Consider the following 112,920-nt stretch of genomic DNA (forward strand, 5'->3'; position numbering starts at 1 on the left):
TGTTAAAGGACCGCTTACCGAGTTGTCTCGGCTTCTATCCTCAATCGATCAGGAAGCTCAAGAACTACATCTCGATCAAGTTCGATTACTGGAGGCGGTAGACACAGCTACTCTCACGCCGTACTCCTTTCAATTAATAGTGAAGTCTGAGTTTGGTGATGATGTTTTGATCGAAGACGCAGTAGATGCCTGCCGGATGTACATTGATCTTGGGTACAAGACCAACATCGATCTTCGCCAACATTTCCGCGATCCCAGAGTTGAGGAACTATACGTCTTTGTCCAAGACAAAATTGCGGCCTCTGGCAAGAGCGGCCCTATATCCAAAATGGGCCGGTATACCTTCTGGAGTATCTTCGGTACTAGAATCGGTTCACCTGGCTTGAAGGAGTTCTTTGATGCTCTGCCGCCTGATATCTAACCCAGCAATGCACCGGACCACCAAAAGCTACGCTTTTGCTGTCCGGTGATTTATACGTTTTCCTGATTAGCCAGGTACTTCCTCTAGCTCCCAAGCCCCAGCTTGGGAATACTCTCTCGGAAGCTCTAGCTTCCTATCCACATCCAAACTGGAAGCCGGAGCTTCCAAGACCTGGGTTCCCGCCGGAGCTTGGGAACCAGATCAAGATTCCTCTGGTTCTCAAGCTTTGCAGGGGCGGAGCTTGCCGGCGAGGCATCCCCAAGTTCGGCGCTTGGGGACGGGCAAAATCACCAGGGGTTGGAAATTTGGCAATTCTGCGCGGTGACGTTGACCCAATTGACCGGTGCATTCGGGACGCCACCACCACCCAGTCCGCCTGGCGCATATCGGCCGCTCGGCGCGGTACCCCCGGCAACCCAGGCGATGTTGTTATTGACTTCGTACTTCACGCTCACGCCAAAGCCGGCCACGCCCGCAACTACCCGGTCCACCTGGACCGCGGCGGCGTTTGCCGCGTTATTGAGTCCGGGGCCATTCAGCCGGTAGAGCGTGCTGGTATTGACATTCAGGGCGCCGATTAAAGGCCGCAATTCATTGACGACGTTCGCCCGCTGCGGACTGTTACAGAACACCAGGATGTCGCCCTGAATTCTAGGTCCCTCGGTACGGGCGATGAACATCCCAAATTCGCGGTGTGCGTCGGCATATCTTGCCGGCGTTTGAGGAATGTGGATGGCGTATAGCTGTTGGTTGGTTACGAACACGACGCCGATGCAGGTGACAAACCCGGTGACGCCGACAGTTGTGTTGTGTACGCCGAATTCGTACATATTGGAGTAGTACATGCTGTGTCCTCGTAGTGCCGGCCGCCGCCGGAAAGACTTAAAAAGCGCCCGGCGCGATCGCGAGTGTGGTAGCAATCGGCGAGGCTTACGCCGCCGGAAAACCACGGAGGTGGACCGGGTGGAGCGGCAACGATACCCGGCTTTCTCGGCTTCCAGCTGGATTCTATTATCGGTCACGCCGGAGTGTTCCCACAAACCGGGCTTCAATTTATTGTTCGTTAGCGACCTTTGAAAACTCGGGCAAGCGCCGATTTTGAAGGCTCCGCGTGAATCCGTACGCCGTGGTTTTCATCGGCGTCAATGAGGGCGGCGATCGATCCGGCCGCGTAGCAGGCTTTTTGCCGGCTAACTGGTTAATCGTTAACCAAATTTAACATCGGGAAACATTCAGTCTAATACCGGGAAAAATTCCCTAAGCCATTTCGCGCCGCTTCCCGAGAATAGCCGAGAAAAATTCTTTCTTAATCTCGGAAAAAAAGGACGCAATATGAGTTACCTCCCAAAATCGTTAAGCCGTTCCGTCAATTCGCTGGCTCTGGGTATCGGTCTGGCCTTGAGCCAAGGCGCGGCGGCGGCCACGCTGGATCTGGATTTCAGCTACCGCATGACGCCGGGCGCGGGCGCGCTAGGCACCACGATCGCCACCGCTCATTTCGAAGACGTGATTACCAGCACCGGATTTAAAGGCATCGACCTGACTCTGACCAATGTCGGGTCGGATCTGGTGCCGGGCGTCGGTTCCACCAGTTACATCTCGGGCTTATTGTTGGCCTTCGATTTCGCCGACGAAGAATTGCCCAACATCATTATCGAGCAATTCGATGGCGACAACGCGCAATCCGACCGGTGGGAGCCGCAAGAAGACGTTGCGACCGTCGACGGCTTTACCTTTACTAGCGAACTGGGTTTCCCGAAAGGCACCTCGAATCCGTCTTCCTCGACCAGTTTGGCCAGCTTGCGAGTCGGCGACAGCGCCCATATCCAGTTCTGGTGGGATACCGGACTCGAGCAGGGCGACTTGACCGTCGCGGCGCTGGTCGAAGCCCTGCGCGGCGATTCGGCCGACGCTTCCATTCCTGACATCATGGCCGCGGTCAAAGTCCGTAGCCTGGGCGCGATAACCGGCGGCGAAAATATCGAGTCGGTTGCGACCTTGGTGGTCGGCGCGGTCGAGCCGACCGCCGCGCCGGTGCCGGTCCCCGGCGCGTTGCCGTTATTCGCCTCGGCCTTGGCCGGCTTCGGGGTGTTGCGCCGCCGCCGCGCTTAAACCGTTGTTAGCGCCGCGCCGCCTCCAGGCTCTGCTCCCGCCGGGAGGCGGCGCGGCCGCTAATGCTTGGCTGTTTTTTCCATTTCAATTCAAACAATAATAACGATGAAACTTTCAACAAAATCCTGGCTGGTGGTTGGCGCAACCCTTTTGAACCTGTCCGCCGCGTCCGCAGCGACCACCACCCTGAACTTTAATTACATAGCCACCAATCTGTACGGCAGCAGTGGCGTCGCTAACGTCGCGAGCATTACCGTGACCGATTTGGCCGATCTGGGCTTGAACGGCGAGGGCTACGGCGGCGTGCGGGTGCAATTGACCGCCGGCGACCTGGCGCAATTTTCCAGCGGCGTGGCCGGTACCAAGGTGTGGATCTCTTCGTTCGAACTCAATTTTCCCGGTACCTCCACCGACAACGGTTACGAATTCAATAATCAGCACTGGAGCTATGTCGGCGGAGTCAATCTGGCGCCGGTCACTTCCGGCGGCTTGAGCGGCGGCATCGAATGGCAGGAAGACGGTGCCACCGACGGCTGGGGCGCGGCGGCCGGCGATCCGGCCTTCGAACAAGAGTACAACTTCAGCGCCGAGACCTTGTTGGCCGGCACCAGCAGTACGATAGACCTTTACAACCGCGCCGGCTTTTCCGGCATCAGCGTGGCGAATTTACTGAATCCGGCCAACGCCGTCGAAAACGCCTTGCACCCGGAGCAAGCGGACGCGCTGGGCTGGATCAAATTGCGCGGCACCGGCAACGCCGATCCGGCCTTGCGCGGCGTTGCCGGCAGCGGCTTCTGGGGTAACTCGGCCACCGGCGGCAATCCGGCGCAGAATCGTTTGAACGTGCTGGCGATGGCGCCGGTCCCGTTGCCCGCCGCGCTGCCGTTATTTTTATCGGCGCTGGCCGGCATCGGTTTGATCGGCAAACGTCGGTCGCGCTGAAAGCTAGTCGCGCGCCCGGTCGGCGCGTCGGTTCAACCGGGTTGCGGCCCTATCGGCCGCAGCCCCCATGTTTATCAAGTTCATGAAGCCATTACAGCAGTCCGCCAAGCCGGTGGCCTTTGCCTTTCTGTGCGCCGCGTTCGGCGCCGAAGCCGCCGAATCCGAGACGGCCGGTCACGATACCCTGGAAGCGGTCGAAGTCGTCGACGTGACGCCGGTGCACGGGGTCGGCCTGGACAAGGACAAAATTCCGGCCAACGTGCAAACCGCCACCGACCGCGATTTGGATCGATCCGAAGCCAGCGATCTGACCTCGTTCATGAACCGCACCACCGGTAGCGTGACGTTGAACGCCGCGCAAAACAATCCGCTGCAACCGGACCTGAATTTTCGGGGCTTCACCGCGTCGCCGTTGCTGGGTTTACCGATGGGGATGAGCGTGTATGTGAATGGCGTGCGCTATAACGATCCGTTCGGCGATACCGTCAATTGGGACATGCTGCCGGAATCGATGATCAAGAGCATGAACGTGTTCAGCGGCGCCAATCCCTTGTTCGGCTTGAATACCTTGGGCGGCGCGGTATCGCTGCAAACCAAGAACGGTTTCAATTCGCCGGGCCACGAATTGGAGGCTTACGGCGGCGCCTGGGGCCGCAACGTGGTGTCGGCCGAAAGCGGCGGCAACGACGGCACTCTGGGCTATTTCGTGAATGTGCGGCGCTTCGCCGAAGACGGCTGGCGGGATTCCTCGCCGTCCGAGGCCATCAACGTCTACGGTTCGCTGGGCTGGCGTTCGGACAAATCGTCGCTGGATTTCAGCGCCTTGTACGGCAACAGCGACTTGATCGGCAACGGCGCGGTCCCCACCGAATTGTTGCGCGACAACCGCTCGGCGATATTTACCTCGCCCGACCGCACCGAAAACGACATGAAATTTTTCACGTTGGAAGGCACGCATTGGCTCAACGATAAGGTGCAACTGGCCGGTAACGCGTTTTACCGCGATACGGTGACGCGATCCTTCAACGGCGACGATACCGCCTACATCGATTGTTCCGAAGCCGGCGCGCTGTACGACCGCAATCTCGACGGCTTGCCGGCCTATCCGCTGTTTCCTGGCAGCGACGGTTACAGCGGCGATAGCTTTTGGTCTTTCCTGGCCAGCCAGGGGATTTCCCGCGAACGCGCCGAGCCGGGCGACTGTCCCGACGACATCGCCGGCATGGCCGGTTCCGACATCCTGTCGCAATGGATAGTCCGCGACCAGAACGGCAATCCGGTCGGTTACGACGATCCCGATCACCCGTTGAACGCGATCAACAACATCAGTACCCGCAAGCAAAAAAGCTTCGGCGCTACCGGACAGGCTACGTTTCAGCATAAATTGTTCGGGCTGAACAATCAGTTGATTACCGGCTTCGGTTATAACCGGGGTATCGTCAACTACGGTTCTCAAGTGGAAATCGTCCGCTTGCTGGCCGACCGCAGTACCAGCCGCACCGGCATTTTCATACCTGACGACGCCACCGGCCTGAAAGGCGGGACCACGACTTGGTCGGCGTTTTTCAACGATGCGCTGGACTTGACCGACCGCGTGACCTTGAGCTTCGGCGGTCGCTTTAACGATACCGTGATCCGTTTGCTGGACAGCTTGGGCAACAGTCCGGAATTGAACGACAACCACGCTTACAGCCGTTTCAACCCGTCAGCCGGTTTGACCTGGAAAGTCAACGACAAACTGGGCGTTTACGGCGGTTACAGCGAATCGGCGCGAGCGCCGACCATCGTCGAACTGGCCTGTTCCGATCCCAACGCCGAATGCCGGCTGCCGAATGCCTTCCTGGCCGATCCGCATTTGCAGCAGGTCGTCGCCGAAAGCTTCGAGGCCGGATTTCGCGGCCAGCTCGATAAGGACACGGCCTGGAACGTCGGGTTTTTTCATACCATCAACAAAAACGACATCATTTTCCAATCCACCGGCGGCGCGACGTCTAATGTCGGGTTTTTCTCGAACGTCGGCGATACCCGCCGGGTGGGCATGGAAGCCGGTTTGTCCGGCGTATTTCGGGAAGATTGGCGCTGGTATTTGCGCTACAGTTTCGTTGACGCCACTTTCCAGAACAACTTCTTCGTCAGCAGTCCCACCCATCCAGCCCGGATCGAAACCTTCGGCGCCAACGGCGAATACAGCGCGGTGATTCCGGTGGAAAAAGGTGACCGGATTCCCGGCATTCCGCAGCACAGTTTGAAACTGGGTTTGACGGTGCCGGTCACGACGGCGCTGACGGTCGGCGGCGACGGCCTATTCAATTCCGGACAGTTTCTGCGCGGCGACGAAGGCAATTTCCTGGGTTCGACCGATCCCTATTTCGTCATGAATCTGCACGCCAATTATCAGTGGACGCCGAATCTGGCGACCTTCCTGATCATGGAAAACGTGTTCGACACCGATTACGAGTCCTTCGGCATGTTGGGCGAAGCCAACGAGTTGCCGGGCTTTCAAAACTACAGCAACCCGCGCTTTCTGGGACCGGGCGCGCCGTTCGGCGGCTGGGTCGGCGTGCGGTTGAAATTTTAAGCTTTGCGCGGAGACGCCATGAACAAACCATTATCGGCGCTTTGCATCGCCGCGACTCTGATTGGCGGCGCGGCCGACGCCGCCACACTGGACCTGGTATTCAATTACCGGCTGACGCCGGCCGCCGGTACCGGCCAGACCGTCGCCACCGCCCATTTCGAGGACGTGATCGACTCGAACGGCTTGCCGGCCGTCGATTTGCGCCTGACCAACGTCGCGTCCAATCTGGTGCCGGGCGTCGGCGCTACCAGCTATATCTCGGGACTGTTGCTGGCCTTCGACTACACCGCGCCGGAATTGCCCGGCATCGTGGTCGAACAATTCGGCGACGACAGCGCCCAGTCCGATCGTTGGGAACCGCAGGAAGACGTGGCCACCGTGGACGGTTTTACCTTTACCAGCGAATTGGGTTTCCCGCGTTCGGAGACGCCGAGCAGTGTCGGTGCCCGCTTGGCGGTCGGCGAAGTCGGCCATATTCAGTTTCAGAACGACGGTAGCCTGCCCAATGCCTTGACTGTAGACAAACTGGTCGCGGCGATACGCGGCGGCGGTGCAGATGTCGGCGCGCCGACGGTACTGGCGGCGGTCAAGGTGCGCAGTCTGCCCAATCTGACCGGCGGCGAGACGATAGAATCGGTGCCGACCGTCGTGATCGCGGCCGGCGTGCCCAGCGTCAATCACGCGCCGACCGCCGATGCCGGCGAGGATGCGGCCGTCGATACCGGCTCCACCGTGCAACTGGACGGCAGCGCTAGCAGCGATCCGGACAGCGACGCGATCGCCGCTTATCAATGGACGCAGCTATCCGGCGAGACGGTGACGCTGTCCAGCGCCACCGCCCAACGGCCCAGTTTTACCGCGCCGGCCACGGCCGGCACGCTGGTGTTCGCGTTGACCGTCAGCGACGGTAGTCTGCAAAGCGATCCGGATACCGTGACGATCACTGTCAACGCCGGCAATAACAATCCGCCGCCAAGCAATCGCGCGCCCAGCGTCGATGCCGGCGCCGACCAGTCGGTGGCCGAAGCCAGTCTGGTGACCTTGGCCGGCAGCGCCAGCGATGCCGACGGCGACGGTTTGAGTTATCAATGGGAGCAGACCGGCGGTACCGCCGTCAGCTTGCATAACCCGCAAAGCGCTACGGCCAGCTTCACCGCGCCCTGGCTGGCCAACGGCTCGGAAACCCTGAGTTTCAAACTGACCGTGACCGACGATGCGGCTAGCCCGGCCTCGGCCGAAGCGACGGTTGATGTGGTTGTCAACAACGACGACGGTTTGCTGGATTGCTCGCAAGCCAGGCCCAGCAAAACCTACTTATGGTCGCCGAACGGCGCGATGCAAAAAGTGCTGATTCAGGGTATCACCGGTCCCGGTATTGATACCGCCAAACCGAATTACGATTTGCGTATCGATGCGGTAAGCCAGGACGAACCGTTGAAAAACCCGGCGCTGAAAGACAAAACCAGTCCGGACGCCAAAATCACCCGCACCAAGCGCAGCGCGAAAAAGCCGCTGGCGCTGGATGTATTGCAATTGCGGGCGGAGCGCCAGGGCCTGCAACCGAAAAACCAGGCTTTCACCGGCAACGGCCGGGCCTATCGGGTGGCTTTTACCGCCAGCTACGCCGGTTTGTCCTGTCAGGGCGCGGTCAGCGTGATGGTGCCGCCGACGCGCGGTAGCGCGGTGACCGACGACGGTCAGCAATACGACGCCACCCGGCGCTAGCGGTCAAGATGGTCGCCGGCGGCTGGTCCGAGTTTGCGCGGGGCAGGGTGGGCTGCGTTTAATTCTCGCTCGCCTAGAGGCAATCCTGTCAATCTCCGGCGCGGGCGCGGCCGGAGCGGCGCTTAAATCCGTATCGGCGGGATAGCGACGTGCGGGCAATGTATCAGCCGTTTGCTCGAAATTGGCCGATCTGAGCCAATTTCAATACAATGCCTCCCAAACGGTATTCGGGAGTGGTGGTGGCGACGTTATTTTGGTTACAAACCGGCGCATGCGGCGGCGAATCGCTGGCGATACTCAGTGCCCAATCGCCCAGCATCGAGCAACTGTTCGCGACGCACGGCGTCGAGCTGCTCTGGCATCCGTCCTTATCCAGCGCGTCTATGCGCGAGCACGACCGCCTGATCGAAGCCATAGGCGCCGGAGAACGGGCGCTGGATATTCTCTGCGTCGAAGGCAGCATTGTCACCGCGCCGCGCGGCACCGGCTTGTACGACAGTTATCGCGGGCGGGCACGGATGGAGATTGTCCGCGAGCTGGCTCAGCGCGCCGGCGTCGTGGTGGCGATGGGGACTTGCGCGGCGTTCGGCGGCGTGCATGCCGCCGCGCCGAATCCCAGCGACTGCATCGGCTTGCAATTCGATCGTGACCTGCCGAGCGGTTTGCTACCGGCGGAATGGCGCTCGCGGCGCGGCTGGCCGGTGGTCAATCTGGCCGGCTGTCCGGCCCATCCGCATACCATGACGCAAACCCTGGCCTGGCTGGCGGCCGGCATGCCCTTGCCGCTGGACGAGCTGAATCGGCCGCTGGCCTTTTTCAATACTGTCGTGCACCAAGGTTGCACCCGCAATGAGTACCACGAATACGACATCGAAGATACCGAATTCGGCGGCAAGGCGTGTCTGTTTTTTAATCTGGGTTGCCAGGGACCGATGACGCAAGCGGTGTGCAACAGCGACTTGTGGAACGGCGTAAACAGCAAGACCCGCGCCGGCGTGCCGTGTTTCGGCTGCACTTCGCCGGATTTTCCGCGTGAAGTCGATTTGTTCAGCACGGAAAAAATCGGCGACATTCCGGTGCGGCTGCCGATGGGCGTGGAACGGGCGCGTTACATGGCTTACAAGAATCTGGCTAGGGCGGCCGCGCCGGCGCGGGTCGAGGGCAAGGATATGGACGTCTGATGGCGCGGGTCGAGCTAAATGTCAATTTGAACCGGGTCGAGGGCGACCTGGAACTGGCGCTGAGTCTGGAAGATGGCGTGGTCGTGGAAGCGCGCACGGTCGGTACGCTGTATCGCGGTTTCGAACAAATTCTGGTCGGACGTAGTCCGCGCGACGCCTTGGTTCTCACACCGAGAGTATGCGGGATTTGTGGCACCGCGCATTTGTACACGGCGGTGCTGGCCTTGGAGCACGCCTGGCGCGTGCCGGTTCCGGCCAATGCCACCCGGATTCGGAACGTTTGCCTAATCGCGGAAGGCATCCAAAACGATTTGCGGCAAACTTTCTTGTTCTTCGCGCCGGATTTCCGCAACGCCCGTTACCGCGACCGGCCGTGGTTCGCGGCGGCGGAGGCTGAGTTCGCGCCGTTCGCCGGGCGCGTGCACCGGGAAACCTTGGCGATTACCCGAAGGGTCGTCGAAGTCGTCGCCCATTTCGGCGGGCAATGGCCGCATTCGTCGTACATGGTGCCGGGCGGCGTCACTTCGCCGGCCGATGCCCGCCGATTGCTTGCCTGCCGGACGATCTTCGCCGAAGTGCGCGAATGGTACGAGCGCATCGTGATCGGCGCGCCGCTGGACGAATGGTTGGCGCTGGATAGCGCCGCCGGTTATTTCGAGTGGCTGGAGCGGCCGGCGCATGCCGCCAGTGCATTGGGCTTGGTGAGCCGCTGCGCGCGCGACCTGGGTTTGCAACGGATGGCGGCCGGTACGCCGCATATGATCAGCTTCGGCGCTTGGTGCGATCCGGCCCACTGGGACGCGCCGCACAGCGCCCGATTGATGTCGGGCGGATTCTACGACGGCGATACCGGGCGTATTGCCGAACTCGACCAAGCGCTGATTAACGAGCACGTCCGCCATTCCTGGTTCCGGCCGTATTCGGGCGGTCGCCATCCCTGGCAGGGCGAGACGATTCCGGATTACCAACCGGGCAGCGATCGTTACACCTGGGCGAAAGCGCCGCGCTACGCCGACAAGGTCGTGCAAACCGGCCCGTTGGCCGAATTGCTGATCGGCGGCGACGCCTTAATTGCCGATCTTTACGCGACCGAAGGCGGCAACGCCTGGTTGCGGCAATTTGCCAGGGTTCGCCGCATCGCTTACGAATTGGCGCAGGCCGAACGGCATTTGCACGAATTGGCCGAACATCTCGGCGAGCCGCATATCGCCAATCCGGCCAAGCATGCCGAAATCGACGGTGAAGGCTACGGCCTGATCATGGCGGCGCGCGGGGCGCTGGGACATTGGCTGCGGATACGCGGCGGCGTGATCGAAAAATACCAGATCGTCACGCCGACCGCCTGGAACGCCTCGCCGCGCGACAGCGCCGGGCTTCCCGGCCACTGGGAGCAAAGTCTGGTGGGGCTGAGCGTGGCCGACCCCGACGATCCGGTTGAAATCGGCCACGTGATCCGTTCTCACGACCCTTGCCTGGTCTGTACCGTGCATATGCTGGAAACCGGCAAACGCTGGCGTTTCCTGCCGTGACGGTGACGTTGATGCCGCATATCGTTTGTTTCGGCAATCCGCTGCACGGCGACGACGGCTTCGGCGCGGCGGTGTATACGCGCCTAAGCGAAACTCCGCTGCCGGACGGCTGGCGGGCGTTCGACGCCGGCACCTCGGGCTTGAACGCGCTGTGGTTGTTTCGGGACTGCGGCGAAGCCATCATCGTCGATAGCCTGGCGCCGGGCGCCGAGCCGGGCCGCTTGCGGGAATTGACGGCCGGCGATGTGCTGACCGAAGCCGCGCCGGTCGGGCACGGCGGCGGGGTTGGCTATTTGTTGCAAGCCTTGCAAGCGATGCCGGAACCGCCGCCGCGCGTCCGTATCGTCGCGGTCGAATCCGCCGACGTGTCGGCCTTTCGGCCGGGTTTATCCTCGCCGGTCGCGGCCGCCGTGGCGCCGGCCGTGGCGCTGATCCGTAGTTACATCGGAGCCGGCGATGACTGACCAGGCCCTGCAAGCCGAATTGGAGTGGCTAAGGTTGGAGCTGGCCGCGTTGCGGCTGGCGAATTCCGCGTTGGAACAGCAAATGGTGAAGGGTGCCGAGCAAACCGACGCGATGATTCGGGCGTTGGAGACGCAAAGCAGCGCGCTAAGGGCGGCGAATCTACGGCAACTCAACCAAACCAATTTTACGCAGCGGGTGATGGACACCACCGGCGCGCTTGTGATCGTGCTGGGTCCGGACGGCAGAATAAGCCAGATCAATCGGCGTTGTGCCGAAGCGATGGGCGAGCAAGCGGCGGCGATCGAGGGTCGCGTTTTGGACGAATGGCTGTTTCCCGACGAATTGCAAACCTTGATGGACCAATTGCCGGAATTGCCGTGGCCGGTGTATTCGCCGTTGTTCGAAACCCTGCGTCGGGCCGACGGTTACGCGGCCGAGCACCGTCTGGCCGATTCGAGCGGCGCGTTCCACGATTATTGGATGGAAGCAAGCCTACTGCACAGCCCGCAGGGTAAGGAAGAAGGCGCGGTGATTTGCGCCACCGACATCAGTGCGTTGAAGAATCAGCAAAACCGTTTGCGGCGTAGCGAAAGCCTGTTGAAGGAAGCCCAACATATCGCGCAGTTGGGCCATTGGGAGCTGGATTTGGCGGCGGACCGCTTGATTTGGTCCGAGGAAGTTTGCCGGATATTCGAGTTGGACGCGGCGCGGGCGCCGGCCAACTATCAAGCGTTTCTGGCCTTGGTGCATCCGGACGACAGGGCCGCCGTCGATCAGGCCTACGCCGAGTCGCTGAACTCGCCGTGCGCGTTCGCGATCGATCACCGTTTGTTGCTGGCCGGCGATCGAATCAAATGGGTACACGAGCGTTGCGTCACGCATTACGACAGCGACGGCCGGCCGCTACGCTCGTTCGGCACGGTGCAGGACATTACCGCCCAGCGCGATGCCGAGTCGGAGCAGGAACTGGCGGCCAGCGTGTTCGACAACAGCTTGAACGGCATCATGATTACCGATGCGAAGACCCGCATCATCAAGGTGAATCGGGCGTTTTCGGAAATCCTGGGTTACGCGCCGCCCGAGGTGCTGGGCCACAAAGCCAGACTGTTGAAATCCGGCAATCAGGACGCGCATTTTTACCGGAATTTGTGGCGCACTCTGGAACGCGACGGCAAATGGCAAGGCGAGATTTGGGATCGCCGCCGCGACGGCGGCGTGGTTCCACTGTGGCAGAGCATCTCGGTGGTGCGAGCGATGGACGGCCGCTTGCTGCATTACATCGGCGTGTTTTACGATCTTAGCGAACAAAAGCGCAACGCCGAGCACATTCACCGCTTGGCCTATTACGACGTGTTGACCGGTCTGCCTAATCGGCAATTGCTGAACGAGCGCTGCGAACACGCGTTGCGGCGCGCGCAGCGCGACGGCCAGGGCTTGGCGGTCTTGTTCCTGGATTTGGATCGTTTCAAGCACGTCAACGATACCTTGGGTCATCCGGTCGGCGACGAGCTGTTGCGCGCGGTGGCGCAGCGTCTCAGGGACAGTTTGCGGGAAATCGATACCGTGGCCCGTCTGGGTGGCGACGAATTTATCGTTCTGCTTGAAGACACTCGCCACCAACCGGACATCGAACGGATCGCCGCCAAAATTCTCGGCGCGCTGACCCTGCCGTTTAACGTCGCCGGCCATCGCCTGGACATCGGCACCTCGATAGGCATCAGTCGCTTTCCCGGCGACGGCAACGATGCGACCACGCTGATCAAACATGCCGATTTGGCGATGTACCGGGCCAAGGAACAGGGCAGGGGCAATTTCCAGTTTTACGAAGCCCATCTCACCGCCCGCGCCAACGAACGGCTGTATCTCGAAGGCGAGTTGCGCGAGGCCGTGGCGCGCGGCGAGCTGACATTGTATTACCAGCCGCAATACCGGGTCGGCGACGGCCGTCTGGCCGGCGCGGAAGTGTTGTTGCGTTGGTTTCATCGCGAATTGGGCATGATCCCGCCCGATAAATTCATTCCTATCGCCGAGGATTGCGGTTTGATCGTGCCGATCGGCGAATGGGTGTTGCTGATGGCTTGCCGGCAACTGAAGAGCTGGTTGGACTGCGGCTTGAATCTGCCACGCGTGGCGGTGAACTTGTCCGGCGTGCAAATTGAGCGCGGCAATATTCTGGCAATGGTCAGCCAGACCCTGGCCGCGACCGGCTTGCCGGCGAGCTGTCTGGAACTGGAAATCACCGAGACCTACATCATGCGTCAAGCGGAGTCCAATGTCGGCGTGCTGGAAGAATTGCGCGCGTTGGGCGTGACCTTGGCGATCGACGACTTCGGTACCGGGCATTCGTCGTTGGGATACTTGAAGCGACTGCCGGTCGCCAAACTGAAAATCGATCGCTCGTTTGTGATGGACATTCCGCAAGACAGCAACGACGTCGCCATTACCCGCGCCATTCTCGCCCTGGGTCAAAGTCTGAAGATGACGGTATTGGCCGAAGGCGTCGAAACCGCCGAACAGGCGGCGTTTTTGCGCGAACTAGAGTGCGACGAAGTGCAGGGCTACTTTTTCGGCAACTGTTTGGATAGCGCGGCCTTCGCCAAGCTATTGCAAGTCGCGGCGGAGGCCGGCGAATTCAGCTAGGCATCGTGGGGAGCTGCAGGTGAAGCGTTAGCCGCGATTGAGGGTAGGGGCAATCGAGTCGGAACGGCGAACGGAGCGGGACATCGACGGCGTTTAACCCAATTCCGCCAGGAGCTGTTCCATCATGCGCTTGGCCTGGCTCTGATAGCCGCCGCCGAATAAATTCAGATGGTTGAGGATGTGGTAGAGGTTGTAGAGCGTGACGCGGGTTTTGTAGCCGCTGTCCAGCGGATATTCTCGTTGGTAGGCCGCGTAGAAATCGCGGCTGAAACCGCCGAACAATTCGGTCATCGCGATGTCCGCTTCGCGGTCGCCGTAATAACAAGCCGGATCGTACATCAGCGGTTGGCCTTGCGCGTCGCAGCCGGCGTTGCCGCCCCATAAATCGCCGTGCAACAGCGAAGGGTGGGGGCGGTAATCGCTGAAAAACTGGCCGACGCGTTCCCGCAAGCGTTCGCCCAAGCTTTGCAACGGGCCGCCATGGCCGTTCTCGGCGGCGATGCGCAATTGTTCGCCCAAGCGCCGGTCGCGCCAAAATTCGACCCAGTCGTCGGCGCGCCGGTTGAATTGCGGCGTGGAGCCTATCGTATTGTCGCGATGCCAGCCGAACCAGGGCTGGCGTATCCGGTGCAAAGCGGCCAGCGCTTCGCCGAAGCGGCCGGCGGCGGTCGAATGCAGCGGGCCAAGCTCGACAAAGTGCAACACCAGATAGGATTGGTCGGCGAAACGGCCGTGGCAAATCGGCTCCGGTACCTCGACCGTGCCGGATTCGCGCAGTTCGCGCAATCCGGCGGCCTCGGCGGCGAACATGTCCGCCAGCGACGCCCGGTTCAGCTTGACGAACCAATCCACCCCGTCGGCTCGCAAGCGGTAAGCGGCATTGATGTCGCCGCCGCCGACGCTGGCGATGCGCGGATTCCGCAGCGTGCGGCCGGTGGTTTGTTGCAAATGTTGTAATAGTTCAGCGTTCAAGGTCATTTCGTTTCCAGTGCGGCGGATCAATCCCAAGCCGCTTCGTAAATGCTTTCGATGGGGATATTCAGTTCAACCGATGCTAGCGGGATCGTGGCGCCGTCGGTGTATATATTCATGTCCCAACCGTCGTCGGTACGCCGGTAAACGCGCACGTCCATGCAGCTTTGCGCGACCAGTACATATTCTTGCAGGCTGTCCAGTGACTGGTATAGCTGGCGCTTGTCCTCGCGGTCGAATTTGGCGGTGGAATCCGACAGGACTTCGACGACCAGTTTCGGCTGTTCGCGGAAATGGCTATCCGGCGCGGTCTCGCAAGTGACCATCAGATCGGGGTAAAAATACGCGTCCGCCGCGGCGACCTTTAATTTGACGTCGGACATGAACACTCGGCACGGCGTGCCGCGCAGGTGCTCCCTTAGGATAAAAGCGAGGTTTAGCGCGATGATGTTATGGCTGTCGCTGGTGCCGGTCATCGCGAACACCTCGCCGGCGACGTATTCATGCTTGATTGGGCTGGACAACTCCATTTCCAGATAATCTTCCGGCGTCAAGTGGTTCGATTTGGGCATCGGTACGGACATGGGACGCTCCTGATCCTTAGGCTAGAAATATTTCTTATTGTTGATGGGATTGCCGGGTTTTGCAATCGGCGAATCGGCATTGCGGTTTATACGCGGATGTGCCGGACACCAGTGGCGGGCTAATCGCTCTTCGCGATTGTCGAATCCCAGTCGATGCGGCATTTTTCGCAGGTGAAGTGAATGGTCTCAGGCGCGCTAAGCCGTTTAGTACGCCGGTGCATCCATCGGTTGCAAGTCGGGCACTTGGCGACGTACATACGTAGCGCTCCGATCAGCATCACAAAAATCCACATCATCATTAGCACGGCAATGCTTATTGTCTCCAGCGATTCGTCGTTCGGCTGATATGCGGCATAAAATGAGTATGCAAAGGGCACTACCGAAACCGCAAGAATCGACAGCATAACCTTCAGTGAGGTTTTAGCGTGGGTAGGATGAATTCGAGGAGTCATGTGGCGGCCAGACGCTGAAAGTTATTGGTACCGGAGCGCAACGTAGTGGAAACCGACGCTGCGCGGCTTTATCGCGGAGCGTCATGTTGACCGTTATGTTAGGGTGGCATTACGCACCACTTCGGCTAGGACCGTAGGGTGCATAAGCGATAGCGTCATGCATCACAGATCGAAAAGTCAAATGGCGGAAGGCGTTGCGCTTTTCCACCCTACCTACTCATAGGCCAAATTCAAATCACTTCCCCCAACTATCCCTCAACGTTACCGTCCGGTTAAACACCAATTTCCCCGGCTTACTATCGACGCTGTCGGCGCAGAAATAGCCGGTGCGTTCGAATTGGTAACGGGTATCGGGCGTGGCGTTGGCGAGGCTGGCTTCGACGCGGGCGTCTGTCAAGACTTCCAGCGAGTCGGGGTTGATGCCGTCGAGGAAATTGTCCAGCGTGTCCGGGTTGGGGTGGCTGAACAGGCGGTCGTAGAGGCGGATTTCCGCCGGCAGCGCGTGTTGTTCGGAGACCCAGTGAATCACGCCCTTGACCTTGCGCCCTTCCGGGTTCTTGCCTAGCGTGGCCGGGTCGTAGCTGCAACGCAGTTCGACGACATTGCCGGCGGCGTCTTTAATGACTTCCTCGCATTTGATCACGTAAGAACCGCGCAAGCGCACTTCGCCGCCGGGCACCAGACGTTTGAAGTCTTTGGGCGGGTTTTCCATAAAGTCGTCTTGTTCGATCAATATCACTTTGCCGAACGCCACTTCGCGGCTGCCCATTTCCGGTTTTTGCGGGTGGTTGGCGATTTGGTAAGTCTCGCTCTTGCCGTCTTCCCAGTTAGTGATGACGACGGGCAACGGCCGCAAGACCGCCATCGCCCGTAACGCGTTGTCGTTGAGGTTGTCGCGGATGCAGGTCTCCAGAAAGCTCATTTCTATCCAGGAGTTTTTCTTGGTCACGCCGATGCGCTCGCAGAAATCGCGGATCGCTTCCGGCGGTACGCCGGCGCGGCGCAGGCCGGAGATGGTCGGCATGCGCGGGTCGTCCCAGCCGGTGACGTGTTTTTCGGTGACCAGTTGCAGTAGTTTGCGCTTGCTGACGATGGTGTATTCCAGTTGCAGGCGGGCGAACTCGATTTGCTGCGGGTGGCACGGCGTTTTTAGTTCGTCCAAGACCCAGTCGTAGAGCGGGCGGTGGTCTTCGAACTCCAGCGTGCAGATCGAGTGGGTGATGCCCTCCAGCATATCCGACAAACAGTGGGTGTAGTCGTACATCGGATAGATGCACCAGGCGTCGCCGGTGCGGTGGTGATGAGCACGGCGGATGCGGTAAATCGCCGGGTCGCGCATATTAATGTTGGGCGAAGCCATGTCGATTTTGGCACGCAGCACGTATTGGCCGTCGGCGAACTCGCCGGCGCGCATGCGTTGGAACAGGTCCAGGTTTTCTTCGATAGGGCGGTCGCGGTCCGGGCTAGGCTTACCGGGTTCGGTCAGCGTGCCGCGATCCAAACGCATTTGTTCCGGCGTGGAACTGTCCACGTAAGCCTGACCTTGCATAATCAATTGCACCGCATAGTCGTACAAGGTCTCGAAATAATCGGAAGCGTGGTATTTGCCGGCCCATTGGAAGCCCAGCCAAGCCACGTCGCGCTCGATCGATTCCATATATTCGACGCTTTCCTTTTCCGGATTGGTATCGTCGAAACGCAGATTGCAGGTGCCGTTGTTTTCGGCGGCTAGCGTAAAGTTCAAGCAGATCGATTTGGCGTGGCCGATATGCAGATAGCCATTGGGCTCGGGCGGGAAGCGGGTGGCGACCCTGCCGTTGTTTTTAGCGGCGGCCAAATCCTCGGCGATGATGTGGCGGATGAAATTCGAAGAAACGGGGCTATCGGTCGCTGACATGGAGTAGGAAACGGGAAATTGGATAAAGCCGCAAATTTCGCGGGGTTGAACACTGTCGGCCATTTTAACGAGTTTAAACGGTACTCGCAAAGTGGCCGAACCGGTCCGGACGCGGCGAATATTCGCCGAAAATGCCGCTAACTTTTTGACTGAGAAGATTTTTATCAAATTATTAGCACTCTCTGTATTCGAGTGCTAGAATTCTGTCAACACATAAACCATCAACGGAGTCTAGGCTGTTATGAATAACTCTTTGGCTTTGCCGATCAACTTGTCGGTCGGGACATTCGATAATTATTTAAGCGTGATTGCCCGGATGCCCAAATTGAGCGCCGAGCACGAATATGCGTTGGCGGTCCGTTATCGCGACCTCGGCGATCTGGAAGCCGCCAAGGAACTGGTTATGTCCAATTTACGTTTTGTCGCCCACGTTGCGCGCGGTTATGCCGGTTACGGCTTGCCGATGGCGGACATCGTTCAGGAAGGCAATATCGGTTTGATGAAAGCGGTCAAACGTTTCGATCCGGATTTGGGCGTGCGGCTGGTGTCGTTCGCGGTGCATTGGATCAAAGCGGAAATCCACGAATACGTGATCAAAAACTGGCGTATCGTTAAGGTGGCTACCACCAAGGCGCAACGTAAATTGTTCTTCAATTTGCGGAAGCTGAAGAAAGACCTGAGCTACCTGAGCCGCGACGATGCCGAGGCGATTGCCGAAAATCTGGATGTCGACGTCAAAACCGTTTACGAGATGGAACGCCGTCTGGACGGGAGAGACGTGGGATTGGAGCCCAGCGACGACGATAGCGACAACTCGCCGGCGCCGATTGCCTATCTGGAGCAGCAGGGCGCCGATCCGGCCTTACTGTTGGAGACTAGCGATTGGGAACACCGTAAGGAAGAGCTATTGCTGGACGCAATGGCGGGACTGGACGAGCGCAGCCGCGATATTCTCGCCAGCCGCTGGCTGGTGGAACAAAAAGCCACCTTGCATGAGCTGGCCGAGCGCTATCAGGTCTCCGCCGAGCGGATACGTCAGCTCGAACAAAACGCGATGAAAAAACTTAAAGCGGCGGTGATGTTGGAAGCTTAAGGACACGCTAGGGTTTTCAATGCGACAAGGACGCGCCGCGCTCTAAGTAGGGCGAGGCGAAAATGAAAACTCTAAACCTCGCAATTAAAAAGAGGTTGCGCGGTAATAAAATTGCAGTATAATGGTTGCTTCTGTGCCGGGGTGGTGAAACTGGTAGACGCGCCGGATTCAAAATCCGGTTCCTTCGGGAGTGTCGGTTCGATTCCGACCCTCGGTACCACAGATTTATGCACGCAAGTGCAACGAAGTACAAAAACCCGCAAGCTGTCTGGCTTAGCGGGTTTTTTATTGTCCAGAATACTTCAAGCAAATGCAGGCGCTTTTACAGCGACAATGCCCGCGAAACTTTCTTCCCCACCGCTTGCGCTGTCCGCAACATCACAAAGCCCGCCGTTTCGAAATTCAATGACCGCCCGGAGTCGGCTGAAAGCCGATCGGCAATATCAAGTTGCCGGCTGATTTTGCTATCGCCCGGCCACTGTAAGGACGTAATTTCAACCCGGCAAAACACAATTAACCAGCACACGTAGCCGGTTTTCCAGCCACTGAATGAAAACGCTGGTCAATGGGGTTAAATTACCCTATATTTAATACAGTAATTTTTGACGCTCATTTTGGCTTTTTTCGGCGGGTTGCCGGCAAAGGCGTCTGGCTTCATCCTGGTTTTTTACAACAAGTCTAAATTTCTCCTGCCCACTCGGACTGGCCGACAGTATCAACGGATTTGGGCAAATCGCATTTCATTACTCCATCAAGGAGGCTCTTATGAATAAGATCAAACACAAACCAAGTCTTGCGGTCGCTTGCCTGCTGATCGTACCGGGTTTATCGACCCCAACCATCGGCATAGCCGAAACAGGTAATGTGGTGTTATGGAACAAACTGGGGAGTAACGCCGAGGTGACCCATAGCGAAGTAGGACCGGATGGCACCCTAATGGGCGGCAATTACGCTTATGAGCCGGGCAAATTCGGCAACGGCTACGTTCGTAAAGGCCTTTGGAACTGGGTTGAGTTCCCAGGCCAAATTATGCGAAATCTCGCGCAACGCGGCGCGATCTCGATGTGGATCATCCCCAAGGTCACCCAGCCGCAACCCTACAACTACGGCGTTTTCGGATTGCTTGGTCACCCCTATTCAGGACAAACGGATACTTTTTTTCTCTACTGGGGCGACGGCGTTACCGGCCAGGGTATTTTCGGCGGCATAGGCTCGGCTGGAATATTGACCCCAAACGAACCCAAACAGTTTGTCGCGCAAATCGGCACGCCGTTCCACGCCGCGATTGCCTGGAATGTCAATGGCATAGAAGGCGGCAGCGATAGATTGAGAGTTTACCGCGACGGACAACTGATCAGTTCAAGTTCCGCATCATGGAACCCGGCGGCCATTCCCGCCGCGGGCTTTGTTTTAGGTAGTAGCGCGGAATCCGACGGCAACTCTTACGACAAGTACATCGTCGACAATGTGGTCGCCTACGATTACGCCAAAACCGACTTTTCCGACCGATTCATCGAAAATCCGGTGGATTGCCAAGTAGGCGAGCTGCCCGAGCTATCGGCCAACATCAGCAAAAAGTCCGGTACCCAAAGCGCCCGTATCTGGACGATTTCGCTCGGTAACGATAGCCGTTGTCCGGCGGAAAACGCCCAAATCGACGCATTGAATCTAACCCAAGTAGCTGGTGCGGCTTGTGCTCCAACGGTGACCACGCCAGCCAGTTTCCCATTGGGCGTTGGCAATATCGCCGCCGGCGCGCAGGTGAGCGGTACGGCCAGCATCAACTTCAACGGTTGCCCTAACGTCGCCAGATTTAAAGTCAGCATTCCGTTTAGCAGTAACGACGGCGAAGTATCCGGATCTAAAACCTTGACCAATCAATTCCGCTAATTGTTAATTCGGAGATATTCTGATGATGAAACGCATATTCTTGTTAGCCGGCTTGTTATTCATACTGCCAAGCACCCAGGCCTCGACCGCATTCCAATTGGAGCCCGCCAATGGCGCAATCGCAGGTTACCGTGGCGATACCGTGGGTTGGGGTTTCCTACTGACCAATACCCAAAACTTTCTGGTCGTGACCGGCGCGGAATTTCAATCCTCAAGCTCGCCGGGTACCTTTACCGACTTTATCAGCGCACCCGATAATTTCTTCGTCGTAGGGCCGGGCTTTGGCGCCAGTACGGCCTGGGGACAATCGTTCGATGACAGCAACCAAACCGGATTGGGCCGCTTTAAAATTGCCGACGATGCCGCTCAAGGGACTAGCTACGGCCAGATCGTACTGACCTACGACTTATTCGCCCGCAGCCCGTTCAATCCCGCATTCGATCCCGACACCGATACACTGTCCAACGGCAATGTGTTAACGGCAAACGCTTCGATCACCGTCAATACCGTACCGATACCCGCGGCCTTCTGGTTGTTTGCTTCGGCACTGGCTGGATTAGGGATTTCGCGGCGACCCTACCGCCGTTGAACTAAATTAGCCGCTCAGCCAACGCCGCCGCCAAACCCGAGGCGGCGGCTTTCAAAAATTTTTCGCCGGTTTTTTGTTATGGGTATGGCTGCGAAAGCCGACATCCAGATGCCGCAGAGAGGGAGTTTGCCGTCCCTGGCCGAGGATGTCCGCTTCCCGGCGAGCGCGAAGGCCTTACTCCATGTTGATTCGCTAGGATTGGCGGCGGGGCGAAACGAGTCATTGTCGTCCGCCCCGATAAACTTAATTTAGGCGCGGCGATTAGTCCGCCAAACCCGTTAAGCCAACCGACCCCGACGCGGCATGCACGGCTCACCCGCGCCAGGGTAGCGCAACACAAACGCGATCCCTTCGGTCACGGCGCGCAATTGACCACCAATTCGTCGCTGAACTGGCCGACTTCATGGTCTTTTTGCACATACACCGCCGTATAGCGACGCAATTCCGGCTTACCCGGTACCAACAGAGCGCGGTTATCGATAAAGTGAGTCTGGGTTTCCCGCGCCAGAAACATGAACTCCGCGTCGTTATCGCGCTGGCAGTACAAATTGATGCCGTCGCTGCCGCCCTTCAAAAAACTAAATTCCACAACCCCGCCGGTTTGATCGATCGCTTTCAATACCGGTTTGGCCTCGGATAAATCCTGAGAGGACTCGCTGCCGATGATGCCCAGCAAATTGCCGATGGCCTGGGTATAGTTGCTCAGCGTTTTAATGCGCCTAGCCAAAATCCGGGTATGACCGCCCGACTGAATACAGGCCGCGGTTTTCTCCGCATTGGCATGCTGAGCCGCCGCCGCGCTGATGTTGGAAGCGGCAATTTTGCTGTGCAAAGCCTCGTTATCGTTGACGATTACCGCAATATCGTCATCGGACAAGCCCAATTTTTCCTTTAATGCGATCAGATTGTCTTTAAAACGATCATGCCAAAGCAGCAGCTCGCCATCGGAGCGGGGTAAATAATCGGATTTAGCCATGGTAAGACTCCTTAAAAAAGGACAGCGCCGGGATTGACCGTTAGCGCGGAGGCTGGTCAATAGCGGAGAAGTGATGATAAGAAGAGGGGATTTAGACTAGCGAATAAGCTAAGTCTTAGTGGATTGTAGATCAGCTTGCGCATCACTGGGGTGAGACCAATTGTCGCAGTTCCGCGCCGACCGGCCAGCGGATATAACTAGACGCTATAAGGTTCGGACCGATTTCGGCATCGGCGCTGCCGGCCAAGCCGCGTTCGCGGCCATCGTTGGCAATCGCGGCGCGTGGATTTCGCCGCACGCTTTCGCCGGTCCGGAAAGTCGCGCGGTATTTCGGTTCCACCGCGCCGGAAAATCAGCCCACCGCACGGTAAATCGAGTCCACCGTACGCTCGGTCGGTTCCACCGCGCATTCCAGGCGTCAGAACGCACGGTCGAGTCGCCCGACCGCGCCATCGCCGGCTTCCACCGTACGGTTAAAGCGTTCCACCGTACGGTTTACCCGCGCTACCGCGCGGAAAATTCAGCGGTCAGCGCGGACCGGGTAGCCCGTGGCGCCGCACTCCGGGCGTCTGGGGCGGTATTCGACGATGGCGGCAAGCTAGCCGGGTATCGGCGGAGACGCATGGGCAAGGCCGCTGTGCCGACCGAGCCTGACTGGACAGTGGTCGAGTCGGCTGGCTCTATGGATGCGGCCGTCGAGAAAACCGGGGCGATTCCGTGCGGTTCGCAAGCTCACCGGTATCGGCGCCAGCGGATGTTGCGAGCAGAGGTAGGGGCGGCAAAATTGCCCACCGTTCGAATCCGCGTGGGCAGAAAACCTTGTCCATCCTAGCCAACGGCGCTAACCAAGATCGTTGGAGCGCTGGGTTAAGCTGGTTGATGTTTTCGCCACTTCCAGCAAATACCGAAGTGCTTTATTCACCGCCTCATCATTCGGAAAAGCCTCTGCAATGTCCGGGTCAAGGAGTACCACATTGGTTTCTTCCTTAATTCGGTTCGCATACTTGCCGCGCACGATCTCACCGAAATCCGAACGTTGATATTCCGGTCGAAGCTCATCCGCCGTTTCTGATTTAACCTTCTTCATAAATTTGCCTCTCAATGTTTGTGGCTAGTCGTGCCGATATTATGCGAATTGCAATACCTCTTTCGGTATGCGATACCGTGAGCAAACGCCCTTGGGAAGAAATGCCGAATGTAATAAAACGCTCCTCGTCGTTCGAATGATCAGGGTCCTGAGTTGTTGCCGAAAATACATCGCGTAACGCGCTGCTCGCCTCTTCAAAGGTGACGCCATGCTTACGCTGGTTTATTACGGCTTTTTTTGGATCCCATTCAAAATGCATATTCGGTAACTTGTGTTGCCATCGCTCGGCGGAATAGCTGGAGCGTTCTGCTTTACGGGTGCATACCCAATTTTTTCAAGCTGTTCCAAGTGCCCGGAACCCATGTTGCAAATGTGTTTTGAACCGCAGCGACATTGATCGGGCAATTGCAACTTGTCTTGTCGTTGCTCATGTCAATTTTTGTTATTTGAGGCCGAACGCTTAGCTCACCCGATGGAAATCGCATAGTGGTTATAGTTGGGTGACGTGATTAGTTAGCGATCGTTCAACGGAAATACGTGGCTGACATTCTTAAATATTTTCTCAAGCTGACCAGCCTCCAAACCAAGAATGGCATAAAGCCTAAAATTCCCGGACGGATCAACCATTTCAATTCTCAAAGTAACGTGTCCAAGTGATGTGGTTGTCGCTGAGAGACTAAGTTCACCGTCAAGCGCTGACCAAACTTTTTCACCTTCCCATCCTTTCCATGATTCCGCCATTTCTTGAAATAGGAGACTAGGTGGACCCGAGAGATATGTAGAGGATTGAACTTCGCCAACGAATGGCGCTTCGGTTACCGAGGCAACGAAATCAATTGCATCGCTTGTGCTCCCCGACAAACGAAAGCTTAGCCTCGTGGCGTCGTCACAAGATTTTATTGAAACTGTTTCCATAATGGGCGCCAACGTGAGAAGGTATCCCTGTTGACCGCAGGATTAGCCCTCATATCGGGGGCCTGCCGGTCCATGAGTGCAATGCGTGCGGTAAGTTGTCCGGGGGAATGCCTCTCAAGGTAAACACCTCACAGAGAAATGCCTCGGCGGTGTGCAGTGCCTCAAACGCTGCCTGCACGGAAAGAGATTCGTAAGCTGTGATATCGGCCAATCCATGAATTGAAATGCCGGGAATAGAAAGCGTTTCATGGGAACTTGTGAAGTGCATTAGGTTGTGTCGCAGATTCTTCAACTCGATAAACCGTTGCCCAGCACCTTTATCTAGGGGAAGCCTCTGGCCGAATACAAGTTTTGGCCAATTTTTTATCTTTCTGTCGAGGCCGCATTGCGTACGAGCTAACTCTTCGGAAATTTCCTGAGCGGCGTGAGCATAGGCCGGCTCACTGATTAGGACGCGAAAGTAGACGTTGAAAAATACCTCGACACATTGAACTGCCAGGATGACGCAGAGTGCTGCGTCTTGACGAAGCGCCGACTCATCTTTCGCGGCGTGCGCTTCTGCGACACGCGCGCAGAGTCGACGCAGGGCTTGGAACAGCTCCCACACCATGCGATTTGGGGATGACAGTGTGCGATCCGTGGTCATTAGCGTGGAAGTGAGCGGCCCGCGCGGCTTTTCACGCAGTCCCTCTCAACTGACGGGTTAGGCTCTACTCGGTGAGAGCGATCTACTGTGTCCAATGGTTATGAACCTCGGTAACCTGATTTGCCCAAAATGTAAGCCGAGAAATCTGTTCGCGGCCGCCGTTGTAACGGCCAAACTCCTGAGCAATGGCAAAGAATCCCTCACCTGGATTGTTGTCATTTCCGCGGTGAACAATAAGAGCGGTCAGCATTGGCCTTCCTTCTGCGTGTTCATGAACCGCAATCTCGCCTAGCAATCTGGCGATTTCATCACGATCTTCGTCTCTATCCATAGATAAGCCGACTAATGGCGATACGTCGCTGTAGGTGGCTAGTTGTCTTGCTCTTGCAAGCCGCACAAGCTCGTCGTAAAGGGTTTGGTTCATGGTTTTCTTTCTTTTACCTAATTAGTAATTAAACAGCTTCCGTATACCATTCGGCAATCAAAACTAATGACCGGTAACGGGCTGTAGGCATCATTGAATCACTGGATCGACCGATTGCAGCCGGGCTAGTGTTCGCTGCCAGTTTATTCGATTTTACTCCCAATAACACCATTGCCATGCCGGATAAATCCGCAGGATTGAATTGTAAGGTGCCGCCTTCCTTGGCGGCTTTTGTTAACGCATTTCTCCGAACACGTTAAACCGGGTATTCCGGGTAATCGAGTGCCTGCTACGTGGCTCCGGTCCTATTGATCACGGTTATTCCGTTTAAGCTGAGCTCGGCTAAGCCCAGGCGGTGTGCCCTTCGACAGGCTCAGGGCGAACGGTATTTGAAGGCCCGGTTAATAACTCATTGCTCCTGAACGCCCGGCGCTACTTGCCGCCGCGGAATCACCAACGGCGCGTCCGGGTTTTGCGGATGACGGCTGATGCTGACCGGGTAGGCGAATACTTGCCGGATCAGCTCGCTGTTCAGGGTTTGCGCCGGCGTGCCGATGGCGGCCAGCCGGCCTTGATGCAATAGCGCGATGCGGTCGGCGTACAGCGCGGCTAGGTTCAGGTCGTGCAACACCGCCAACACCCCGGCGTGTTGTTCATCGGCGAAGCGGCGGGCGATGGCCAGCACCGCGTGCTGATGGGCCAGGTCCAGCGCCGAGGTGGGTTCGTCCAGCAACAAATAGCGATGCAGCGGGTCTTGCGGTTCCCAGATTTGCGCCAGCACCCGCGCCAGTTGCACTCGTTGGCGTTCGCCGCCGGACAGCGTGGTGTAGATGCGCTCGGCCAGATGGCCGGTATCGGTCATCGCCAGCGCGTGTTCGGCGATGGCCCGGTTTCGCGCGGCGCTGTGGGTTTTGCGTTGCGGGCTGCGGCCCATCAAGGCCACGTCGCGCACCGTGAAGCGGAATGCCAGTCCGGCGCTTTGCGGCAACACGCCGCGCAGCAATGCCGCCTGTTGCGGCGGCCATTCCGCCAGCAGCCGGCCGTTCATCGTCACTTGGCCGGCGAACGGCGCCAGTTCGCCGCTGATGGCCCGCAGCAGGCTGGATTTGCCGGCGCCGTTCGGGCCGGCCACGGCCAGTACTTCGCCGGGGCGCAGTGTCAGCGTCACGCCATCTAGCAAGGTTTTCGCGCCGACGCGCAGGCTCAGGTCTATGGCTTGCAACATGTCAATGGCCCATCAGTTTTTGCCGGAACAGCAGCCACAGAAAAAACGGACTGCCGAGCAGGCCGGTGACGATGCCGATCGGGATTTCGGCCGGCGCCGCCAAACTGCGGGCCAGGTAGTCGGCGCAGATCAACAATAAGGCGCCGAGCAGCGCCGACGCGGGCAATAGCCAGCGGTGGTCCGGCCCTAGGGCCAGTCGCAATAGATGCGGCACCACCAGACCGACGAAGCCGATCACGCCGGACAATGCCACCGCCGCGCCGACGCCGAGCGCAACCAAGGCCACCACGCCGGTTTTGATGCGTTCGACCGGAAATCCCAGATGGCCGGCTTCGGCTTCACCGAGCAGCAAGGCGTTCAAGGCATCGGCCAGCCACGGCAACAGCAGCAAATTGGCCAGTAAAAACGGCGCACCGATGGCGACGCCGTCCCAGCCGGCACCGTTAAGGCTGCCCAGGCTCCAGAAGGTCAAGCTGCGCAACTGGTCGTCGTCGGCCAGATAGACCAGCAAGCCGGTGGCCGAGCCGGCCAGCGCGTTGATGGCGATGCCGGACAGCAACAGCGAGGCTACGTCCAGCCGCTCGCCGCTGTCGGCCAGCCGGTACACCAGCCAACTGACCGCAAAGCCGCCAACTATGGCCGCGACCGGCAATAAATAGGCGCCGAATGCGCCGGCCACGGCGCCGAACAGACTGTCGCGCAACACGATGACCGCCACCGCGGCCAGCGCCGCGCCGCTGGAAACGCCGATCAAGGCCGGATCGGCCAGCGGATTGCGGAATAAACCCTGCATCGCCGCGCCGGACGCCGCCAAGGCTCCCCCGACCAGCAATCCCAACACCAGGCGCGGCGCGCGAATCACCAACAGCACCGCTTGCTGGTCGGTGCCGAACGGCCAGGGCAGGGCGATACCGAAGCGGTCGGCGACGATGGCGACGGCCTGGCCGGCCGAGATGGCGACCGCGCCGCTGCCCAGCGCGGCCAAGGCGGCGACGGCCAGCAGCAATGCCAGCAGCCAGCACAGGCCGGCGCGGCTCAAGCTCGGTTTTAGCCGAAGACGCGGTCCGGCCGTCGCCATCACGGCATGGACGGTCATCGGCCTGCCCCTACGTCGGCGGCAACTGCCGGTTCGCCGTGCAGCCGTTTGGCTAGTTCCAGCACGGCCTGGCCGCTGTGCAAGCCAAAGCCGAGCAAGGCCAGGGTATCGACGATAAAGACTTTACGTTGTTGGCCGGCCGGCGTTTGGGCGATGCCGGGTTGTCGGTAGAACGCCTCCAGGCCGCCGATGGCGTTGGCGGCCACATCGGTTAGTAGAATCACGTCCGGCGCGGCGGCGACCATCGCCTCGGTGCCTATCGGTTTGTTGCCTTGCAGTTCGCCGGCGGCGTTGATGGCGCCGGCCAGCGTTAACACCGCGTCGGCGGCGGTGCCGCGCCCTGAAGCCAGCGGCGCGCCGTGAGCCACCGCCATTAAAAACAGCACCTTGGGTTGCTCGACGCGTTGCGCGCGCCACTGTGCCAATCGGTCGAAGTCGGCTTGCACCTGGCCGGCCAGTGCCCGACCTTGCTCGGGCTTATCCAGCAAGGCGGCGATCGCGCCGATTTTGGCGGTGATGCCGGCGGCGGAATAGTCCTCGGCTAGCGTTTGAATTTGCACGCCGGCCGCGCGCAATTGCTCCAGCACCGCCGGCGGGCCGGCGTGGGCGCTGGCCAGCACCAGGTCCGGGTTTAGCGACAACACGCCTTCGGCCGACAGCGTGCGCATGTAGCCGACTTGCGGCAGCGCCTGGGCGGCGGCCGGGATCAGGCTGGTGGTGTCGACGCCGACCAGACGCTCCGCGCCGTCTAGGGCGTAGACGATTTCGGTCAGCGCGCCGCCGACCGAGACGATGCGGCTCGGCACGGTGGCGTCGGCCGGCGCGGCGGCGGTTAGCCAAAAGAGGGCCGCGCAGGCGGCTCGCGCAAGTTTATGGCTTATTGATCCGGCCCTTAAGTGTGTGAACCGTTCGTGCTGATTTGGTAGAAGTACAAGCCGCCTTTCGACAGGCTCAAGGCGAACGGATATTAAAACTTCACTAGGCCGGATCAATAGGGATGTAGTCTGTTTCATGTTGGGTTTTTCGTTTGATTCATTCATTAGGCCCTATTTATCCCTGGTGCTCCGTTCGGGCTGGGTTCGTCGAAGCTCGAGGTAGTTCGCCCTTCGACAGGCTCAGGACGAACGGTATTTAATGGCAGGATTGATAGGCTGCCTCGCTCGCGGCTAAAGTCGCTCCGCCTATGCCGGCGCTTCGGCCGGTTCGCGGGTCTGGTGGCCGACGTCGTTGACGTGGCGGATTTGCGCCAAGTCGTCGCCTTCAATCGCGAACGCCTTGGCGAAACCTTGCACGAAACTGCCGCGTTGCGGCCGTATCCGGAACAAATGAAAGTCCTGCATTTTTCGTAATTGGCGGATGAAGGCGCCGAATTTTTCCTCGAACAGACTCATCAGGTATTCGAAGGATGCGGTATCGCGGTCGATTTCGGCGGCGGCGCAGTGGTAGGTCACGCGCTGGCGGGCGAACAAGTGCGCGGCCTTGGTTTCGTCTTCGACGAACAGCAGACAGACCTTGCCGTTGTCGAGCAGGTTACGGGTATGGGCGGATAGTTCGCTGACGTAAATGTAGTAGTCGCCGTCGTGGCGCACGTAGGCGGCGTAACTGGCTTCCGGTTCGCCGGCGGCGCCGACGGTCGCCATCAGCACCGAGTCGAAGCTTTGCGGCAGGGCTTGACAGGCGGCGCGGACTTGGTCGAGATCGATGTTTGGGTGGTTCATGATAAAAGTTCTCCGGGAAAAAATGACAAAGTGGTCGGGCTAGACCTGGGTTGGTCTTGGGGATGCCGAGCGCTGTAGTGCCGCCAGGAAGTCGCGCCACGGCGGACTCTCGCCGGCGTCTTCGTCGAATTCGCCGCATAGCGCCGCGACGGTTCGGCCGGCGCCGTCGCGCAGCAGCAGGCCGCTAAAGCGTTGGTGGCGGAAGGCTAGTTCGGCGATCGCCAAGTGATCGATGGCGGTCTCGTTTAAATGCAGATTGAACTGGGGATCGAGGATGTTGAACCAGGGACCGGTAATCCGCAGGTTTTGCACCGGGCCGGCATGGACTTGCAACGCGGCGCGGCTGGCGGTCAGGATGTGGATAGGCAGCAAGGCTTGCGCCAGTTGACCGACGAAATCCCGAAACAGCCCGGCCGGCAGGCACGCGGCCGCTTGCCGGGTTTCGGCGTGGCGCCACAATGCGGTCCAGCGCTGCCATTGGGCCGGCAACTCCGGCTGCGGGTTTAGCCACGGCGCGCCGGGCGCGGTGGCGGGCAGTTCCAGCCGTGCCGACTGATCGGCGGCGCGAAAGCGCTCGACTAAATCCCGATAGGCTTCGATATTCGCGCCTTGGTTTATGACCCCGGCCCGATTGCTCGAGGGCATTCCGTTCGGGCTCGGTTCGTCTAAGCCCGAGGTCGTTCGTCCTTCGACAGGCTCGGGGCGAACGGTCTTTAAGGGTTGGGATAATAGATATATCTTGTGGACGGCTTCGCCGTCGGCACCGAAGAATTGCAGACTGCGGCGCGGGCCGTCGGCCGACGCTTCGCTGACCGCGTAAGCGCAATACCAGTCGCTTAGCGCCAGACACAGGTCGATGCGGCGGCCGGCGACGATCGCCAGCCGGCCGTGGACTTGCGGCCGAGCGTATTCGCCGGTTTTTTCGTGGACGGCGGCGGCGTTGCGGGTCAGCGCCATCACCGGTCCCAGTGCGGCGACGCCGCTCAGCAGCGCCGGCCAGTCGCCGGCTTGCAGCCGGATGACGTTGTCGCCGCAGCCCGAGGCCAACAGTTCCGCTTCGCTGACGCCCAGCGTGGCGGCCGCGTCGCGTATCCGCAGATGCGGCCGGCAGCTTAGCAATTCGCGCCATGCGGCTTTTAAGGTGTCCGGCGCGGTGGCGTCTTGGGTCAATTGAATGTTTAGCATAGCGAATCTCCTACAGGTCGAGGAAGGGGCCGCCTTGCGCGGCGGGGGGCTCGCGCAAGGCGGCGGTCGCATCAAGCGGCCAGGGAGTTACGGCGGTTCGCGTAGAGCAGCGACATCAGACCGGTACCGAACATCCAAACCGCCGCCGGCAACGGCACGTTGGAAATCGGTCCGCCCGAGGTAGTCAGCGGACCGATGTCGATTGCCACTTGGCCCAGGCTCAGGCTGGGTTCGGCGCTGCCGAACGTGAATTGATAGCTGGCCGCCGCGGTCGGCAGATCCCAAAAGGCCAGATACTGCACCAGCGCGACCGCGCCGAACGAGCTGTCGTAGGCCGGATCGTAGTAGGTCTGCGCGGTATAGGTCGGCGCCTCGCCGTTGAGCAGAATGTTGGAGTAATTGGCTTCGACGCCCCAGGTTTCGAATTGCAGCACCGCGCGGGTGGCGCCGGAAGTACTGCCGCTCAGCGAGGCGACGAAGTTTTCGACGACGCTGAAGCTGTACAGATTGCCCGAGCCGGCCACGAAGGTGCCGCTGTTCCAGGCCAGATTGGCATTGCTGGTGCCGGCGCTGCCGACGTCCGGCGCGGCGGTGCGAGTGCCGGGGTAGGAACTGTCGACGAAGGTGTCCCACTCCGCGTAGAGCGTGCCGGTGTCGCCGCGATCCCAACCGCCCCAAGCGGCTTCGCTCGGGGTGTCGAAGCCGTAGCCGGCCGCGTAGGGATCGGGATTGTTGGTGTAATCGGCGTTGGCGATGCCGGCAACGGCCAGCAGGCTGGCGATCAGGGTCGATTGATGCAAGTGTTTCATGGGTAATGTCCTTTGAATGAATGTGAACGCAGCTCTTCGCCAGGAAGACGGTGCGCGGGTATTGCCGAATATACGATCCGCCGCTTCGGCCCCGAGCCGGCGATCCACGATGGCTGACGCCATCGGCGGTGGCGGATGGAAAAAACTCATGAGGTTTCGTCCAGGCCAGCCCGCTCGCGCGGCGGCGCGGCGAGTTCCGTCGGCGGCCGGTAGCGGGACTGGAAATCCACGACGTAGCGGTATTGCTTGCCGCAATGAATGATGACTTCCTTCTGGCCGCGCTTGAGCAGGCGCATTTCCACGCGCAGTTCGCCGAAGCCGTCGTGGTGCAACAGTTCGTCGAACAAGGCTTCCAGTTGTTTTTTCGGGCCGTTGGCCCGGTGGCTATGATTCATCGTGGTTCTCTTCAGTAAGCGATTTTCAGCGTGACGCCGAGGTTGCGGCCGGGCCGGGAATAGCGGTCGCGGATGTCGGCATTGGCGAACGGACCCAAATTCCGGTGCGGATTGCTTTCCTGGGTGTCCACGTCTTCCCAATCGATGTAACGGCTGTCGAAGACGTTGAACACACCGAGGTTTAGGCTGACGTGCGGATTGATCCGGTAATAGGCGTTGAAATCGACGACGCCGTAGCCGCTGGTCAAATAGCTGGCGTCGGCCGGCGCCGCGGCCGCCTGTTTGGGGCCGACCAGGGTCAGGATCAGTTCGCCGCCCCAATCGCCGGCGGCTCGATCGTAACGCAGGCCGACCACGCCCTTGATAGGACTGATCTTACGCAACGCGACATCGTCGCTCCGGCCGCTACGCAGATTGGTACCTTCGGTGTAGGAGCCACTCAGCAGCAGGCTGGCGCCGGACAGTTCGGGCCAAAACCAATCCAGAAATACTTGGCTCTTGAATTCGACGCCTTGCATGCGGATGGGATCGGGGCTGTTGACGGTTTGAAAGGTCAGGTATTGGCAGCCGCTGCCTTGGTCGCAGATGGTCGCGTCGTACATGAAGTCCTCGTAGTCGTTGCGGAACAAGGTCGCGTCGAATTGGCCGGCGCTGCCCTGGCCGCGCAAGCCGACTTCGGCGCCGACGCTGGTTTCCGGAGTCAAGGCGCTGTTGGGTATTGTGGTGTAGCCGAAGGTGGCATTGGTAAAGCCCAGATTGCTGTCGCTGAAGTTGGGACCCCGGAAGCCGTGGCTATATTGGCCGTGCAGCGTGAAGGTGGCGTTCAAATGCAGCAGCGCGCCGAATTTGGGTAGAAAGGCTTCGGCGTCCTTAATGGTCGGTACGATGGGGGCCGCGCCTTCCGCGACGGCTTGGGCCGAAGCCTTTTCGAACAGGTAATCGCTTTGCGGCAATAGCCGGTAGTATTCCCAACGGCCGCCGGGGATCAGTTCGACGCGCCGGCCGAATAGGCCTATCGTGTCCTGCAGGTAAGCGCCGGCCTTGGTAACGGTGCTGAGCGGAAAGTCGCGCACCGGAAATTCGTCGGGCAGTATCGTATGGGTGACGGTACCCTTGCCGTTGCCGCACTCCGGGGTGACGCCGCCCTGGCGCGGCGGACGCGGTTTGCCGGTCAGGCAGGTCAGGGTGCCGTCGCGCTGCTGGGCCACGCTGTTTTTGCTGATCTGGCCGCCGTATTGCAGATCGTGCTCGCCGACGGCGAACTGGAAATGCTTGTCCAGTCGCAGTTGGCCGCCTAAGTCCTGGTTATCGAAATCGAAGATGCGCTCGACCAATACGTGGCCGTTGGCGTTGGAGGTCCGGTCCTGAAAAGTGACCTGGCGGGTGGCCGAGCGTTGCGTGTAAAACTGCCAGAAGACTTGGTCGAACAGCGGCGTTTGCACGGCTTTCAGCGTGTGGTCCAGTGCCAGCCGCCAACGCGATTGGTCGTCGTCGGTCAACATCCGGTTGACGAAGCGGTTGCTGATGTCCAGATTCTGGCCGTACAACGCGTCGAACTCCGAGACTTTGTTCAGCCATTCGCCGCTGATCCGCAGCACGTTGTCGTCGTTGAAGCGGTACAGCAATTTAGCCAGCAGGTTGTAACCCTGATTGTCTTGCGGGCTGGGCAGGGTTCGCCGCGCATCGCGGCTGTCGATGCCGCCTTGGTTGTCGGTTTCGTTGCCGTGGCTGTGGGTGAACACCGCTAATCCCTCCCAGCCGCCCAGCGCGCCGGCGGCGGTGCCGGTTTGGCTGAATTGGTTATCGGTGGTGTTGTAATGCAATTTCAGGCCGGTATAGCTGGGTTTGCCGAATACCTTTAAATAGTCTTGCGGGTCCTTGGTGACGAAATTGACGGTGCCGCCCAGCGCGTCGCCGCCATAGGCCGCCGGGCCGCTGCCGCGTACGATCTCGACCGCTTTCAGCGCGTCCATGTCCACCGCGTTGCGGGTTGAATTGGCGAACGAGCCGATGCTGAAGCTATCCGGCAGGCGCACGCCGTCGATCTGCATCAATACCCGGTTGCCGCCTAGTCCGCGTATCGTGAAGCCGGTCGAGCCGAAACGTTGCGGATCGCTGCCGACATTGACACCGGGTTCGTAGCGAATCAGATCCTTGATGTCGCGGACCATGCGTTGCTCTATCGTCGCCGCTTCTATCGTCGATTGGGTACCGGCTGAGGCGGTCTTTTTGACTTCCGCGGCGGATTTGACCGTGACGGTCGGTAGCTCGAGGTCTTCCGCCGCGTCCGTGGAAGGCTCTTCGGCGTGTGTCGGACCGGCCAGCAGCCACAGCATCAGGCACAGCCGGCAATGCCGCGCATCCCGCTTGGGCAGCGGCTTCGGATAGCGGCGTCGGATGCCGGGTATCGTCGAAAATTCGTGTATGTCAACCATGTGTTGTCGCAAGCAGTCGGAATCGCTGGCTGCCTGGCACGCTGGCTAGGGGGCTGACGGGGTTTAAGGTCAAATAATTTCGACAGGCCGTTTGGGCCTTGTCGTTCGCCGAGTTGGCCGGTCGGCCAATCCGATTTATAAAGCGGTCCCATCTATCACGGGTATTTCCGTTCGGGCTGGGTTCGGCTAAGCCCAGGCTGGCGTGCCCTTCGACAGGCTCGGGGCGAACGGTGTTTATAAGGGCCGGGTTAATTCTACTTTGTCAGATTTAAGCAATGCCGTCATGCCCGCCGGGACGCGGGCATCCAGTGCCATGGATGGCAAGCTTCGATCCGTCCGTGGGGTCTGGATTTCGGCAATCCCTGCCGAAATGACGAGCACTACCGAGAATCTGACAAGGTAGCATTAATAAATCGGTACTTTCTCTATCAGCCGGAGACGCCATGGCGTCGTCGGGCCGTTCGATGGCTTGGCGGCAAACGGAAGGGTGACATCCTTGTCGGCCGACCTATCCTGGTCGGCATCCGTCGCAGTCACGACCGCCGCGCTGTTCAAACGGCGGTTCGCGGCAGCCTTGCCATCAGTGCTCGGGTTCCGCGCCGGGAGCAGTACCGATAACATCGGAATTCGCATGCGTGCTCCGTGAGACTAGCGTTGTCCTCGAGTATTCGGCTACCTGGCGGTCGAAGGCTGGGTGGCGGGTTGGCCGGATCGCGGTCCGGCCGCGCGGGTTAAGGTTTTTCCGGCTCGGAGACGAAACCGATTCGGGTGACGCCGGCCTTGGCGGCATCGGCCAAGGTCTCGGCAACGAAACGGTACGGCACGTTTTGGTCGGCGCGCACATGCAGTTCCGGCTGTTCGGGCGACTGGGCGATTTCCGTCAGGCGTCGCCGACATTCGTCGCGGTCGATCGCGTCTCGATTCCAGAATATCCCGCCGTCCGCGTCGATGGACAGCGCGATCGGCGGCTGCTCGGGCCGTTGCGGAATGCTGCTGGCCTTGGGCAGGTCGATTTTCACCGCGTGGGTCATCATCGGCGCGGTGATCATGAAAATCACCAGCAGCACCAGCATTACGTCGATCAACGGGATCATGTTGATTTCCGACACGGTGTGGCCGCCGGCGCCCTGTTTGTCGAAGCCGCCGAAAGCCATTAGTGTTCTCCGCCGACGTAAGCCAGTTCCGCGCCGATGGGCTGAGTGGGGATCTGGCCCGGATTCAGCGCGCTGCCGGTGGTCAGGAAGGCAAACAGATCATGGGCGAAGCCGTCCAGGCGCGACAGCAACAGGCGATTGCCGCGCACGCAGTCGTTATAGGCCAGTACCGCCGGAATCGCGACCGCCAAACCCAGGCCGGTCATGATCAGCGCTTCGCCGACCGGTCCGGCGATTTGGTCCAGGGTTGCCAGTCCGCCCTGGCCGATACCGACCAGCGCGTGATAAACCCCCCACACCGTGCCGAACAGGCCGACGAAAGGCGCGGTGCTGGCGATCGAGGCGAGCGCGGTCAGGCCCCATTCCAGTTGGGCGGTTTCTTCGTCGATGGCGCGGCGCATCGCTCGGGTCAGAAAGTCGCTCGCCGAGCCGGCTTGCTGCAACCCGTGGCCGTGGCGGGCGTGATGCTGACTGGCCGCCAGCGCATGCCGGGTTAGGTTGCTGAATGGATCGCGGCCTCGTACCTGGCTCGCGACCTCGGATAAGGTGTCCGCGTTCCAGAAGCGGCGCAGAAAGTCGTCGGCTTGGCGCCGCACGCGCACCGCGCGCCACGCTTTCACGACGATGAAATACCAACTGGCCACCGACATCGTCAGCAGCAGGCCGAACAAGCCGGCCCCGACGCTGTCGGTTTGGCTCAGAAAGTGATTGAGGCTTTGGTTGAGTTCCATGGTTTATCCTTCCAGAGAGAATGAAACGGGTATCACGACCCAGGCGGAGACGGTTTGTTCGCCGCGTTTGGCGGGCACGAAGCGCCATTGTTTGACGGTTTCCAGCGCGGCTTGGTCGAGGCGGTCGTAGCCGCTGGTTTTGCGCAACGTGACTTGGTCCACTCCGCCGTCGCCGTTGACCAGGACCCGGAGCAGGACCTTGCCTTGCTCGCCCAGTTGGCGGGAGGCGGGCGGGTAGGTAGGCGCTGGATTGTTCAGATAATCGGCATTCAGGTTCGGTAGGCTCAACGGCGCGGAGGCGTTGGCGGTTTCCGCTGGCGCGGATGTCGGCGCGGGCGCCGAAGGGGTGATTGCGGGGGTTGGCGCGGATTCGGCGGGCGGCAATTCCGGTATGGGTTCCGGCGCGGCGCTTGAGGCGGATTCATGGTTGGCCGCCGCGATTAGACGCGGTTGCTTGAGCGGCTTGGCGGCGGCCTTGGTTTTGTTGACCGCCTTGGCCGGTGTCGGGACCGGCGGTTTTGGCTGGACTTGCGGCGGCTCCGATGCCGGTTGGGCGCTATTGATCCATTCCACCATGATGGGGCGCGGCGGCGTCGGCGATGGTTGGGTATCACTGTTCGGCATCAAGCCGAACCAGGTCAGATGCAGTCCGATTGCCAAAACCAAACCTAAGCCGCTTTCGTTGATTTCAGCGGTGCGTGCGGTGATGGCTGCGGATTGATACGGACGCTCGGCCGGCAAAAAGCGCATCGGCGCCAGGCAGGATAGCGAACGTAAGCGGTGGGTCGGTAACATGACAGCCTCTCCGTCAAGGGTGGAAAAGATTGGCTGGCTACCGGAGGGTGGCTGGCTGAGGTGGATGGAACGCGCTATTTGGTCAAAATCAGTTTGCCGTTGCTGGTAATGCGCAGTCGGTATTCTTCGCCTTGGTGCTCAATGACGATCTCGGTTTGGGCGCCGAACAGCGCGCGACTGTTCAGTCGCGGTCGGTTGCGCAAGGCCTCGGCATTGGCGCCGGCGGTTTTTGCCGTTGGGTTGGTGTTGGTTTCGGTCATAGGTTTCTTCCGGAATGGGTCGCGACGAATTTACTGGTATCGCGGCAGGCCGCCGTCCCGCCGATCAAGCAATAAGCCCGTCACGCGCTGCCAGTGGTCGTGCAGTTGTAAATACATATCGCGACTGGCGGCGGTATGGTCCAATTGCGGATGGCTTAACAGCAGCGCCAGCTGGCTGACGATGCGGTGCGCTAGTTTCGGGCAATGCCGGCCGTTGATGAATTGGGTCATTAGCAAGCAGGTCATCGTGTGTAGCTGCGTCAATTCACGGCCGTGGGCCGGGCTGGATAGTTGATCGTCGAACATGATGCCTCCGCAAACTTTGGAAATGATCAAAAACGCCGCACGCTGTTTAACGTGTTCAAGTTGTGCAGGTGCGGCGTGACAGGACGAGAGAACACTGTCGGTTACAAATGATAATGATTCTCAAATTCGAGTCAAGCGGAATTTTTGGGTGATATCGTAAGAGGGGCTTAAAAGACTTTGCGTTTGCAGGATTCGAGGGTTTAGAGCAACGCGTTTACATTGGTGTGCGAATGTCGCCGAAAGTTAGTACCCGGTAAGTATGGAAATGGCCGGAGTTGCGGGTATTTCGGTGACGGAGGGGGCAGCAATAGACCTGACTGCGCCGGTTTGCGGACGCGATCGGTAACGGATTGTTGGTGATGGGGTGGTGAGGCGCGCCCGACGAATCTGCGGGCGCGCGAAGAAAGGTCTCTGTGCTGGTTAAATCCAGTCGGAATCGCTGTCATCGACGGCATCGGCGTCATAGCCGCTATCGTCGCCGACCAAATAGTCGTTGCGATTATCGTCCGCTTGGGCGGTCTGGATTGCGTCGTCGCCGTAATAGTTGTTGATGACGGTTTGTTCCGGCATCAATTCGTTGGCGCCGTTGTGATTTCCCCAGGCAGATCCGCCGAAGCCGCTACCGTGGTGCCCCAACAGGCTTTCGATACCTTGAAACAAAAACGATCCCGCCACGACCCCAGCCGCCGTGGTGGCGATGTTGCCGAGAAAACTGGAACCGCCGCCGAAACTGCTCGCTTGCGACGGCATTGCCGCCGTTCTAGGGGGCTGGTAGCTGCCGGCACCCGGAACGCCCGCGCCCGACGGTTGCGCCCACGGGTCGTTTTGCAAAAATCCGCCGCGTTGCGGCGTGTTCTGCAATTGGTTTTGAAGCTCGGCGATTTGTGCTTTCGCGGCGTTTAGGGCTTGGTCTTGCAACATCGCGCGTTGGACCAGCAGGTAGGCGGCATCCGGCTGTCGCGCGACTGCCTGGGCGATCAGCGCTTCGGCTTCGGCGTCCTTGGCGGTCAATTTGAATTCGCTCAAGGGTTTCAAAAACTGGGTAAGTTGATCGCGTTCTTGTGGATTCATAGGAATGGCTCCCTGACGTTAAAATAAGCCGGCCCCGCGGCCGGTGTCGCAACTGACTGCCGGATCGGCATAAAGTTTCCAAGAGTCTGGGGATGGCTGGCGGATTTTCAATAGCACTGCGATCTCGCGTGGTGTTGGGAAAGTCACGAATTACGCGGTGTGAACTTAGAGCCAGGCACGCATTGAGCCGGGCAGAGGAGCCGGCCAAGCGAAGAAGCTGTCGCCGGCCATATAGCCGGCGACAGACTGAAGCGAATCGGACTGGGTAAGCGTTGCGGGCTCGGTCCTTTCGCCGGAGAGACGGTTTACTGGGCTTTCGCCAATTCGGCGCGCATTTCGGCGATGACGGCTTTGTAATCGGGCTTGCCGAAGATCGCCGAACCGGCGACGAAGGTGTCGGCGCCCGCTTCCTTAATCTCGCGGATATTGGCGGCGTTGACACCGCCGTCGATTTCCAGGCGGATGTCCAAACCGCTGTCGTCGATGATTTTTCTGACCTGGCGCAATTTAGGCAGCGCGGAAGGCAGGAAAGACTGGCCGCCGAAGCCGGGGTTGACCGACATCAGCAAAATCATGTCGCATTTGTCCAGGACGTGGTCGAGGAAGGACAGCGGCGTGGCCGGGTTGAAGACCAGGCCGGATTTGCAGCCGTGGTCGCGGATCATTTGCAGGCTGCGGTCGATGTGGCGCGAGGCTTCCGGGTGGAAGGTGATGTAACTGGCGCCGGCCTTGGCGAAGTCGGGAATGATGCGATCGACCGGTTCAATCATCAAATGCACGTCGATCGGCGCGGTCACGCCGTGCTTGCGCAACGCGTCGCAAACCAAGGGGCCTATCGTCAGATTCGGTACAAAATGGTTGTCCATCACATCGAAATGCACAATATCCGCGCCGGCATTCAACACGTTGACGACTTCCTCGCCCAAACGCGCGAAGTCGGCGGAAAGTATGGAGGGTGCAATCAGATTATCAGCCATTTTTTTTATCCTGTTGGTGAGGTGAAGACCCGACATTATATTAAGTATTCGCGGTGAATTTCGGTTTTTTTGGCCGTAGTCAGCCGGGCGCTAGCTAGGTTCGGCGAGTCCGTGTCGGGACGGTTTTTAGCTGGGATTCGAGGATGGGCGAGTGTGAGGTCGCTTCGCCTCTGGAGGCTGTCGTAAAAATCAAAACAGAACCCTCTTCCGCGAGGAGAGGGGGCGTTAACGATACCCGCCCTCAGACGACAGCCGTATTGATGTCCGACGCCGGTTTGACGATGCCTTGCCGGCTGGCCAGCAAGGTCAGCTCCGCCATATTTTTTACGCCCAGTTTGTCCTTGATCGCGGTCGCGTGGTTGCAAACGGTTTTGTAACTCAGGCAGAGTTTTTCGGCGGCCTCCCGCGACGTCAAGCCGTTCGCCAACAGGCAGAAAATGTCGAATTCGCGCGGCGACAAGGCCTTGATCTTGGTCTCTTCATCCTGGTCCACGGCCATATTGATCGCCAGCTGCTGGGCGATATCCGGATCGACATAGGTACCGCCCTCGGCGATCGTGCACACCGCCGTCACCAAGGTGTCGGGCTCGTTGTTTTTAGTGATGTAACCTTTCGCGCCGGCTTTGATCGCCCTGGTCACGTAAACCAGCTCGTTGTGGATGCTGAACACCAGGATGCGGCACTGCGGGTGTCGGCTCAACAGGCGGCGTATCGACTCGAAGCCGCCCAATCCGGGCATCGACAAATCCATGACCACGACATCCGGCGTCTGCTTGGAATAGAGTTGGCAAGCGGTTTCGCCACGGTCCGCCTCGTAAATTTCGCCGATGCGTTCCGATAGACCTAGGTAGGTTTTATAACCGGTTCTGACGACCGCGTGGTCGTCTACCAGCAAGACATTGATTTTACGATTCACTGAGTTCAGCCGGAAAAAAGTGGGTTGGATTGCCGGCGGCGTTGATGCGTCGGATCCGGGTTTGCACAGCGGCTTCGATGCCGCAGTGGTCATGATGCCCGTTTTCGTCGATTCGGACTATGGGAGCTTTTCCTGTTCTGATCGCGGTGTCGCGTGGTTGTACGGGAATATTTCTCGACAATTTTCTTGTCATTTTCCCCGTTTCTTCATGGATTCTTCCGTAACGCCGCAAGGGGGGCTTTCTTTACCATTTGCGGCAGCATGGCACGGCCGGTCTTAAGTCTTCGTGTGCGACTTGATCGAGACGGCTGATGTGAAAAGGCGATGGTTTCGCCGCGGGTTCCCGGATCAAGCCTAAGTCGAGCGCACCCCCGTTCGGTTTCGGTGGGGACTGTCGTCGGCGCATCGGCTTTTTAACCTAAGGCTCCCTTAAACCTGATCTGTCGGGCCATGCACCCCACATAAACAACACAGGAGGATTCATGCAAATTTCACGATTTGCCAAGCAGGTCACGACATCGGCTCTATTGACGAGCGCCGCGCTGGCCGTGTCGCAATCGGCACAGGCGAATAAGGAACTTGAACAATTGTCCAAGCAAAACACCAACTGGGTGATGCAGACCAAGGACTACAGTTCCACGCATTTCAGCGAGTTGATCGACATCAATGCCAATAACGTCAAGAATTTGAAAGTTGCGTGGTCGTTTTCGACCGGCGTACTGAACGGTCATGAAGGTGGCCCCTTGGTCGTCGACGGCATCATGTACGTGCATACGCCGTATCCGAATAACGTGTTTGCCCTGGATTTGAACAATCCCGACAAGATTTTTTGGCAATTCAAGCCTAAGCAAAATCCCGCCGCTCGCGCCGTGGCTTGCTGCGACGTCGTCAATCGCGGGCTGGCATATGCACCGGCGGGCAAGGATTACCCCGCCACGATCTTTCTGAATCAGTTGGACGGTCACATCGTCGCGCTGAACGCCAAGACCGGCGAAGTTTTGTGGAAAATGGAAAATTCCGACATCGCGATGGGTTCGACTCTGACCATGGCGCCGTTCGTCGTCAAGGACAAAGTCATCGTCGGTTCCGCCGGAGCCGAGTTGGGCGTGCGCGGTTATGCCACGGCCTACAACATCAAGGATGGCAAGCAGGCGTGGCGGGTGTACGCGACCGGTCCCGACGAAGACTTGAAACTCGCGAGAGACTTTAATAACGCCAATCCGCATTACGGTCAGTTTGGCTTGGGACAAAAAACCTGGGAAGGCGACGCCTGGAAAATCGGCGGCGGCACCAACTGGGGTTGGTACGCTTACGATAGCGACCTGGAGATGCTGTACTACGGTTCCGGTAACCCCGCGCCGTGGAACGAAACCATGCGGCCCGGCGATAACAAATGGACCATGACGATCTGGGGGCGCGACGTTAACACCGGCGAAGCCAAGTTCGGCTACCAAAAAACGCCGCACGACGAGTGGGACTATGCCGGCGTCAACTACATGGGCTTGTCCGAGCAAGTGGTCAACGGCAAAAAACGCAAATTGCTGACTCACCCCGACCGGAACGGTCTGGTTTACACCCTGGATCGTGAAAATGGCGATTTGATCAATGCCTTCAAAATCGACGACACCGTCAACTGGGTGAAAAAAGTCGATTTGCAAACCGGCTTGCCGATCCGCGACCCGGAATATTCGACACACATGGACCACCAAGCCACTGGCATCTGTCCGTCGGCGATGGGTTACCACAACCAAGGTATCGAATCCTACGATCCGAACAAGCAATTGTTCTTCATGGGTACCAACCACATCTGCATGGACTGGGAACCGTTCATGCTGCCTTACCGCGCGGGTCAGTTCTTCGTCGGCGCGACTTTGAACATGTACCCGGGTCCGAAAGGCACCTTGGGACAAGTTAAGGCGATGAACTCGGTCACCGGCAAAATGGAATGGGAAGTTCAGGAGAAATTCGCGGTTTGGGGCGGCACCACCGCGACGGCCGGCGACTTGGTGTTCTACGGCACCTTGGACGGCTACATCAAGGCCCGTCATTCCAAAACCGGCGAGGAACTGTGGAAGTTCAAACTGCCTTCCGGCGTCATCGGTCACCCGATTACCTATAAACACAACAACAAACAATATGTTGCGATTTATTACGGTGTCGGCGGCTGGCCAGGCGTCGGCTTGGTATTCGACCTAGCCGACCCAACCGCCGGTCTCGGTGCGGTGGGTGCGTTCAAGGAGTTGGCGCATTACACCCAAATGGGCGGCGGCGTCATGGTGTTCTCGCTGTAAATCGTAGGGTGGGCACATTGTGCCCACCTTTGGTCGACCGAATCGGTGGGTATTGCATGCCCACCCTACGCTGAAATCCAAACCATGAAAAAAGCGATACATATTTTTACCGCGTTGGCGCTGGGTATCGGGTCTGCCTGCGCCCAAGCCGAACCACCGGCCTTGAAAGTCTGCACGGCGGAAAACGAAATGCCTTACGCCAACAAAGCCGGCGAAGGCTTCGAAAACAAACTGGCGCAATACGTTGCGGAGCAACTGGGTCGCAAGCTGGAAGCGGTGACTTGGACCGATCCGCGTTACTTCATCCGCGACTTCGTCGACAAAGGCTTGTGCGACGTGGTGATGGGTGTCGATCACGGCGATCCGCGTTTGCTGACCACGCTGCCGTATTACCGGTCCGGCTATGTCTTCATTACCCGCGAGCAAGATCATTTGGACCTGCGGAACTGGGACAGCCCGGCGTTGAAAACCGCCAAGCGCATCGCGTTCGCGCCTGGTACGCCGGCGGAAACCATGCTCAGGGCGATAGGCCGTTACAACGACATGTTCAGCTATCAGCAAGAGCTGGTCGGGTTCAAATCCAAGCGCAATCAGTACGTCAAGTACGACAACGACAAGCTGGTGAATGAAGTGGCTACCGGCAAAGCGGAAATCGCCGTGTTATGGGGGCCGGCCGCGGCGCGTTACGTTAAAGCGTCCAATACCCCGTTGACGATGACGGTAATACCGGACGACAACAAGCGAGCCGACGGTGAAAAAGTCGGTTTCCACTACAGCACCTCGATCGGCGTGCGTAAGGGCGAAGTCGCGTTGTTGGAGCAATTGAACAAAATTGTAAGAGACAAGCAAGACGAGATCGGCGAACTGCTGGAAGCGGAAGGTATTCCGCTACTGGACGAACCCGAGACCGCCTTGTCCATGAACTAACAGGAATCATCGACAAATGAAATACAAAACCTTTTTGAGCGGCGCGGCCGCGATGTTGGCGATTGCCGCCGTCTCGACGGCACGGGCCGACATCACTCTGCGCCATGCCTTGACCGGCGAAACTCTGGATCTGAGTTTTGCCAAGAAGGGCGGCAATACCGACAAGTTCAAGCAATTCATGCAAACCGGTAAGAACCCGTACAACGGCGACGCGGAGGCTATCAAGAAGGGCGAAAGCCTATACATGACCGGTTGTTCCGGCTGCCACGGGCACGAGGCGGAAGGTAAGCTGGGGCCGGGACTGGCCGACGACTATTGGACCTATCCGCGCAACGCCACCGACGTGGGTTTGTTCGAGGTGCTGTTTGGCGGCGCCAACGGCATGATGGGGCCTCAGTACGTTACGTTCAGCACGGACGAAATGTTGCACATCATGGCTTTCATACGCCACATCTACAAAGGCGACCCGAAAAAGGCGGACTGGTTGAAATAAGGTCGCTTCACTCCGGATTGACTACGTCGCGACGTTGGCGCGCCCGGAATTCCAAATACTTATCAGGAGATCAACATGAAACACTTTTTGACCTTAAGCAGCGCAACATTGGCTCTGACTCTGGCGGCGTCCGCCCAGGCCTATGACGGTACCAAATGTAAGGAAGCCGGTAACTGCTGGGAACCGAAACCGGGTTATCCCGCGCAAGTGGCCGGTAGCAAATACGACCCGAAACACGATGTCAACGAACTGAACAAGCAAAGTCAATCGATCAAGGAAATGGAGGCCCGCAACGCCAAACGCAGCGAAATTCTGGCCAAAACCGGCAAGTTCGTCTACGACGTCGAAGGTCAATAAGCCCGAGCGAGACGGTTAAAAGCCGCTTGGCGACCGCGAACGGATCGCCAGTGGTTTTTCGACCAAGGCAGGCGGCGAACACCGAGGTGTTCGCGCGGGCGTCGTCACCAGGCCCTTAGGACGCCGCCAGGGAAGGCGGCAACCCTAGAGACCAGTCTAACGGAATAGGCTTGGACCGCTGGACTTGCGGCAAGGGTAGGCCGTGCGTTTGGCCCAAGATAAGACTGAAGCTCACGGCTCCGGGCACCGCCCGGAGTTTTTTTGCCTATATGCCCGTAACGGGCCAAGCTAAACATGATCACCGAACATACGCTAGCTAGCCGGCGCGACGATGCGCTGGCGCTGGAAAACCAGATAAACCGGATTGTCGTCGGCCAGCGGACGGCGGTGCGCAATCTCCTGATCGCGGTATTCGCTCGCGGTCACGTGCTGCTGGAAGGTCAAGTCGGCGTCGGCAAGACCACGCTACTGCGTACCGTCGCGCAAGGACTGGGCGGTCGCTATCAGCGCATCGAAGGCACCATCGATTTGATGCCCGCCGATTTGATTTACTACACCTACCTGAACCAGGACGGCCGGCCTTGCGTGGATCCCGGTCCGCTGCTCAAGCAAGGCGAGCAGTTATCGGTGTTTTTCTTCAACGAAATCAATCGAGCCCGGCCGCAAGTGCATTCGCTGCTGTTGCGGGTCATGGCCGAGCGCGCGGTTGGCGCGTTCAACCGCGAATACCGGATGCCGCACATGTTGGTATTCGCCGATCGCAACCGGGTGGAACGCGAAGAAACTTTCGAATTGCCGGCGGCGGCGCGCGACCGGTTCCTGATGGAAATCAACATCGCCGCGCCCGGCGACGATGCGGTATTGGACGAATTGATGTTCGATCCGCGCTTTCACGATGTCGACGCCTTAATCGCCGGCATGGCGGAGTCCGGTATCGGCTATCAAAACCTGAACGCGCTGGGCGAGGCGATTCAACAACGCGTTCAAACCAGTCCGGCGCTACGCAAATACGCGCTGGATCTGGCCAAGGCCAGCGGCGATCCCAAGGCGTACGGGATTAGTTTGAGCGATGTCGAGATGGAGCGCTTGCTGCACGCCGGTGTCAGTCCGCGCGGCATGAGTTATCTGATCCGCGCCGCCAAGGTTCGGGCTTGGCTGGAACAGCGCGACAGCTTGTGGCCCGAGGATATCCAGGCGGTGTTCGCGCCGACGATGAGTCACCGCTTGTTCTTGAATCCGATCTACGCCTACCGTCACGACGAGCTGTTGCCGGCCTTGGTCGGCGAAATCCTCAATCACATCGCAGCACCTTGAGTCCCATGAACTGGAAAACTTTGTTACGCGCCATGATTCCGCACGCCGGACTCGGCCATTTATTGGAAACCTATTTGACTTGGTCGGGCGTCGGCATCATCAGCTCGTTTATCGCCAGCGCCCTGGATGCTTATTCCGACATTCCCTACGCGGCCTACTACACCAGCGCGTTGAATGACGCGGTCGGTTTCAAATTCTGGATTTTGTTGTCGGTGATTGGCGTTCTGCTGTTCTGCCTCAGTGTGCCGGTGCTGTATCTGGCGCTACGTTTTCCCGGATTGGCCGGGTTTTCGGCGCGGATGCGCCGCTTTACCTATACCTTTTTTTTGGTGGCCTTCGACGAAGGGGCATTGATGATCGGCATCTTGACCGCGAATTTTGTCGATACTAACGAGCGAATTTCCCTGCTCGCCAGCAAGTCGTTCTTATTCAGCGATGTCGGATTTTTTACGATTGTGGCGCTGTTAATTCTGGATTCCCTATTGTGGCTGGTCGGCGAGGCTATTTATAGCCGTAATGAGCGCGGTTACTCCGGCGTCGTCGAACTGCTGGTCAACGCGCCGCTGAAATATTCGCTGCCCGGTTACTGCCTGGTCACCGGTTTGGTGGTTCAGGTCATCGTGTCGCAATAGCTGCCGGCGGAGCCGATCCTTCCTACATGCCGATCCAAGTCCACCGCTAGCTGCATCGAGTTTCATGGCGATCAATATCGAACCTTTCCAATACCGCTTGTCGGGTCCGGCTGTTCAAGTCTATCCCGGAGCGCACCCAGGGCAGATGGTCGGCAACGGACAATTGTTCAAGCGGCACGAAGCCCTGATCGCGAGGCCGGACCCCCGACGGATAGACCTGCGCGCCAGTCTGCTAGACCCGTTTGGCCAGTACCGGGTTAAGGCGCATCAGGAGCATAGCCGGGTCGAAGTCATGGTGCTGGCCGACTTGTCGGCCTCGATGGCTTTCGTCGGCCGGCGCGATAAACGCCGAACGATCGTCGAAATATTACTGGCGATCGTCGAATCCGCCCATGTCGCGGGAGATCGGGTGGGCTTCGCCGGGTTCGGCGCGGCCGATAAGCCATTGGTGTTTCAACCGCCCGGATCGATAGACCTCGGCGGCGTGGAGCATTGGTTTGAGGCCTTGTCTCGACTTAAGTTAATGCCGGGGTGCGATGGCTTGTGGCGGGCGCGAGCCTATCTGCCGGCTCGACGTTCCCTGGTGTTTTTGATCGGCGATGGTCATTGGCCGCTGGTTCGCTTGCCCGCGTTGCTGGCGAGTCTGGGCCGTCACGAATTGGTGCCCTTGCTACTCTGGGACGAACAGGAATATCTGACCATGCCGGACTGGGGCTTGTTGGCCTGGCAAGATCTGGAAACCGGACGTCGCCGCCGCGTATGGATGCGGCCGGCATTGAAACGTCGTATCGAAACCGCCTATCAGCAACGCCGTCGGCAACTGCAGCACGCATTCCGGGCCTTCGGTCACGAGCCGATGTTTATCGAGCAAGGGTACCGGGCCGAGCAATTCAACCAGTACTTTCTAGCACGGGCGGCATGATGCGCGCGCCGAGTAACCTATGCCGCCAAGAAGGCCGGCCTTGTTCGCCGGCGTCGGCGCTTGCCGAACGTCGGCGAGCCGTCGTTTACTGGATTCGTGCCGGGGTATTGAGCTTGACCGCCGGATTATTGGCGGCATGCTCCGCCGCGCCGATCCGGCCGGTCAGCGCATGGCGGGTCGAGACGCCACGGCCTTTCGGCTACCAAATCGGCGATACAATACCGATGCGGATCACCGTGCAGACCCGTTCCGGCGTGGTATTGCACGCGGACAGCCTGCCCAAGCCCGGACCGATGAACCGATGGTTGCATCTGCGGCAAGCGGAGGTCGAGCCGTTGGGCGACGACGAATATCGGGTGAATTTGGAATATCAGGTGTTCTACGCGCCGCTGGAGGTCAAGGCGCTGACGATTCCGGGTTTCCCGTTGCGTTTCAGTCAGCACGGGCAAAGCCTCGAAGAGCGAGTCCCGGACTGGCAATTTACCGTGGCGCCGCTACGCGAGTTGATCGCCCGCCAGGATGAAGCCGGTGAGTATCTGCGCCCCGATCAGCCGCCGGCGCGAATCGCGGATGCCGATGTTCTGCGAAATTTGCTGGTCGCGGGTCTGGCGGCGCTGGCGCTTGGCTTGCGGCTGGCTTGGCAATACGGCTATTTGCCGGGACTACCCCGGCGTAGCCTATTCAAGCGCGCCGGTCGGCAATTGCGCGGCCTGCGGGCCGTGCAAATGGCCGAAGCGCTGACGGTCATGCACGGCGCGTTGAATCGCTTGCACGGCGGACCGCTATTCGGGCACCGACTGGAAGATTTTTTCGGAGCCCACCCGCATTACCGGCCGTTGCAAGCCGAGTTGAGCTGGTTCTTCGACTATTCCAACCGGTTTTTCTTTGCCGACCAGACGGCCGCGACCGACGACGCGATCGAGCGCTTACGCCGACTCTGCGGCCAGTGTCGAGATGTCGAACGGGGCGCCCGATGAATTTGGCTGTGGAACAGGTCTGGCCGCTGGCCGGTTTACTACTATGCGCGTTGCCGCTGTGGCGTTTGGGCATGCGTGCCGGCGAACATCCGGCGCTGGACTTGCTGCCGGCCGATCCGTTCTCGAATTTGGTAGACGCGCTGCTCCGTCTGCTCGGCGCGTTGACGATCGCGGCGCTGGTGTTGGGTTTGGCTGGGCCGTATCGCAAGGAGCAGCAGGTGGAGCGCATCGGCCACGGCGCCCACATCGTGTTGTTGCTGGATCGCAGCAATAGCATGGACAACACGTTCGCCGGTAAGGCACCCGACGTCGGGCATCTCAACGGGGGGAGCGGCGAAGAATCGAAGGCGGCGGCGGCCCGCCGATTGCTGACCCAGTTTGTCGATCATCGCGATCACGATTTGATCGGCGTCGCGGCCTACAGTACTTCGCCGTTGTTCGTGATGCCGTTGACCGAAAACAAGCCGGCGGTGCGGGCGGCGATCGCCGCGACGGCCCAGCCGGCGCTGGCCTATACCAACGTCAGCAAGGGCTTGGCCTTGGCGTTATCGTATTTCGACGACCAGCCGGTATCGGGTTCGCGTATCGTTTTGCTGGTCTCGGACGGAGCGGCGGTGATAGACCCGGACAGCGAGGCCAAATTGCGCCAGTTGTTCAAGCAACGTCAAGTGCGCTTGTACTGGGTGTTTTTGCGCACCGCGAACAGTCCCGGTTTGTTCGAGATGCCGACCGATCCGCGCGACGACAACGCGCAAGCCATGCCCGAACGCTATTTACATTTATTTTTTTCCAGCCTGAATATTCCCTATCAAGCTTACGAAGCCGAAAATCCCGGTGCGATGCGTCAGGCGATAGACGATATCAATCGTTTGGAGCATCGCCCCTTGCACTATTTCGAACGGATTCCCAAGCAGGATTTAACGCCGCTGTGCTACCGAGTCGCCGCCGGGCTAGCGGCTTTGCTGATAGGCGCCAAACTTTGCGAGGTCAAATACTGATGCGCGGTCTCACACACGGTTTGCTGTGGGCGGGCTTGCTGACCGCACTGTTGGTCGGTTTGGTACAAGGAGCCCGTCTCTATCGGCTGGCCGGCCAAAACCAATTGATCGAGCAATTGCTGGCCGGTCGCGACGTAGAGGTCGAAGATCTGGCCGACGCGCCGCCGTCTCTACGGATGGCGAGAGCGGTGTATTTGCGCAAGGCCGGCCGCTACGACGATGCCTTGGCCACCTTGAACGTATTGCTGCGGCAGGCCCCGCCGGCCTTGCAGGCACAGGCGCGTTACAATCTGGGGAATTTGTATATGGCGCAGGCGCAGGAAAAGCTACACGCCGGCAATATCAACGATGCGACGCCGTTGGTCGGCTTGGCTAAGCAAGCCTATCGCGACGCACTGATCGCCGAGCCGGGCTACTGGGATGCCAAGTACAATCTGGAAGTGGCGATGCGGCTGTTGCCGGAAATGGATAGGGTCAACAGCGGTCACGAACCGGACGACGGTCGGGAAAAGACCCAGCTGTGGACCACGCTGCCCGGATTTCCGCGCGGTTTGCCATGAGCAGTGCCCAACGCGCACGCCGGGGTCTCGGCGCCGGCCGTCTCATTATGCATCGTTGAATCGCCATGCCCGGACCGAATTTTAGAGACTACCGCTGGTGGCTGTTAGTGCTGGCGCTATTGATGACCGTGCTGGCCGCGACGGGCCCGACTCGACAACGGCAGCGTCCGCTATACCAGTTGATCTTCGTCGTGGATATTACCCGCAGCATGAATACCGAAGATTATGTGCGGGAAGGGCGAGCCGTCAGCCGGCTGGACTTTGTCAAACACAGTCTGCGCGAGCAACTGCTGGCGTTGCCGTGCCAATCGCGCGTCGGTTTGGGGATATTCACCGAACGCCGATCGGCGCTGTTGTTCGAGCCCATCGAAGTCTGCTCCGGCTTCAACGAAATCGACGCGGCGTTGGCGGCATTGGATTGGCGGATGGCGTGGGCCGCCGATAGTCGGATCGCCGCCGGCCTGGCCAGGACTTTGGAAGATTTCAAAACACGCGAGGAAACCTTGGTGTTCTTGACCGACGGCCAGGAGGCGCCTCCGCCCAACGCGCGCTACCAGCCCGATCTCGGCGAGTTTCGCGGTCAAGTGCAAGGCGTGATTATCGGCGTCGGCGGCGATAACCCCGCGCCGATTCCCAAATTCGATGCCAACGGCCAGCGCCTGGGTTTTTACAAACCCGAAGATGTCCCGCATCGCTCGACCTTCGGCGAATCCGATCTTAACCCGGAAAAAATTCAAGGCTATGACGCTCGCAATGCGCCGTTCGGTAGCCAAGCGGTGATCGGCGACGAGCATTTGAGCCGCCTCCACGAAGATTATCTGAGACGCTTGGCCGCCGAGGCTGGATTGAGCTATCAACGTCTGACCGATCCCGGTAGTTTGCGGCTGGCCTTGCAACAAGCGGCATTCGCCAAATCCGGTGTCGTTTCCGAAGATGTTGCCTGGCAATACGCCGGTCTGGCGCTGTTGGCGCTGGTGGGCGTTTTCGTAAAATAGGTCGGGTAAATATCGGTGACCCAAGCAAAAACTGCCTTGTCGTCGAATTGTACAGAATTGGGATTGTATCGTTTCCCGATCACGGCGAGGACGCCGAAGAGTTGAGTTCGCTGGCTGACGGGGTAAGGTATGCCGTCAAGAAATCCGGTAAGACCGCCTTTGCCTTTTATGCGCCGGACACGGCGCACCCGTCGTACCAGCGACTTAGTTCGGCGGCGGCAGAACGTAGCGAAATGTTAGATTAATCCTGGGATCGGCGACTTCCGGTGCCGGCGGGACGCTGTGCCGCCAATCGTGTTGAAAGGATGGTCGCATCGTCAGTAGCGTGCCTGCGTTTAGTCGGGTGCTGCCTTGTTCCCCGCTTCGCTTGTGGCGGTAGGCGAAGGTACGGGGGGCGCCCAAACTCAGCGAAGCGATCAACGGTTCGTCTCCCATTTCGCGTTCGTTGTCCGAATGCCAGCCGACGTAGTCGTTGCCGTCGCGGTAGAGATTCACCAGTACCGCGTTGAATTTCGCGTTCAAACGGCACTCGATAGCGGCTCTTAGTTCGGACAACAACGGGGTCCAGGGCCGGGCGACCAGCAGATTGTTGCTGTAACTGTAACGAATGCCGGGGTCGGCATGCCAAGTTTGCTGTCTCGGCAGTTCGAACCAGCGTTCACCGACTTGGTAACGGTTGTTTGGCCAATCCTGTTCGTCGAGCAAGCGTTCGAGGAGTTGCCGACAGTCGGCTTGGTTGTAAAATCCCTCGATTAACTCAAGTTCGGGAACGGCGCTCATGCGGCGTTGGTGTCTCCGGCGCGCGCGTTCGCTTGATGGATATGGGCGGCCAACGCGCTATCCATCGTCGCGACATGTAATTTGAACCATTGCGGCAGCCTGTCTTTGACGAAGGCGCGCCCGAACGGAATCAGGCCTTTGTCGATGCGCGACTGAAATTGTTTGAATTCGGCCAAAACGCGCTGGTGTTCGCCTTTGTGTTCGGTTTCCGCCGGGAAGGCGAAGGTTTGCATCAATTGGTTTTCCAGCTCGAAGTGCTGTTCGGTATGGTGATAGAGTTCGCGGAACAGGGCGGGAAATTCGTTATTGTCCGCGCTATCCAACTGATTTACCAACGCGATGAAGGATTGATGGTCGTGATCGATCGCGTCGTATCCGACCGGGGCCGTTTCGGCCGCCGAAAGTAAGGTCATGTCGTCCACCCAAACGATAGTTGATGTTTACGGAACGGATTTCTTATCGAGATTTTTAAGCAGATTTTATGCCCGACACATGAGGTGTCGTCGGCGTGACCCGACCAAGGGGTGGCAGCGGCGCCGGGCGCCAAACTGCCACATCAAGGTCGATCAATATTAGCCTTTGCCGGGTAACATACCGACCGTGCCGGGTTTGATACGTTTACAACTGACGACAATGTCTTCCTGGTGACAGCGTTTTAAATCGGCTTGGTTTCCGCAACTGTCGCAAACGGTGTTACCCGCGGTTTTGATTTCTTCGACGTGCCAACCGTAACCTTGGGTTTGGCAGAACTTCTTGCTGAAGCGTTCGATGTTATAGGGTTTGGCCGCGGCGTCGCGCGCCTTGGGTTCGGCGTCGCAATGCGCCGGTGCCAGACTATTGGCCATCAGGTCGCGATAAATATATTCGGTGGCTTGCAGCGGTGTGTTGATCAACATGGTCAGCAGCAAACTTAACATAAACGGAAATTTGCGCATGTTCAGTCCTCCCGGTTGGCGATGACGCGGATATTCATTAAACGGTGTTCCTCGTTGATTTGGTCCTTGATGGGGGCGAATTTTTCGTTTTCGTTCAGCTTGACCGCCAATATCGCGCCGACGACCACGACGACCGTCACGACAACATACAGTACGAAATGATCTTTCTCTTGGTGTACTTCACTCATGGTTTACCTCTTATTTTCGGCGATGGCCGAAGTCGGGTCTAGTAAGAATGGAAGCCGGTATTGTCGGCCAACTTCGGCCGGGAACTCGATTTCCGGTTTCGCTACCGGCGGACGCCGGACAAGAGGAATAGGCCGGATGGTTGGTGGATCTGTGCCGGAAGGTCGGGCGCGGCCGAGGGCAAGAGCCGCGCGCAACCAACAATTCAAAAACCGCGTGATCGGCGTCCGTTATTGGTAGCGAATCGAAACAATATAACAAGCGGCCGGGCTTGTCAAACAAATATCGTTTCAATATTAATAATGGGCGTCGTCGCTTCGGGGCGTGCGATCCAAGGACGAAGAATAGGCCGCTGATTCAGGACGACCAGAGGGCCTGCGACCGGCCGGTCAACGGCTGGTGGTTAGCCGAATCATGTTTTGGGCCGTGAGTGTAAACCGCGATCACTCCGGGGTGGCTTTGCGGTCCAGATAACTGTCCTTGAGTTTGACGTAGTGCGACGCGGAGTAGGCCAAAAAGATCTTCTCGTCGTCGGTTAGCGCGCGAGCGGCCTTGGCGGGTACGCCGATGTACAGATATCCGCCTTCCAATTTTTTACCCGGCGGCACTAGCGCGCCGGCACCCAGCATGCTGTAGTCGCCGAGCACCGCCCCGTCCATGATGATGGCGCCAATGCCGATCAGGCAATAATTGCCTATCGTGCACCCGTGAATAACGGCGCGATGACCGATCGTGACGGACTCGCCTATCCTTAGGGGATAGCCGCTCGGCGAATAGTCGCCAGCGTGCGACACGTGCAAGATGGAGCCGTCTTGAACATTGCTGGCATTACCGATGCAAATTTTCTCCACGTCGCCGCGCAAGACTGCGGTTGGCCAGACCGAAACGTCGTCGCCCAATTCTACGCTACCGATGACGACGGCGGTTTCGTCGATCAGGACACGCTCGCCGAGCTTGGGTTTGCTGGATTGATAGGTTCTGATTGCCACGTGAACTCCTGTTCTTTGCCATAATTGCCAAAATGTTACGCAATTGCACGATGCCGCGCCAGTACTGAAAAGAAGCTTGGTGGGCGTGGAACTTTATTTTCAAAAGTGGCGGCATGGTCGATGACGTCGGAGCGGACTTTATAGGGAACCGAAAATGGCGAAATGTAGCGCGTGTTCCGCGCCGTTGGCGGCGAATAGTCAGATTTGCCGGTATTGCGGTGTGCGCAATGATATCGATCTATCGGGCAAGTATGATTTCAGCCCGATTGGGACTCAGACCTCGAGAATTTGTCCGGTGTGCGACACCCCGTTGCAAACCGTGGCACTGAAAGGCGAACAGGTTTTGCATATCGAACGTTGCGAGACTTGTTATGGCTTGTTTTTCGATCCTGGGGAAATCGAAACTTTGTTGGTGCGGACGGCCGGATCGACATTGGCTGTCGATCGGGCTTGGTTGGACGGCATTAACCGCGAGCGCTATTCGGCGGACGCGCGCGTCCGTTACTTAAAGTGTCCGGTATGCCGAGTGTTGATGAACCGGGTACTGTACGGTTACCGTAGCGGCGTGGTAGTGGATCGTTGCGCGAGTCACGGCGTATGGCTGGACGGCGGTCAAATCAGTCATTTGCTGGAGTGGCAGCGGGCGGGAGGTCGAATGTTGGCGAAAAAGCGTCCGGTGGCCAAGCGGCAATCCGCCGCCAATGCTAAATCGGCAACACTTTCTACCATGAAAGCGGCGCGTGATGGCGACTCACGCGATTGGTTGGCGGTCGCCGAATTGTTGGCGAATTTGTTGTCTTAAGCGGCCGACGGTGTGGTCGGAGCGGGATTCCAGTACGGATCCGCTTTCAAATGAATCGCCAGCTGCGCTTGCAGGCGGGCATAAATCTCGGGAAATTCCGACGCTACATCCCGATAGGCGTCGGTTTCCAAATCGTAGAGTTGGTACACCGGGCCGCGGTGGGTCGCGATGCAAATCAATTTCCAGCGCTCGTCTTGTATCGAACGGCTCTTCGCTTGGATAACGGTTGGATAATACTTGGCGTTGATGACCAATGTGCCGGCTTGCTGGTCGGGGATGTCCAACAATTCGACGATGTTGGGGTAAAGGATTTGCTCGGGATGCAGGCCCGGCACCTTGCCGAGCCAAATTCCGGTTTCCTGATAGGCGTATAGATTGGGCGATCGGTTTTCAAGAATGTAGGGCATCAGGTTGGTGCCCGGCAAATGCTCCGGAACGTCCAGCTTCAACCAGCCAAGCAATGTCGGCATCACATCCACGGCGCGGCAAACCGGCTCGAACTTGACGCCTTTCGGCATGCCGGGGCCTTTCATGACCAGCGGGATGCGGCCGCTTGGATCCTTGCCTAACAGCGTGTTGCCTTGCCCCCAACAGCCGGTCTCGAAAAAATCGGCGCCGTGGTCGCTGTAAATCACAATCAGCGTGTTTTCGGACAAACCCGATTGTTCGATAAAATCAACGATTTTGCCGACCTCGTCGTCGAATTGTCTGACGCAGCTGTCGTAGAGATTGATGATCTGCGGTACGTCGAAATAATCCGAACCTCTCTGCTGTTTATCGACGATTTCGCAAGGCGTGGCGAGTTTGGTCATGATGAATTTCGACTCGCCTCGGTAATTCTCAGGTGTGAATAACTTGTAATAGGGGTAATCGCAGGTAAACGGAACGTGCGTGGTCGAGGTAAACAGATTCAGAAAAAACGGGCGCTCCTCTCGCGCCGCCGACGCAATAAATTGGCGGCATTCCCGGCCTAGCTTACCGGTCAGCGGCATACCAGCCAGATAATACAACTCTGGCAGGTACTTTTTTCCCAGTGAATTGTTGGTAAACAACGATAAAAAACCGCGAATGACGGACGGTCCTTGTCTGAACAACAACTTGAGATTCCACTGATCTTCGGGCAACGATACGGTTTCGAATCCGAAGTCTATTTTCCCGAAGTCCGCGCCGGCCCAGTCGGAAACCGCTAGGGTCGAATAGCCTTGGGCTTTTAAGCACTGCACTAAACTTGGATGAGGTAGCCGGCATTCCTCCGCGGACGGGTAGTTGTCGCGAATGCCATGTTGGTAGGGCCATAAACCCGAAAACAACGACGCGACACTGGGCGCCGTTCTAGCCACCGGGGTTATACAGTTTCCAAGTAACACGCCGTCGGCGCACAACTTGTCGATATTCGGTGTCAGATTTCTGCGATAGCGATAAGCGCCAAGGCGGTCGCAACGCAAGGTGTCGGCACCGATCATGACAATGTTCGGGAAGGACGGTGATTTTGGTTTGGATTCGAGCGGCGCGGGTTCCTTGACCCTAATACTGATCGCTAACCAACCGTATATAAGGTTGATCGCGAAAATATAAACGGTTTCCGGAAGAGCCGCTGAAAACAAGCTCAAGCCTGATATTGTCACCCAAACGAAGATGCCAGCGAATTTGATTGATTTCAATATTGCAGGCGTCAATGCGTCGTGCAGTCCATATAGCCTGGAAAAACGATACTGAAACGATAATTGAATCGCGCCTGGAGAAAATAATAATTGGTAACAAAAGAAATATCCAATCACAAGAGCACTCGAGCATAAGCCGAAAAAAAATGCTGTCGAGGTTTTGAATTCGATATTCAATAGTAGAGCGCAACTTTGCCAGAATATAGGACCCGGCAACGCCGTCAATAGAAATATCACGTAACACCAAAGGGCTAAGCGAAGACCGGCATAAACCATGTGCCAGCGAAATTTCCGTTCAACTTCCTCCGGAATTCCAGGGCCGGTTCGCGAATAGTTGTGCCAGGTTTGGCTGATTAAAGCGACCATGCCAAATAACGAGGAAAGGCAAGCGGAGTAGAGGAGCTGGGCGACAGTTTCCATTAAAATGCGCTACGGCCGAGTTAAATTTAGTAAGCGGGGATTCGTTTATGTTTCTTAAGCCCCGAATTGGTCGCGGATATTTGCGCCAGCTCCTCCAGAGCGAATTTTTTGATTAGCACGGCAATGAAAACTAAATGATAAAGTAAATCCCAATACGACAAGCCTAAAAATAAAGTTCCGATCATATAGCAGATCAGAGATGCCCTAAGCATCAGACAGTAATATCCGACCCATTCCAGTTCCGGGATGCCTTTGGTTTTTCGCATGAGCAGCGTTAGGTTGACTAACGAGCCAGCCAACAGCGAGAACCACAAGCCAAACGCCACAAAACCGTGCTCGGCTAGGATTTCCACGTAAGAACTGTGCCAATCGCGTAAGGTCACGAACTTCCACCCTTCAAAACCGCAACCGGTAAACGGATGACTTACCGCATAATTCCAGCCGTCGGTCCAGGCAACGATGCGGCCCATAGCCGATTGATCTTCTTCATAGCTTTCCATGGTATGCATGCGTCCGAACCATTCATCCGGTAAATAATCCTTAACGAAAAATACCCCGACGAAAACCAGTGGAATCGTTAAATATTTCCGTCCTGAGTTTGAAATCAAGATGAACGTCAATGCAATCATTGTCAATAACGCGCCGCGAGACCAAGAGGATAAAGCGGCCGCGTAAATAACCGGTACCGAAAATAAAGTAACTCTCTTCAATAATTCATTTTTGAGTTCGCGTCGAAAGATTAATAATAATGGAATAACCATTAGCATTGCTATCGCGAATTGATTGTTGTCTTCGAATTGAGTACCTGGTGGACCGTAAACTCGATGAGAAAACCCTTTGGCTATCGCGAATATTCCTCCTTTGACGGCTACAATGCCGATAGAAATACCAATAGTCGATATCAGGTAGTACAATTTAGTTCTTGTGTTGATTAGAGTCAGTGTAAAGTAAAACGGTATATATATTTTTGTGACAAACCAGAAGCGGGACCAAGCAATATCTTGAAGCGGCGACTGAGTCGTCGTAAACATGAAATACACCCATAATAAGAAGAAGACGGTGACTCTCCAGTCTTTGGGTATCGGTTGCTTATCTTTGGTGGTAAATGTACTGATTACGACAACCAAAAATAAAATCATGTAAACCGGTAAGGTGCGTACGAAGCCCCAAGCATAGGCATGAGGATTCATGTAACTGAAAATCGCCAGTGACAAAACGCCCCACCAAGGCCGTTTGATAGCGGCTACAATGCAGCCTGAAAGAAAGATAAGTACAACGATGTCGCGCACGTGAGGCCTGTGTGTTGATTAGATCCTATAGTCTGGGTTTTCTTTCCATCGACTAAAGTAACCGCATATTTGCCCAAGTGCATGTGTGAAATTCATGCATTTCCTTAATTCAAGTTTTTGGTTCTTTAATGCCAAAGTTAGCCACAAAAAAAATAATTTTAATGCCTGACTAAATAGAAATAGAGGAACTCCAAAAAAATTGCGTTTATATTTAATTCCGCAATTATAGGCGCTTCTAAAGCCGGAGCTAAAATGTAATTTTAGGAAGTAGCTAGGCTTCAACCGCCAAGGTTCGACGGAATGTAGAACCGTCATATCTGGGCGGTAGCGGATTTTCATAGCGGAATTCAGAAGGAGGCCGAACATCATAACATCTTCACCGCCACCGATTGCTTTTCCCTGCCTGTCGTAACGCTTGTCGAACCGTAGATCTGGATTTTCGCGGAATATTTTCATGTCGTATGCGATATTCGCAGTCCATAACGGTGTGTCCTTACTTGTCACCCAAAACGGCGCTTCACCGTAATCAGTGGCGGCGAGAAAGCCAAGTAATTCGTCTCCGAGCCATTTTGGCCGTCGTTGACCAGTGAAGTCGACCACCACTTTCCCTCCGGCAACTTGAGCACCTTCGTTGCAGATGGCGTCGGTAGCAGCGTATAGCAGTCCGGGTAATGGAATTTCATCATCGTCGATAAATACCATTATGTCAGAAGTCATCGCTTCAATTAAACAGCGGTTGCGGGCCGCGACGATGCCTTGTTCGGTTTCGGTAACCCATCGAAGCGTAGCTCCTGGGTTTGTCGACAATTCGGCTAGTTCGAGTTCGGTGTGGTCGGTACTGTTGTTGTTAACGACTAAAATTTCGTAAGGGATAGGGCATTCTTGCTCCCGAATAGCATCCACTAATTTTCGAAGCCGATCGGCCCGATTGTAGCTGCACATGGCATAAGTTAGTTTTAGTTTTGGATCCATTTGTTCGACATAGCGAAAATGATTTAAGGAAGCTCGTAACGGATATCTTTAGGGTCTTTAGCAACTCCGGTAGAGAGTGTAGACAAAAAATATTTTTATCGCCATGAAACTAAAAGATGATCTGGTAGTTGACCGCCTATCTGGACGCGATGGGCTTTAAAATCAATGGGTTGTTAATTGGTTGCCGATGCCAGCTGACGCTGGTTCGTTTGCAGAAATACAGAAGGAAAATCACTCGGACTTTACTAATCCGAGTCGATCTAGGACTCTGTCGGAATAATAACGCATCACTTTCGGCCAAGAGACATCATTATCGGCAAAAGACAGTTTTCGCGCTAAAATCTTGTCATCGTCGCCGGAAAAAATGGTAATTCTCCGAATTAACAGCGGATTTGGCTCTAAATGTAGCCATCCTGGCTGAGTAGTACACGCCAAGTTGTATCCCGCCTCCCTCGCGGCGATCAGCGAATCAGTGTTATAACGGCCGAAAGGGTAGGCTAGGCTGGTGACCGAGCTATTTGTCAAAGTTTCTAACAGTTTCTTCGAGTGAATAAGTTCGTCGATTTGCGCGTTTAGGTGGAGGCTTGGTAGTTCTCTATGGCTGCAGGTGTGAGAGCCGATTTCCATTTGGTTGCGATGCATATCCAGAATTTGTACGTGCGACAGCAAGTCGTTTTGAGGCGATCGGAAAGGTAGCCAGTTTGCGCTGTTGGAGATGTGTTTTGTCGCTATAAACCAAGTCGCCTTCATTTGGTTTTCTAACAAAGGTAAATATGCTCCTAAGTAATTATCGAGATAGCCGTCGTCAAATGTTAGGATGACTGTCTTTTCTGGAAGCGATTTTATATCGAGTAAATCTCTAAATAACGCAGTATGCCAGCCGTTTTTTTTAAAGTATTGTATGTGCTTTTTAAACAGGCGAGCCTGTAAGGAATACCGGGAGATAGGTGTCTCTTTCGGTGTTCCGTGATACATTAATACGATGGGGCTAGGATATCGGCTCATATTGATTAATATTTTTATTGGTTTTCGATATTTAACATATTTTTAGTGATTAATATGTGAATGCTTGTGAAATATGCCGAAACTCTGCTGAGTTATCGTGAGCCGATGCTTCTAAAAAGTCTGCTAAAATTAATTGAATGCTTCATGTTTTTATATTGGCTCTTATGAAATTTTATTTTTGGATGTATAGGATTTTAATGATTTTGAGGTGTTATGTCTGATAATCCACTTGTATCAATAATTATGCCGTGCTTCAATGCGGCAAAGTATATTGAAAATACAATTACACGTTTATTCGAGCAAACCTATTCTTGTTTTGAGCTTATTGTGGTTGACGATGGTTCTCGCGACGAAAGTTTGGCAATTTTAAACCGTTTATCCGGCTACTATCCAGCGATATCGGTTGTGACGCAAGCTAACCAAGGGGCTGGTGCCGCGAGGAATGTGGGATTAAAGTTGGCGCGCGGTGAATTTGTGGCTTTTTTGGATGCTGATGATGGTTGGGATGCGGAGTTCTTAAGTGTGATGGTAACGGAGTTAGTGTCGAATCCCGATGTCGTGCTGGTTTACTGTGGTTGGCAAAATCTGGGGTTGCAGGACAAGTTTTGTCGACCTTATATTCCGGATGATTTTGAACGCAAGGAAAAGATTCTTGAGATTTTGGCTGCTTGTCCTTGGCCAATTCACGCTGCTTTGATTCGTAAGGCTGTTATTGACCAAGTTGGTGGGTTTGATGAATCCTTGACGTCGTGTATGGATTATGATTTGTGGCTGCGCATAGCAATACCGGGGCTTATTCATCGGGTTGAGAAAGTATTGGCCTATTATTTTCACCATGACGGTGATCAGATTACTAAGAATCGGTTAAAAATCGCACTAAATCACTGGCATGTTCAGCAGAAGTTTTTGCGTGCTCATCCGGATGTTGTTAATAAGATTGGGAAAGAACGAGTGGCTGATGTTACTAAGGGGAGATTGTTGCGGCAAGCATATAAAAATTTTTGGGATCGAGATTTGATAACCGCGCAAACTTTGTTTAGGAAGTTGTTATTTTCCGGTTATTTTTGTATTGCCGATTTAAAGTACATGTTGCCCGCTTTACTGCCGTATGGTTTGTATCGCAATTTAATTGTTTTTTTTGATCGAGGCGATCAAAAATAATCGACTGGTACTTCTGCTGAATTGATTTTATGGTTTTTTATCATAATGGTGGATATTAAATTTTAGTTCTTATGCTGTTTTATATTTTTTAATTCGCAAAAGCCCTTTCCATTTCTCCGCTTCCGATTTTAGCGACTGGATAGGTAGCGCTAGGAACAAAAAAGTGTAAAAGGCGCTACCGGATGTTACTAAACAAAATAGCCGTAATTTTATCTCCAAATTGGGTTGGTATCGATCCAGGGCCCATGCAGTTACGGCTAGTTCGATAAATAATAAGCTATTTAAAATTATTGCGGGTTTCAATGCTGTCAGTAGGTTGTGTAATGAAACTCGAATTTTATTCATAGCTACTAATGTAGCGGTAAGGTGTATAAAAACAATGCCAGGTAACAATGCTAAAGATATTATGGTTAAATCGCCTTGTTTTGTTCCGTACCAACAGCCTGCGCTGATTGTAAGCAGACTGACAAATTGAAGTATTATTTCAGCGCCGAGTGTATTTTGGGCTGCAAGAACGGCTCCAGATGGGTTTCCTATGCATGCGAACATTCTAGATATTGAAATTATTTGGAGTGGAGCGGCGGCCGGCAACCATTTTTCGCCGAAAATGGTTATTATAAATTCTTCCGATGTCCAGAGTAGGCCTACATAAAATGGGAAGGTGTAAGTTGTGACTAAAGTTATGGTCCTTAGGAAGATATATTTACTTTTATCCAGGTTGTCTTGATAGGAGGATAATGCTCTGAAAACTGTATCGTATGCTGATGCGGCAATAAATGAAAATGGGTAGGCGCTTAGGCTTTCGCCTTTGTTAAAAAGTCCTACGCTATATGGGCCCAATGTTTTTCCAATTATAAAATTTGGAGCTTGATTGCGTAGATAAACTAAAATATCGTTTGCGGTAAACTTCGCCCCCATTATGCCGAGATTTTTGGCTATTTGGTAATCGTATTTAATGCGCAACGGGAGTCTTGCAAAATAAATTGTAAGGGGAATTATGGTTATAGCGCCGACCAGCCCGCCCCATATTAGGCTCCATACGCCGTGATTGTAATGAGCAAAAGTTATGCTGGCAATACCGGTTGCTAGTCCGCTTATTATTGCATTTGTGGTTATTATATTAAACTTCATGTCCCTAATTAATTTCGATCTAGGTACATTAAGGAATGGTCTGGTTAGGAAGCTCAAGGCGGATACGCGAATTAGATCCGTATAGATAGGATTGCGCATGTAATCGGCCAAGTACGGAGCAGAATAGTAGAATAACGCATAGATGACGCAGCAGATCAACAATTGGACTGTAAATACAACTTGAAAATGGGCGGCATGCACTTGCTTTGCTTGGATTAGGGCGCCGCCCATGCCTGCGCCTGATATGAATCCCGCCAGTCCCGTGAAGATTTGGATGGCAACTACCAGGCCAAAATCTTCCGGGGTTAATAATCTAGCGAGTATTACACCGAATAAGAACTGACTGGTTTGTTCGGCAAATTTCCCAATTACCACCCAAATGCTGTTTTTTCGGATTTGATCTTTTGGTTGAGTCATTTTGGGGTGTGCTTTTTATTGATTGCAGGTGTGGAAGTTGCTGATAATCAACTAACGGTTCGTATGCTATCGAATCTATTCGATAGATCGTAGTAACAGTTTGGTGGGTATTCCCGAGCTTTAAATTAAACTTATATGTTGGAGAAAAAAATCGTCGGGTCTTTTTTGATTTTCCATTCTAGTGGCTTGCGATATAAGCCTAACGTCTTTAAGTCGGTCTATAAAATCATTTCTCGGCTGTTCTCGGATCATTCTGCTTGGTCGCGCGTTGGTGGGGAGAGGTCGCTCACATTGTTTGGTTATCGGCTTGATGAGCCAGTCAAGCGCATGAGACCGGGCTTTTCCCTTATCTAGTCCAACAGGTTCTCCTTGGATCGCGGATCGCTGCCACATTTTAGCCGAAGTTGAGGGGAGCGGGGGTAAGTGAATAACCTAGCACTTTACTAGGTAAATAAATTGGACTAGAATGGTCTCAATTGTGAGGTTTGAATGTTGAAGCTTAGTAAGTTGACCGACTACGCAACCGTGATACTTAGCGTGATCGCGCGGGACCAATCCCGCGTACATGTGGCCTTAGAGCTGTCTAGGATCACGGGGATTGCGCTGCCCACGGTCAGTAAAATCTTGAAGATATTAACCAAGGCCGGCGTACTTGCTTCCGTTCGAGGTGCGAAAGGCGGCTATTCGTTGGCCAGGGAGCCGGAACGGATTTCGGTGGCTACCGTCATCAGTGCCTTGGAGGGGCCGATCGCCTTGACCGAATGTACCGTTTCTCACAAAGGTTGCGATCAAGCCAGCGGTTGTCGGATTCAAGGCAGGTGGCACCTGCTGAACGACCGGATCGCTCAAGCGTTGGAGTCGGTTTCGTTAGCCGACATGATCGTTCCGTTCAAACCGCCCGAAGAAGTCACGATACCCGTGAGTCGTTTATTCCGTTAATTCAGCGAGAGTGCCCATGTCCGCAACCGCCCAAGAAATCGAACAACTGATCAGTCAGGAATACAAGCAAGGCTTCGTCACTGAATTGGAGGTCGACACCTTTCCGCCCGGTCTCGACGAAGACGTGATCCGCAGGCTGTCCAAGGTGAAGAACGAACCGGAATTCATGCTGGAATACCGTTTGAAAGCCTTTCGCCACTGGCAAACCATGCCGGCGCCGGATTGGGCTCAGCTCAAGATCGATCCTATCGATTATCAAGCCATCAGCTATTACTCGGCGCCAAAATCCAAAAAGGCCGGACCGAAGTCTCTGGACGAAGTTGACCCGGAATTGTTGGATACCTATAAAAAGCTCGGCATACCGCTAGACGAACAAGAACGTCTGGCCGGCATCGCAGTCGATGCCGTGTTTGACAGCGTATCGGTTGCAACCACGTTTAAAGGCAAGTTGAAAGACGCCGGCGTGATTTTCTGCCCGATTTCCGAAGCGTTGCAAGAACATCCGGACTTGGTTAAGCAATACCTCGGTACCGTGGTGCCGGTTGGCGACAACTTTTTCGCCGCGTTGAATTCAGCGGTATTCACCGACGGGTCTTTCGTTTACATTCCCAAAGGCGTGCGTTGTCCGATGGAGTTATCGACCTATTTCCGGATCAATGCCGCCAACACCGGCCAATTCGAAAGAACCTTGATCATCGCCGACGAAGGCTCGCATGTGTCGTATTTGGAAGGCTGCACCGCACCGATGCGCGACGAAAATCAGCTGCACGCGGCGGTTGTCGAATTGGTCGCGCTGGACAATGCACAAATCAAATATTCCACCGTGCAAAACTGGTATCCGGGCGACAAAGACGGCAAGGGCGGCATCTATAATTTCGTGACTAAGCGTGCCGAATGTCGTGGCCGCAATTCCAAAGTGTCCTGGACCCAAGTCGAAACCGGCTCGGCGATCACCTGGAAATACCCGAGCTGCGTGTTGTTGGGCGACGATTCGGTCGGCGAGTTTTATTCGGTGGCCTTGACTAACAACCTGCAGCAAGCCGACACCGGCACCAAGATGATCCATATCGGCAAAAACACTAGAAGTACCATTGTGTCGAAAGGGATTTCCGCCGGTCGGGCGCAGAACACCTATCGCGGCTTGGTGAAAGTCGCCAAATCCGCCGAAAACGCCCGCAATCATACTCAGTGCGACTCGTTGCTGGTCGGCGACCGCTGCGGCGCCCATACCTTTCCTTACGTGGAGGTAAAGCAGCCGACCGCGCAGGTCGAGCATGAAGCTACGACATCCAAAATCAGCGAAGATCAGTTGTTCTTCTGTCAGCAGCGCGGTTTGTCCGCCGAAGATGCGGTATCGATGATTGTGAATGGGTTTTGTAAGGAAGTGTTCAAGGAATTGCCGATGGAGTTTGCGGTTGAGGCGCAGGCTTTGTTGGGGATTAGCCTTGAAGGAGCTGTTGGTTAAAAGGTTTTTTGTTCCCTCTCCCTCAGGGAGAGGGCTAGGGTGAGGGGCTTTTGATTTTAAGGTGTCGCTATCGCGACGGGGTGTTTTGAAGTCGGGGCTCGGCCCGACAGCCGAGATACTTTCTTTTGTTTGGCCAAAAGTAAGTATCCAAAGAAAAGGCCACCCGGAATTCCGCCTTAATCCTGCGATGCTCGGGGCGGAATAACGGGAGTAAACCCGTCGCTGATTGAAAGTGGTTAGATTATTTGGGACTGTTTCCCACGCGTTGCGTGGGAATCCAGATGCACCGTGTTACGGTGTGGCTGTGCCGCAGCTCGGTCAAGCCCGGCGTTCCCACGCAGCGCGTGGGAACGAGGTAAGAAAGTGGTTAGATAGCTTTTGATGTTGGATGTGGATGAAGTTGTAGGATGCTGCCGACGTTAGGAGGCGCATCGTTCGCGATCGATGCGCTTCACTGCGTTCAGCACATCCTACGTGATACGAGCTTTGGAGGCTGATGGCTTTGGTCCCGTATGCCGCGCAGAACACCGGAGCTTTTGAGCGGAACAGCCAGTAGGGGCGATGCAGGGATGCATCGCGTTTTACGTAAGGGCTGGGAAGTCCCTTCGGAAAACCCCGCTCAAACCTGAGGAGCGCAGGGAACAAGCGGCATCCGGGTGTCGTTTCTTTTGGACACTTTTCTTTGGATAAGCAAAGAAAAGTATCTCGGTTGTCGGTCCGACAAATCGGCAGGATAGCCGATTTGCATGCGGAGCACCCGCAGGGCGAAACACATGGATGTGTTTCGTGAAACCGACGTTAAAACACCGTCGCGATAGCGACACAAAAACAAAGATTTAATGCTGGGTTTCACTCCGTTCTACCCAGCCTACACTTTAAAAACTTAGGTGACTAAACGTATGCTCAGCATCAAAAATCTCCACGTAACCATCAACGACAAACCTATTTTAAAAGGCTTGACCCTGGATATAAACCCAGGTGAAGTCCATGCCGTCATGGGCCCCAACGGCGCCGGCAAGAGTACCTTGTCGCACGTGCTGTCCGGCAAGCCGGGTTATGAAGTTATCGCCGGCAGCGTGACCTATAACGGCAAGGATTTACTGGACATGGCCCCGGAAATTCGTGCCCGCGAAGGGGTGTTTCTGGCCTTCCAATATCCGGTTGAGATTCCCGGTGTCAGCAATATTTATCTGCTCAAGGCCGCGCTGAACGCGATGCGCAGGCATCGCGGCTTGCCGGAGGTCGATGCGATGGACTTTCTGACTTTGGTGAAAGGTAAGGTCAAATTGCTGCAGATGGACGAGAAGTTCTTGTATCGCGCGGTCAACGAAGGCTTTTCAGGCGGCGAGAAGAAACGTAACGAAATTCTGCAGGCGGCGATCCTGGAGCCGAATTTGTGCATCCTCGACGAAACCGATTCCGGTTTGGATATCGACGCATTGCGTATTGTCTCCGAAGGCGTCAATTCCTTGCGCAACGCCGAGCGCTCCTTCCTGATGATTACGCACTACCAACGCTTGCTCGATTACGTTAAACCTGACGTGGTGCATGTATTGGCAGACGGCAAGATCGTTAAATCCGGAGGACCGGAGCTGGCGCTGGAATTGGAAGAAAAAGGCTATAGCTGGCTGGAAGGGCAGGCGGCATGATGAGCAAAACAACCCACGATCCGTATTTGACGGCCTATCCGGCCTTGGCCGATAGTTTGCCCGGTCGGGAGCTACCGTGGTTGCAAACGCTTCGCGGCGAAGCTTTGCAAGCGTTCGGCGAACGCGGTTTTCCCGGTCACCGCGAGGAAGAATGGCGCTATACCGACCTGTCGGCGTTGAGCAAAACCGTGTTCGCGCCGACAACCGGCCAAGTGATCGACGTCGCATGGTTGAATCAATATCGGCTGGATGACGCTATCAGCGTGGTCTTGGTTAACGGCCGCTTCGCGGCGGACCTGTCGCGCATCGACGCCGATGCCGGCGCGGTGACCGTGTCCAGTCTCAAGGATTTGTTGACCGAAACCCCAGCGGTGTTGGAAGGGAGATTGGGTCAGGCGGTGACGACGGCCGAGCACAGCTTGGTGGCGTTCAATAACGCCTGGTTCGGCGATGGTGTCGTGATTGAAGTCGCGGCTAAGCAGGCGCTCGACAAACCGCTGCAGATTCTGCACGTGGTGACCGAAGCCAATGCGCTGGCGGCGACGCGCAACCTGTTCATCGTTCACGACCAGGCGGACGCCGTTTTTATCGAAACCTATGTCGGCAGCGTAGACAGTTATTTCACTGCCTCAGTCAACGAGTGTCTGCTGGGCCGCAACGCCGGTTTGACGCTGTACAAGGTGCAACTGGAAGCCGAAAAAGCCCGGCATTTTGGCGGCACCTACGTCAAGCAAGCGCCGGACAGCCGCTTTGTTCACCACAACTTTGCGCTCGGTAGCCTGTTGGCGCGGAGCGACATTCACAGCGATTTGGACAAAGCCTCGGACTGCACTTTGAACGGCTTGTTCGTCGCCAGCGGCCGCCAGCATCTGGACAACCATACCCGCATCAACCACTTGCAGCCGCACGGTATCAGCCGCGAATATTACAAAGGCGTGCTGGATAACCGGGCGCGCGGCGTGTTTCAGGGCCGGGTGATTGTCGCCGAGGGCGCGCAACACACCGATTCGGAGATGAATAATCGCAATCTGCTGTTATCCGCGGATGCAGAGGTGGATACCAAACCGCAATTGGAGATTTACAACGACGACGTCAAGTGTTCGCACGGCGTGACGGTCGGCCAGTTGGAAGAAAAGTCGGTGTTCTATTTGCAATCGCGCGGTGTCGATGAAGCGACCGCGCGGAATATTTTGACCTTTGCGTTTGCCAACGAGATGGTCGATAAGGTCGAAAATGCCGAGTTGAAAGGTTTGTTGCTGAAAGAATTGTTACAGCGGTTTCCGGCGATCAGTTTGTAAAATAGCCGCGACCGATACCCGAAGCGCCGGTAACGCCACCAAGTCGATGCTATCGGCGGTTGTCAGCACGGATTGATTCAGATAGTCGCCGTCTTGCGGTTGCCGATACACTTCCAGGCACTGGTCGATCAGATTGACGATCCAGTATTCGCTAATACCGTGGGTGGCATACAGGCGCAGTTTTTGGGTGCGGTCGAAGCGCAAAGTGCTGTCGGAGACTTCGATCAGCAAGAGCACGTCGGCGGCGTTGGGATGGCGGGTGGTGTAGTCGTCGGTATCGGGTTTAACCAGAACCAGATCGGGTTCCGGTTCGGACAAGTCTCCGAGTTGGACTGGGCCTTGTACGCGAACTGTAACACCCTGGTTCCATAAGTGGGCAAAAATGCGATTTAAACGATCAACATGTCCTGCATGGTTAAATCCTATCGGTGACATGGTGAGAATTTCTCCTTCAATCAGTTCCAGTCGGCTTTCGGGCGGAAAAATGCCGGCTTCGCCCATGCGATGCCATTCGGCGATGTCGGTGAGGTGTTTTTGCGGAAAAACGGCGACCATAGTTTTATCCCATTTAGCGAATCGATCGGCTCGATTCTAGTGTGTAGTAATAACGAAATCAATTAAACCAAACAGTTAGCGATGAGCATATTTCCAGTAGAACAAGTCCGCGCCGATTTTCCTATCCTCGGCGAGAAAATTCGCAACAAGCCCTTGGTTTATCTGGACAACGCCGCCAGTTGCCAAAAACCGCAAGCGGTGATCGATGCCATCGTTCATACTTATAGTCGCGAATACGCCAACATCCATCGCGGCGTGCACACCTTAAGTGTCAAAGCCACGGACAAGTTTGAAGGTGCTAGGGAGAAAGTCAGGGCCTTCATCAACGCCAACAGCGACAAGGAGATTATCTTCGTGCGCGGCGCGACCGAGGCGATCAATCTGGTGGCGCAAAGTTACGGCAAGTCGCAATTGAAAGCCGGCGACGAGATCGTCATCAGCGCGATGGAACATCACGCCAATATCGTGCCTTGGCAGATGCTGTGCGAGCAGATCGGCGCGGTGTTGAAAGTCGCGCCGATGGACCAAGCCGGCGAATTGCTGTTCGACGAATTCGAAAAGTTGCTGAACGCCAAGACCAAGCTGGTGGCGATTACTCAAATGTCCAATGCGCTGGGCACGATCAATCCGGTCGAAAACATCATCGCCGCCGCCCACGCCAGAAACATTCCGGTATTGCTCGACGGCGCGCAGGCGATTCCGCACATGGCGGTCGATGTGCAAGCGTTGGACTGCGATTTTTACGTATTCTCCGGCCATAAGCTTTATGGCCCGTCCGGCGCCGGCGTGCTGTACGGCAAGCAAGCCTTGCTGGAAGCGATGCCGCCGTATCAAGGCGGCGGCGACATGATACGCACCGTCACCTTCGAAAAAACCACCTATGCCGGCCTGCCGCATAAGTTCGAGGCCGGCACGCCGGCCATCGCCGAAGTCATTGGTTTGGGGGCGGCCATTGATTACGTCGCGGCGGTCGGCGTTGCCAATATCGCGGCTTACGAAGCCGAGCTGCTGGCTTATGCCACCGAACAGGCGCAACAAATCAAGGGTTTAAACATCATCGGTCAGGCGGCCCACAAGGGCGGCATCTTATCGTTTACGCTGGATCGGATTCATCCTCACGACATCGGCACCATGCTGGACAGTTTGGGCATTGCGATACGCGCGGGTCATCATTGCGCGATGCCGGTGATGGACTTTTACGGCGTGCCGGCCACGGCGCGCGCCTCGTTCGCCATGTACAATACCCGCCAAGAAATCGACGTATTGATGCAAGGCATCAAATCCTTAATAGAGGTGTTTGGCTAATGTTTGAAGACTTACGCGACCTATACCAAGAGGTCATATTCGACCACAACCGTAATCCGCGCAACTTCCGCATCATGGAAGAGGCCAATCGGCGGGTGGATGGTTTTAACCCTTTGTGCGGCGACAAGTTGACGCTGTTTTTGAAAATCGGTGACGATCGTGTGATTCAGGACGCCAGCTTTCAAGGCTCCGGTTGCGCGATTTCCACCGCGTCGGTGTCTTTGATGACCGAAATCATCAAGGGTTTGACCGAAGACGAGGCTGAAGCCTTGTTCAAGCAATTCCACGAAATGACCACCGGCAAGACCGAAGACATCAATCTGGAAGCGATCGGCAAGCTGGCGGTATTGGCCGGCGTCCGGGAATATCCGGCGCGGGTCAAATGCGCGACGCTGGCCTGGCATACGCTGGATGCGGCGTTGAAGAACGAGCGGGAAGCGGTTTCGACCGAATAAACCGTGTTGAGGTTCGGTCCGGGTTGCGGGAATCGCCTTGGCTTGGCGTTGCTGTCATGACTCAGCTGGCCGTGATAGCGGGCGACCAGCGCTCGGCGGTGTTGGCCGAGTGGTTGAACGCCGATTTGTTGGATTTCGACGCTGCTAACTTGGACGCCGCCGAATTTTTTCTAGCTTACCGCGACGGTTGTCTGAGACTACTCGACCGGCAAACCCTGAAAAAAGGCGGGCTGACCGTCGAGATCGATCCGCGCCCCGGCGAGCAGCATTCCTATCCAGCACCGAAAAAAGACCTGCTGGCCCAGGCCATCGGCAAGAAAACCCACACCGTGGTTGATGCTACCTGCGGTTGGGCGCAAGACAGTCTGGCCTTGTTTCGGATGGGTTATCAAGTGACTTGCATCGAGCGTTCGCCGGTGATGGCGGCCTTGATTCAGGACGGCTTCGAGCGGCTGGCGCAAAAAGATTGGGTGCGACGGCGCGAACTCTCGCCCCCGACGTTATTGATAGGCAACGCGATCGCATTGCTGGCCGATCTTTCGGAAGCGCCGGACTGTATCTATCTCGATCCGATGTTCCCCGCCAAGAAAAAGCAGAGCGCGGCCACGCGTAAATCCATGGCGATCCTGCGCGATATCTTGGGCGACGACCTGGATAGACAAGCCTTGTTCGATGCGGCATGGGCGGCAACCGGCAAGCGGGTCGTCGTCAAGAGTCCGGACCATGCAGAGCCGTTGGGCGGCAAACCGAGCCAAAGTTTTCAGGGTAAGTTGCTGCGTTACGATGTCTATTTGAAATGATGCGGTTTTGCGTAACCAATCTTCACCAACAGCGAGATTCGAGATGACGGAATGGATAGACGTGGTGGCGGAATCGGCGATGGCCGACCGCGAGCATGTGGTGGTCGATATCGACGGCGACGACGTGGCGGTCTTTAAAATCGACGGTCGGTTTTACGCGATTGCCGATGTGTGTACCCACGACGGCGCCGAAATCGCCAGCGGCGAGCTGGACGGCGATGAGATCGTTTGTCCTCGCCATGGCGCCCGGTTTTGCGTCAAGACCGGCCAAGTCAAATGCGCGCCGGCTTACGAAGATGTCGAGACCTTCCCGGTCAGGATTGTCGGCGGCGTGGTGCAAGTCAGCCGCCGGGACTGACCGGCGGCGGGGCCGGCTCGGTTTTTTCAGCGGTGTTGCTCTTCGAATCCGGATGGTCGAACACGTTGTTAAAGTTAAAGCCTTCATCGATCGAGCTCATGTCGGCGATGATTTTCCGGCTTAACGGTTCCAGGGCCATGCTGGAGTAGGTGGCCGTCCGCATTAGATTCTCGGTCTGGGTTTGCTTGGTTTTATATTGGCTGTAAAACGCAAACATCAGCGCGGCGATACCGGTCACGGTGGTTTGCATGATTGGGGATTGCAGCCAGGGCCAGTGTTGTTCCCGGCTCTTGAAAATCACGCCCAGTGCCGGCCACAGAAAAACCGCGATCGCAGCGGTCACGGATAAGCCGAAAAATAGCGAATTCCAAGCCTTGTAGCTTCTGGCCTTGATATACAAGTCGTAGATCAGGATTAACTTTTTCTCTTCGTCGCTACCGGCTTTCAGTTGAACGGTATCGGCCCGGCAGGCGGAAATTTTGGCGTAGTTCATTAGCAGTCCGGCACTGCTCTGATTCGGCGACAGAATGCCGATCAATTCCCGGTTGTCGCAGTTTTCCGACGCGCAGCCGGCCAGCAGCAACATCAGCAAGAGGCAGGGCAGGATGAACTTAGGCATGGCGCGTTCCTTGAACGAATGATGGCTGATTGTGGCATATTCGAGTGATTTTGCCCTTTTCGTCTTGGCGTTGTCGGTCTGAATTTCAAAACCGGTTTGCCCGCCCGCGGTTAACCTTGTAACCTGTTCGCCCGTTTCAAACTCCCTTTAGATTTGCCATGCACCACTTGATTTGGAATATCGACCCGATTCTGTTCGATATCGGCTTTGTGAAAATTCGCTGGTACGGCCTGATGTTTGCGATGGGCTTCGTCGGCAGCTTCTTGACGATGCAGTGGATGTACCAACGCGAGGGTAAGAATGTCGAAGAACTGGACACGCTGCTGTGGTACATGGTGATCGCGACGATACTCGGGGCCAGGTTGGGTCACACGTTGCTGTACGACCCGGCCTACTATTTGTCGCACCCATTGAAAATTCTGGCGATCTGGGAAGGCGGTTTGGCTAGCCACGGCGCGACGCTGGGCATCATATTGGCCTTGTACTTGTACCGGCGCCGTTACGGCGACGGATTCTTTTGGTTGCTGGATCGGGTCAGTATTCCGACCGCATTGGCCGGCGCGCTAATCCGCATCGGCAATTTTTTTAACTCGGAAATTCTCGGCACGCCCAGCGAACAGCCGTGGGCAGTGGTGTTCAGCCGGATCGATCCGCTGCCGAGGCATCCGGTGCAACTCTACGAAGCGGCCTGCTATTTGGCGATTTACGCGATCTGTTTGACGATTTATCGCAAGCATGCCGACAAGCCAGGCTTCTCGTTCGGTTGCTTTTTGACGCTGTTGTTCAGCGTGCGCTTTGGATTGGAATATTTCAAAACCGAGCAGGCGATGTACGAGACTGCGTGGGCTATCACCACCGGTCAACTGTTGAGCATTCCGTTTGTGCTGGCCGGGGTGGCGTGTATCGTCTGGAGTCTGAAAAACCGCAAAGCCATCGCGGCGGCGTAATCGTTTACAATAACCGGTTTTTTAACGCGGAGACCCCAGGCTTCGGTCAGGGTTTTAATAGTTGATGCTAGAAATTAATCCTATCAAATACAAGATTGCCGATTTGCGCGAACGCACCGCCGGGCTGAAAACCTATCTGGATTTCGATACCAAAAGCGAGCGGCTGGTCGAAGTATTGCGGGAACTGGAAGACCCGGCCATTTGGAACAAGCCCGAGCAAGCGCAGGCGATGGGCAAGGAACGGGCGATGCTGGAAGGCATCGTCAATACCATCAAGGACCTGGAGCAAGGACTGAACGACGCCGAGGAATTATTGGCGATGGCGGTCGAGGAAAACGACGAAGATACTGTCGAAATCGTCGCCGCCGATCTGGAAACTTACGAAAAGCAGGTCGCCGGTCTGGAATTCCAGCGTATGTTCGCCGGGGAAATGGACCCGAACAATGCGTTTTTGGACATTCAGGCCGGTTCCGGCGGCACCGAGGCGCAGGATTGGGCCTCGATGATAGAACGCATGTATTTGCGCTGGGGCGAGGCCAAGGGCTTCAAGACCGAACTGATCGAAGAATCGCCGGGCGACGTGGCCGGCATCAAGAGCGCGACAATCAAGTTCGAAGGCCCTTACGCCTTCGGCTGGTTGCGCACCGAAACCGGCGTGCATCGCCTGGTCCGCAAATCGCCGTTCGACTCCGGCAACCGCCGCCATACCTCGTTTGCGTCGGTGTTCGTATCGCCGGAAATCGACGACGACATCGAAATCGACATCAACCCGGCCGATTTGCGCATCGACGTGTACCGCGCTAGCGGCGCCGGTGGTCAGCACGTCAACCGGACCGAATCGGCGGTTAGGATTACGCATAACCCCAGCGGCATCGTCACCCAATGCCAAAGTGATCGTTCGCAGCACAAGAACAAAGACACCGCGATGAAGCAGCTGAAAGCCAAGCTGTACGAGATGGAAATGCTGAAACGCAACGAAGGTTTACAGGCGATTGAAGACTCCAAATCCGACATCGGCTGGGGCAGCCAGATTCGGTCTTACGTACTGGACCAATCGCGGATCAAGGACCTGCGCACCAATGTCGAAACCGGCAATACCCAGGCGGTTCTGGACGGCGCGCTGGATCAGTTTATCGAAGCCAGCTTGAAAAGCGGGCTGTAAATTCGATTGTAACGGTTGGAGGTCACATGAAAGGTTTGCAACGGATAACGTTCGATCCTGCGGTGATGGGAGGCAAGCCCTGTTTACGCGGTCTAAGAGTGACAGCCGGAATGCTGGTGGGTTTGGTCGCCTGCGGCTATTCGACCGAACAGATATTGGAGTTGTACCCGTATCTGGAAGCAGAGGATATTACTGAAGCCTTACGTTTTGCTGCCTGGCGAGCGGAGGAACTCGAGTTACCCTTGAACGCCGCGTGAAAATATTATATTGGACATGAATTTGTCGCCGGCGTGGACAAGCGTGCTAAACGAGGCTGGATTCGAAGCCTTTCACTGGTCCACGGTTGGTCCCGCAGATGCTCCGGATGCCGAACTATTTAACTGGGCCAGGGAAAACGAAGCCGTGGTATTTGCCCACGATTTGGATTTTGGCGCGTTGTTGGCGTTGACCGGTGCGGTCGCGCCAAGCGTATTTCAAATTCGCACCCAAGATATTTCACCCAAAGTACTCGGACCGAGAGCTGTGGAATTGTTGAACCGATTCAACGCCGAGCTTGATAACGGTGCTTTGATCGTTGCGGACGAATTACGCGAAAGAGTCAGATTGTTGCCTTTAAGTCGCTAAATTCGACCGTATTTATTTTTAATTAGTATTTTTGAAAATGTCAGAACTCGAACACGACGAACAGGAACAGATTAGACAGCGCCGCGAGAAATTATCGGCGCTGCGAGAAGAAGGTATTGCCTTTCCAACCGATTTTCGCCGCAATGTGGTGGCCGGCCAATTGTTGGCCGAATACGCCGACAAATCCGAAGAGGAATTGTTGGCCGAGCCGATTCGGGTCAAGATCGCCGGACGGATGATGACCCGCCGCATCATGGGCAAGGCCAGTTTCTGCCATTTGCAGGACATGTCCGGGCAAATCCAGGCCTACGTCGCGCGCGACAATCTGCCGGAAGGCGTTTACAACGATCAGTTCAAGAAGTGGGACATTGGCGACATCCTGGGTGCCGAAGGGGTCTTGTTCAAAACCAAGACCGGCGAACTCAGCGTCAAGGTCGATGACATTCGCCTGCTCACCAAGGCGTTGCGGCCGTTGCCGGAAAAATTTCACGGCATCGCCGATCAGGAGATCAAATACCGCCAGCGATATCTGGATTTGATCATGAGCGACGAGACCCGCAAGACCTTCCTGATGCGTTCGAAGATCGTCAATTACATCCGCGAATTTTTGATCGCCCGCGACTTCCTGGAAGTGGAAACGCCGATGATGCAAGTGATTCCCGGCGGTGCGACGGCGCGGCCGTTCACCACCTTCCACAATGCGCTGGACATGGAGTTGTATTTGCGCATCGCGCCGGAACTATATCTAAAGCGGCTGGTGGTCGGCGGTTTCGAGCGGGTGTTCGAGATCAACCGCAATTTCCGCAACGAAGGCCTTTCGACCCGGCACAATCCCGAGTTCACGATGATGGAGTTCTACCAAGCCTACGCCGAATACGGCGACCTGATGGATTTGACCGAAGCCTTGCTGAAAGGCATCGCCGAAGACGTGGTCGGCAACAGCATCATCGAATACCAGGGCGATCGATACGATTTCGGCCAGCCGTTCGCGCGGATGACGGTGCTGGAATCCATCCTGCATTTCAACCCCGAATTGACCTTGGCTGACCTGAGCACCCGCGAAGCGGCCGTGAAAGTCGCGGAAAATCTGAAGATTCCGGTCAAGGACAGTTACGGCCTGGGCAAGGTGCAAATCGAGATTTTCGAAAAAACCGTCGAGCATCGTTTGATGAATCCGACCTTCATTACCGCCTACCCGGTCGAAGTATCGCCGCTGGCGCGCCGTAACGACAGCGATCCGCACGTTACCGACCGTTTCGAGTTTTTCGTCGGCGGCCGCGAAATCGCCAACGGCTTCACCGAGTTGAACGACGCCGAAGACCAAGCCGAACGCTTTCAGAAGCAGGTCGAGGAAAAAGAAGCCGGCGACAACGAAGCCATGCATTTCGACGCCGATTACATTACCGCGCTGGAACACGGCATGCCGCCGACCGCCGGCGAGGGCATCGGCATAGACCGGCTGGTGATGCTGTTCACCAATTCGCCGAGTATCCGCGACGTGCTGTTGTTTCCGCACATGCGTCCGAAACACTGATGCGGGGCTAGTGCCGCGCCAATTGACTTAGAGAGACTTATGACTTTAGATGCCAGCCAGTTTAAAAATGCGCTGAAATTGTGGGCCAGCGGCGTCACGGTGGTGACCACCGCGGACCGTGACGGCCAACTCAAGGGCATGACCGCGACCGCGTTCAGCAGCGTTTCGATGGAGCCGCCGCAAATCCTGGTGTGTTTGAATCAACGCACCGATACCGGTAACGGCTTGCTGGAAAGCCGGTTTTTCGGCGTTAATATCCTGACCCGCGAGCAGGAAGCGGTCTCAAACCAGTTTGCCGGCAATACCACCCAAGCCGAACGCTTCGCGGCGGTGCCCTGGGTCGCCGGACAAACCGGGGTACCGTTGCTCAGCGAGTCTCTGGCGTCGCTGGAATGTCGCGTCGTTCAACAAATACAAGCCGGCAGCCACTGGATCGTGGTCGGCGAGGTCGAGCGCGCGATTTGTCGGCAGGGCGATCCGCTGTTGTATTACAGCGGCGGTTATCGCGGTTTGGACAAATGACGTTGCAATTGTCGTGTTTACGACAAAACCTTTTGTAGATTGTCGTTAAATTTCACTTTGTCGGATAAGCCCCCGAGATGAACGGACAAAAACCTTAAGCAATTCAAGTCTATTAAGTTGGCTTTTTTTTTGCTTATAGGTGCTTGGATTAGTATCCAAAGTCAGATTCATTACGGAGTTATTCATGACGACCATTAAAGTGATAAAAGAGTTTTCCGAAAAAGCCCGCGCCGATTCGGAACTGGGCGAGAAATTAAAAGCCGCGTTAAAGATTAAGGAATTGATCGCATTGGGTAAGGAATACGGCTTTGAAATCGACGAAGTCTTGTTGTACCCGCCCAACGAACCGCAATTTACCGAAGATCAGTTGTCCGAGCGTTTGGTAAAAGCCTTGTTGCGGGCTTAATCCGTGCGGCGGACCGCTCCACCGTCGGTGGAGCGGTCCGCCTTCCTAGCTCGACCCCCCGTCGTATTTTCCCAGCTACTTCCCGCCCGTTTTTCGAAAATCCGCTCCCCGGCGCTAAACTATGCGTTTGCCCGACTGGAGTGCCTGCCGCAATGTTTCACGCTAACGCCAAACCCCGCTTGATGGGGATACTCAATGTCACGCCCGATAGTTTTTCCGACGGCGGCCGATTTACCGGCTTGGCGGCGGCGATCCGCCAAGCGGAAACCATGTTGGAAGAGGGCGCCGACATCATCGACATCGGCGGCGAATCCACCCGTCCCGGTTCCGAACCGGTCAGTGCCGACGAACAAATCCGCCGGGTCGTGCCGGCGATTAGCGCGATCGTGAAGCTAGGCCGGCCGGTAACCATCAGCATCGATACGATGCTCGCGCCGGTCGCTGCCGCCGCGCTGGATGCCGGCGCCGAGTGGATCAACGACGTATCCGGCGGACTCGGCGACCCGCGTATGCTTGATCTGGCCGCAGAGCGCGGCGCGTCGATCATCTTGATGCACATGCAAGGCACGCCCAAGACGATGCAGGACGCGCCGCATTATCAGGACGTGGTTGGCGAAGTCGAGACCTTCCTGAAGCAGCGCGTCGACGCGGCGCTGGTGGCCGGCGTTCCGCGCGAGAACATCGCCATCGACCCCGGCATCGGCTTCGGCAAGCGCAAACAGGACAATCTGGAGCTGCTGGCCCACCTCGACCGTTTCGTCGCGCTCGGCTGGCCGGTGCTGCTCGGTACCAGCCGCAAGCGCTTCATGGGCAGCATTTGCAATGTCGAACAGCCCGCCGAACTGGTCACGGCGACCGCAGTGACGACCGCGCTGGGCGTGATGGCCGGCGTGCAACTGTTCAGAGTCCACGACGTCAAGGCCAACCGGCAAGCATTGGACGTGGCTTGGGCGATCAAGCAAGCGCGTTGAACGAACTGCACCCGCGTTTGCGGGCCTTAGCCGACCAATTCGCGCCGACGCCTTTACAGCGGATCGCCGATCCGGCCTGGAGCGCGCGCGGCGTGACGTTGTCGATCAAGCGCGACGATTTGCTTCATCCGGTGATTTCCGGCAACAAATGGCGCAAGCTCAAATACCTTCTCAACGATGCATTGCGGCACGGCGCCGATACCGTCGTCAGCATGGGCGGCGCCTATTCCAACCACTTGCACGCCTTGGCCTATGCCGGCCGCGAGCTGGGACTGAAGACCGCCGCCTTCGTGCGCGGGGAGCGGCCGGCGCAGTTGAATCCGACCTTGCTTGACTTGCTGGAATGGGGTATGGAACTGCGCTTTGTGTCGCGCGAAGATTACCGAGGCTTGCGCGCGTATCGGGAATGGAACAGCCTGCCGGATAAGCGGTCTGGGCAATACTGGTTGCCGGAAGGCGGTGCTGGCGAATTGGCCTGGCGCGGCGTGGCCGAAGCAGTCGCGGAAATCGATACGCCTTACGACCTACTGGCACTGGCTTGCGGCACCGGCACCACGTTGGCCGGCGCGGTCGGGGCGGTCGGGGCGGTGGCGCCCGGCGCGGAGATCGTCGGCGTACCGGCCTTAAAAGGCGGCGAGTTTTTGTACCGCGACATCCGCGAACTGTTGTCCGTTCAAGGCCGGCCCGATGGCGGTGGTTGGCGCTTGTGGCTAGATTACCATTTCGGCGGCTTCGCTCGAACCACGCCGGAACTGCTGGCGTTTATTGCGGCGTTCGAAGCCCGGCATGGTATGGAGCTGGAGCCGGTCTATACCGGAAAATTGCTGTACGCAGTCTACGACAGATTGCGAGCGGGCGATTTTCAGGCCGGCCAGCACGTCGTGGTCTGGCATAGCGGCGGCTTGCAGGGCAAGCGCGGGACACGCTAAACCCGGATTGGAGTCTGTCCGCAAAATAGCGATAATACCGCCGCCGATAACAATAACGACAGGTGGCAACATGGTAGCGCAGACTCTTCCGGTTTCCGGGCAATCCGCCGGCATGGCGGTGTCTTTCCGTTTTTTATTGAGCCTGTACGGCATCGTGCCGATCTGCCTGATCGCGCTCGGCCTGGATAGCTGGCTATTCGACCACGCCTTGCGCGATGCGCTGCCCAGCAGCCCTAGCCACTTTTTGTTGTTTCAAGTCTTGTTCGGCACCCCGCACATCGTCGCCAGCAATCTGCTGTTAGTCAGCCACGCCGATTATCTGAAAACTTTCCAACGCAAGCTGTTGGGAATGAGCGCCTTCATCGTGCTGTTCTTCGGCGTAGGCAGTTTGTTCATACCCTACCGGGTGCTGTATCTGATCAGCGCTTGCTGGACCGTCTACCACGTGTTGAAACAACAGCACGGCATCGCCAAGGCCGTGTGCCGCTTGCCGGTTTGGGCGTTTTATCTGCAATTGTGGCTCAGCGTGACGGCCGGCATCTTCACCTACATCGGTATTTTCATGAAGAACAGCCTGGCGCCGGAGCAGGCCGCGTTGATTCTGCAAATCGCCACGGCGTTGACGGCCGCGTTGCTGGCGGCGACTTGGATCTGCCAGCGTCACGTCGCCAGCCGCTTGGGCTGGTATTTTCTGTGGGCCAATACCTTGTTGGTGGTCGCCAGTTGGTTTGTGTACTGCCAGCAGTATTACTTTTTGGCGATTCTGATGCCGCGCTTGGTGCATGACATCACCGCCTACAGTTTTTACGCGACCCACGACGTCAACCGCCACGCCGGCCACCCGCAGAATGCGCTGTTTCGCTTGACCGAAGCTTGCCGGCTGCCGGCCGTCGCGGTGCTGCCGCTGTTGTCGTTCGCATTGACTTACTGGCTACAGGTCCACGGCGACGCCGCCGTCAACCTGATCTTGCAAACGCTGTTTTCCACTCAGGTCTATAAAGCCGCCACGCTGGGCATCGTCGGCTATCTGGCCTTGATGCACTACTACACCGAAGCCTTCATCTGGTCGGCCGGCTCGCCGCTACGGCGCTATATCCGCTTTGGCCGCGCGTCGTGAATTAGCACGGTGCTCGATACTTGGCTATAAGACATGTCGGTGTCCAAACTGGATAAAACGGCCATGGCCAAAAAAATGCACACCAGCAGGGCTTCGCTTCATCGGTTGTTGGACGAAGAAGATACCCGTTTGACCTTGACCACCTTGGTAAGCGCCGCCGCGTTCGGTAAAAACGTAAAAATAGAGTTAGAATCTGTGTGAGCTAGCGTGAGTTGGGCCGTAGCGGTAGGCTCTAAAGCGGCCAGAATTCGTCAGACGGAACAACAATGCCTATGGCAAATGTCCTGCCAAAAGCAGGCGTAGGGTGTGGTGAGTTTACGAACCGCACAAATCGCGAACGATGCGCTTCACGCTGTTCAGCGCATCCTACGGCCCTACCAATTTCCCGACATGCATTTATGTATGCTTCTTTTCAGAAATCCAAAATCTATGATTTTTATCCAAAAATACAATGTAAAAAGTGCTTTCAACAATATAACCTGCAACAACTCCTTTTTGTCCGCCGACAGCTTTTATCACGGCCCACGCTACTTTCTGATTTACATGCTTGGGGCAAAAAAAATCTGAGTTTGGGGGGAAATCGCCATAGACTTTTAGCTGTTGTTGGTTTTCAGCTTCAGCTCTGGTTAATTTAGAAAGCTCTGTTAATCTTTTCAAAAAAGATATAAGTAACGACTCGTTTTTCCAAAGGATTAGAGTCTGCGGCTCATCTTCCGGTTGTGTTTCATCTAAATCCTTAAAGCTAAAAGTTAATAACTCTCTACTTGCAACAACCTTGAGTTCTTCCCTTGTATTTATGGGCCTAGTAAAGTTGCCTTTTCTATCTCTCTTACCCATTTAACACCATTTCTAATTCCATCATTGATTTAAACAAAGGAATTGCCCCATATTTACCGCTTAGGTAATCTTTGCTGTAGTTATTATCCTTTCTAGTATAATGCTCCTTAAATTCAACCAATGAATAAATCTCACTTTCATGTTTTTGATTTTTTTCTATAAACCATACTTGATCTCTTCTAAAAATCTCTTTAGAAAGCAAGTTTGTATCATGACATGTAATAATAAGTTGACTGTTAGATTTATTATTTTTATGATATAAATCAATGATAAAGTTTGACAATAAGCTGTGAAACTTACTATCAAATTCATCAATTAGAAGAATTTCGCTATTTTGTATTACATCATAAAGCGGTCCCAACAAACAAATAAGCTTTTTCGTACCAGTGGACTCCAACTCAAAAGGAATAATGAACTCTTTGGAAGAATTATCAACCTTTTTGATTATTTCGAGTTTTTTTACTTTTAATTTGGTCTTTTGTAAAAATTGCTTTAAACTGCTTACAGCATTATTTAGATCATTGTCTTCGCTGTCTTCAGGGAGCGGAAATCTTTTTTCATCCTGATCTTCTTCAATAATTCGAATATCATCAATTTGTAGTGATGAAAGGATTTCTAAAGCCCACGCTTTGAATTTTCGATCTTTTTCAAAGAGGTCGAATGTAAACCGCTTATAACCTGTTTCACCTAAACCTGAAGCGACATTTAACTTTTTAAACCAGTCGATAACTTTTCTTGATTTTTGACCATTAAATTGAGCCAGCACAGCGACAAAAGGCACATCTTCTCTTGTTTTCTCAACAGAGTATATTTCACCTTTTTTACGAATAAAGTCTTTGGCTTCTGAAAAAGATCTTCTGTTAATTTGAATAGTCTGCTTTTCTCGATGAAATAAGACGGTCTCCCTGCTATTCTTTATATAATAAAGCCATTCTTCGTCAATTAATCCGTTTGTTATAGCTATTCCATAACGATACAAGCAGTCATCCTGTATAAAGCTAATTTCAAATTCAGTGGGAATATCAAATGGCTTATCCTTTAGGAAGAATGGAATTATATTTTTTAAATTATCCGATTCCGTTGAAGATAGTGATTTAAGAATAATGCTTCTTAAAACACTCATGGCATCAATGAAGTTTGATTTGCCAGATGCGTTTGCACCAAAAATTGCAGCAGATTTTAGAATATTATTGATTCCAAATTTATTTATTTGGAAAGAGTTATTTTCGCTAAAATTCTCTTTAGTAGAAGTTGACGAGAACAAACTGAAACTTTGACAGGTATTAAATGAGGTAAAGTTTTGAACTTTGAATTGTACTAGCATCTTCAGTTTGCCATCTGTTGCGCGTTATAAGTGATAGAAATCTTATCACTTATGATAGAAAATTGAAAAAAATTTACAAAAATCAGTGTTAAGTGACTAGCTCTTGCACCCTAACAGAGAATGGCTCGACATCATCAGCCCAAGCTCAACGGTATTGATCGCAAGCCATCCACATGAGGGACCCGCCGGGGAAGCGAAGCGGCAGCCCCTGAGGCGGGAGGCCCCTGTGGTTGGGTGGCGGGCCGTTAGGAACGCGATAAGCCAAGGGTACGCACCGGTACCTTTTTTGCGTTTGGCTCATTGAAAATCCCGAAAATGGTATGCGATGCATACCCTACGCAACTATTTTGCCTGGCTATCTACCGTTCGGCACTCTATCCCAAACCCGCAGCAGTATTGATCTTCGCCGGAGCCTTGGTTTACGCGCTAGGGCCTGCGATTTCGGTGCTCGTGTCTATCGCCGGGATTTTCACTTTTGCCGTGGGCTGTATGCTGCTTGGGGTGCGCTTGTTACGCTGACTGCGAACGGCTTTCCGTTCAATCAAACCCCGCATCTTGATTGGCGAAAGCGTTAGGGCAGCTGCGGCGCCGGTGCTAACCTGCCGCCATCTTGGCTTGCAGGAGATTTACGATGAACGATATTCGCGATCCGGTTTACGCGCGGCTGCTCAAGGCGGCGCTGGAATGTTTCCTCGCCGACGAATACCACAAGGTTACTACTCGTGCGATTGCCGACAAGGCAGGCGTGAACGTCTCGATGATCCGTTATTACTTCGGCAACAAGGAAGGTCTCTATGAAGAGATGATACGTGAGACGCTCAAGCCCATCCTGGACATGCTCGACAGCGATACGCTGTCCGAAGTCGGTGGCTTCGCCGAATACCTGCGCTTGTATTACGACACCATGCGCCGGCATCCCGAGTTTCCCAAGCTTATTCTCAAGGTACTCGCCCTCAACCACGGGCCGGGCCGGCGTTTTATCCTGCAATTGCTGGAACGAGGCCGCAGCGGTGGCGCGCGGCGGCTGGAACAACTGAAGGCAAGCGGTCAGGTCGATCGGGCGCTTAATCCCGACGTGGCGCGGATGGCTTTCGTCAGCCTTGCCATGATGCCGATGTTGCTCAAGGATATTTTCGAGGAACAGATGGGTGGGCAGATGGACGAGGCTTTTCTCAATGAACTCACCGCTTTCAACGGCAAACTGCTGGCGGCGGGGATGGCCGCCGCACAACCTGGGGCGTGACATGACATTACAAAAGAACGTCGGCGCGGTGCGCCGTTTCGCCAAACTCGCTCGATTTGGCACTTGGCTGCAAAACCTGCCCAACAAACTCGTGCCGGCGCCGTTCCGCTTGATCCAAATCGGTTCGGCCTTTTGGCAATCGCGGGCGCTGTATGCCGCGGCGCGGCTGGACATCGCCGGCGCTCTGGCCGATGGCGCGTTAAGCGCCGAAACCCTGGCCGAACGCGTGGCCGCCGACGCCGATGCGCTCTACCGCTTGCTGCGCATGCTGGCGGCGATGGGCGTGTTCGAGGAAGTCTCGCCGCGTCGCTTCCGCAACAACCAGCTGTCGTCCTGCCTGTGCCGGGATCATCCCCACAGCGTTCGGGCGATGGTGCTGATGCACAACTCGCCGGAAATGAGCCGGCCGTGGTTCGAGCAATTGGAGCAGGGCGTGCGTCGCGGCGGCGTGCCGTTCGAATCGGCGCACGGGCAGGCGTTTTACGATTATCTGGATGCTAACCCCGAATTCGATAAGCTGTTCGCGCAGGCGATGGATAGCGTGGACGCGTTGACCGGCGACAGCTTCGCCACCGATTTCGATTGGTCGCGTTTCGAACGCATCATCGACGTCGGCGGTTCCAAGGGGGCAAAGTCGCTCGCCATCCTCAAGCGCCATCCGCATCTTAAGGCGTTGGTGGCCGACCGCGAACAGGTCATCCAAGGCGCTGCGCAGTTCTGGAAAGGCCAGGGCGAGGGCGCCGCACTGCAACGCATGAGCTTCGAAGCTTGCGACCTGCTGCAATCCGTGCCCAAGGCGCAAAGTGGCAAGGACATCTACCTGCTGAGCGCGGTGTTGCACGGCTTCGACGATGCCACCTGCATCGCCGCGTTATCCAAGGTGGCGAGCGCCGCCGCAGACTGTGACGCGACGATCGCCGTGATGGAAATGCTGATGCCGGACAGCCGCGCCGACATCGCCACGGCCGCGTTCGACATGCAGATGTTCGTCAACACCCGCGGTCGGGAACGGACGTTGGCCGAATGGCGGCGCCTGTTCGATCAGAGCGGATTGGTGCTGCAGGAGGTGGTGGGCTTAAGAACCTTTGGAAACATCCTCGTGTTGCGTACCGTTCAACGACGTTCGTCGCCATGACGCGGCAATTAACCGCCGATAGCTTGCGCGATAGGCCTTGGCAAGTTTGTAATTGACGCTGCTGTTAGTGATTTTAAGCAAGCATTGGTTTAGCCAATTTTGCTTCGGCGAATAGTTCAGTCTTCAGTCAATTTCAAAGCATGTCATAGAATTTCGCTTATCCGGCAAACTCCACTGACAATCTGCTCCGGCCTGAACGCCGAGTAACCCAAAACCAAACCGCTGGGCGGCTTACGTTCGATGCCGTAAAACGATAGCGGCCGTGTTTCAATGCCGCCTTGTTTTAAACGCTCGGTTACCTCGACGTCTTCGAACCCTTCCGGCAGGTATGCGCAGGCATCGAGTCCGGTGGAAATCGGGCAAACGTCGAGCAGGCCTTTCAACCGGTTATCGCAGGCGGTAATAAACGTTTCGGCGCGTTCCTGGTAGATCATCTTCATCCGTCGCAAATGTCTGGCGTAGTGGCCTTCGGCAATAAATTCGCTCAGCACCGCTTGAGCTTCCAGCCCGACATGGCGGCAGGTCAGGCTCATCGCCGACGCAAACGGTGTTTGCAGCCACTTCGGTACCACTGCATAAGCTAAACGGATACTCGGAAACAACAGTTTGCTGAACGTGCCCATATAGATTACCCGGTCAGTGGCATCTAGACTTTTGACCGGTGCCATCGGAGTACCGTGGAAGCGGAATTCGCCGTCGTAATCGTCTTCGAGTATCGTCGTTTGATGGCGTTCCGCCCACTTTAGCAGCGCGATTCGGCGTTCGAGGCTTAGTGCTGGGCCAATTGGAGATTGGTGGGCGGAAGTCACGTAGGCCAGTTTGGCGTGTGCGGCGTTTTGAATTGCCGCTTCGATATCCATCCCGTTCGAATCAATCGGTACGGCATGCACCCGTGCGCCGACGGCGGCAAACAAGGTTTTCGCGCCGGGATAGCCGGGGTCCTCCATCCATACCGTATCGCCGGGATCGAGCAGCAAGCGTGCGCACAAATCCAGGGTTTGCTGGGCGCTGTGGGTGATGATCACTTGCTCCGGTGTGCAGCTAATGCGCTGCGTATATCGTAAATGTTCTGCAATCGAAGCGCGTAACGGATGATAGCCGGTCGGATCAGCGTAACCCATTCTGCGCGGACGCAAGGCATTCGCACGTTTGGAGGCGATACGGTTCCAGATGTTCAACGGAAAGTGCTCGAAATCCGGTTGATTGGGTTTGAAAGGAACGGGAGCGGATTCGGCGGCACCGTAAAAAAAAGGGCTGTCCGCCAGTACTTGACCCAGTTGCGATAGCCTGCCTTTTGCCGAAACCGCGGCGCGGTCTTGTGGGGCGGGTGCACTATCCAAACTATCCGGCAGTTTGGCTGAGACAAACGTACCTTTGCCGGTACGGGATGCAATATAGCCTTCCGCCAATAATTGTTCATAGCCCAAAACCACCATGCTGCGGGAAACCCCGTAGTGTTTGGCAAAATCGCGGGTAGTGGGCAGTCTGACGTTAGGTTTCAAACGGCCATTTAAAATAGCCAAGCGAATCTCGCTGTAAATCCAGTCTTTGATCGAGCATTGCGCCGGTTTCGCTGCAATGGAAAGTTCAATCTGTTCCGCTAATCTCACGATTCTATTTCGATGAATTGGTCTGGTTATTTTTTCATTTATTGGTATTTCTATTAAACCATTCGATTGGCGAGAATAGCACCAATTTCACGTGACCGACAGTATTAGGAGTGGCTCATGACCCAACGCTTCAGCTATCAAACCAGCGGCTATCAGGCCATGTACGGTTTGCATCAATACGTACAGGGCTGCGGGCTCGATCACGGCTTGCTCGAACTGATACGGCTGCGCATCTCGCAAATCAACGGCTGCGCGTATTGCATCAATATGCATGCGCCATTGGCGCAACAGAACGGCATATCCATCGTAAAGATCCATCTGGTGGCGGCCTGGAAGGAAGCCACTGTGTTTTCCGAGCGGGAACTTGCGGCTTTGGCTTGGGCAGAGGCCGTCACGGCGCTAAGGGATGCCGAAGTGCAAGAGTCCGTTTATCAGTTAGCTAAAGTGCATTTCAGTGAAAAGGAATTATCCGACCTGACACTTGCGGTAGCCGAAATGAACGCCTGGAACCGGTTAATGATTGCATCGAGAACGCCGCCGGAAATCGGATAAGCGGAACTCGATGATGCAATCTATAGACGAGATTATTGAAAACGATGACATCGTGGCGGTTTACACACTGATGAGCATACTTCGTCCCCATTTGCCGGATGCGGTGGCATTTGTGGCCCAAGTGCAGCGGCAAGCTCAAGCCGGCTATCATCTGGCAGGATTTCGTCGCAACCAGCAATGGCGAGGTCTGATTGGGTTTCGTCTGGGCGAAAACCTGCTGTACGGCACCTATCTTCAAAAGTTTATAACGCTTTAGACGGTTAAGTAATGCTCCAGATGTTTTGATAACAAGCTAATTTGAATTTGAAAGCAAGACTCGGAGTGTTCAAGCACGGTGATTTGGGTAAATTAACGGCGTGAATGAACGAAATCCGGAGCCGACATGCCGAAGCCGATTGAAACCGACGCTTTGCCAACAGAAAACGATCCTCGTTGGCGAGCCGTGCTGGCCCGCGATCCGGCAGCCGACGGTCGCTTTTTCTACTCGGTCAAAACTACCGGTATTTATTGTCGACCGTCTTGTCCCGCACGTACCGCCAAACCTGAAAATGTGCAGTTCTATCTTAGCCGAGAAGAAGCTGAAGCCGCTGGATTCCGCCCCTGTCGGCGTTGTAAACCGGATCAACCTGCCTTGCGCGAACAGCACGCCGATAAAGTGACCGAAATCTGCCGTTTGCTGGAAACAGCCGAAACCGAGCTTAGCCTTACCGAGTTGGCGGCTATCGTCGGACTAAGTACCTTTCATTTTCATCGAATTTTTAAGGCCATCACTGGCTTGACACCTAAAGCCTATGCGGCAGCTCAGCGCGGTAACCGGGTTCGGAGTCAACTGGCGAATAGTCAGTCGGTAACCGCCGCCATCCATGATGCCGGTTACAATTCCAGCAGCCGTTTTTACGAGCAATCGCCGCAACTATTGGGTATGACGCCATCCGACTACCGTGCCGGCGGTGCCAATAGCCGGATTCGCTTTGCCTTGGGCGAATGCTCATTGGGTTCTATTCTGGTGGCGGCCAGCGAAATCGGAATTTGTGCCATTGCCTTGGGCGATGATCCCGGCCGCCTGGCTCGAGAGTTACAAGACCGTTTCCCTCAGGCTGAACTGATCGGCGGCGACAACGAATTCGAACGATGGGTTGCCAAAGTGGTCGGTTTGGTTGAAGCTCCTGCCATCGGCTTGGATTTACCGCTGGACATGCGAGGTACTGCATTTCAACAGCGGGTTTGGCAAGCTTTGCGGCAAATCCCGGTGGGCGAGAAAGTCAGTTACACCGATATTGCTCAACGCATAGGCGCACCGAAGGCAGTACGCGCGGTGGCCGGCGCCTGTGCCGCCAATAATCTGGCCGTCGCAATTCCGTGTCACCGAGTCGTTCGTTCGGACGGCGGCTTATCCGGTTATCGTTGGGGGGTGGAGCGCAAAGCCGAGTTGTTGCGGCGGGAGAGTCAATCATGAATGCAGGCGTATTGTCTTGCACATTGCCGCTACCTACGAATTACCGATTACTGGATATTTTGTCTTTCCATGCCCGTGATGCCTTGGCGGTTGCCGAAACCGTCCAAGCTAACCAATTACGTAAGGGCATTGTGTGGCACGGTTTACCGGCCTGTTTGACGCTCCGTTTTTTACCCATGGCCGCCGAAATAGAACTGAGCATCGATCAAACGTCGGCTTCATTGGACGTTGACAAATTATCCGGACTGGCAGCTCGAATGCTTGGATTAAATCAGCCCGTTGAGTTGGTCATGCACCGAGCTTTGCTCGCCGTTCCGGAATTCGAGCGGACTTCAATTTTTATCAGCATAACGGTCTTATTCCGGTCGGCGGTCGGAAAATGAGCCAAAATTCAGTTACCAATAACGAGGCACGCATGTACTTTGCGTTAGCTGGCATGGAGGAAGGTTGATGAAATTCACTGGTTGGGCTGTGGCGATTCTGCTGCTGTTGCCGATTTCGGCGTTAGCGGTTTTCAAACCGGTTCGGGTGCTGATTCCGGAAGCATTCGGCGTCCGTTGCAACGAACAAAACCTGTGCATAGACGATGTTTCTCAGCTTACGGCCGCGGAGTCGCTACTTTCCAACTCGAAAACTTATCTTGCCGCGCAATGGGGCTTGTCTATCGGCGAGCCGAAGATCGTCTTTTGTCGCACCGAGCCATGCCGATCTGCATTCGGTCTATCGAACCAGGCCGGATTCACCTTGGGCAGTTTCGCCATCGCCATCGCGCCGCGCGGTTGGCAACAACACTACGTGGCGCATGAGCTCATCCATCATTGGCAGGCCGACCACTTCGGCAGCCTGGCGCTGCTAACCGGCGAGCCGTGGCTAATCGAAGGCATGGCCTATGCTCTGAGCAACGATCCGCGTATAGAACTGCATCAGCCGTTTGAGTCCTATCGTCAGCGTTTCAATGACTGGTACAAACGCAATGCCGACATACCGCTCAAGGAATCGCTGGGTGGGGTGCTCTGAAAATGGCGTCAAGTAGGGCAATGTCCCCTACCAAAAATTGGGTTGGTGCGATAAGCCGTAGGCCATCATTTTGCCCAACCGTACGGTGCCTCAATCTGTATCGCTACCCGTAATCATGATGAAATACAAAGGCATAATTTTTGATTTCAACGGCGTTTTGCTTTGGGATGCACCGCTGCACGTTCAGGCCTGGCAAGCGACGGCGCTACGCCTTAGAGGCTCACCTTTAAACGACGACGAATTTTCAATCCATGTGCATGGCCGTACCAATCGTCACATTTTGAGCTATCTCCGCGGCAGAAACTTTCAAGAAGCAGAGCTGCTTGAGCTGATACAAATCAAGGAGTCAATGTATCGGGATTTATGTTTAAAAAATCCCGAGACGTTTGTTTTGTCTCCCGGTGCCGAAGCGCTGCTTGACTTGGTTTCTAGCAAAGGTATACCGCGTACCATCGCGATAGCCTCCGAAAAAACCAATCTGGATTTTTTCATCCAACACCTCGGTCTGGATAAGTGGTTCGATCTGCCACGGATTGTCTTCGACGACGGGGCTCTTCCCGGTAAACCCGCGCCGGATATGTACGCCAAGGCGGCAACCAATATTGGTTTGCCGCCGTACGATTGCATCGTTGTCGAGGACGCTATTTCCGGTTTCCAATCCTCCCATACCGCCAACATCGGCCATATCGTCGGTCTTGGTCCGCTTGAAACGCATAACAAGCTTCTTGCCTGTCAGGGCGTCTCGACCGTGATCGAGAGTTTTGAGCAATTTCCGCGCGAGTTGTTAGCCAATGCATGACCTGATAACCGTGACCGGTTAGATCGGAATTCAGACCAAATGACCGGAGTCGGCCAGCTATGGCGTATCGAAGCGTAGGTAATGCGGTAGATGAATAATATTTGTGTCATCTTCGATTTGGACGGCACACTGGTGGACAGCGAAGGACTGTGCAATCAAGCCTTTCTCGACCTGCTTCCGCAGTTGGATGATCCGCTGGAGACCTTGATCGAGCGCTATCGCGGCCAAAAACTAAGTTCGATTCTGATTGACCTTGAACACCGTCTTGGCCTAAAGCTGCCGGATTCGTTTGAACAGCGCTATCGCCAGCGGGTTGCGGCACTCTTCGCGTGTGATTTGAAGCCCATGCCGGGCGTTTTGGAAATGCTCGCAACCCTGAATTCGCCGAAATGCATTGCCTCCAGCGGGCCGCTTGCGAAAATCCGTCAAGCCTTGGCAGTCAGCGGTCTTGCTGCCTATTTTGGTGACAATCTATTCAGTTCCTATGAGATCGGTTCGTGGAAACCCGATCCAGGGCTATTCGAATATGCCGCCAGTGCAATGGGCTTTGAACCGAGCCGGTGCGTGGTGATTGAAGATAGCGAAGTGGGGGTAATGGCTGCGGTAGCCGCAGGCATGACGCCGCTGCATTTTATACGAACCGGCGTGGCCGATTCGTATCGGACCGCGGGCAATACGGTATTCGATGATATGTCCCAGCTGCCGCAACTGCTCAAGCGGTTTACTAATATGGCGCCATTCAATCGTTAGCCATTCAGGCCTCACCGGCAACCGCCAAAATCAGTGAAAATTTCGCCCGAATGCAAGACCGCAGGAAAAAAAGCATGACCGCAAAAGAACGTCAACAATTTTGGGTAGCCAACGGCCGCCGAAGTCAGAATATTGGCCGAGCGCACCGGCTCATCCTCTACCGAGATTAGGCTGATGATGGAGAAAATTCGGCGAGTCTCTCAAGCGGCCGTCACCGCGATGAAAACGGCGTGAAAGGGGTGGATTTCGACGTGGCCTGTCGAAAAACGCCGGCGATTCGGTGCGGAACATCGTGGAATCTCAAAGCCACGTCGCGATGTCGGTCGACAGCATCAACATGGCGCTGAAGGAACAAGCGAGCGCAACCGGGGAAACGGCCGGTCGCGTCGAATCGGTATCGCATGGCGCGCAAGCCTTGCCGGTTACCGTGGAGCGAACCGAGACGAATGCCAGGGAATTGGTGTCGAAAGCGCAATCGCTGGACAAATTGGCGGCCAAATTTAAACTGTTAATCCCGCCCGTCGCGGGCATTGGCCGGGGCGTTGGCGGCTTAGTCTTCGTGCCGCTTCATCGTCGTTCCCGCCGGCTTAAAGGTGTGCAAATCGACCGTGGTTTCCGCCGCCTGGCTGGCGCAGCCCCAATTCAGCGGCTGGTCTTGGGTGAAGCGCTTGCCCAGTTGCCAGGCGATTTCGGCGCGGGCCAGTTCCACACCCAAATAAAACGCGTGACCTCCGTCGGCTTCCACGCCGAGCTTCGGATACAGCTCGAACGGGTCCAGCGCGGTGTGCAGGCCGTCGCGGTTGAACACGTGCAAACCCTCGCCGCTGACTTGAATCCGGTAGCTCGGGTCCTTGATTTGCCCGGCCAGCGTCTCGATTTCCTCGCGGCTGTTCAGAAACGGCGCGGTGTCGTGCACGGTCAGCAAGTCGGGGGCAATGTGCTTGGGCAGCGTGTTGTGCTGCTTGGCGGCGTACATGATGCGCCGCGCCCGGTCGGCCTCGCGGATCGCCCGGCAGGCGTGCTTGCTGACTTCGGTGGCCAGGATGTGGCCGATGTCCAGTTCCGAGCAAATGCCCAGCAACAGCGCATTGATGCCGGAAGTGTCGGCGTGAGTCAGTTCGGTCAAATTGCCGACGCCCATCATCATCTCCACCTCGGGATAGCGTTGGCGGAAGGCGTGGTTGCGAACCACGGATTCGGTAAAGCCGAAATGGATCGGGTCCAGAATCGGATCGACGATGAAGGCGCGGCCCTTGGCTAGCAACGTTTCGATGGCCTGGTCCAGCGTGCTCAGGTCGCCGTGGGTTTGCGGAATCAAAATCGGCGTGGCCGCCACCTCGTCGGCGATCCACAAACTGCGCTCGGTCAAACTCAGCATGTAATCGGCGCCGGCCCCGGCGCCGGCTAGCAAATCGGCGTCTTCCAGCGAATCGATGCTGACCGTGTAGCCGGCCTGCTTCAAGGTCTGGATGGTCTCGCGCAAATGCGGGAACGGCGTGCCGGGCAGGCAGCCGATGTCGATTACGTCGGCGCCGTTGGCGACGTAGTAGGCGGCGCGTTGCAAGATCGCCTCGATACCGATGTTCGGCGCATCGACGATTTCGGCGAAGATCTTGGTGCGGTAGTTGCTCAAATCGTAGTGGTGGGCGGCCATGCCGAAATGTTGCGGCAAATCCTTGATTTCCTCAGGGCCGCGCTCGACAGGCACGCCGAAGTGTTGGCTCAGCACCGCCAAGTCGCCTCGGCAGCGGCCGGGCAGTATCACCCGGTCGGCGCCCAGCGCATCCGGCAAGCGGCGGATAATCATGTCCACGGTAATCAGCGCGGCCACCGTCACGCCCATCACGTGTACCTTGTACTGAAATTCCGGCTGCATCGCTTCCAGTACTTGGCGGACTTGCTTTTCCGCCAATTTGCCGGTGATGAACAGAATTTTTTCGCTCATAGCGCCGCCAGTCTGGCCTTGACCGCGACGATCAATTGCTCCACGTCGTCGACGACCTGGGTGTAGGGAAAGCGGCGCAAGCGGTCGGTGGCTTCCAAATCGATGGGCCTGGGATAGACCATGAATTTCTTGTGGCCGGGCGCGGTGGTTTCGATTTCCGGTGCGGTATCGCAGGGATAGATAATGCTCGGAATCCGGCACTTGCCGGCCTGGGCGTACAAATTGGTCGCCAGCGAATCGGCGATACCCAGCACGCATTTGGCGACGGTGTTGGACGTGGTCGGCGCCATCACGAAGGTATGGTAATCGCCCTTGTAAAACAGACCGACCGGCGGCGCCGAGGCGGCCTTGTCGCGGTACACCGGCATTTGGGCGCGGATGTCGTCGAGTTTGATGCCGTACATTTTCAGCACTTCCTCGCCGGCCTGGCTCAGATACAGATCGACATGATCCAGCGTCAAAATAAACTCCAGGCATTCTTCTATGTAATGTCCGGAACCGGTAATGGCCCAGGCGAGACGCGGCGTAGTCATGGTTAAGGTATCGGTGGCGGGGCGCTTATTATACTGGAAGCGGCCGGCTTTGCCGTTTGAGAGGGGGCTTCGGCTTCGGCTCCGCTCAGCCGGCGGATAGTCGGTGTGTGGCCGACTCGTGTGCTCAGCCGACGGAAAGTCCGCGCGGGGCCGACTCGCGCCGCTCAGCCAGCGGATAGTCGGTGTGTGGGCGACTCGTGCCGCTCAGCCGACGGATAGTCCGCGCGGGGCGGATGGTTCGTGCCGCTTGGGGACGTTAGCAAGCGTCAAACTTAACGGCATCGCCCGACCGATTTAGGCATAATGTTCATCGGCCTTAACGGTTTAATCTCTATCAACGAAAGGAAGGGTGAGCCATGGTGGAATACTCGCGCGCGGAGCCGGCGCGGCAGGCGCATGTCATGACGTTTACCAGCGGTAAGGGCGGCGTGGGCAAGACGTGTTTGACCGCCAACATCGCGGCGGCGATGGCGTCGCGCGGCGCCAAGGTCTGCATATTCGATGCCGATACCGGACTTGCCAACATCAATATTCTGTTGGGCCTACGTCCCGAGTTTACGCTGGAGCACGTGCTGCGCGGCGAAAAAACCATCAACGAGGTAGTCGTCACGACCGCCGGCGGCATCGCCGTGGTGCCGGGGGCGTCCGGCATCGCCGCCTGCGCGAATCTCGGCGCCGGCGAAGCGCGCAGGCTGTTGGACGCCTTGACGGCCCTGGAAAGCCGGTACGACTACATTCTGATCGATTCCGCCGCCGGCGTCGCCGAACCTGTCTTGCAATTCGTCGAGGCCGCCCCAACGGCGTTTTTGGTGATCACCGCCGAGCCGACCTCGCTGACCGATGCCTTTTCCCTGCTGAAACTGTTGAACGCCAGGCATTACCCCGGCCAGTTGAAAGTGATCGTCAATCAAGCCGCCGACTACGCCGCCGCGATGGAAACCTATCGGCGCTTCGCCGCCGTGGTCGAAAAATACCTGAGCTTGCGCGCGGACTATGGCGGCTACGTCGCGCGCGACGAAAACCTGCCGCGTTCGGTGACGCTGCAATCGCCCATTGTCGAACTCATCAGCCAGTCGCCGGCCAGCCGCTGTCTGACCGCGCTGGCCGACAACATCGTCAAATGCATCGGCGGCGAGTCGCCGCAAACCGGATTAAGCGATTATTGGCGCGGGGCCTTGATGGAAAGCCAGGTCCCGGCGGATGCGATCGGAGTTGCTGTGCCCGCCGAACCCGCCAACCCCAAGTTTGGCGATCGCGAACAGGCCGAAGCGGCCTTATTGCGCGGCATCGCCGAATTCGTCGAGCGCCACGGCGAGTTTCCGCAAGCCTTCAAGCAATTGTTTTTTCGCTGGCTGGAAACCGAAAACCACGCCGCTCCCCGCCTGATCGAATTAGTAACGACCCTGGAAGCGCTGTACACCGCCCGTTACCGCGAGCCGATGTTCGGCTTGGAAAGCAACGCCGCCCGGCTGGTTGCGCAAACCGGCGGCGCCGAGGATCAATTGCGCGGCCTGATTCGCCAATTGCGCGACGCTTACCGACAGGCGCACGCAAGCGACGTAATCGATCTCGAACAGGAACTATCCGCCACGATAGGCCGCGACGACTTCACCGAGGAACGCTTCGAGGCGTTGGCGATACGCATGCGCGCGGCGTTTCAAGCGCGTTTCAACAAGCCTTACCAAAGTCAAAGCGAGTTGTTGCTGGAATCCACCGCCGAGGCGCTGGCGGCGATGGCTGGTCAAGAACAGGCCTTGCAAACCGAATTCGCCTCCTTGTCCCAGCAAATGCGGCAACTCACCTCGCGGCGCGAAGCATTGTTGACCGCCATCGAACACGCCCGAGAGCAGCAACTAACCATTGCCCGCCAAAGCCCTATCGACGGCTGATACCAGCCGGTCATCGCCGGCCGAGCGGGTCTGACCGCGATCGCCGACTCGTATCGCAGCCGGTCGGACCGCCCGAGGGCTTGAAATCGGCGCTGTGCGGGCAGTATTCAGTTCGGGCCGAGCTCGCCGAAGTTCACTGATGCACCCTTCGACAAGCGCTCATGAAACAGCTTTTTATGCTTACAACAATCAACTGCTTACAACAGGGCAAACAAACTAAAAATCGCGTCAAACAGCGACTGTTTCACGGTAACGCCATGCGCCCGAAGGGGGCTTGCTTTGCGCAGGGCGAACGGTATTTAAGCGCCGGGTTAATCATCCGAAAACCGATGGACGCGCATCGGTCTTGGAATCGCGTGTTTCCAGCGTTCCGTGACGTGTTTCCACGCTTCCGTGTCGTGTTTCCAGCGTTCCGTGACGTGCTTCCACGCTTCCGTGTTGTGCTTCCAGTGTTCCGTGCCGTGTTTCCGCTCTGGAAACACGTGCTTCAGCCGTTCCGTGAAACCCGAATTGCTGCAAGCCACGCCGGCAGAGGCTTGCAGCGCTTTGCCCCCTGCGTTGGAAACGCGCGCCGGAAAGGTTTGGGGGCGTTACCCGATTACTCGGGGACTTTACCGCGCGATTTCGGTAGCCGCATCGCGGATTTTGGACGTTGCGGCTTTCACAGCCTGGCGAGCATTAGGGCATGTTGAATAACGATCAACCGTTTCGCTCGGCGTGGGCCTGGGAGCTTGGAGTCGGTCGGATTATTTCAGTTGACCCAAACGTGAGTCGGGAGCCTATTCGGTGTTAGCGGGGTTTTAGCCGCCGACTTTCTGGCGCTGATTGCGTCAGTTAAGCCGAGGCGGGGCGCTGAAGGCCAAAATAGGCATCGCGGGATGGCTGATTGCAGTTTATTGCGGTCTGCCGGCTAAAGTGATTCAATGACCGCGCTTTGATCGTAATCGGGCAAGCAAGCGGTTATGGGTGATATACGGAAGAGAAAGTTGTCGGGGGATCAATGCGTTGGTTCATCGAAGGTGTTTTTTTGGTACATATACAGAAACTACTTAATTACTAGTTATGCATAGATAGGGAAAACAATTGGAACGATTTAGGCTTCCCGCACATTTAATTTCCGTTTTAAGTGAAGAGCTGTCGTCATCAGAAACCCATGCGACAATGGATAGCTTGTTCATGTACGCTAATGCACCTGGCGATCCTCCAGAAGGCAGTAAATTGACTAAGGCACAATCTTGGTTGCGCCGAATCAATACTGACGAGAGCTGTGATCCCCTAGAAATAATTGGGTTTCTTATCGAAAGTTATATGGAACCGCCTTTGCCAGAAAAGGCATATTCTTGGGAAGAAGAACCTTCGCTCAATGAGCATCAAGAAAAAAGGATTGAACGACTAAAACAGGCGTTAGCACGAGCAAATTTGCAGTATATTCCAGGTGCCAGAGTAACCCATATTTCTGGTAGCGCTTCGCGAAGCTTAAAAGATATTATCAATAAACTGGATCACACCTCTATTGATCAGGAGTTTGAGCGGGCACTCAGGAATGTTGAATCATCGCCGAGAGAAGCTGTATCCGCAGCATGCAATATACTGGAATCAGTCTTCAAAACTTATATAGAAGAAGAAAATTTGGAGACGCCAAATAAACAAGATTTACAGCCAATATGGAAAATTGTACGAGATGATTTAGGTCTCGATCCAAGCAAGATCGAGGATAGAGATTTGAAAGAAATACTTTCTGGAATGTTTGCAACTGTCAGTGGGATCGGGGCCTTGCGAACGCACGCTAGTTCAGCGCATGGTGCGGGAAAGAGGATGTATAGTTTGAAACCTAGACACGCGCGGCTTGCTGTTCATAGTGCGCATACATTAGTAACCTTTATTTTAGAATCGTGGCACGAAAAGCGCGAGGCAAAGAAGATCAATGCATAACCAGCGTATCAACTTGACCCCAAAAAGCTCCGCTCCTATCGTCGCTCCGCTTTTCGGGTCAAGTTATACTAATCGTTAGGTTCCACGCATGCGCCGACTGTTCCACCAATCGCTGACGGTAATGAAGAATGCCTTCCGCCGCTTGGAGGAACAGGTTCCGCCACCGCGGCCAGTGCCGTGGAACGATAGTTTTGTGTTTCGCCACGTGGAGAAGACGATTCAGCAAGCCCTTGTCCAAAAGGCAGCTCGCTTAATTAGCACTCTTCACGCGGTTGACGTTCTGCTCCTAAACGGACATCTACAGGAACAAGCCACTTTGCAGCGCGTGCTTGATGAAATCGCCGAAGACATTTTTTTTCTGGCCGCAGCGATTACAAATGACGAAATTACTGATCGCCATCGCCAATATCTCGAAGAATTCTATGCTGAAGAGTTTCCCGACCCATCTAATCCAATGGCTCGCCATCAGAAACCTAACATGGTGCCGAGAAAGAAAATTCGAGCCTATGTAAATCGAGTGCTGTCTACCGACCCCAATCCTTCACGTCTATCTGACATTGGTGAATCAGTCAGCAGCGTCTATTCGGGCTTCGTGCATGCCTCATCCCCACAGATCATGGATATGTGCGGTGGCGATCCGCCACGTTTCCAAATCGAAGGAATGCTCGGTACGCCCCGCGTGGCAGAACATGTCCGAGATGCATGGAACTACTACTACAGGGGGCTAACGGCAATTACCGTCATTGCCAAAGCATTCGGTGACAAACCGCTCGTTGACTCGATGTATCAATATATCGTCAAGTTCGAAGAAGTATCCGGTGTCGATTATGGCGGCAAGAAAAGTGCAACCTAACCTTTCGGTCAACCGGACCGCCGAGAAGCTGCGCTTCTCGGTTCCCTCCGCGCTTCGCGCTTCGGCGGCCGGTTACCTCAAACGTTATGCGTCAATGACAATAGAGTAATAACCAATGGATATATCAAATGCTACGTTGATCTTGGCCGCTTGTACATTGATTGGACCTGGTGTTGCCGTTTGGCTAAACGATATTTTTTCAAAGAAAAATGGTCAAGTTTACGAACAACCAAAACATAGAAGGGCCTAGTGGGTTAACAATGAAAAAGACTGACATTTCAATAAGTTTAACTATTGATAAACGAGATATTAAAGGAGAAGCCCGCGTAGGGCGCAATGCCCGTTGGTTATTGCGCCCTACGGTCTTAGTGGCAAGAAACCTTTCCCAATTAGAGGGCTTGATCAATGAACATTGCCGAAGTTATTCCGCAAGATAATTACATGCTGTATATCAAATCAGAAGGTGGAGAAATCGGTTTGTTCGATGTAAAGCCCTATCTCGATTCCGAAGTGTTTTCGCCTTTAAAAGATAAAGCTGAATTTGCCCAGCTTTACAACGGCAAGTATTTTATCGAGTGGGACTGCGGAGCAGACCTATCGGCCGATACTATTGAGGCGCGATGGAAAACGGTGTCGGTAGCCGCCGCCCAACAAAATGTGTCAGCGGACTTTGATGACGCTGCTGCAGCGAGTTAATCATTCATCTAGTCGCGTCGACGCAATCGAGCCCGCGTAGGGCGCAATGCCCGTTGGTTATTGCGCCTTACGGCCTTGGAATCGCGTGTTTCCAGCGTTCCGTGACGTGCTTCCACGCTTCCGTGTCGTGTTTCCAGCGTTCCGTGACGTGCTTCCACGCTTCCGTGTTGTGCTTCCAGCGTTCCGTGACGTGTTTCCAGACTTCCGTGTCGTGTTTCCGCTCTGGAAACACGTGCTTCAGCCGTTCCGTGAAACCCGAATTGCTGCAAGCCACGCCGGCCGCGGCTTGCAGCGCTTTGCCCCCTGCGTTGGAAACGCGCGCCGGAAAGGTTTGGGGGAGCTACCCTATTGCTTGGGGACTTTACCGCGCGATTTCGGTAGCCGCATCGCGGATTTCGAACGTTGGGGCTTTCAGAGTCTGGCTAGCATTAGGACATGTCGAATAACGATCAACCGTTTCGGTCGGCGTTGGCCTGGGAGCTTGAAATCGCCCCGATTAAGTCGGTTGACCCAAACCTTAGTCGGGAGCTTATTCGGTGCTGGCGGGGTTTTAGCCGCCGGCTTTCCGGCGCTGATTGCGCCAGTTAAGCCGGCCGCGCGCTAAAGGCCATCGATGCCGATAAATAGGCATCGCGGGATGGCTGATTGCAGCTTATTGCGGTCTGCCGGCTAAACTGAATCAATGGCCGCGCTTTGATGGTAAACGGGCAAGCAAGCGGCTATTGGTGATATACGGAAGAGAAAATTCACAGCGAATCAACGAGGTGGTCCGTCGAAGATCATTTTCGGTAGATATACGGAACCATCTAATTACTAGTTAGGCTTTATTACAAAGAGGTTTTAGTGGCACTCACAGTTACAGAAATCGAAGAATTGCGCTCGTACCTTAACGGCGTCATGAATCGTGCCGATCATCACGCAGGAAAGGTTAATGAAATTGCCTTGGCTTTAGCAGGGGCAATTCTTTGGCGTAAAAATGATGAAGAACCTATTAAAGTAATGGTTCGTGAAGGACAAACAACAAATGTTCTTTGGGTTCGCATTGGCAATAAACGCTATGCGTTTTCATACAACCACGATACCGAACAAATTGAAATGCGTGAGGGTGGAATTCAGGGGCCAACCCTTCATGTTTTTAATAATAACACCCCGTTATCGTCGGTCCGCGCAATCTTCGAGGCCTTGTGAGCGCGAAGCCTAACTCGGCGTTCAACGCGGACGCGCTACCGCGCGCCGGTTAGCTACCGAGCACGGCGTTGGCCTGGGCCTATCCGATCGGCGCTAACTCATACTCGTAAATCCGGCCAGCCGAAATCCGCTTTGGGTGCTTGCCGGTTCGCCGCTGCTTGCCTGGGCCCGGCAAAGTCTAAATCCAAGCAAACCGGCATCGGATTTGGCGGATTCCGTCGCGGCGGCGTAACATGGGCCGTTGTTTCAGTTGCAAAATTGCCGATGACCGAGATTCCACCGCTTACGACGCCGGACCTTGAAGAACTGGAGGTGCTGCGCGCCATTGTCGAAGGGACCGCCCACCAGGCTGGCGGCGAGTTTTTCCGGTCTTTGGTGCGCAATTTGAGCCGGGCCACCGGCGTGGCCGGGGCGTTTGTCGCGGAATTTTTACCGGACCGGCGGCGGGTGCGGGCCTTGGCGTTTTGGCAGGACGGCGCTTGGTTGGACGACGTCGAGTGGGACTTGCCCGGCACGCCGTGCGAGGACGTGTTGAGCGGCCGGTTGTGCCATTATCCGTCCGGCGTTTCCGAACGCTTTCCGGCCGAGCCGGACGTGGAAAGTTATCTGGGCGTGCCGTTGCGCGACCAGGCCTCCGGCGACATTCTCGGCCATCTGGCGGTGTTCGACAGCCGGACCATGCCCGAGCAACCCAGGTTGCTGTACACCTTGCAAATTTTCGCGGCCCGCGCCGCCGCAGAATTGAGCCGCTTGCGCGCCGCCGAGCAACTGGTGCAAAGCGAACAGCGTTTTCGCGATTTGTTCGACGAGGCGCCGATCGCCTACGTGCATGAAGACCTGCAATCGCGCTTTTTGCGCGCCAACCGCACCGCGCTGCGGATACTCGGCGTGCCGGCGGCGTTGGTGCCGGGTTTCGTCGGCCGGTCGTTGGTGCCGGCGCTGCCGGAGGCTCAACGCCGGGTCGAACAGGCGTTCTCCGAAATCGGCCGGGGCGGCGATAGCGCCGGCGTGGTGCTGGAACTGCGCCGCTACGACGACGGCCGGCCGATCTGGATTCAATGGTGGTCGCGGCCGGACGCCGGCGGCTTGTTTACCCGCACCATGTTCATCGACATTACCGAGCAAGTGCTGATGGAGCGGCGCCAGGCCAAATTGCAGGCGCAAAACCGTTATCTTCAGGACGAGATCAAGGCCGACCACGATTTCGATCTGATCGTCGGCGACAGCCCGCCGCTGCGGGCCTTGCTGCAACAAGTACGCAAGGTGGCGGCGACCGACGCGTCGGTGCTGATTCAAGGCGAATCCGGCACCGGCAAGGAATTGATCGCCCGCGCGATCCATTCGGCCAGTCCGCGCCGGGAACAGCCGTTGATTAAGGTCAATTGCGCGGCCTTGCCGGCCGGGCTGATCGAAAGCGAATTGTTCGGCCACGAAAAGGGCGCCTTTACCGGCGCCTTGCACAAGCGGGTCGGCCGCTTCGAGTTGGCCGACGGCGGCAGCTTGTTTCTCGACGAAATCGGCGAAATCTCCGCCGAAACGCAGGTCAAGCTGCTGCGGGTACTTCAGGAACGCGAGTTCGAGCGGGTCGGCGGCCAGAAGCCGATCAAGGTCGACGTGCGGATTATCGCGGCGACCAACCGCGATTTGCGCCGGGAAGTCGCCGAAAAGCGGTTTCGAGAAGATTTGTTTTACCGGCTGAACGTGTTTCCGTTGCAAACTCCGCCGTTGCGCGAGCGCGCTAGCGACATTCCGGCCCTGGCGACCTTCATGGCCGGCAAGTTCGCCGCCAAGTTGGGTAGGCGCATAGACGGCATCCAACCGCCCGCGTTGCAGCGCTTGCTGGCCTACCCGTGGCCCGGCAATATCCGCGAGCTGGAGAACGTCATCGAGCGGGCGACCATTCTAGCCGACGGGCCTTGGTTGGACATCGCGCCGGAGTTGCTGCCGCAAGTGTCGAGCGAACCGTTCGGTGCGCCGGCGACCTTAAGCGAAGTGACCCGCGAACACATCGTCGCCACGTTGGAGCAAACCGGCTGGGTGGTCGAAGGCCCCAACGGCGCCGCCGCCAAGTTGGACATGAAGCCCAGCACTTTGCGCTACCGGATGAAGAAACTGGGGATTGCCCAATGAACTTTCGCCGGTCTGGCGGGTTGAAATAGGGTTCGGCACCGACGCGCGCCGCTTTTGCACAGTACGACAGGAATCATGAAACCAGCCAAATTAACGTTTTTCGCCATCGCCGTTTCGGCCGTCGCTCCGTTTGCGGGACCGGCCCGAGCCGAATTGACTACTCACCCGTTCGATCAAGCGCCGATCACTCAAGTCCAGCCGGCCGATGCTGCCGAACCGGCCGAGACGCCCGCCACCGATGCCGCACCGGCACCGGTAGCGCCAACCGAGCCGACGCCGAGCCCAAACCCGCCGGCCTTCAGCTTTACCGATCAGTTCGGCAAGCAGAAATACAGCACCTGCAGCATGACCTACCATTTATCCGGCTTCTCGCTGGGCTACAAGCAATACGACGGCCTGGGCGAAGTCACTTGCCGCAACGGCCAGAAGGCGCAAGTGGTGCTATCGTCGAAAAGCATCGGCTTTACGATCGGCAAGTCCGATATCGAAGGCGAAGGCCATTTCACCGACGTCAAGGACATCAAGGAAATCTACGGTAACTACATTTCGCTGGGCAACCATTTCGGTTTTATCAATTCGATAGACCGGCAAATTCTGACTCGCGGCGAAATTTCGTTGGCACTGATCGGCAAGGGGCGCGGCTTCGACATCGGTGTTACGATCGGCGATTTGACGATTCGCTGGCGTTGATCCTCGGACTTCGAGCCCTTGCGGCTCGGCGAGGCCTTCCCAGCATTGGCGGTTGTTTCAGGCCGCTCCGACGCATTTCCGGTCGGCGACGTTTACATTCCGGCAAGTTGTACCAAACTAACGGTCATGAAAAGATTTTCGTCGCGGAAAATGGATAGCTGGGCGTAGGAACGGCTTCAGCCGCGATCGAAAGCGCCCAGACATTAAAAAAGCGTGCTGGAGGCTTAAGCCAGCGTGTTCCGATCGTGAGCCGGCTCCGCCGTAGGTCCACGTCATCAGCCGGGCGGATGCCGAGCGTCCGCGCCGGGTGAACAAGCTAGACTAACCGCCGCGGCTCGCCATCGTCGATTTCGGGCCATTGGCCCGGCGTCGCGGGGCGGCGCTCGAACCAAGACCTTCGTATCCGCATTAGACTCAGGGGAGCGTCACCGTGGATAAGCGCAGTCAGCCATGGGGGGGAAACGGCGCGGACTTGCCAATGGCTAGTCTGTCGGCGTCGACCGGTGTATCGCGTTCTGCCGTTGCCGCCGAACGACGCGAACGGGTGAGACTGTTGTTCGAGAATCTGCCGTTCTCGCTGACCATCAGCGGTTTGCTGGCCTGCATATTGGCGGCGGTATTGGCGACGGAAATCCGCAATGCCCGGTTGTTCGACTGGTTTGCGGTGTTGGCCGCCGTGTTGCTGGCCAGAACCTTGCTGCTGTTGGTGTGGCGGCGCCGGCCCGATGCCGGTATCGATCCGGCCGGCGTCGAAGCTTGGTTGTTCTGGTTTCGGTTCGGTACGATCGCCGCCGGTATCGTCTGGGGCGTCGGCGGTTTGCTGCTGGCGCCGGTTGGCGACATCCGCCACGAAATTTACGTGTCCTTCGCGTTGGGCGGCTTATGCGCCGGTGCCGCCGCCACGTTGGCGGTCGATAGCTTTTCGGTGGTCGGATTTTTATTGACGGTGTTGGTGCCGCAAATCGTGTTTCTGGCAATGCAGCGCGATGCCATTTCGCAGGGCATGAGTGCGATGGAAACCTTGTTCCTGTTTTTCCTGTTAGCCAGTTCCCGGCAATCGAGTCGGCAGCTGGCGGAAAACTTTCGCTTGCGGATGCAGGCGACCGACAACGAGCAGCGCTTTCGGCAGATGCTGGAGAGCAGTCCGGTCGCGACTTGCATCGAGGACGCCGCCAACGGTCGGGTGATGTTTGCCAATAATAGTTATGCCTTGTTGATCGATACTTCTCCGGAGCGGGCTATCGGCGCGTTTACCGCCAGTTATTACGCCAGCCCCGACGCGTATGCGGCGGTATTGGAGCGTCTGGGCAATGGCGAACAGGTCACCAATCAACTGGTGGAGTTGCATGCCCCGCGCGGCAGCGCTTGGGTCAAATGGACGCTGGCGTCGTATTTTCCGGTGGAATACCAGGGCAAGCCGGCGTTACTGATCTGGTTTTACGATATTACCGACCGTAAGATCGCCGAAGACAGAAATCAGCACTTGGCCTATCACGATGCGCTGACCGGCTTGCCCAACCGTTCGCTATTCCGCGATCGAGTGCAACACGCCATCGCCAGCGCCGAAAGGGAACGGAGCCGGCTGGCCCTGATGTTTGTCGATCTGGATCGCTTCAAACCGGTCAACGACACCTACGGCCACGGCGTTGGCGATCAGTTGCTGAAACTCGTCGCCGAACGGCTCTACCGGTGTTTGCGCAAGTCGGACTCGCCGGCCCGGCTCGGCGGCGACGAGTTCGTCGTGCTGCTGCCGGCGATCAAGACCGAGCGGAACGCGTTGGAGATCGCCGAAAAAATCCGCCATGAAATGAGTGTGCCGTTCGAAATCGACGGTTTGACGCTGGAAATTTCCGCCAGCATCGGCGTGGCGATCTACCCTGACCATGCCGACAACGCGCAGCGCTTGGTGGATTGCGCGGATTTGGCGATGTATTACGCCAAAGCCGAAGGCCGCAACCGGGTGCGCACCTATCAAGCGAATCTGCGCGACGTCAATGTCTGACGCGGGTCCGCGGCAGCCACGCGTGAGCAGTAAGCGTTCGCTCGCGCGGCCGGCGGTTGGCGATCGGGACTGAGCGATTCTTGCCGCGCCGGGTTGGAGGCTTCGGTGCGGCAAAACGCGCGAACGGTCGACCGGGTTTGAACTGCTTTATAATGCGGCTCTTCACGTACTGGCCATTGACGGCGCCGCCATGAAAAAAATTATCCAGAAAATTTCCGCCGCGATTGCCGAGTCGACCCTGTCGGAAAAAGCCAGGGCGCACTATGCCGACGGACGCTACAAGGAAGCCGGCGATCTGTTCAAGGAGTTGTTGAAACAGTCGGGCGATGCCGAGACCAAACGCTATCTGGCCGATTGCTATTTGCAACGGGCTTGGGGGATGGCGGCCAAGGCCATGTTCAAGGAAGCTTGCGTACTTTGGGAAAATTACGCCGCCCATGCTGACGCGCCGCCCCAAGCGCAAGACGTTTATGTGTTGTGGCTGTTGGCCGGCAAAAACCAGCGCAAGGCCTACGCCCTATTGGATGGGTTAAATGCTCGGCAGTTGGATGAAGAGTTTCCGGTGCTTTCGGCATATCTGGGGATGCTACTGGTCTCCGGGGATACGGAGTTGGTGCCGCATTTGCCCCACGATTGCGCATTGCTCAAGCATTGGCAATGGGTCAGCGAAGCGCTGGCGGCGTATCGCAACGGCGAGCGAGAGGGCTGCGAGCAGGCCTTGAAACCATTGCCGTTTCGTTCGGCGTTTCGCGATTTGCGCAGCTTGCTGAAAGCGCAACTGCTGGAGGGCGCGGATTTCGAACCAGCTTCGGCCCTGTTAGCCAAAATTCCCGACGAATCGCCTTATCAACCGCTGGTTAAGGCTTGTGTGGCGTATCGGCAATCCGGCGCGGATTTCGTCGCCAGCGTGTCGGCGCTGGAGCACAATCAACGCCGCATCGTTGCTCAGGCCAAAGGTCTTAATGCCCGCCAGAGCCAATTATTGGAAGCGCTGGTCAAACTCAACGGCCAGCCCGATGCCAAGGCGCGCTTCAATCTGGTCCTGCAATATCGCGACGTATTCGGCGACGATGCCGCGCAAGCCTATTGCCTGGGAGCGCTGGCCGAGTATCCGGGCGGCGAGAAGGACTACTTCAAGCATTTTGCCGGCAAGGATTCGTTCGAGGAAAACCGCTTGCAAGCCTTGTTGCACGAACAAGCCGGAAACGACTACGACGCCGGCTTTTTCTGGGACCGCTGCATCGATATTCTAAAAAAAGACCGGCCGGCCAATGACCGCAAAGTCGCGTTGATCCTCAGGCACATGGCCGACAAGGCCTATCCCGGCGAAGCGGCGGCCATGTTGGCCGACAGCTTGGTATACGATCCCGACGACCGACAAAGCTACCTGAACCTTCTGACGATTTATCAGGAACACCGGCCGGACCCGGCTCAGTACGCGCACTGGCTGGAACGCGGTCTGCAACGTTTTCCCGCCGATACCGATTTACTGGTGCGGGCGGCCAAATCCGCCGCAGCCAGAAAAGCCTTCAAAAAGGCCGCAGCCTATGCCAAAGCCTTGCTGAAGATCGATCCGGTCAATACCTTGGCCAAACACTTGTTGTTCGCCAATCACATGGCTCATGCCCGGCGCTTGCTGAAAACCGAGAAATTTCATTTAGTGGAGAAGGAAATTCAAGCGGCCGAACAATTGACCATCGATAAAAGCCTGCGCCGCCAGGCCGAGTTGTTGCGCGGTTTTTATTTGTGGGTTGCCGAAGACAAAACCCAGGGCTTGCAACGCATCGTCGATACCTTGGCAAGTCTGCATGACGATCCGATCAACATGCATTTTCAAGCGCAAATCGAAGCCGGTTTGTTGGAACTGCCGACGCAGGCGCTTAGCCGCGCGCTGCCCCCTCTAAAGGACTATCTGCTGTCCGCCCCGCAATTACAGCGCTTGATGGCGTCGATAGGCTATTACGACGAGCAATTGGACGACAACACCTTGTTGTTCAAGGTTCTGGATAAAATCAAGGCGCCGCTGAAAAAGTCGCTGGAATGGTTGTTGGAACATGAAGCGGAATTATTGGCTTGGTGCCAGTCTTTGGAGACGATCGGCCATTACGAACTATTGAAGCACGCTGCCAAGGCGGGCCATGCCCGTTGGCCTAAGCCGGCCTGGCTATATTACCGGACGCTGGCCGAATGCCAAGGCGATGCCAGCCACTTGGATTTCATGAGCTTATACCGTTTGAAAGTCGCGTTGGAAGACGCGCGGGCGGATAACGACAACAGGACCGCCGGGTTGATCGAGCGCCTGCTCGAACGGGCCAGCGGGGGCGTCGAGCTATTGCCGTCGGCGGATAACATCGAGGATTTCGACCGGCCGCCGCTTAGCGACGATCCGATAGAAGATTTGTTCGGCCACGTTCCAGATGCCGTGTTCAAGCGTATCGAAAAGAAAATCGAGGAGCTGGTGCGCAAGCGCGGTCCTGAGCAGTTCGTCGCCCAAATCATGCGTCAATACGGTAACGGCCGCGATGAGCAAAGCCTGGCGATCTTGTTCATGAATCAAGACTTCCTATGGTGTGTGACGATATTCGCCGCCGCAGAGGAACTGAAAATCGAGATCGGCGTCGGTTTCGACGACATCGTTGCTCGCTTCATTCACGATTCTCCGCAGTATTCGCTGCCTTTCAATTGAGTACCGATGATTTCACCCTACCAAATGCTGGGCGTGTCCGAACAGGCCGCCGACGCCGACATCAAACAAGCCTATTTGCAAAGGGTCAAGGACAATCCGCCCGACCGCGATGCCGCGCGCTTTCGTGAAATTCAAGAGGCTTTCGAAGCGATTAAGGACCAAGACTGCCGCTTGCGCCACGCCTTGTTTCATGTGCCGCATGTCGATTTCGACGCGTTACTGATGCAAGCCTTCGGCCAACCGCGCATTGGCGGGACTATGGCTACGGACGATTTCGTAAAACTATTGAGCACGCTGTCCATCGAAAAATCGCTCGCTGAATTGACTAAAACGCCATCATGACCACAGACACCCCGCAAGACGAATTGCTGGCAGCCTTGCATCAATATCTTCAGGAAACCGACTTCGCCCACCTGACCTCGGTCGAGCAACCGGATTTGACCGCGCTGTTCAGCGATTTGGCCGGCCTGAAAACCGAAGTCAAGGCCGAGTCGCGGCAATTCAAAGCCACGCTGGACAGCTTGAGCGATGCCGTCGTAACCCTGAAGGCCGACAATCGAGCCCTGGCGGACGAACTGGCGAAGGCCGGCGAACGCCTGCAACAACAACGCCGGGAGGACGAACGGGCGCTGCTGCTGGAATGGCTGGATATTTACGACCGGCTCGATGCCGGCCATCGGGCTTTGCAAAATTATCGGCCGGTCGATGGTTTGTTCCGGCATTCCAAAAAACAGGACGTAGGTTTCATCGCCAGCGTTGGCGAAGGCCAGGAAATTACGCTGAAGCGTCTGGAACAAATGCTGCAGCGCCGCCGGGTGTTTGCGATCGATTGCGTCGGCCAGCCCTTCGACGCGCGGACCATGACGACGGTCGCGATCGGCTCCGATCCCTCGCAGGTAAACGCCGTCGTGCTCGAAGAGCTGCGCAAGGGATTTTTACTCGAAGATCAAGTGTTGCGATTGGCGGAAGTCAAAGTCAATAAACTTTAAGCATTCAGGGAACACATATGAACGACATCATCATCGGCATCGATCTAGGGACCACGAACTCGGAAGTGGCGATTGTCGAAAACGGCAAGGTCACCGTGATCGCCGACAACGGCAGCAAGATTTTGCCGTCTTTCGTCGGGCTAGACGGTAACGGCGAGATATTGGTCGGCGCCAGCGCCCGCAATCAATACCTGATATATCCGGAACGAACGGTCAAGTCGATCAAGCGCTTGATGGGTCAGGACGCGCGAGTCACGATGGCCGGTCAGGCTTACACGCCGCAGGAAATCTCCGCGATCATCCTGAAACGCTTGAAGGCGATTGCCGAAGCCTATGTCGGCCGGCCTATAGCCAAGGCGGTGATTACCGTACCGGCCTATTTTTCCGACACCCAGCGCCAGGCCACCCGCGAAGCCGGCGAAATCGCCGGGCTGGAGGTGGTGCGGATGATCAACGAGCCGACCGCCGCCGCGCTGGTTTACGGTGCCGGCCAGCTCAACGCCAAGCGTATGCTGGTGTACGACTTGGGCGGCGGCACCTTCGACGTGTCGGTGGTCAACGTGCAGAGCGGCGTGGTCGAAGTGCTGGCCAGCCATGGCGACAATCACCTGGGCGGCGAAGATTTCGACCAACTGATCGTCGATCGCGTTTTGGCGCATATCCGCGAGCAGTACGGCATCGAAGTCGAGCCGCACGGCAAGGCGATGGCGCGCATCGTGCGGGCGGCGGAACAGGCGAAACTGCGCTTGTCCGACGAGCCGTTTGCGACGATAGAGGAAGAATATTTGCTGGAGCGCCAAGGCACACCGCTGCATTTGACGATGGAATTGGCGCGTGCGGAATACGAAGACCTGATCGCCGACCACATCAACGCCACGCTGGACGCCACCCACATCGCGCTGAAGGGCGCAAAATTGATCGCCTCCGACATCGACGAAATCATCCTGGTCGGCGGTTCGACGCGCACACCGTGCATACGCGAGCGCCTGTTCGACGAATTCGGTTTCGAGCCGCACGGCGAAGTCGATCCCGACCTGTGCGTGGCGATGGGGGCGGCAATGCAGGCGGCGATGATTAACGGCGAGGACATCGGCACGGTCTTGGTCGACGTGACGCCGTATAGCTTCGGCACTTGTGCGGTCGGCTATCTGGACGGCATGCCCTATCCGTATCAGTACGTGCCCATCGTACATAAAAACAGCGTGTTGCCGGTGCGCAAGTCCGAAGCTTTCGAGACCTATCACGACAATCAGCGCGAAGTGAACGTGCGGATTTTTCAAGGCGAGGACCCGGATGCGCTGAACAACGTCGAAATCGGCGAGTTTTTGGTCGAAGGTTTGTTGGACGTGCCGGCCGGCAACGTCATCACCTTGACGCTGGACCTGGATTTGAACGGCATCTTGCATGTTTCGGCTCGGGAGAAAGCCTCCGGCAAGGAAAAAGCCATCACGATCAACAATGCGATTTCCCGCTTCGATAGCGGCGAACTGGGCAGCGCCAAACAACGTATCGACGGCTTGTTCGGCAATTCGGCCGCTGGCGAGGCGGATTCGGTTCCGGAAAGCCAGGCCGTGGCTGCCGCGCGGCAAGTCATCAAGAAGGCCGAATCCTTGTTCGAAACCGTCTCCGCCGAAGACAAGGAAGACATGGTCGATCTGATCGAAGCCATCTCGACTTGTCTGGAAAACGGCGACGAGGCCGGGCTGCGCGAGCCGGTCGAACGTTTGAACGACATCCTCTATTACTTGGAATCGTGATACAGCGTTGCCCGGCCTGCAATGCCCGGCTCGGAGCGGATACGCTGTGTCCACGCTGCGGCGCCGAGTTGAAGCACATCTTTCGTAGCGAACGCTTGGCCGAGCAGTGGCTTGGTGTCGCTATGCAAAGTCTCGCGGCCGGTCGGTCGGCCATTGCGGTGCCGGCGCTGTTGCGTTCGTTGAGTTTTAAGCAAACGCCGCAGGCCAAACTGTTGCACGGTTTTTTGATCCGGCAGTTGTATCGGGCGCTTTATGATCAATTGGGCCAGCAGCGTTGGCTGGCGGCGCGCGAAACCCTGAGTCAATTGCGGACCCTCCAAGGCGGCAACGACGCGCTGGACCGGTTTGCCGAAATGATCGATCAGTTGGCGGGCGCGGTGGATACGCCGCCGCCTCCGTCGTTCAAATCGGAAAACCCAAGTACCAATCGATCAGAAATAAGCTAAAGAACACGATTTCCGGAATCCAAGTGCCGTCAATGCTTGTAAGTCTCGGTTGTGAGTCGATGGGCTTGGCTGGCTTTAGAATTTTCATGACGATCTCCGCTGCATGTTGGGTGTTGCTTGGCGCGTTGGGTTAGCCTTAGGCCGGGTTCACTCCAAAACGATCGGCTTTTGGCGCTTAACAGGAATGGATGCGCCAGCAATCAGTGAATCCGCGACTCAGTCGCGCGGATTCACTATAGCCCTCGGTATAGCGATACCGCAATCCGGTTTTTCTAACGCTCGCCGGCGCCTGATTATTGCTTTTGCAACAAATAGCCGGAATAGGCGATCAGCTCCCGGCCATCCATTTTGACGACGCGCAGGGTGTCGCCCATGCCGCGGCCCAGACCGTGGGTAATGGCCTGCTCGTCGTCGATGGGTTTGAGCGCCCAAGTCTGTTTTTCAATGTCGAAGCTGGGTAGCGCGTATTCCAACACCAGAAAACCGTTGCGTTCCCGCAAGGCGCAGTGTTCCGGAACGATCGCCTCGCCGTCGGCTAGATTGACGATACGGTAATCGCCCAAGCGCCGCCGCCAAGCCGCCGGTATCGCGGTCGGGACGATTTTTTCGCCGATCGGAACGGTCTGGCCTTCGGTATGGGCCAGCAATACCCGGCGGCCGGCAATTTCCGCCAGCGACAGACCGACTTCAGCCAGTTCCTCCGGTTGGATCGGAATAAAGCCCAGCAGCCAATAGCGAATACCGAATTTGCCGTCCGGGCGGACCACGATGTCCAACGAGTTGCCGTTCAAATCGGCGGAAATGCCGTCACCGGTATTCGAAGCATCGACGTAGCCCAACATCGTCGCGTAGTGGCCGCCGAATTGGCTTTGTTCCGCCGCGTTTGGCGCGCGGGTTTCGATAGCCGGTGTTTCGGTTTCGCGGAAGGCTTGGCCGGTTTTGATCGCGACCGCCAGTTTCAGCGCGGCGTTGTTGATCTTCTGCAAGGCTTGGTTGGGCGAGTTGCTGAGCACGACGACGCCGATTTTGTGGTCGGTAGCCAAGCTCAACAGGCTGAATTGGTACAGCGTCGCGCCGCCGTGTTCGGCAATCGGCCCGATGTTTAAGTTGTCCCGCAACATCCAGCCCAGACCGACCTTTAGGCCGGCATCGAGCGGCACATCGGCGTTTTGCGGTTTCAGCATGGCCGCGACGGTTTGCGGTTTCAATAGCTGGCGGCCGTCGGACGCGCCGCCGGCAAACACCATCGTCATGAAGCGGCTCAGGTCCAACACACTAGCATTCAAGCCGCCTGCCGGCATGTCGCGTAGCGGCGCTTCGGGTTTTTCGTCGCCGAACCGGTAGGATTTCGACGCCAGTTCGCCTTCGAGTCCCGGCGCGAATCGAGCGGTGCGCATGCCCAGCGGTTTGAGTAATTGCTGATAGGCATAGACGCTGAACGGCGTGGCGCTGACCGTTTCCAGCATCGTGCCCAGCAATGTTACGCCGAGATTGGAATACGAAAATACCGTGTTGGCCGGGTTGCTGACGTATTCGGATTTGAGTTGCTCGACCAATTGTCCGAACGGCCGAGGGTGTTGCGTCCACATGCCGTTGACGATGTCGCCGGGCAATCCGGAATGATGGCTCATGATGTTGCGCGGCGTGATCGCGGCGGTATCGGCGAACCGCGAATTGATCGAAAAGTTCGGTAAATAACGTTGTAGTGGTTGGTCGATATCCAGTTTGCCTTGCTCGGCCAATTGCATCACCAAGGTATCGGTAAACAACTTGGAAATCGAGCCGACTCTATAAACGGTCTCGGCCGATGCCGGCACGTCGCGGTGCCTATCGGCGTAGCCAAAGCCTTGCGACCACACCACTTGCTGGTCATCCACAATGGCGATACTCAAGCCTTCTATGGCTTGTTTGTCCATTTGGGTTTCGATCAGCCAACTCAAATAGGTCTGCAGATAGCGGTAATCGCCGCGTTGCCAAGTCTCCGGCCGGGGCGGTGGTCCGCCCGCGCAAGCAGACAGCACGATCAACAAGCCGAGAAATACGGGAATTCGGGACTTCATGGTTGAGGTTTGCTCCATTAAAGTGGTCTGAGAGACGCGGGCTTGGGCAAGGATAGACTAGGCGGTTTACAGCTCGCCGCGTTCAATTTCTTCCAGGTACAGGAATTCGGGGGCCTTGACGCCGGCTTGCCGGCGAATGGCCACCAGTTCCGCCGATTCGAAAAAGCGCCTTGCGCTGTCCAGCGACGACCACTCGGAAAAATGCACGACGCGGTTGGCGTCGTCGGCTTGACGCAGCAATTGATAGCGGAGTTCGCCGGCATTTTTGCGAATATCCGCTGCTTGGTCGAAGACCGTTTTCCAGGCCGGATAGGCTTCGACTTCGTGAATGATCAAGACAT

General features: G+C 56.4%; 116 protein-coding genes and 1 tRNA gene (1 of these 117 only partly in view). 68 read left to right on the forward strand and 49 right to left on the reverse strand.

Going from position 1 to position 112,920, the window contains the following annotated elements; all coding sequences use genetic code 11:
* On the forward strand, positions 1-421 hold a 421-nt coding region (locus tag A1355_RS25770; protein WP_197471833.1), incomplete at its 5' end, for a hypothetical protein.
* 287 nt (positions 422-708) lie between these two features.
* Here A1355_RS25770 and A1355_RS16175 read toward each other — a convergent pair.
* Positions 709-1,266 (reverse strand): hypothetical protein, encoded by a 558-nt coding sequence (locus A1355_RS16175; protein WP_064030021.1) that lies wholly within the window; start codon positions 1,264-1,266, stop codon positions 709-711.
* 487 nt (positions 1,267-1,753) lie between these two features.
* Here A1355_RS16175 and A1355_RS16185 point away from each other — a divergent pair, with 487 nt between their 5' ends.
* From A1355_RS16185 to A1355_RS26450, 8 genes are all read left to right on the forward strand, one after another.
* Positions 1,754-2,533, forward strand: a complete 780-nt coding sequence (locus A1355_RS16185; protein WP_064030025.1) for a VPLPA-CTERM sorting domain-containing protein — start codon at positions 1,754-1,756, stop codon at positions 2,531-2,533.
* 105 nt (positions 2,534-2,638) lie between these two features.
* Positions 2,639-3,475: a VPLPA-CTERM sorting domain-containing protein gene (locus A1355_RS16190; RefSeq protein WP_064030027.1), complete on the forward strand. Its 837-nt coding sequence runs from the start codon at positions 2,639-2,641 to the stop codon at positions 3,473-3,475.
* A 67-nt stretch (positions 3,476-3,542) separates the two neighbouring features.
* Entirely contained in the window at positions 3,543-6,053 is a 2,511-nt protein-coding gene (locus A1355_RS16195) for a TonB-dependent receptor (RefSeq protein WP_064030029.1), read from the forward strand.
* Positions 6,054-6,071: 18 nt separating this feature from the next.
* Positions 6,072-7,778, forward strand: coding sequence for a PKD domain-containing protein (locus A1355_RS16200; RefSeq protein ID WP_064030031.1), 1,707 nt, complete (start codon positions 6,072-6,074; stop codon positions 7,776-7,778).
* Positions 7,779-8,017: 239 nt separating this feature from the next.
* A complete protein-coding gene (locus A1355_RS16205) occupies positions 8,018-8,959 on the forward strand; it encodes an NADH:ubiquinone oxidoreductase (protein ID WP_064030275.1) in 942 nt (313 codons plus the stop codon).
* Positions 8,959-10,488 (forward strand): nickel-dependent hydrogenase large subunit, encoded by a 1,530-nt coding sequence (locus tag A1355_RS16210; protein ID WP_064030033.1) that lies wholly within the window; start codon positions 8,959-8,961, stop codon positions 10,486-10,488. Before A1355_RS16205 ends, A1355_RS16210 begins: the two co-directional genes overlap by 1 nt.
* Positions 10,489-10,499: 11 nt before the next feature.
* Positions 10,500-10,952, forward strand: coding sequence for a hydrogenase maturation protease (locus A1355_RS16215; RefSeq protein ID WP_064030277.1), 453 nt, complete (start codon positions 10,500-10,502; stop codon positions 10,950-10,952).
* Positions 10,945-13,593 (forward strand): EAL and GGDEF domain-containing protein, encoded by a 2,649-nt coding sequence (locus A1355_RS26450; RefSeq protein WP_064030040.1) that lies wholly within the window; start codon positions 10,945-10,947, stop codon positions 13,591-13,593. Before A1355_RS16215 ends, A1355_RS26450 begins: the two co-directional genes overlap by 8 nt.
* A 93-nt stretch (positions 13,594-13,686) precedes the next feature.
* Here the strand turns inward: A1355_RS26450 and A1355_RS16225 are convergent, their stop codons facing one another.
* From A1355_RS16225 to A1355_RS16240, 3 genes are all read right to left on the reverse strand, one after another.
* Positions 13,687-14,571, reverse strand: coding sequence for a fructosamine kinase family protein (locus tag A1355_RS16225; RefSeq protein ID WP_064030043.1), 885 nt, complete (start codon positions 14,569-14,571; stop codon positions 13,687-13,689).
* A 20-nt stretch (positions 14,572-14,591) separates the two neighbouring features.
* Positions 14,592-15,149, reverse strand: a complete 558-nt coding sequence (locus tag A1355_RS16230; protein WP_064030045.1) for a Uma2 family endonuclease — start codon at positions 15,147-15,149, stop codon at positions 14,592-14,594.
* 687 nt (positions 15,150-15,836) lie between these two features.
* The gene (locus tag A1355_RS16240) at positions 15,837-17,498 is read right to left on the reverse strand and encodes a glutamine--tRNA ligase/YqeY domain fusion protein (RefSeq protein WP_064030279.1); all 1,662 of its coding nucleotides are present in this window, start codon (positions 17,496-17,498) and stop codon (positions 15,837-15,839) included.
* A gap of 241 nt (positions 17,499-17,739) precedes the next feature.
* Here A1355_RS16240 and rpoH point away from each other — a divergent pair, with 241 nt between their 5' ends.
* The 4 genes from rpoH (at position 17,740) to A1355_RS16265 (ending at position 21,070) form a co-directional block, all read left to right on the forward strand.
* Positions 17,740-18,591, forward strand: a complete 852-nt coding sequence (rpoH, locus tag A1355_RS16245) for an RNA polymerase sigma factor RpoH (protein ID WP_064030049.1) — start codon at positions 17,740-17,742, stop codon at positions 18,589-18,591.
* Positions 18,592-18,726: 135 nt separating this feature from the next.
* Positions 18,727-18,811, forward strand: a tRNA-Leu gene (locus tag A1355_RS16250).
* A gap of 545 nt (positions 18,812-19,356) precedes the next feature.
* Complete coding sequence (locus A1355_RS16260; RefSeq protein WP_064030053.1) at positions 19,357-20,481, forward strand: hypothetical protein; 1,125 nt, start codon at positions 19,357-19,359, stop codon at positions 20,479-20,481.
* Positions 20,482-20,503: 22 nt separating this feature from the next.
* Positions 20,504-21,070 carry a VPLPA-CTERM sorting domain-containing protein gene (locus tag A1355_RS16265; protein ID WP_064030055.1) on the forward strand — a complete coding sequence of 189 codons (567 nt, stop codon included), beginning with the start codon at positions 20,504-20,506 and terminating at the stop codon, positions 21,068-21,070.
* A 355-nt stretch (positions 21,071-21,425) separates the two neighbouring features.
* Here the strand turns inward: A1355_RS16265 and A1355_RS16270 are convergent, their stop codons facing one another.
* From A1355_RS16270 to A1355_RS25775, 25 genes are all read right to left on the reverse strand, one after another.
* A complete protein-coding gene (locus A1355_RS16270; RefSeq protein ID WP_064030057.1) occupies positions 21,426-22,046 on the reverse strand; it encodes a hypothetical protein in 621 nt (206 codons plus the stop codon).
* A 142-nt stretch (positions 22,047-22,188) separates the two neighbouring features.
* Positions 22,189-22,344, reverse strand: coding sequence for a hypothetical protein (locus A1355_RS16275; protein ID WP_157197915.1), 156 nt, complete (start codon positions 22,342-22,344; stop codon positions 22,189-22,191).
* A 543-nt stretch (positions 22,345-22,887) separates the two neighbouring features.
* Positions 22,888-23,133, reverse strand: coding sequence for a hypothetical protein (locus tag A1355_RS16280; RefSeq protein ID WP_064030060.1), 246 nt, complete (start codon positions 23,131-23,133; stop codon positions 22,888-22,890).
* Positions 23,120-23,392, reverse strand: coding sequence for a BrnT family toxin (locus A1355_RS16285; protein WP_064030062.1), 273 nt, complete (start codon positions 23,390-23,392; stop codon positions 23,120-23,122). The genes A1355_RS16280 and A1355_RS16285 overlap by 14 nt, the downstream gene beginning before the upstream one ends.
* A gap of 254 nt (positions 23,393-23,646) precedes the next feature.
* Entirely contained in the window at positions 23,647-24,048 is a 402-nt protein-coding gene (locus A1355_RS25305) for a DUF6228 family protein (protein WP_157197916.1), read from the reverse strand.
* Positions 24,049-24,097: 49 nt separating this feature from the next.
* A complete protein-coding gene (locus tag A1355_RS16295; protein WP_064030068.1) occupies positions 24,098-24,658 on the reverse strand; it encodes a hypothetical protein in 561 nt (186 codons plus the stop codon).
* 118 nt (positions 24,659-24,776) lie between these two features.
* Complete coding sequence (locus tag A1355_RS16300; protein ID WP_064030070.1) at positions 24,777-25,118, reverse strand: hypothetical protein; 342 nt, start codon at positions 25,116-25,118, stop codon at positions 24,777-24,779.
* 409 nt (positions 25,119-25,527) lie between these two features.
* Positions 25,528-26,343, reverse strand: a complete 816-nt coding sequence (locus A1355_RS16305) for a heme ABC transporter ATP-binding protein (RefSeq protein WP_064030072.1) — start codon at positions 26,341-26,343, stop codon at positions 25,528-25,530.
* A gap of 1 nt (position 26,344) precedes the next feature.
* Positions 26,345-27,439 carry a FecCD family ABC transporter permease gene (locus A1355_RS16310; protein WP_064030074.1) on the reverse strand — a complete coding sequence of 365 codons (1,095 nt, stop codon included), beginning with the start codon at positions 27,437-27,439 and terminating at the stop codon, positions 26,345-26,347.
* On the reverse strand, positions 27,436-28,245 hold the full coding sequence (locus tag A1355_RS16315; RefSeq protein ID WP_231883697.1) for a heme/hemin ABC transporter substrate-binding protein: 810 nt from the start codon (positions 28,243-28,245) through the stop codon (positions 27,436-27,438). Before A1355_RS16315 ends, A1355_RS16310 begins: the two co-directional genes overlap by 4 nt.
* Before the next feature lie 375 nt (positions 28,246-28,620).
* On the reverse strand, positions 28,621-29,157 hold the full coding sequence (locus tag A1355_RS16320; protein WP_082885592.1) for a HugZ family protein: 537 nt from the start codon (positions 29,155-29,157) through the stop codon (positions 28,621-28,623).
* 39 nt (positions 29,158-29,196) lie between these two features.
* Complete coding sequence (locus A1355_RS16325; protein WP_064030076.1) at positions 29,197-30,342, reverse strand: ChuX/HutX family heme-like substrate-binding protein; 1,146 nt, start codon at positions 30,340-30,342, stop codon at positions 29,197-29,199.
* Positions 30,343-30,413: 71 nt separating this feature from the next.
* Complete coding sequence (locus A1355_RS16330) at positions 30,414-31,151, reverse strand: hypothetical protein (RefSeq protein WP_064030078.1); 738 nt, start codon at positions 31,149-31,151, stop codon at positions 30,414-30,416.
* A 146-nt stretch (positions 31,152-31,297) separates the two neighbouring features.
* The gene (locus A1355_RS16335; RefSeq protein ID WP_064030080.1) at positions 31,298-31,546 is read right to left on the reverse strand and encodes a hypothetical protein; all 249 of its coding nucleotides are present in this window, start codon (positions 31,544-31,546) and stop codon (positions 31,298-31,300) included.
* An 11-nt stretch (positions 31,547-31,557) separates the two neighbouring features.
* Positions 31,558-33,981, reverse strand: coding sequence for a TonB-dependent hemoglobin/transferrin/lactoferrin family receptor (locus tag A1355_RS16340; protein WP_231883698.1), 2,424 nt, complete (start codon positions 33,979-33,981; stop codon positions 31,558-31,560).
* A 405-nt stretch (positions 33,982-34,386) separates the two neighbouring features.
* Complete coding sequence (locus A1355_RS16345; RefSeq protein ID WP_157197917.1) at positions 34,387-34,614, reverse strand: hypothetical protein; 228 nt, start codon at positions 34,612-34,614, stop codon at positions 34,387-34,389.
* Positions 34,615-34,712: 98 nt separating this feature from the next.
* Positions 34,713-35,135: an ExbD/TolR family protein gene (locus A1355_RS16350; protein WP_064030084.1), complete on the reverse strand. Its 423-nt coding sequence runs from the start codon at positions 35,133-35,135 to the stop codon at positions 34,713-34,715.
* Positions 35,135-35,866, reverse strand: coding sequence for a MotA/TolQ/ExbB proton channel family protein (locus tag A1355_RS16355; RefSeq protein WP_064030086.1), 732 nt, complete (start codon positions 35,864-35,866; stop codon positions 35,135-35,137). Before A1355_RS16355 ends, A1355_RS16350 begins: the two co-directional genes overlap by 1 nt.
* A 3-nt stretch (positions 35,867-35,869) precedes the next feature.
* Positions 35,870-36,661, reverse strand: a complete 792-nt coding sequence (locus A1355_RS16360) for an energy transducer TonB (RefSeq protein WP_064030088.1) — start codon at positions 36,659-36,661, stop codon at positions 35,870-35,872.
* 74 nt (positions 36,662-36,735) lie between these two features.
* Complete coding sequence (hemP, locus tag A1355_RS16365) at positions 36,736-36,921, reverse strand: hemin uptake protein HemP (RefSeq protein ID WP_064030090.1); 186 nt, start codon at positions 36,919-36,921, stop codon at positions 36,736-36,738.
* Between the two features lie 30 nt (positions 36,922-36,951).
* Positions 36,952-37,227 (reverse strand): hypothetical protein, encoded by a 276-nt coding sequence (locus tag A1355_RS16370; protein ID WP_064030092.1) that lies wholly within the window; start codon positions 37,225-37,227, stop codon positions 36,952-36,954.
* A gap of 420 nt (positions 37,228-37,647) precedes the next feature.
* Entirely contained in the window at positions 37,648-38,298 is a 651-nt protein-coding gene (locus tag A1355_RS16375) for a DUF2076 domain-containing protein (RefSeq protein WP_064030094.1), read from the reverse strand.
* Between the two features lie 305 nt (positions 38,299-38,603).
* Positions 38,604-39,275: a ribulose-phosphate 3-epimerase gene (gene rpe / locus A1355_RS16380; RefSeq protein ID WP_064030096.1), complete on the reverse strand. Its 672-nt coding sequence runs from the start codon at positions 39,273-39,275 to the stop codon at positions 38,604-38,606.
* 241 nt (positions 39,276-39,516) lie between these two features.
* Positions 39,517-40,191: a response regulator transcription factor gene (locus A1355_RS16385; protein WP_064030099.1), complete on the reverse strand. Its 675-nt coding sequence runs from the start codon at positions 40,189-40,191 to the stop codon at positions 39,517-39,519.
* Positions 40,181-40,384 carry a hypothetical protein gene (locus tag A1355_RS25775; protein ID WP_197471834.1) on the reverse strand — a complete coding sequence of 68 codons (204 nt, stop codon included), beginning with the start codon at positions 40,382-40,384 and terminating at the stop codon, positions 40,181-40,183. Before A1355_RS25775 ends, A1355_RS16385 begins: the two co-directional genes overlap by 11 nt.
* 289 nt (positions 40,385-40,673) lie before the next feature.
* On the opposite strand from A1355_RS25775, the gene A1355_RS16390 reads away from it, so the two are divergent.
* The 11 genes from A1355_RS16390 to A1355_RS16440 all read left to right on the forward strand — a co-directional run bounded on the left by A1355_RS16390 (position 40,674) and on the right by A1355_RS16440 (position 50,657).
* Positions 40,674-42,482 (forward strand): methanol/ethanol family PQQ-dependent dehydrogenase, encoded by a 1,809-nt coding sequence (locus tag A1355_RS16390; protein WP_064030101.1) that lies wholly within the window; start codon positions 40,674-40,676, stop codon positions 42,480-42,482.
* Positions 42,483-42,566: 84 nt separating this feature from the next.
* Positions 42,567-43,409 (forward strand): methanol oxidation system protein MoxJ, encoded by an 843-nt coding sequence (moxJ, locus tag A1355_RS16395; RefSeq protein WP_064030104.1) that lies wholly within the window; start codon positions 42,567-42,569, stop codon positions 43,407-43,409.
* 16 nt (positions 43,410-43,425) lie between these two features.
* Positions 43,426-43,902 (forward strand): cytochrome c(L), periplasmic, encoded by a 477-nt coding sequence (gene moxG, locus A1355_RS16400; RefSeq protein ID WP_064030107.1) that lies wholly within the window; start codon positions 43,426-43,428, stop codon positions 43,900-43,902.
* Positions 43,903-43,977: 75 nt separating this feature from the next.
* Complete coding sequence (locus tag A1355_RS16405; protein ID WP_064030109.1) at positions 43,978-44,259, forward strand: methanol dehydrogenase [cytochrome c] subunit; 282 nt, start codon at positions 43,978-43,980, stop codon at positions 44,257-44,259.
* A 294-nt stretch (positions 44,260-44,553) separates the two neighbouring features.
* Positions 44,554-45,573: an AAA family ATPase gene (locus A1355_RS16410; RefSeq protein WP_064030111.1), complete on the forward strand. Its 1,020-nt coding sequence runs from the start codon at positions 44,554-44,556 to the stop codon at positions 45,571-45,573.
* A 5-nt stretch (positions 45,574-45,578) separates the two neighbouring features.
* Complete coding sequence (locus tag A1355_RS16415; protein ID WP_064030113.1) at positions 45,579-46,205, forward strand: hypothetical protein; 627 nt, start codon at positions 45,579-45,581, stop codon at positions 46,203-46,205.
* 64 nt (positions 46,206-46,269) lie between these two features.
* Entirely contained in the window at positions 46,270-47,127 is an 858-nt protein-coding gene (locus A1355_RS16420) for a DUF58 domain-containing protein (protein WP_064030115.1), read from the forward strand.
* Positions 47,124-48,104, forward strand: a complete 981-nt coding sequence (locus A1355_RS16425; RefSeq protein ID WP_231883699.1) for a nonribosomal peptide synthetase MxaA — start codon at positions 47,124-47,126, stop codon at positions 48,102-48,104. Before A1355_RS16420 ends, A1355_RS16425 begins: the two co-directional genes overlap by 4 nt.
* The gene (locus A1355_RS16430; protein ID WP_064030117.1) at positions 48,101-49,102 is read left to right on the forward strand and encodes a vWA domain-containing protein; all 1,002 of its coding nucleotides are present in this window, start codon (positions 48,101-48,103) and stop codon (positions 49,100-49,102) included. The genes A1355_RS16425 and A1355_RS16430 overlap by 4 nt, the downstream gene beginning before the upstream one ends.
* Entirely contained in the window at positions 49,102-49,662 is a 561-nt protein-coding gene (locus A1355_RS16435) for a hypothetical protein (protein ID WP_064030119.1), read from the forward strand. The genes A1355_RS16430 and A1355_RS16435 overlap by 1 nt, the downstream gene beginning before the upstream one ends.
* Positions 49,663-49,727: 65 nt before the next feature.
* Positions 49,728-50,657 carry a vWA domain-containing protein gene (locus A1355_RS16440; RefSeq protein ID WP_064030121.1) on the forward strand — a complete coding sequence of 310 codons (930 nt, stop codon included), beginning with the start codon at positions 49,728-49,730 and terminating at the stop codon, positions 50,655-50,657.
* Between the two features lie 204 nt (positions 50,658-50,861).
* On the opposite strand, the gene A1355_RS16445 is transcribed toward A1355_RS16440, so the two are convergent.
* The 5 genes from A1355_RS16445 to A1355_RS16465 form a co-directional block, all read right to left on the reverse strand.
* The gene (locus tag A1355_RS16445; RefSeq protein ID WP_064030123.1) at positions 50,862-51,437 is read right to left on the reverse strand and encodes an alpha-ketoglutarate-dependent dioxygenase AlkB family protein; all 576 of its coding nucleotides are present in this window, start codon (positions 51,435-51,437) and stop codon (positions 50,862-50,864) included.
* On the reverse strand, positions 51,434-51,850 hold the full coding sequence (locus A1355_RS16450; RefSeq protein ID WP_064030125.1) for a bacteriohemerythrin: 417 nt from the start codon (positions 51,848-51,850) through the stop codon (positions 51,434-51,436). Before A1355_RS16450 ends, A1355_RS16445 begins: the two co-directional genes overlap by 4 nt.
* A 159-nt stretch (positions 51,851-52,009) precedes the next feature.
* The gene (locus tag A1355_RS16455; protein WP_231883700.1) at positions 52,010-52,372 is read right to left on the reverse strand and encodes a hypothetical protein; all 363 of its coding nucleotides are present in this window, start codon (positions 52,370-52,372) and stop codon (positions 52,010-52,012) included.
* A gap of 2 nt (positions 52,373-52,374) precedes the next feature.
* A complete protein-coding gene (locus A1355_RS16460) occupies positions 52,375-52,560 on the reverse strand; it encodes a hypothetical protein (protein WP_064030128.1) in 186 nt (61 codons plus the stop codon).
* A 441-nt stretch (positions 52,561-53,001) separates the two neighbouring features.
* Positions 53,002-53,547, reverse strand: coding sequence for a gamma carbonic anhydrase family protein (locus A1355_RS16465; RefSeq protein ID WP_064030130.1), 546 nt, complete (start codon positions 53,545-53,547; stop codon positions 53,002-53,004).
* 154 nt (positions 53,548-53,701) lie between these two features.
* On the opposite strand from A1355_RS16465, the gene A1355_RS16470 reads away from it, so the two are divergent.
* A complete protein-coding gene (locus A1355_RS16470) occupies positions 53,702-54,349 on the forward strand; it encodes a zf-TFIIB domain-containing protein (protein WP_064030132.1) in 648 nt (215 codons plus the stop codon).
* Here the strand turns inward: A1355_RS16470 and A1355_RS16475 are convergent.
* The 4 genes from A1355_RS16475 to A1355_RS16490 all read right to left on the reverse strand — a co-directional run bounded on the left by A1355_RS16475 (position 54,346) and on the right by A1355_RS16490 (position 59,666).
* Positions 54,346-55,812: a sulfatase gene (locus A1355_RS16475; protein ID WP_197471835.1), complete on the reverse strand. Its 1,467-nt coding sequence runs from the start codon at positions 55,810-55,812 to the stop codon at positions 54,346-54,348. The two genes, A1355_RS16470 and A1355_RS16475, sit on opposite strands and share 4 nt — an antisense overlap.
* 644 nt (positions 55,813-56,456) lie before the next feature.
* Positions 56,457-57,719 carry a putative O-glycosylation ligase, exosortase A system-associated gene (locus A1355_RS16480; RefSeq protein ID WP_064030136.1) on the reverse strand — a complete coding sequence of 421 codons (1,263 nt, stop codon included), beginning with the start codon at positions 57,717-57,719 and terminating at the stop codon, positions 56,457-56,459.
* 18 nt (positions 57,720-57,737) lie between these two features.
* Positions 57,738-58,691: a glycosyltransferase gene (locus tag A1355_RS16485; RefSeq protein WP_064030138.1), complete on the reverse strand. Its 954-nt coding sequence runs from the start codon at positions 58,689-58,691 to the stop codon at positions 57,738-57,740.
* A 231-nt stretch (positions 58,692-58,922) separates the two neighbouring features.
* Positions 58,923-59,666, reverse strand: coding sequence for a polysaccharide deacetylase family protein (locus A1355_RS16490; RefSeq protein ID WP_231883701.1), 744 nt, complete (start codon positions 59,664-59,666; stop codon positions 58,923-58,925).
* Between the two features lie 243 nt (positions 59,667-59,909).
* Between A1355_RS16490 and A1355_RS16495 the strand changes: the two genes are divergently transcribed.
* Complete coding sequence (locus tag A1355_RS16495; RefSeq protein WP_064030144.1) at positions 59,910-60,857, forward strand: glycosyltransferase family 2 protein; 948 nt, start codon at positions 59,910-59,912, stop codon at positions 60,855-60,857.
* Between the two features lie 69 nt (positions 60,858-60,926).
* Here the strand turns inward: A1355_RS16495 and A1355_RS16500 are convergent, their stop codons facing one another.
* Positions 60,927-62,405, reverse strand: coding sequence for a lipopolysaccharide biosynthesis protein (locus A1355_RS16500; protein ID WP_064030148.1), 1,479 nt, complete (start codon positions 62,403-62,405; stop codon positions 60,927-60,929).
* A 489-nt stretch (positions 62,406-62,894) separates the two neighbouring features.
* Here A1355_RS16500 and A1355_RS16505 point away from each other — a divergent pair, with 489 nt between their 5' ends.
* The 4 genes from A1355_RS16505 to sufD all read left to right on the forward strand — a co-directional run bounded on the left by A1355_RS16505 (position 62,895) and on the right by sufD (position 67,756).
* Positions 62,895-63,344 carry an SUF system Fe-S cluster assembly regulator gene (locus tag A1355_RS16505; protein WP_064030150.1) on the forward strand — a complete coding sequence of 150 codons (450 nt, stop codon included), beginning with the start codon at positions 62,895-62,897 and terminating at the stop codon, positions 63,342-63,344.
* Positions 63,345-63,360: 16 nt separating this feature from the next.
* Positions 63,361-64,809: a Fe-S cluster assembly protein SufB gene (gene sufB / locus A1355_RS16510; protein ID WP_064030152.1), complete on the forward strand. Its 1,449-nt coding sequence runs from the start codon at positions 63,361-63,363 to the stop codon at positions 64,807-64,809.
* 899 nt (positions 64,810-65,708) lie between these two features.
* Positions 65,709-66,458 (forward strand): Fe-S cluster assembly ATPase SufC, encoded by a 750-nt coding sequence (gene sufC, locus A1355_RS16515; protein WP_064030154.1) that lies wholly within the window; start codon positions 65,709-65,711, stop codon positions 66,456-66,458.
* Entirely contained in the window at positions 66,458-67,756 is a 1,299-nt protein-coding gene (gene sufD, locus A1355_RS16520) for a Fe-S cluster assembly protein SufD (protein WP_064030156.1), read from the forward strand. Before sufC ends, sufD begins: the two co-directional genes overlap by 1 nt.
* Here the strand turns inward: sufD and A1355_RS16525 are convergent.
* Positions 67,727-68,311 carry a Uma2 family endonuclease gene (locus A1355_RS16525; protein WP_064030158.1) on the reverse strand — a complete coding sequence of 195 codons (585 nt, stop codon included), beginning with the start codon at positions 68,309-68,311 and terminating at the stop codon, positions 67,727-67,729. The genes sufD and A1355_RS16525 overlap by 30 nt on opposite strands.
* 81 nt (positions 68,312-68,392) lie before the next feature.
* On the opposite strand from A1355_RS16525, the gene A1355_RS16530 reads away from it, so the two are divergent.
* Genes A1355_RS16530 through A1355_RS16545 form a run of 4 tightly spaced genes read left to right on the forward strand, consistent with a single transcriptional unit; the run spans position 68,393 to position 71,229 of the window.
* The gene (locus tag A1355_RS16530; protein WP_064030160.1) at positions 68,393-69,616 is read left to right on the forward strand and encodes a cysteine desulfurase; all 1,224 of its coding nucleotides are present in this window, start codon (positions 68,393-68,395) and stop codon (positions 69,614-69,616) included.
* Positions 69,616-70,071: a Fe-S cluster assembly sulfur transfer protein SufU gene (gene sufU, locus A1355_RS16535; RefSeq protein WP_064030162.1), complete on the forward strand. Its 456-nt coding sequence runs from the start codon at positions 69,616-69,618 to the stop codon at positions 70,069-70,071. Before A1355_RS16530 ends, sufU begins: the two co-directional genes overlap by 1 nt.
* Before the next feature lie 56 nt (positions 70,072-70,127).
* A complete protein-coding gene (locus A1355_RS16540; RefSeq protein ID WP_064030164.1) occupies positions 70,128-70,871 on the forward strand; it encodes a class I SAM-dependent methyltransferase in 744 nt (247 codons plus the stop codon).
* A 43-nt stretch (positions 70,872-70,914) separates the two neighbouring features.
* Positions 70,915-71,229, forward strand: coding sequence for a non-heme iron oxygenase ferredoxin subunit (locus tag A1355_RS16545; RefSeq protein WP_064030166.1), 315 nt, complete (start codon positions 70,915-70,917; stop codon positions 71,227-71,229).
* On the opposite strand, the gene A1355_RS16550 is transcribed toward A1355_RS16545, so the two are convergent.
* A complete protein-coding gene (locus A1355_RS16550; protein ID WP_064030168.1) occupies positions 71,213-71,848 on the reverse strand; it encodes a hypothetical protein in 636 nt (211 codons plus the stop codon). The two genes, A1355_RS16545 and A1355_RS16550, sit on opposite strands and share 17 nt — an antisense overlap.
* A gap of 158 nt (positions 71,849-72,006) precedes the next feature.
* Between A1355_RS16550 and lgt the strand changes: the two genes are divergently transcribed.
* The 11 genes from lgt to A1355_RS16605 all read left to right on the forward strand — a co-directional run bounded on the left by lgt (position 72,007) and on the right by A1355_RS16605 (position 80,261).
* Positions 72,007-72,795 (forward strand): prolipoprotein diacylglyceryl transferase, encoded by a 789-nt coding sequence (gene lgt / locus A1355_RS16555; protein ID WP_064030170.1) that lies wholly within the window; start codon positions 72,007-72,009, stop codon positions 72,793-72,795.
* A gap of 64 nt (positions 72,796-72,859) precedes the next feature.
* A complete protein-coding gene (gene prfB / locus A1355_RS16560; RefSeq protein WP_064030172.1) occupies positions 72,860-73,957 on the forward strand; it encodes a peptide chain release factor 2 in 1,098 nt (365 codons plus the stop codon).
* Positions 73,958-73,983: 26 nt separating this feature from the next.
* The gene (locus A1355_RS16565) at positions 73,984-74,214 is read left to right on the forward strand and encodes a DUF433 domain-containing protein (RefSeq protein ID WP_064030174.1); all 231 of its coding nucleotides are present in this window, start codon (positions 73,984-73,986) and stop codon (positions 74,212-74,214) included.
* Positions 74,215-74,230: 16 nt separating this feature from the next.
* On the forward strand, positions 74,231-74,581 hold the full coding sequence (locus A1355_RS16570; protein WP_064030176.1) for a DUF5615 family PIN-like protein: 351 nt from the start codon (positions 74,231-74,233) through the stop codon (positions 74,579-74,581).
* 37 nt (positions 74,582-74,618) lie between these two features.
* Positions 74,619-76,115: a lysine--tRNA ligase gene (gene lysS / locus A1355_RS16575; RefSeq protein WP_064030179.1), complete on the forward strand. Its 1,497-nt coding sequence runs from the start codon at positions 74,619-74,621 to the stop codon at positions 76,113-76,115.
* Positions 76,116-76,154: 39 nt separating this feature from the next.
* On the forward strand, positions 76,155-76,637 hold the full coding sequence (locus A1355_RS16580) for a flavin reductase family protein (RefSeq protein WP_064030182.1): 483 nt from the start codon (positions 76,155-76,157) through the stop codon (positions 76,635-76,637).
* Between the two features lie 184 nt (positions 76,638-76,821).
* Positions 76,822-77,043, forward strand: coding sequence for a Nif11-like leader peptide family natural product precursor (locus A1355_RS16585; RefSeq protein WP_064030184.1), 222 nt, complete (start codon positions 76,822-76,824; stop codon positions 77,041-77,043).
* Between the two features lie 152 nt (positions 77,044-77,195).
* Entirely contained in the window at positions 77,196-78,014 is an 819-nt protein-coding gene (gene folP, locus A1355_RS16590) for a dihydropteroate synthase (RefSeq protein WP_064030186.1), read from the forward strand.
* Positions 77,990-78,943, forward strand: a complete 954-nt coding sequence (locus A1355_RS16595; protein ID WP_157197919.1) for a 1-aminocyclopropane-1-carboxylate deaminase/D-cysteine desulfhydrase — start codon at positions 77,990-77,992, stop codon at positions 78,941-78,943. Before folP ends, A1355_RS16595 begins: the two co-directional genes overlap by 25 nt.
* Positions 78,944-79,013: 70 nt before the next feature.
* Entirely contained in the window at positions 79,014-80,060 is a 1,047-nt protein-coding gene (locus A1355_RS16600; protein WP_064030188.1) for a hypothetical protein, read from the forward strand.
* Positions 80,061-80,099: 39 nt separating this feature from the next.
* Entirely contained in the window at positions 80,100-80,261 is a 162-nt protein-coding gene (locus A1355_RS16605; protein WP_231883703.1) for a hypothetical protein, read from the forward strand.
* Positions 80,262-80,456: 195 nt separating this feature from the next.
* On the opposite strand, the gene A1355_RS16610 is transcribed toward A1355_RS16605, so the two are convergent.
* Both A1355_RS16610 and A1355_RS16615 read right to left on the reverse strand, forming a co-directional pair.
* A complete protein-coding gene (locus A1355_RS16610; RefSeq protein ID WP_064030190.1) occupies positions 80,457-80,897 on the reverse strand; it encodes a hypothetical protein in 441 nt (146 codons plus the stop codon).
* The gene (locus A1355_RS16615; protein ID WP_064030192.1) at positions 80,890-82,221 is read right to left on the reverse strand and encodes an AAA family ATPase; all 1,332 of its coding nucleotides are present in this window, start codon (positions 82,219-82,221) and stop codon (positions 80,890-80,892) included. The genes A1355_RS16610 and A1355_RS16615 overlap by 8 nt, the downstream gene beginning before the upstream one ends.
* 631 nt (positions 82,222-82,852) lie before the next feature.
* Here A1355_RS16615 and A1355_RS16625 point away from each other — a divergent pair.
* The gene (locus tag A1355_RS16625; protein ID WP_064030196.1) at positions 82,853-83,464 is read left to right on the forward strand and encodes a TetR/AcrR family transcriptional regulator; all 612 of its coding nucleotides are present in this window, start codon (positions 82,853-82,855) and stop codon (positions 83,462-83,464) included.
* A 1-nt stretch (position 83,465) separates the two neighbouring features.
* Complete coding sequence (locus A1355_RS16630; protein ID WP_064030198.1) at positions 83,466-84,599, forward strand: methyltransferase; 1,134 nt, start codon at positions 83,466-83,468, stop codon at positions 84,597-84,599.
* 143 nt (positions 84,600-84,742) lie between these two features.
* Here A1355_RS16630 and A1355_RS16635 read toward each other — a convergent pair whose 3' ends face one another.
* Positions 84,743-86,209, reverse strand: a complete 1,467-nt coding sequence (locus A1355_RS16635; protein WP_064030200.1) for a PLP-dependent aminotransferase family protein — start codon at positions 86,207-86,209, stop codon at positions 84,743-84,745.
* Between the two features lie 117 nt (positions 86,210-86,326).
* Between A1355_RS16635 and A1355_RS16640 the strand changes: the two genes are divergently transcribed.
* The 7 genes from A1355_RS16640 to A1355_RS16670 all read left to right on the forward strand — a co-directional run bounded on the left by A1355_RS16640 (position 86,327) and on the right by A1355_RS16670 (position 90,783).
* On the forward strand, positions 86,327-86,761 hold the full coding sequence (locus A1355_RS16640) for a carboxymuconolactone decarboxylase family protein (protein WP_064030202.1): 435 nt from the start codon (positions 86,327-86,329) through the stop codon (positions 86,759-86,761).
* Positions 86,762-86,771: 10 nt separating this feature from the next.
* Positions 86,772-87,017 carry a hypothetical protein gene (locus A1355_RS16645; RefSeq protein ID WP_197471836.1) on the forward strand — a complete coding sequence of 82 codons (246 nt, stop codon included), beginning with the start codon at positions 86,772-86,774 and terminating at the stop codon, positions 87,015-87,017.
* Positions 87,018-87,143: 126 nt separating this feature from the next.
* Positions 87,144-88,217, forward strand: a complete 1,074-nt coding sequence (gene ada / locus A1355_RS16650; RefSeq protein ID WP_064030205.1) for a bifunctional DNA-binding transcriptional regulator/O6-methylguanine-DNA methyltransferase Ada — start codon at positions 87,144-87,146, stop codon at positions 88,215-88,217.
* Between the two features lie 83 nt (positions 88,218-88,300).
* Entirely contained in the window at positions 88,301-88,600 is a 300-nt protein-coding gene (locus tag A1355_RS25780; RefSeq protein ID WP_197471837.1) for a hypothetical protein, read from the forward strand.
* A 67-nt stretch (positions 88,601-88,667) separates the two neighbouring features.
* Positions 88,668-89,234 (forward strand): hypothetical protein, encoded by a 567-nt coding sequence (locus A1355_RS16660; RefSeq protein ID WP_064030209.1) that lies wholly within the window; start codon positions 88,668-88,670, stop codon positions 89,232-89,234.
* 115 nt (positions 89,235-89,349) lie between these two features.
* The gene (locus A1355_RS16665) at positions 89,350-90,033 is read left to right on the forward strand and encodes an HAD family hydrolase (protein ID WP_082885596.1); all 684 of its coding nucleotides are present in this window, start codon (positions 89,350-89,352) and stop codon (positions 90,031-90,033) included.
* 90 nt (positions 90,034-90,123) lie between these two features.
* Positions 90,124-90,783, forward strand: coding sequence for an HAD-IA family hydrolase (locus tag A1355_RS16670; protein ID WP_064030213.1), 660 nt, complete (start codon positions 90,124-90,126; stop codon positions 90,781-90,783).
* A 550-nt stretch (positions 90,784-91,333) separates the two neighbouring features.
* Here the strand turns inward: A1355_RS16670 and A1355_RS16680 are convergent.
* Positions 91,334-92,728, reverse strand: coding sequence for a DUF6513 domain-containing protein (locus A1355_RS16680; protein WP_064030218.1), 1,395 nt, complete (start codon positions 92,726-92,728; stop codon positions 91,334-91,336).
* Positions 92,725-93,261, reverse strand: a complete 537-nt coding sequence (locus tag A1355_RS16685; protein WP_064030220.1) for a flavoprotein — start codon at positions 93,259-93,261, stop codon at positions 92,725-92,727. The genes A1355_RS16680 and A1355_RS16685 overlap by 4 nt, the downstream gene beginning before the upstream one ends.
* A 401-nt stretch (positions 93,262-93,662) precedes the next feature.
* Between A1355_RS16685 and A1355_RS16690 the strand changes: the two genes are divergently transcribed.
* The 5 genes from A1355_RS16690 to A1355_RS16710 all read left to right on the forward strand — a co-directional run bounded on the left by A1355_RS16690 (position 93,663) and on the right by A1355_RS16710 (position 98,631).
* Positions 93,663-95,150, forward strand: coding sequence for a MinD/ParA family protein (locus tag A1355_RS16690; RefSeq protein ID WP_197471838.1), 1,488 nt, complete (start codon positions 93,663-93,665; stop codon positions 95,148-95,150).
* Between the two features lie 161 nt (positions 95,151-95,311).
* Positions 95,312-95,842, forward strand: a complete 531-nt coding sequence (locus A1355_RS16695; protein ID WP_064030224.1) for a hypothetical protein — start codon at positions 95,312-95,314, stop codon at positions 95,840-95,842.
* Between the two features lie 391 nt (positions 95,843-96,233).
* Entirely contained in the window at positions 96,234-97,082 is an 849-nt protein-coding gene (locus A1355_RS16700; RefSeq protein ID WP_064030226.1) for an abortive infection family protein, read from the forward strand.
* 88 nt (positions 97,083-97,170) lie between these two features.
* Complete coding sequence (locus A1355_RS16705) at positions 97,171-97,935, forward strand: hypothetical protein (protein ID WP_082885598.1); 765 nt, start codon at positions 97,171-97,173, stop codon at positions 97,933-97,935.
* Between the two features lie 405 nt (positions 97,936-98,340).
* Positions 98,341-98,631 (forward strand): DUF2442 domain-containing protein, encoded by a 291-nt coding sequence (locus tag A1355_RS16710; protein ID WP_064030228.1) that lies wholly within the window; start codon positions 98,341-98,343, stop codon positions 98,629-98,631.
* A gap of 67 nt (positions 98,632-98,698) precedes the next feature.
* Here the strand turns inward: A1355_RS16710 and A1355_RS25310 are convergent, their stop codons facing one another.
* Positions 98,699-98,905, reverse strand: coding sequence for a hypothetical protein (locus tag A1355_RS25310; protein ID WP_157197922.1), 207 nt, complete (start codon positions 98,903-98,905; stop codon positions 98,699-98,701).
* A gap of 569 nt (positions 98,906-99,474) precedes the next feature.
* On the opposite strand from A1355_RS25310, the gene A1355_RS16715 reads away from it, so the two are divergent.
* The 9 genes from A1355_RS16715 to A1355_RS16755 all read left to right on the forward strand — a co-directional run bounded on the left by A1355_RS16715 (position 99,475) and on the right by A1355_RS16755 (position 110,519).
* The gene (locus A1355_RS16715; protein ID WP_082885599.1) at positions 99,475-99,819 is read left to right on the forward strand and encodes a hypothetical protein; all 345 of its coding nucleotides are present in this window, start codon (positions 99,475-99,477) and stop codon (positions 99,817-99,819) included.
* Positions 99,820-100,083: 264 nt separating this feature from the next.
* On the forward strand, positions 100,084-101,949 hold the full coding sequence (locus A1355_RS16720; RefSeq protein ID WP_064030230.1) for a sigma 54-interacting transcriptional regulator: 1,866 nt from the start codon (positions 100,084-100,086) through the stop codon (positions 101,947-101,949).
* Between the two features lie 75 nt (positions 101,950-102,024).
* The gene (locus A1355_RS16725; RefSeq protein ID WP_064030232.1) at positions 102,025-102,639 is read left to right on the forward strand and encodes a hypothetical protein; all 615 of its coding nucleotides are present in this window, start codon (positions 102,025-102,027) and stop codon (positions 102,637-102,639) included.
* 478 nt (positions 102,640-103,117) lie between these two features.
* Positions 103,118-104,641 carry a sensor domain-containing diguanylate cyclase gene (locus A1355_RS16730; RefSeq protein ID WP_231883704.1) on the forward strand — a complete coding sequence of 508 codons (1,524 nt, stop codon included), beginning with the start codon at positions 103,118-103,120 and terminating at the stop codon, positions 104,639-104,641.
* Between the two features lie 190 nt (positions 104,642-104,831).
* Positions 104,832-107,327, forward strand: a complete 2,496-nt coding sequence (locus A1355_RS16735; RefSeq protein ID WP_064030237.1) for a hypothetical protein — start codon at positions 104,832-104,834, stop codon at positions 107,325-107,327.
* Between the two features lie 6 nt (positions 107,328-107,333).
* A complete protein-coding gene (locus tag A1355_RS16740; RefSeq protein ID WP_064030238.1) occupies positions 107,334-107,669 on the forward strand; it encodes a J domain-containing protein in 336 nt (111 codons plus the stop codon).
* Positions 107,666-108,316: a nucleotide exchange factor GrpE gene (locus A1355_RS16745; protein WP_064030240.1), complete on the forward strand. Its 651-nt coding sequence runs from the start codon at positions 107,666-107,668 to the stop codon at positions 108,314-108,316. Before A1355_RS16740 ends, A1355_RS16745 begins: the two co-directional genes overlap by 4 nt.
* Positions 108,317-108,333: 17 nt before the next feature.
* Positions 108,334-110,073, forward strand: a complete 1,740-nt coding sequence (locus A1355_RS16750; protein ID WP_064030242.1) for an Hsp70 family protein — start codon at positions 108,334-108,336, stop codon at positions 110,071-110,073.
* 68 nt (positions 110,074-110,141) lie between these two features.
* The gene (locus tag A1355_RS16755) at positions 110,142-110,519 is read left to right on the forward strand and encodes a hypothetical protein (protein ID WP_197471839.1); all 378 of its coding nucleotides are present in this window, start codon (positions 110,142-110,144) and stop codon (positions 110,517-110,519) included.
* Positions 110,520-110,812: 293 nt separating this feature from the next.
* On the opposite strand, the gene A1355_RS16760 is transcribed toward A1355_RS16755, so the two are convergent.
* The gene (locus A1355_RS16760) at positions 110,813-112,579 is read right to left on the reverse strand and encodes a serine hydrolase domain-containing protein (RefSeq protein ID WP_064030244.1); all 1,767 of its coding nucleotides are present in this window, start codon (positions 112,577-112,579) and stop codon (positions 110,813-110,815) included.
* 66 nt (positions 112,580-112,645) lie between these two features.
* Positions 112,646-112,920: the 3' portion of an antibiotic biosynthesis monooxygenase gene (locus A1355_RS16765; protein ID WP_064030246.1), read on the reverse strand. It continues 7 nt past the right edge of the window; 275 of the gene's 282 nt are visible here — the last part of the coding sequence; its start codon lies off the right edge, out of view — the gene reads right to left on this strand; the stop codon is at positions 112,646-112,648.

Origin of the sequence: Methylomonas koyamae, from assembly GCF_001644025.1 — a bacterium.
Taxonomy (GTDB): Bacteria; Pseudomonadota; Gammaproteobacteria; order Methylococcales; family Methylomonadaceae; genus Methylomonas; species Methylomonas koyamae_A.

Excerpts from the sequence above, each read along its gene's own strand:
- A1355_RS16175 (WP_064030021.1), bottom strand. The coding sequence starts at position 1,266 with ATGTACTACTCCAATATGTACGAATTCGGCGTACACAACACAACTGTC.
- A1355_RS16185 (WP_064030025.1), top strand. The coding sequence starts at position 1,754 with ATGAGTTACCTCCCAAAATCGTTAAGCCGTTCCGTCAATTCGCTGGCT.
- A1355_RS16190 (WP_064030027.1), top strand. The coding sequence starts at position 2,639 with ATGAAACTTTCAACAAAATCCTGGCTGGTGGTTGGCGCAACCCTTTTG.
- A1355_RS16195 (WP_064030029.1), top strand. The coding sequence starts at position 3,543 with ATGTTTATCAAGTTCATGAAGCCATTACAGCAGTCCGCCAAGCCGGTG.
- A1355_RS16200 (WP_064030031.1), top strand. The coding sequence starts at position 6,072 with ATGAACAAACCATTATCGGCGCTTTGCATCGCCGCGACTCTGATTGGC.
- A1355_RS16210 (WP_064030033.1), top strand. The coding sequence starts at position 8,959 with ATGGCGCGGGTCGAGCTAAATGTCAATTTGAACCGGGTCGAGGGCGAC.
- A1355_RS16215 (WP_064030277.1), top strand. The coding sequence starts at position 10,500 with ATGCCGCATATCGTTTGTTTCGGCAATCCGCTGCACGGCGACGACGGC.
- A1355_RS26450 (WP_064030040.1), top strand. The coding sequence starts at position 10,945 with ATGACTGACCAGGCCCTGCAAGCCGAATTGGAGTGGCTAAGGTTGGAG.
- A1355_RS16225 (WP_064030043.1), bottom strand. The coding sequence starts at position 14,571 with ATGACCTTGAACGCTGAACTATTACAACATTTGCAACAAACCACCGGC.
- A1355_RS16230 (WP_064030045.1), bottom strand. The coding sequence starts at position 15,149 with ATGTCCGTACCGATGCCCAAATCGAACCACTTGACGCCGGAAGATTAT.
- A1355_RS16240 (WP_064030279.1), bottom strand. The coding sequence starts at position 17,498 with ATGTCAGCGACCGATAGCCCCGTTTCTTCGAATTTCATCCGCCACATC.
- rpoH (WP_064030049.1), top strand. The coding sequence starts at position 17,740 with ATGAATAACTCTTTGGCTTTGCCGATCAACTTGTCGGTCGGGACATTC.
- A1355_RS16260 (WP_064030053.1), top strand. The coding sequence starts at position 19,357 with ATGAATAAGATCAAACACAAACCAAGTCTTGCGGTCGCTTGCCTGCTG.
- A1355_RS16265 (WP_064030055.1), top strand. The coding sequence starts at position 20,504 with ATGATGAAACGCATATTCTTGTTAGCCGGCTTGTTATTCATACTGCCA.
- A1355_RS16270 (WP_064030057.1), bottom strand. The coding sequence starts at position 22,046 with ATGGCTAAATCCGATTATTTACCCCGCTCCGATGGCGAGCTGCTGCTT.
- A1355_RS16280 (WP_064030060.1), bottom strand. The coding sequence starts at position 23,133 with ATGAAGAAGGTTAAATCAGAAACGGCGGATGAGCTTCGACCGGAATAT.
- A1355_RS16285 (WP_064030062.1), bottom strand. The coding sequence starts at position 23,392 with ATGCATTTTGAATGGGATCCAAAAAAAGCCGTAATAAACCAGCGTAAG.
- A1355_RS25305 (WP_157197916.1), bottom strand. The coding sequence starts at position 24,048 with ATGGAAACAGTTTCAATAAAATCTTGTGACGACGCCACGAGGCTAAGC.
- A1355_RS16295 (WP_064030068.1), bottom strand. The coding sequence starts at position 24,658 with ATGGTGTGGGAGCTGTTCCAAGCCCTGCGTCGACTCTGCGCGCGTGTC.
- A1355_RS16300 (WP_064030070.1), bottom strand. The coding sequence starts at position 25,118 with ATGAACCAAACCCTTTACGACGAGCTTGTGCGGCTTGCAAGAGCAAGA.
- A1355_RS16305 (WP_064030072.1), bottom strand. The coding sequence starts at position 26,343 with ATGTTGCAAGCCATAGACCTGAGCCTGCGCGTCGGCGCGAAAACCTTG.
- A1355_RS16310 (WP_064030074.1), bottom strand. The coding sequence starts at position 27,439 with ATGACCGTCCATGCCGTGATGGCGACGGCCGGACCGCGTCTTCGGCTA.
- A1355_RS16320 (WP_082885592.1), bottom strand. The coding sequence starts at position 29,157 with ATGAACCACCCAAACATCGATCTCGACCAAGTCCGCGCCGCCTGTCAA.
- A1355_RS16325 (WP_064030076.1), bottom strand. The coding sequence starts at position 30,342 with ATGCTAAACATTCAATTGACCCAAGACGCCACCGCGCCGGACACCTTA.
- A1355_RS16330 (WP_064030078.1), bottom strand. The coding sequence starts at position 31,151 with ATGAAACACTTGCATCAATCGACCCTGATCGCCAGCCTGCTGGCCGTT.
- A1355_RS16335 (WP_064030080.1), bottom strand. The coding sequence starts at position 31,546 with ATGAATCATAGCCACCGGGCCAACGGCCCGAAAAAACAACTGGAAGCC.
- A1355_RS16340 (WP_231883698.1), bottom strand. The coding sequence starts at position 33,981 with ATGGTTGACATACACGAATTTTCGACGATACCCGGCATCCGACGCCGC.
- A1355_RS16345 (WP_157197917.1), bottom strand. The coding sequence starts at position 34,614 with ATGCGAATTCCGATGTTATCGGTACTGCTCCCGGCGCGGAACCCGAGC.
- A1355_RS16350 (WP_064030084.1), bottom strand. The coding sequence starts at position 35,135 with ATGGCTTTCGGCGGCTTCGACAAACAGGGCGCCGGCGGCCACACCGTG.
- A1355_RS16355 (WP_064030086.1), bottom strand. The coding sequence starts at position 35,866 with ATGGAACTCAACCAAAGCCTCAATCACTTTCTGAGCCAAACCGACAGC.
- A1355_RS16360 (WP_064030088.1), bottom strand. The coding sequence starts at position 36,661 with ATGTTACCGACCCACCGCTTACGTTCGCTATCCTGCCTGGCGCCGATG.
- hemP (WP_064030090.1), bottom strand. The coding sequence starts at position 36,921 with ATGACCGAAACCAACACCAACCCAACGGCAAAAACCGCCGGCGCCAAT.
- A1355_RS16370 (WP_064030092.1), bottom strand. The coding sequence starts at position 37,227 with ATGTTCGACGATCAACTATCCAGCCCGGCCCACGGCCGTGAATTGACG.
- A1355_RS16375 (WP_064030094.1), bottom strand. The coding sequence starts at position 38,298 with ATGAATCCACAAGAACGCGATCAACTTACCCAGTTTTTGAAACCCTTG.
- rpe (WP_064030096.1), bottom strand. The coding sequence starts at position 39,275 with ATGGCTGATAATCTGATTGCACCCTCCATACTTTCCGCCGACTTCGCG.
- A1355_RS25775 (WP_197471834.1), bottom strand. The coding sequence starts at position 40,384 with ATGACAAGAAAATTGTCGAGAAATATTCCCGTACAACCACGCGACACC.
- A1355_RS16390 (WP_064030101.1), top strand. The coding sequence starts at position 40,674 with ATGCAAATTTCACGATTTGCCAAGCAGGTCACGACATCGGCTCTATTG.
- moxJ (WP_064030104.1), top strand. The coding sequence starts at position 42,567 with ATGAAAAAAGCGATACATATTTTTACCGCGTTGGCGCTGGGTATCGGG.
- moxG (WP_064030107.1), top strand. The coding sequence starts at position 43,426 with ATGAAATACAAAACCTTTTTGAGCGGCGCGGCCGCGATGTTGGCGATT.
- A1355_RS16405 (WP_064030109.1), top strand. The coding sequence starts at position 43,978 with ATGAAACACTTTTTGACCTTAAGCAGCGCAACATTGGCTCTGACTCTG.
- A1355_RS16410 (WP_064030111.1), top strand. The coding sequence starts at position 44,554 with ATGATCACCGAACATACGCTAGCTAGCCGGCGCGACGATGCGCTGGCG.
- A1355_RS16415 (WP_064030113.1), top strand. The coding sequence starts at position 45,579 with ATGAACTGGAAAACTTTGTTACGCGCCATGATTCCGCACGCCGGACTC.
- A1355_RS16420 (WP_064030115.1), top strand. The coding sequence starts at position 46,270 with ATGGCGATCAATATCGAACCTTTCCAATACCGCTTGTCGGGTCCGGCT.
- A1355_RS16425 (WP_231883699.1), top strand. The coding sequence starts at position 47,124 with ATGATGCGCGCGCCGAGTAACCTATGCCGCCAAGAAGGCCGGCCTTGT.
- A1355_RS16430 (WP_064030117.1), top strand. The coding sequence starts at position 48,101 with ATGAATTTGGCTGTGGAACAGGTCTGGCCGCTGGCCGGTTTACTACTA.
- A1355_RS16435 (WP_064030119.1), top strand. The coding sequence starts at position 49,102 with ATGCGCGGTCTCACACACGGTTTGCTGTGGGCGGGCTTGCTGACCGCA.
- A1355_RS16440 (WP_064030121.1), top strand. The coding sequence starts at position 49,728 with ATGCCCGGACCGAATTTTAGAGACTACCGCTGGTGGCTGTTAGTGCTG.
- A1355_RS16445 (WP_064030123.1), bottom strand. The coding sequence starts at position 51,437 with ATGAGCGCCGTTCCCGAACTTGAGTTAATCGAGGGATTTTACAACCAA.
- A1355_RS16450 (WP_064030125.1), bottom strand. The coding sequence starts at position 51,850 with ATGACCTTACTTTCGGCGGCCGAAACGGCCCCGGTCGGATACGACGCG.
- A1355_RS16455 (WP_231883700.1), bottom strand. The coding sequence starts at position 52,372 with ATGCGCAAATTTCCGTTTATGTTAAGTTTGCTGCTGACCATGTTGATC.
- A1355_RS16460 (WP_064030128.1), bottom strand. The coding sequence starts at position 52,560 with ATGAGTGAAGTACACCAAGAGAAAGATCATTTCGTACTGTATGTTGTC.
- A1355_RS16470 (WP_064030132.1), top strand. The coding sequence starts at position 53,702 with ATGGCGAAATGTAGCGCGTGTTCCGCGCCGTTGGCGGCGAATAGTCAG.
- A1355_RS16475 (WP_197471835.1), bottom strand. The coding sequence starts at position 55,812 with ATGATCGGTGCCGACACCTTGCGTTGCGACCGCCTTGGCGCTTATCGC.
- A1355_RS16485 (WP_064030138.1), bottom strand. The coding sequence starts at position 58,691 with ATGGATCCAAAACTAAAACTAACTTATGCCATGTGCAGCTACAATCGG.
- A1355_RS16490 (WP_231883701.1), bottom strand. The coding sequence starts at position 59,666 with ATGTATCACGGAACACCGAAAGAGACACCTATCTCCCGGTATTCCTTA.
- A1355_RS16495 (WP_064030144.1), top strand. The coding sequence starts at position 59,910 with ATGTCTGATAATCCACTTGTATCAATAATTATGCCGTGCTTCAATGCG.
- A1355_RS16500 (WP_064030148.1), bottom strand. The coding sequence starts at position 62,405 with ATGACTCAACCAAAAGATCAAATCCGAAAAAACAGCATTTGGGTGGTA.
- A1355_RS16505 (WP_064030150.1), top strand. The coding sequence starts at position 62,895 with ATGTTGAAGCTTAGTAAGTTGACCGACTACGCAACCGTGATACTTAGC.
- sufB (WP_064030152.1), top strand. The coding sequence starts at position 63,361 with ATGTCCGCAACCGCCCAAGAAATCGAACAACTGATCAGTCAGGAATAC.
- sufC (WP_064030154.1), top strand. The coding sequence starts at position 65,709 with ATGCTCAGCATCAAAAATCTCCACGTAACCATCAACGACAAACCTATT.
- sufD (WP_064030156.1), top strand. The coding sequence starts at position 66,458 with ATGAGCAAAACAACCCACGATCCGTATTTGACGGCCTATCCGGCCTTG.
- A1355_RS16525 (WP_064030158.1), bottom strand. The coding sequence starts at position 68,311 with ATGGTCGCCGTTTTTCCGCAAAAACACCTCACCGACATCGCCGAATGG.
- A1355_RS16530 (WP_064030160.1), top strand. The coding sequence starts at position 68,393 with ATGAGCATATTTCCAGTAGAACAAGTCCGCGCCGATTTTCCTATCCTC.
- sufU (WP_064030162.1), top strand. The coding sequence starts at position 69,616 with ATGTTTGAAGACTTACGCGACCTATACCAAGAGGTCATATTCGACCAC.
- A1355_RS16540 (WP_064030164.1), top strand. The coding sequence starts at position 70,128 with ATGACTCAGCTGGCCGTGATAGCGGGCGACCAGCGCTCGGCGGTGTTG.
- A1355_RS16545 (WP_064030166.1), top strand. The coding sequence starts at position 70,915 with ATGACGGAATGGATAGACGTGGTGGCGGAATCGGCGATGGCCGACCGC.
- A1355_RS16550 (WP_064030168.1), bottom strand. The coding sequence starts at position 71,848 with ATGCCTAAGTTCATCCTGCCCTGCCTCTTGCTGATGTTGCTGCTGGCC.
- lgt (WP_064030170.1), top strand. The coding sequence starts at position 72,007 with ATGCACCACTTGATTTGGAATATCGACCCGATTCTGTTCGATATCGGC.
- prfB (WP_064030172.1), top strand. The coding sequence starts at position 72,860 with ATGCTAGAAATTAATCCTATCAAATACAAGATTGCCGATTTGCGCGAA.
- A1355_RS16565 (WP_064030174.1), top strand. The coding sequence starts at position 73,984 with ATGAAAGGTTTGCAACGGATAACGTTCGATCCTGCGGTGATGGGAGGC.
- A1355_RS16570 (WP_064030176.1), top strand. The coding sequence starts at position 74,231 with ATGAATTTGTCGCCGGCGTGGACAAGCGTGCTAAACGAGGCTGGATTC.
- lysS (WP_064030179.1), top strand. The coding sequence starts at position 74,619 with ATGTCAGAACTCGAACACGACGAACAGGAACAGATTAGACAGCGCCGC.
- A1355_RS16580 (WP_064030182.1), top strand. The coding sequence starts at position 76,155 with ATGACTTTAGATGCCAGCCAGTTTAAAAATGCGCTGAAATTGTGGGCC.
- A1355_RS16585 (WP_064030184.1), top strand. The coding sequence starts at position 76,822 with ATGACGACCATTAAAGTGATAAAAGAGTTTTCCGAAAAAGCCCGCGCC.
- folP (WP_064030186.1), top strand. The coding sequence starts at position 77,196 with ATGTTTCACGCTAACGCCAAACCCCGCTTGATGGGGATACTCAATGTC.
- A1355_RS16600 (WP_064030188.1), top strand. The coding sequence starts at position 79,014 with ATGGTAGCGCAGACTCTTCCGGTTTCCGGGCAATCCGCCGGCATGGCG.
- A1355_RS16610 (WP_064030190.1), bottom strand. The coding sequence starts at position 80,897 with ATGGGTAAGAGAGATAGAAAAGGCAACTTTACTAGGCCCATAAATACA.
- A1355_RS16615 (WP_064030192.1), bottom strand. The coding sequence starts at position 82,221 with ATGCTAGTACAATTCAAAGTTCAAAACTTTACCTCATTTAATACCTGT.
- A1355_RS16625 (WP_064030196.1), top strand. The coding sequence starts at position 82,853 with ATGAACGATATTCGCGATCCGGTTTACGCGCGGCTGCTCAAGGCGGCG.
- A1355_RS16630 (WP_064030198.1), top strand. The coding sequence starts at position 83,466 with ATGACATTACAAAAGAACGTCGGCGCGGTGCGCCGTTTCGCCAAACTC.
- A1355_RS16640 (WP_064030202.1), top strand. The coding sequence starts at position 86,327 with ATGACCCAACGCTTCAGCTATCAAACCAGCGGCTATCAGGCCATGTAC.
- A1355_RS16645 (WP_197471836.1), top strand. The coding sequence starts at position 86,772 with ATGATGCAATCTATAGACGAGATTATTGAAAACGATGACATCGTGGCG.
- ada (WP_064030205.1), top strand. The coding sequence starts at position 87,144 with ATGCCGAAGCCGATTGAAACCGACGCTTTGCCAACAGAAAACGATCCT.
- A1355_RS16660 (WP_064030209.1), top strand. The coding sequence starts at position 88,668 with ATGAAATTCACTGGTTGGGCTGTGGCGATTCTGCTGCTGTTGCCGATT.
- A1355_RS16665 (WP_082885596.1), top strand. The coding sequence starts at position 89,350 with ATGATGAAATACAAAGGCATAATTTTTGATTTCAACGGCGTTTTGCTT.
- A1355_RS16670 (WP_064030213.1), top strand. The coding sequence starts at position 90,124 with ATGAATAATATTTGTGTCATCTTCGATTTGGACGGCACACTGGTGGAC.
- A1355_RS16680 (WP_064030218.1), bottom strand. The coding sequence starts at position 92,728 with ATGAGCGAAAAAATTCTGTTCATCACCGGCAAATTGGCGGAAAAGCAA.
- A1355_RS16685 (WP_064030220.1), bottom strand. The coding sequence starts at position 93,261 with ATGACTACGCCGCGTCTCGCCTGGGCCATTACCGGTTCCGGACATTAC.
- A1355_RS16690 (WP_197471838.1), top strand. The coding sequence starts at position 93,663 with ATGACGTTTACCAGCGGTAAGGGCGGCGTGGGCAAGACGTGTTTGACC.
- A1355_RS16695 (WP_064030224.1), top strand. The coding sequence starts at position 95,312 with ATGAAACAGCTTTTTATGCTTACAACAATCAACTGCTTACAACAGGGC.
- A1355_RS16705 (WP_082885598.1), top strand. The coding sequence starts at position 97,171 with ATGCGCCGACTGTTCCACCAATCGCTGACGGTAATGAAGAATGCCTTC.
- A1355_RS16710 (WP_064030228.1), top strand. The coding sequence starts at position 98,341 with ATGAACATTGCCGAAGTTATTCCGCAAGATAATTACATGCTGTATATC.
- A1355_RS16720 (WP_064030230.1), top strand. The coding sequence starts at position 100,084 with ATGACCGAGATTCCACCGCTTACGACGCCGGACCTTGAAGAACTGGAG.
- A1355_RS16725 (WP_064030232.1), top strand. The coding sequence starts at position 102,025 with ATGAAACCAGCCAAATTAACGTTTTTCGCCATCGCCGTTTCGGCCGTC.
- A1355_RS16730 (WP_231883704.1), top strand. The coding sequence starts at position 103,118 with ATGGCTAGTCTGTCGGCGTCGACCGGTGTATCGCGTTCTGCCGTTGCC.
- A1355_RS16735 (WP_064030237.1), top strand. The coding sequence starts at position 104,832 with ATGAAAAAAATTATCCAGAAAATTTCCGCCGCGATTGCCGAGTCGACC.
- A1355_RS16740 (WP_064030238.1), top strand. The coding sequence starts at position 107,334 with ATGATTTCACCCTACCAAATGCTGGGCGTGTCCGAACAGGCCGCCGAC.
- A1355_RS16745 (WP_064030240.1), top strand. The coding sequence starts at position 107,666 with ATGACCACAGACACCCCGCAAGACGAATTGCTGGCAGCCTTGCATCAA.
- A1355_RS16750 (WP_064030242.1), top strand. The coding sequence starts at position 108,334 with ATGAACGACATCATCATCGGCATCGATCTAGGGACCACGAACTCGGAA.
- A1355_RS16760 (WP_064030244.1), bottom strand. The coding sequence starts at position 112,579 with ATGAAGTCCCGAATTCCCGTATTTCTCGGCTTGTTGATCGTGCTGTCT.